Source organism: Peribacillus sp. NPDC101481 (genome assembly GCF_044767165.1).
GTDB lineage: Bacteria > Bacillota > Bacilli > Bacillales > DSM-1321 > Peribacillus.
The window spans coordinates 517,181-632,523 of sequence record NZ_JBIWNJ010000002.1; the positions used below are offsets into that span (position 1 = coordinate 517,181).

The following is a 115,343-nucleotide window of genomic DNA, read 5'->3' on the forward strand; positions in this document are numbered from 1 at the left end:
ACATCCAAACCTGCCCTTTTTTATCCAATCCAAAATCAAATCCTATTTCTGCAACGATGCCGTCCAAGTTCTTTTCTATACTGTCACTTAAAATCAGCGCGGCTTCCGATAGCTTTCGTTCGACTTCTTTGGCCTCATCGTCATCTCCAAACAGTTCGGCAACCGTTTTGATCACACCCCCGCTTTTAATATGGGTCGTGACGCTGCCGGCACCGGCGATTTTTGCGGCGATCGCGGTTACCTGCCATTTTCCATTACTGTCCTTATTCGTATGGACCCGGAAATCCACTGGACGTTTTTCAGATCGAATTAATGGGATGCCCTGCTGCACGATAAGATTCTCAAGCGGCCGGTCGTGAAAAATATGTTTAACGATGGATTCCAGTGTGGAAAACTTTTGCAGTTTATTTTCTTTTGCTTCATTTGTATAGCGGCAATAGTAAACATTCTCATGCTTATCATAAAGAATTTGATGAATCCCTAGGCCGAGGCTGCCGTGAATGGGCTTTATATAAACTTGCCGGTAATGGGAAAGAAGGGTTTCCACCACGGACATGGATTGAAATGGATACGTTTCCGGCAAATATGGCAGTGCCCGCTCATCTGCGCATAACCTTTCATTTACCTCCCATTTATTGAAAAAACCAGGATTATACCATGGAATGGTATATTCTTTTTGAAATTTCTGCTTCACTTCTTTAGGTCCATCGCGGTTTTCCGTCAACCGATTTGGGAGCCGGTCATAGATGACATTAGGAAAAGGAAATTCATTAATGTGCCAGTCATCGTTATCAAACACATAACCTTTGATTGTCTCCTCATCCCAATTGATTACATTCTCCCCAAATACAAAGGGGATACAGCCTGTGGTCCTGCTAAGCGAAAGGAGCTTTGCGAAAAAATCCGATCTCTCGCCCAATGGTTTGTTTGAAATGCCGGTGAAGCCTGATGAAAAGATTCCGACCAGCGGTCCGATATGAATGCTCTTGCCGTATATGAATAAATGAAGGGGAATATCGGTATGATCGAATATTAGAGATTCCGCAAGACTTTCCGAAAGGACGATTGATTGATTGACGGCCGGGTTTTGTTTGACGGTGGCAGGACATGAATGTCGTCCGAAATAAATTAATTCAATCTCTGCCAAATCTCCAAGCTCTGAAGGGTAGTAGAGAACATTGCCGGGGATAGTGGCAATTTCGGCAGGATAAGTCTTTCTCACTATCTATTCACCTGCTTTCTGAAGATGTTCGGCTAAATACTGGCTATATTGAAACGGTGCGCGATGAATATCTTTCATGGTCTCCGGCTGTAGTGCCTGAATGATTTTCCTTCCGGGCTTCGAGTTAATGTCCATTATCCATATTTGGCCTTTTTTATCGATGCCTATATCGATCCCCAACTCGAATAACCTTTCAAAGACAGCTTCGGCTTCAGCCGGCAGGGTGCGAAGGATATGCTGAATCTTTTGTTCGACGGCAATCGAAATCGTTTCCGGGTTTCTTTTGATGAAATTATCCAATGAAATGGCTTCCCCGCCTGTGGCAAGATTTGAGGTGATTCCGTCCTTTTGTCCCGTACGAATTCCGCGGCCACGTTCCATCCATTGATTCTTCTCGTTTTTTTGAAGTAAAATCCGTAAATCGAATGGCTCGTTATTTTGGTTGCAAAGCTCCAAATATGGCTGGCAGAGGTAACGGTATCGATTTAATAAATGCTGCAGCCATTTGTTAAGCTGAGATTTGGAGGGGAATTGGCGGTCATATTTGGTGCCCTTTTTCGTCATGGATACCAAGGTGCCGTCCTCGTTTTTTGAAAGCAGATAAATCCCTGTACCGCCTGCACCGAATTCAGGTTTGATGATGATTTTATCCAGGCGTTCCAAATGACCGGTAATATCTTCAGGTGTCGTCACTTGTACGGTCTCTGGAAAAAATGCCTGTAGGTGTGGATGGTTTTTTAGGATTTGATACACTTCCCACTTACCAGGAAGGCCAAGCCCCAAGAAATACGAGTTATCTTTTAACCAATCGATTTTGTGCCGCGTTTCCGTTGACTCCCGGACTAATCCGTGAAAACAGCGATCATAAACAAAATCAGGTATATCAAAAGATGCGGCGATCCAAGTTTCATTCTCGTCATCAAAACGCTCGCCGCGGACTTTTTTCTGATCCATATCAATATTTTCCGGTGAGAATTTACAAACTTTCATATTAAATGATTTTGCGGTTTTGGCTATTTCGGTGAAGTAGTTGTTTTCATGTGTATCCGACGCGGCCATTAATCCTATTAACACGTGCTAGCAACTCCTTTTATTGATGGTTTTCGCGGTTAAGGGCAAGCATGAAATCTATGATGGATTTTACTGATGGACGAAAGGTTTCATAGTTGCCTTGAAATTTTTTCGAAGGCTTTGAATTCACTTCGATGATCCATGGATGGGTATCGGTATCCAGTGCTAAATCGATCCCTAGCTCCCCGAATGAATCGTCATGGTTTTCGACCAAGGCCTGGGCAGTGTTTTTAGCCAGCCGAACGAGCTTTTGATATATGCGGCTGGCGTTCTGAAGGTCAAATGCTTCCTTTAGAAAATCCGGGCCATTTTTCATCAAGCCGCCTTGTGCAAGATTGGAAACGATAGTGCCAGGGTCCCCAATCCGGGCAACCATTGAAGAAACTTTCCATTCAAGCAGTTCGTTCCGGTGAAGAAGTATGCGGAAATCAACTTTTCTCTGATCGGTTTCGAATAGGGAAATCCCTTTTTGAAGAATGAAGGATTGTTTTCTGGAAAACCTTTTTAAGGTTTCGTACAACTTTTCATCCGTATCAGCAAAATGCACATCCTGGAGATTTCCGGATTGCTCGATTTTCCATTTTCCAGCTACTTGCGTTAATCTGCATATGTTCCTGCCTTGGCTGCCTGATGCGGGTTTAAAGTAGATTACCGAATGCTTTTCTATAAACCTCAAGAAAGATTCCATTTCGTTAAAAAATATCGTCTCCGGCAAATTTGGCAACAGCTCATCATCTAAGATTAGCAGTTCATGTACATCATGTTTGGAGAGGAACCTTCCATTGAACATCGGTATCGACCGTTCCTCCAGTTCAGTTTTAAACAGCTTGAAAGAATGCGATTCCTCAAGTTTGCGCGAATGTATCCGGTTATAAAATACATCAGGAATGGGGAGGGGCAAGGTTTGCCAGCCATCTTGCCCAGGCAGGTAGCCTTTCACAACTCCTTCTTGAAGAGACTGCAATTTTACTAAATAGAAGGGGATTCCCTGCTGATTACAAAATGATTTCATTTCCTGATAAAATTTTTCCATCTCACCGAATGTCCCGTCTTGCAAGGGAGTCTGGTTCATGAGTGAAGCGAAGAAAGGGCCTATTTTAATTGACCTTCCTTCCGCATTGTATGAGACGGAGATTGGATCGGAAAAACTGGGTAAGGATAAAGTTTGGTTCATATCATATGAAAGTTTCAATGTAGGCTGGGATGACGGGAATGGCTGGACAAGTACCGGGACCGAACGGCATCCAGCCATGATCGTTACGGGTTCTCCAAATTGAAGGCCCCATTCCTCAAATAGTTTTTCTTCGATAAACAGTAGCGCCTTCTTTCGCGTCTCTGCGGGATTTACCGTAATGAAAACTTTCTGATGGTTAAGGTTCATAATAATTCCCCGTTTGCACTAAGTTTAATATCCTTTAATAATTAAATGATGGGCAAATGTGGATAACACATTCTATGTTCTTTTAATTAGAAGGTGTCATCAAGCCTCTATTTAAAGCAATAAATGGAGAAATTTCATGGAGTTTTGTTTAAGGATACTGTATGGTCGTCTTAGGTGCTGTAATAGGTGGCTTCACTAAATTATTAGCTATCACAATGCTGTTCAGACTTTATAAACTAATCTATATTTTCGGGAAACAGCTGCCTATGACACAGTGTTGATTCCGAAGCGACAGAATGTGTTAGGCAACAGTTAGGCAAATTGGTGTTGATCATTTAATCACGCCAGAGAGCATTCAAAGTAAAGTCATCAGATGCCTCTATACAGAATATGAAAATTTTCGTGAAGGCAGAAGTAAAGAAAGCATTGTCCATGGAAAAAAGTACTGCTCAAATGCTTGATCAACTGGGAATGAAGAATTCTTCATTTACGTTGGAACAGAGATTACAAACATTCTTTCTTGGTAAATATGAAACATGGGCGGAAGAGAAACGATATAACGAAAAAACGGCTGAAATGCTTCCTGTCGCTTCGATCATGAATAAGCCGGTTCCATTTCCCGACTGGAGGAAAATGATCGTTTCCATCACTAAGAAGGAATTGTCGATAATCATCTACCTTGGGGCTTTGCTTGGTGGAATAATCGGTTTATTTCAAGGTTTCGTAACTGTTTTAATAGGATGACGTGTAATTCGCAATCGGATTTGTTATAGTGGAAAAGGTGTAGGAATACAATGATTACCGGGAGGGGAAATAAATGAGTAACGTATATGATGCAGCGTATGAAATGGAAAAGGCAATTAGGGCAAGTAATGAATATGCCGATTTGCAACGCTTATATGATCTTGTCAATTCTGATGAAGCAACAAAAGGAATGTTTGAAAACTTCCGTAATTTGCAGATGACATTGCAGCAGAAGCAAATGATGGGACAGGAGATTGCACCGGAAGAGGTTGAGCAAGCACAAAAGACGGTACAGCTTGTCCAACAAAACCCAACCATTTCACAATTGATGGAAGCTGAACAACGGATGAGCATGGTCATAGCAGACCTCAATAAAATTATCATGAAGCCGCTTGAAGATTTATATGGCTTACCTGAACAACAGCAATAAGCAGTTAAAGACTCCCTACCATAATGGTTGGGGGTTTTTTTGTTTCCTGTAAGCACCGTTGCAAGGGTCGTGAACCACTATTTGTTCTATTCCCGAAATTTTAGTCATAAATTTGGAAAGAGGATACTACAGATGGGGGAGATCAGCATGGTATATCGACTACTTGCGGTCAATATCGACGGGACATTGCTCCAGTCAAATGGCCGTTTAAATAAATCGACTAAAGAAGCAATAGATTATGTTCACCAAAAAGGTGTCCATGTTGCACTTGTGACGTCAAGAAACTATCACTCAGCAAAAAAAGTGGCCAAAGCCCTAAAAATAAATCCGATGATCGTTGCTCAGCAAGGAGCCTTTGTCGGAGCTTCCATAGAAAAGCCGATAATGGTAAAAAGAATATCAGAAGAACTGACTGCAGAGCTCGTGCAAATGCTTGAAAAGACAACGTGCCAAATATTGCTCATTCATGAGAAATACTCGCTGGGCAATCGGGTGAACCTCCCGGAGAATTTGCTTGGTAAATCGGTAATGTATTTGAATGATCAAAATATTTATGCTCAAAATTATGTGGATGATATCAGTGAAGAGCTTATTGACCAGCCGATGGCCCCGACGAAGATGGACATTATATTTCCAGAAAAAAGTGCTCGAAATGATATGTTGAAATTGATAAAGGAAATGTTCCCTGAGGTTGATGCAATCTTGCATCCAGGACATAAGCTGACAATCGTTCCGAAGGGTGTTTCTAAATGGAGCGGTGTATTGTATTTAGCTGACCATTTAGAGGTGAAAAGAACGGAAATCGTCTCGATTGGAGATGGATTGGATGATATCGAGATGATTGCCGGCTCAGGTCTGGGAGTTGCCATGGGCAATGCGGATGAGGAAGTAAGGAAAGTGGCTAAATGGGTGACGCGCTCCAATGACCAAGATGGTGTTGCCTATATGCTGAGGGAATTCTTCCGGAAACAGCATCCAATCGATTTTTTACAAAAGATGAATATGCTTAAGTGAATGGCGGGGCTCCAGGGGCCCCATTCAGATAATTCCACTTTTTAGGCCTGTCATATTTCATAAATAATTATAAGCTTCTTTCCATAAGCTAAAGGAAAATCAGTAATGGAAAGGAAGAATTCAATGGGTGTAATCAATGCAAAAGAAGTGCAAGTCGGTGACGAGGTGTTTGTGATTTATAATAATCCCCACGTTCCTACCGTTTCGAATATAAGGGCGGCGGAAATCGTTCAGCATCCCAAAGATCCAAATGCAGTTGCATTGTTCCTGAACGATACATTTCATACGATTGAGGACGATGATGCTTTGTTCACTTCGGAAGCCGCAGCGGAAAAAGCATACAGTGATTATATGGATAACCAAATGACTTAAAGAGACGTTCACTTCGCATGAACAGATGAAAGCCCTCGCTCATAGAGCGGGGGCTCTTTTTGATTATATTTACGAGTAAACGCTCGAAATTCACGAGTATTTGTTTCAAACTCACGAGTAAACGCTCGGAATTCACGAGTAAACGCGCCAAACTCACAAGTAAAAGCTCCGAATTCAAGAGTGGATGCTCCAAACTCACGATAAAAGCTCGAACTCAGATAAAAACACCCATACTCCCATGTCAGAGGCAATTAGTGATTGAAACAGCATATTTGACTGTGAAAAATAAAAAAATGCCACTCCTATTTCAAGAAATACAGAGTGACAGTTATGGTCTAATCTCAGTTATTGGATTGGATTAAGAGTTTCATTGCGTGAATTTGTCCAATATGATTGGCTTCATGGAGCACTACAAAATTAATGAATTCCCCCACTGTTTCCATTCCGTTGAAAGGCTGTGGTGTTTTTTCAGTCAATCGTTCCTCTGGAATTTCAAGAAGTCGATCGAGTTGTTCATGCAGTTGTTGCTTTAATACTTCAACGGTAGGTACGTCCCCAGTCCAGTCCGCTGGTTTTGAACCATATCCGAATAGTTGGCCGTAATTCGCTGGCAATTCACTATTGGAGTCCAATAAAAATTTTTCGGCTGTAGTAAGGACATGTCCAAGGTGCCAATGGATTGTATTATTAAAACCTTCAGGCTGTACATCCATAAACTCTGGTTTGATTCCATCGATTTCTTTTAAAAGATTGCCGCGCATGACTGTTAGCTGATTTTTTACATAATTCATTTTACATTCCCCTTTCAATCTTGTTTTTTTCTAAACGCTATCCCATGAAATTATAGCAAGGATAATTCAATATTATCAAATTTTAGCTAAGTCTTTTCAAAAGGGGAAGGCTTATCAATTTAAAAGGTTTTTTATTGTCGGCTAATAATGGAATTAAATGCAATATAAGCAAGTATGTGCTTTTGATGAAATGGAAGGAAGGCTGCATCAACTACTTTCTGAATGGTTGAATGCAGGTCCAAGGGATACAAGGGGTCAAGAACTCTTAAGCCAAAAGCTTAAGTTTTTTTGGTTAATAAATCGACAAACATTCCTATTACTCTTTTGCGTGGAGAAGTATAATGAAATATATTGGATAATTAATCCATTGGGTATGAGGAGATGACATTAATGAAAAGGAAACAGCTGCTTGTTGCACTTAGCCTATTATCAATAACGTTAGCTTCGGGCTGTACAACAAAGCAAGAACATATTTCCGTTCAAAAGTATGAAGGTAAACACTACAAATTCGAAGCATATAAAGAAAAGATAGAAATGGGGAAAACAGAAAAAACAAAAGAAATAGTAAGAAATGCAGATTGGGAAGAATTTGCGTTGGCTGAAGATCATCCTGAGGCGGACTTCATCTTTTATTTTAATGATGAGAAAAACGAAGGTAGACTAACCGTATATTATGTTTGGGTCAATCCTGATGGAAAGATTGTAGAATTGACGAAGGATGAACACAGTAAGTATGTACAGTTAAATAGAAACGATTCAAAAATCTTATTAAGACTGCTGCATAAATGAAAAGGCCTCCAGACAAGCATTAACATTAGAACTCTCATGTGCCTCAATATCAACAGAGTTATTTAAAAAAGTGTAATGGATGGAATCGAGGCATTAAAAAAAGAACTAAACCCTTAATCCTTCCTGTTTTATGACACCTTGTTGAAAAAAGGCGAAAGAACCCGGATTTTCATACAAGTCCGGGTTCTTCCATTTTGCTCAGGCTGAATCAGTCTTCTTATTCGTTGTCCTCAATAGTGGCATTGTGCAGCAACGGAAGGAGCCGCCGGACTTGATGATTTCGCTTATATCGACTTCGATGACTTCGTATCCGCGTTTACGAAGCTCACTATTTACCTGTTTATTACATGGAAGACTGAATAATTTTTTATTCCCAATCGAAAGCACATTGGTTCCTAATGTGAATTGTTCTTCTTTAGTCACTTCGATCATGTCATAACGAGAAGATAATAAATCCATTTCTTTTTTTGTAAAGGACTCTGGAAAAATAAGCGCCTCTGTCGGTGATATGATATTGAAAACACAATCTAAATGTAGGAATGTTTCAATGAAAGGAACCGCGATGACATCGTATTCCGGTAATAAGGTTTGAAGATGCTTGACGGAAGTTTCATCCGTTCTTTCACTGATTCCAATATAGATGGTCTTTCCGTCAATAAGGACGTCCCCGCCTTCAATATGATTTTTGAGTAGGTTGAAATATGAGATGCCATTCGTTTCGAGCCAGGATTTCAATATTTGTTCTTCACCCTGCCTGATACCTGTTGCCAACTCAGCCACATAAACGGTATTGCCAAGAGTGAAACCGATATCTCTCGTGAAAACTTGTTCTGGATATGTAAATTGAGGCGTAAGTTTTATGACTTCAATTCCTTCGTGTTCAAGTGCCTTTGTAAATTGGGTGTGCTGCTTCAAGGCTAGTGCTTGATCGATATTTTCCTCTTGAAACTCTTTTTGTGTTTCGTTAATGATCTCCCGGATTTCCATATAACGAGGTTCACAGACGATCACCCGTGATAGCTTTGAATATTCACTCGCGCAATAAGCTTCTAGTTCTTCGTTTATTTTGTTTACCATAAATGAGCTCCCTCTAAATATAATTGTATCTTTACTATTTCCTCTTTTTTCTAGAAAGAAACATAAAAATATATGTCAGGGAACTGCACCGATAAATTTGGAGGGTTTAAAAATAACTTTTCAGATTACGCTCCTAAGAAATGATTTCGTTATATACCGGTTTGATCCTTTCAAATCGAAGAAAGCGAGATTGCCTGCAGTTTTTTATTTAAAAAACATTCCAGTCGTTTCAGAAATCAGTTCCCTTTCCGAAATCGTCAAACTGATTTAAAAATTTTATCTAGATAAACCCAAATTCAAAATAATCGTAAAAGGCACCTAGGGATAAAGGATTATTTTTTTTCTGGTCGAATATATAATGAGGATGCTTTTAATATAAGGGGGAGATTGTAATGATGGATACTCCATTGATCATGACTCAAATCATTGAGAGAGCTGAAAAATATTTTCCGAAGAAAGAGGTAGTTTCGCGTACGGATGGTGGAATTCACACATTTACATATGCAGAGATTGCTGAGCGTACAAGAAGGCTGGCCAGTAATCTTGAAAAATTCGGCATTCAAACCGGTGACCGTATTGGAACGCTTGCCTGGAACCATCATCGGCATTTAGAAGCATATTTTGCGATTCCTTGTCATGGTGCTGTCCTTCATACAATCAATATGCGTCTGTCTCCTCAACATGTTTCTTATATCGTCAATAGTGCGGAGGATCGATTATTACTGATAGACCCAGATGTCATTCCCCTCTTGGAAGCAATTAAAGATGAGTTAACGACAGTGGAAGGGTACATCATTATGACGGATAAAGAGGAGCTGCCTAAAACGACCCTTTCACCCATTTATCATTATGAAAAATTATTAGCCGAGGGGAATCCGAAACAGCCATTCATCCAAACCTTGGATGAAAATGCGCCTGCCGGCATATGTTATACTTCCGCCACGACTGGAAATCCGAAAGGTGTGGTTTATTCACATCGCGGAATTTTGCTGCATGCGATTGCACTGGGGCTTGCCGATTCCACAGCATTAAGCGAACGTGATGTAGCCCTTCCTGTCGTGCCGATGTTTCATGTAAATGCTTGGGGCATGCCTTTTGCCAGTGTTTGGTTTGGAACGAAGATGGTTTTGCCGGGACCCTATTTCACCCCAAAGATTTTGGCTGAGCTTATAGAAAAGGAGAAGGTTACAATCGCAGCAGGGGTTCCGACGATATGGCTGGGCTTATTGAAGGAGCTGGAAGAAGGCACCCATGATACGAGCAGCATTCGCACTGTTCTATGCGGAGGGTCGGCTGCTCCAAAAAGCATGATTAAAACCTTTGAACAAAAGTATGGGATACCATTCCTGCATGCCTATGGAATGACTGAAACGAGCCCGCTTGTTTTTGTTTCGAAACCAAAAAGCTATCAGGAGGACCTCCCTGAAGAAGAACTTTATGAGTTGAAGGCCAAGCAGGGCCTTGTTTCGCCAATGATAGAAATTAAAGTGGTCGGTCAGGACGGCGAAGTGAAACCAGATGGAAAAGAAATGGGCGAATTGCTGATCAGGGGTCCTTGGATAGCGAATGAGTATTTTAAGGATGAGCGGTCAGAGGATACGTTTAAAGATGGCTGGCTGTATACGGGGGATGTTGTCACGATTGATGAAGAAGGATTCGTCAAAATCGTTGACCGGACGAAAGATTTGATAAAAAGCGGCGGTGAGTGGATTTCTTCCGTAGATATAGAGAATGCATTAATGGCCCATGAAGGAATCTTTGAGGCGGCGGTAATTGCAGTGCCTCACGAAAAATGGCAGGAACGGCCGATCGCTTGTGTTGTCTTGAAGGGCGCATATAAGGGGCTAGTGTCCCAGGAAGACATCATCGAATTCTTAATGCCGCAGTTTGCAAAATGGTGGCTGCCGGATGAAGTGGTCTTTTTGGATGAAATTCCGAAAACGGGTGTTGGGAAGTTCTTGAAAAGGGCATTGCGTGATCAGCTTCAGGATAAATATATCAATAAATAATGCTGGATCTGTATAATTGTAACTTTTCCCCCTATTCTGATAATGGTGAGGGATATATAATAGAGTCATAGAACGAAAGAGGAGGAAATAAATTGAGTATTGAATCGACATCACCTGCAGGCACTGTTTTAGTCACATATTCGGACAGGACGGCCACTGTTGCAATGAACCGTCCAGAGGCCATGAATGCTTTAAATCCGAAAATGCTGCATGACTTTATTCATGCCCTGAAGGAAGTAAGTGAGAATGATGATGTGGATGTCGTCATTTTAAAAGGGAATGGGAAAGCATTTTCCGCAGGTGGTGACATTAAGATGATGCTATCGCCTGGAAAAGAAAACGCTTTCGATGAACTGATGGATGGAATCAGTGAATTGGTGACCACTCTATACTTCATGCCTAAATTGACCATCAGTGCCATTCATGGCGCAGCTGCAGGGCTTGGGTTAAGTATAGCTCTTGCAACCGATCATCTTATTGCCGATTCGGAAAGTAAGGTTGCGATGAATTTTATCGGGATTGGATTAATCCCCGATGGCGGGGGACACTTCTTCCTTGAACGCCGTCTTGGAGAAGTGGGTGCAAAAGAACTAATCTGGGAAGGTAAAGTGCTTACTGCGCTTGAAGCAAAAGAAAAGGGCCTCATTCATGAAGTGGCTGACGGAACCTTGGAACATGCGGTAGAGAAGAAAGTGCAATCATGGCTGCAAAGCCCGGTTCAGGCCATGATTAAAACGAAAAAAATTCTTAGTGAAAAAAATCGCCCGCTATTGATTAAGATCCTTGAGATTGAAAAAGCTGCCCAGATGAAAATGCGCCAAACAGCGGACCATCAAGAGGGAATAAAAGCATTCGTGGAAAAAAGGAAACCGAACTTCATCGGAAAATGAATGAAAAAGGCCGTCACGTTATTGTGACGGCCTTTTTTATATAAAGAATGTGTCTGAAACTTGATCATGTTTTAGTGATTGCGCTTCCATTTTCGATCAGCGATGAAAAAGCAATAAAGCGCCTGACGGTGATGTACAGCGATGTGTTCGATCCTGATAGTTTTTTTCCTTCAATAAATTTTGTCCCAATTCTTTAGCTTGCTCATCATTCTCGGCTGTAAATGATTCATCCAATAGTTTTTCCCCTGACGGTTCAAAAACGGTTAATTTGTATATTCTGCTCATTTCAAAAACTCCCTTATCAAAAATGTTATTGTCTTAGTAACTGTTATCAAAATTTTATCATTATCTGTCAATTTTGACTATTGTTATGTGAGGGAAATGTATTAAGACAGGGAATATTGATATGTAGCTGAATATCTTGAAAAACGATGGAAAATAACTATACCGAACTAACTTCAAAACAAAACCTATTTATACTAGAGGAATTCTCTCTTTAAAATGAAAAATCATAAATGATATAATGAACCTGAGTAAAAGTGCATCTAGGAAGTGTATGGATCGAAGGGGGATTTTTTGGATGACGGTAAAAATCGTTAATAATATCACTGAATTGATAGGAGATACACCTGTTGTAAGGATTAATCATTTAACGGCGGAGGGTGATGCTGAAGTATTTGTGAAACTTGAATATTTCAATCCGAGCCGCAGTGTAAAGGATCGGGCTGCCTTCAACTTAATTAGGCAGGCTGAACTGGACGGCATCATTCAATCCGGGGCCACGATCATAGAACCAACATCAGGTAATACAGGTATTGGGCTTGCTATGAATGCCGCGGCAAAGGGGTATCGGGCGATTATGGTCATGCCGGATAATATGTCGAAAGAAAGAATCAATATCTTAAAGGCATACGGAGCGGAAGTTGTCCTCACCCCTGCATCAGAGCGGATGCCGGGAGCCATCCGTAAAGCTGAGGAACTAGCCGCAGAAATTCCTAATAGCTTTATTCCGCAGCAATTCGAAAACCAAGCCAATCCTGATATTCACAGAGTGACGACAGCAGTCGAGATTCTGGATCAGATGGATGGTAAACTGGATGTGTTTGTCGCTACTGCTGGAACGGGAGGAACGATAACCGGTACAGGTGAAGCCTTAAAAGAACATCTGCCGGATTTAAGGGTTGTAGTTGTCGAACCTAAGGGTTCCCCAGTTCTTTCGGGCGGAAAGCCTGGTCCTCATAAGTTAGTGGGTACGAGCCCTGGATTTATCCCCAGCATCTTAAATACAGAGGTATTTGATGAAATCGTTCAAGCGGCTGATGAAGATGCGATATCCACCATGAAGGATCTGGCTTCGAAGGAAGGTATATTGATTGGACCTTCAGGAGGTGCCTCTGTCTGGACTGCCCTGCAGGAAGCCCGTCGTCTTGGAAGTGGAAAACGAGTATTATGCATTGCACCGGATAATGGTGAACGCTATTTAAGTATGGATATTTTTGAATGATGAAAAAGACCGAATGCCGTGATGAAACAATGTTCACGCCATTCGGTCTTTTTCCTGTTGAATTTGCCCATACTGCATGATGACATATTAAAATAATAATGTATGGGAAAGTATGTTCTGTTCATGTTAAAATTAAATGTGAAACGTTGATAGAAATCGAGGTGACACTATTGAGCGGTGTGAGGTTCATTCATGCGGCGGATCTCCATCTGGATAGTCCCTTTTCAGGGTTGAAGGATATGCCGTCATCTATATTAAAGGAATTAAGGGAAGCTCCTTTTAAAGCTTTTCAAACCATCATTAATGAAGCAATTTTCCTTCAGGTTGACTTTATCGTGTTATCGGGGGATTTATTTGATGGGGAGAATCGGAGTCTCCGGACACAGGTCCGCTTTCGGACAGAAATGGAAAAACTCCAGCAGCATCAGATCCCTGCCTATATCATTCATGGTAACCATGATCATCTCAGCGGCTCATGGATTACTGTGGAGCTGCCGGATAATGTCTACATATTTTCAGGGCAAACCGAAGTGAAACGGTTTGAAAAAATCGATGGGACGACTGTCCACCTTTATGGGTTCAGTTATCCGCGCCGTCACGTAAGGGAAAGAATGATCGAAACCTACATAAAAGCTGAAGGGGCCGATTATCATATAGGGCTGCTTCATGGGAATTTGGAAGGCAATTCCGAACATAGCCCATACGCCCCTTTTTCATTGAAGGAACTAGCTGCCAAAGATTTCGATTACTGGGCATTAGGCCATATTCATAAGCATCAGGTAGTTTCAGAAGATCCGCTAGTGATATACCCAGGAAATATTCAAGGCAGGAACAGAAAGGAGTCTGGCGTTAAAGGGTGCCTGCTCGTCGAATTCGACGGGGACATGAAGCGTCATTCCTTTATTGAAACTTCTGAAGTGATATGGGAAAGCGAAACAATTGAAATAACCGCGGATGGTGGATTTGATGCCCTGTTCAAGCAATGCAGGGAAGTAATTGAACGGAAGGGCTTCGATGGGAGAAGCTTTCTTTTGGAATTGAAGCTGGATGCAGGTGACGCAGCAGGAGCTTCCGGGGAATATCTTGAAGAATTGACCCGGATCTTGCAGGAAGAGGACCAGGGGGAATCGTTTGTCTGGGTGTATAAAATCAAAATCATCCAATCGATGCCGATGATTAAGTCAAATGAAACATTATTGCCATTTATGGCTGAGGTATCAATGCTTGCATCTGAATTTGATGATACGGATGCTGCTCTGGCCCCGCTTTATATTCATCCGGGTGCAAGAAGGTTTCTTGATACAATAGAGCCAAAGGAGCAGAGGGAACTTGTGGATGAAGCGGAAAGATGGCTATTGCAAGTTTTTGATGCGAATAAATGAGTGTAGGGAGGAGGAACGGATTTGATTATTAAAGACCTCCATGTTTATGGTTACGGCAAACTGGAAAATCAACGTTTTCTTGAATTGGGACAGCTGCAGATTTTCTTTGGGGAAAATGAATCGGGCAAGTCAACCATCATGTCCTTCATTCATAGTATGCTGTTTGGTTTTCCGACAAAGGTTCAAAACGAACCGCGTTACGAGCCCAAAATGCATGCCAAATATGGGGGAAGGCTCAGTCTCATAACAAAAAAAGATGGGGAAATCGTTATTGAACGTGTGAAGGGAAAAGCTACTGGCGATGTAAAATTGACCTTCGAGGATGGAAGGGTCGGCGGCGAGGAAGAATTGAATGAGGTTCTCCATGGAGTTGATAAAAACTATTACCAAGCCATTTTTTCTTTCGACCTTCAAGGGCTGCAGGGATTACATACACTAAGTGAAGGGACCATGAGTAAATATCTGCTTTCAGCTGGGCTGATCGGGAATGATAAACTTCTTGAAGCCGAAACGAAATTGCAAAAAGAGCTCGATTCGAGGTTCAAGCCATCAGGCCAAAAACCTTTACTGAATGTGAGATTGAAAGAACTTAAGGAATTGCAGAAAAAGGTGAAAGCATCAGAAGAAGAACAGCAGTCGTATACGGCATTACTTCAGGAGGAAGCAAAACTTAAGGAGGAGCTCTACAAAGTCACGGAAGATATTCAAGAGATAGAAGAAAACCTTGTTAACGTGAGTACTTTTTTGCGAATTAAACCATTGGTTGAAGAACAGGGGGAACTTGAGGCCGAAATAAGTAAAATTCCGGATGTGAGTTTTCCTGTTGATGGCTTAAAAAGACTTGAACAGCTACAGGCAGTTGGAATGCCCATGAAAGCCCAACTTGCGGCATTGACTGAGAAAAAGGACAAACTTGAGGGGAAACTCACGGAAATCGAAATCAATCCGTTCATCAAGGAGCATAAAGAGCAAATTGAACATGCAATCGATCAAGGAACATTGCTGGAGAAGCTCGAGCTGGATATGAGAAAAGCGGAACACGAAAGGCTGTTGGAAGAAAAGAATATCGAAAAGGTGAAGCAGGAATTATTCTTGGATGTTTCTGATGATGAAATAAGAAAACTGGATATCAGTACATTCATGAAGGAAAAGGTGAAAAGGGCTGAGAGGGAAAAGCATCAACTCCAAAATGATAAAAAGCAGCTTGATGAGAAATATGAACTGCAAAAGGGAAGTTTGGAAACGACAGAAGCCCGCTTGAAGGAGATAAAGGCCCAGTTAATGCCAGATGAAAAAAGAATCGAGCTGGAGTCCATATACAACAAGCAGAATAACATTGAATTTGAAGCAGCACAATCGCTAATACTTGATGAACAAATACTTGAACTTGAAAAGCAATTGGCATTACAGAGGAAGAAGGAAGCGGATAATCGCAAACGTTCACATATCATGAATGGCAGTTTAATAGCACTTCTTTGTTTAGGTGCTATTGGAAGTTATTTCAGTGAACAGATTTTGTTGGGGATGATACTACTAGCCGTGGCTGTTCTGTTTGCGGTTTCCAGGTATCTTTTTAAAGGTGTTGATGTATTGTCCGGGTATATCAGGCAATTGGATGAGATGAAAAGGAAAAGGGCAGCAATTGGGAGTGAGACCAATAGGGGGAGTGAAGGAGAGTCGATGGGTCGGCTGCTTGAAATGGACCAACGTCTCCAAAGGCGTTTTGAAAGTGAAAGTTTCAAATATGAAGAAAGGGAGGAAGCGTTTGAATCGACCATTCAGGAGTATGCCGATTGGGAAGCTAGAAGGGACCGGTTGGATAAAGAATTGAGGAGCATCTTAAGTGGTTGGGGTCTGTCTTATTCCGGAATGGAAATCAATCTTGAATCTGTATTTGAACTTCTTGAGAAATGGAAGGAAGCCGTTGATAGGAAATATGAATCAATCAAGAGGCATAATTTTCTGCAGGCAGAATTTGAGGGTAAATCAAAGGCTTTATTTCATTTTGCACACAGCCTTGATTTTGAACCATCCACATGGCGGGAAGCGATTGGCCTATTGAAGCGGGAATTGAATAAAGCGGTTGAATTCTCGGTTCAACTAACGCAATGGATGCAGGAACGAAGTCGTTTGACGAACGAAATCGAGCAGCTGACGATGGAAAATGGCTATCTTGATGCAGAAATGGAAATGCTTTTTAAGTTAGCGAAGGCCAAGGACGAGGAAGAATTCAGGCATGACGCCGCATTGTCCGAAAAGAAAATCACTTTACACAAACAGCTTGATTTGATTGCCATTCAAATTGGGCAATCCAGAATGCTGCCTGATCAAATCCGAACTTACTTAAAACAGGAGATCAATACTTATACATTTGAAAATTTGGAACGGAAGCGGAAGGATTCTGTAAAGGTGAAATCCCACTTATTAGAGAAGCGGGCGGATGCGAGGCATAAGATAAAACAGCTTGAAGTTTCGGGGATTTATGATGATTTACTTCATCGTTTTCATGAAGAAAAAGCTGCTTTTAACGAAGAGGCGAAGGAATGGGCGAAATTGGCAATAGCCAAAAGCTTATTGAATAAAACATTGGACCGATATAAAAGGGAACGCCTACCTAAGGTCATCGCTGATGCCGAGCGGCACTTTTCCTTTTTAACGAATGGGAGCTATCGTAAGATCATACTTGATCAGTCGGGTGAAGGAATTTGGGTACAGCGCAATGATGGTTTGAGTTTCAGGGTTGAAGAGGTCAGTCGCGGGACAGCAGAGCAAATTTATGTTTCCCTAAGGCTTGCACTTGCTGACCATACTTTTGAAAATGATTCATTCCCTCTCATCATTGATGATAGTTTCGTCAATTTTGATGCGGAAAGGACAAAACGGATGCTCGAGTTATTGAAAAAAATTTCGGAAAAGCGGCAAATTTTATTTTTTACTTGTCACCGATATATAATGGAGCACTTTAGCGAAAATCAAGTGATCCGTCTATCCAGCCCCGTATTGCGCCAGGATATGAATGATTTGATCATCCCTGAAATATAATGGGTTTTAAACTATAGATAAAGAGAGTGAAGTCATTGAATATGAATGAGTTTGTAAGCCACCATGATTCTTCTTTGAAGTTAATCATCGAAAAGGAGTTTCCTGGTAAACGGTGTGTTGGGGGAAAATATTCCGCCAAAGGACATAGCATCACTTTATATGAGAGAGATATCGAAATTCAGTGTGAGCGCTCCCTAGGCTCGCTTGCAAGGCTTGAGGAATATACATGGGTGATCCTTACACATGAGATGGGCCACGCATCAGACCCTGATCTCGCTGTGCTTAGTGAGGAGCTACACAGTACAGGAAAATCAGAAATCCTTTATCAAATAGAGGTCAATGCATGGAATATTGCAGAAGGATTAATTCCTTTTATCGATCAGGATTTATTTACCTTCATTAGGGATGAATCCTTGGCACATTGTACAAATCGCCTGCTGGTAGGTTAAAAAGCTCTCCATATGGAGGGCTTTTTTTTTCCCTAAATGGAGAAGAGGCTAGTCCAGCGGAGAAGCACGCACTGATGAATCGGGAAGCTACATGCATGGTATGGGAAAATGGCATTAATGTTTCCAAAGGAAGCTTCATATCTTTAAAAGAGCATTCACTTTAATGAATCAAACAGGAATGGGACATGGAGTTTTTGGTTTATATTCTTTTTTAAGATTGACAGTGAGAATCATTTTCATTAAACTGGTATTATTAGACTAAAAGGGGAGTATTTTAATGCGACCAGCTATTAACACACAGTCTTTATCGCTCGGTTATGGTGATAAATTAATTATAAATGATATGAATATAGAAATACCCAAAGGGGAAATCACCGTATTCATCGGTGCTAATGGATGTGGAAAATCAACACTTCTAAGGTCTGTTGCCCGATTGTTAAAACCTCAATCCGGATCAGTTTTGCTCGAAGGCAAAGCGATTTCGACCATGTCATCGAAGGATGTAGCAAGAAAGATGGCGATTCTTCCACAATCCCCGGTTGCCCCTGAAGGGCTTACAGTATATCAGCTTGTTAAACAAGGAAGATATCCTTATCAAAGTTGGTTGAAACAGTGGAGTTCCGTGGATGAAGAAAAAGTTCAAAAGGCGATCGAAGCAACGAACCTGACCGATTTAAAGGATCAGGCAGTCGATGAATTATCGGGAGGCCAGAAGCAACGGGCATGGATAGCCATGACGCTGGCTCAGGATACGGACATCATATTATTGGATGAGCCGACTACATATCTTGATATGACCCATCAAATCGAGATTTTGGACTTATTGTTCGACTTGAATGAGTTTGAGAACAGAACGATCGTGATGGTGCTTCATGATTTGAATTTAGCTTGCCGTTATGCGGATAATCTGGTGGCACTTAAAGATGGGGCGATACACGCTCAAGGCCGGCCAGAGGATATCATCACCCCTGAATTGGTACAGCATGTATTCAGCATGGACTGCCAAATATCCTTTGATCCAATTTTCGGCAGTCCCATGTGCGTCCCGTTTGGTAAAGGCCGCTACGCCCAAAGTCAGGTAAAAGCGCTGGCCAATGCATAAACTCACACCATCCATGGAAAAAGAGCTGCAAGGATATCGCATATCCTTCCGAGATGAGGCCAAAGTTTCCAAGACCTTCAATCATGCAGATGAACTTATTCAGTATGCACAAGCCCAGACTGGGGCGGAAGCGTCAGGGGTAGCCATTTCAATGTGGTTCAGACGCTATGCTTTTTTTGTCACGGCACAATTTTACATGTTAAGCAAACATCGGCTTATCTGGGAAGGCAGACTTCTGGATATTGGTGTTTTGGATGATCAGGAAGATGAACATTGGCTCCCGAACTTTTTACTGAAAACTAACAGTTGGAGCAATGTCTCGGAAAAGGAAAGCCCTTCTGCCCTCCATTCCATATTGAGCAGCTTTGGTGCTGATGCCATTCGCTTCTTTTCCGGAACTGCTAAAATATCAAAACTAGTACTCTGGGAAAATATTTGGAGCTATACGGTATGGATGTATAGTGAGTTATTGAAGCAGACTGATATAAAGACGCGAGTTGAAAAGGACATTGAAAAACTGCTTGAAGATGAAGTATGGCTGAATATTGAACCGCGTTCCCCCTTTAAACGATTCATTGGGGAAAAAAGTGTTCCGGAGTCCATGAATCCTTATAAACGGGTGACATGCTGTTTATATTACCGAATTGACGGCCAGGACAAGTGCGCGTATTGTCCGAACAAAAACTGTTGAAATAGATTTGATTGGAGAGCCAGGCTTGGGGTCAAGCCTGGTTTTTTTGTGGAGTGATAAGAGGGAAGGTCAGCCTGTCCATTGTCCATCACTTATTATCGAAAACTAAACGCATTAACGAGATTGGTATGTTATAATGTTGATATTTAATTGAACGGAGGCAGTCGCATGGGAAATGGGATCATACACTACGGAATTGGTGAAGTAGTAGACATATATATGTACATTAAAACGAGCACAAAAGCGGTGGCAAGTAATGGAAAGCCGTTTTTAACATTGATTTTGTGCGATAAAACCGGGGAGATCGAGGCAAAGCTATGGGATGTTTCCGAGGTTGATGAGAAAACATACAGTGCGGAAGCTACGGTGAAAGTTCAAGGGGAAGTCCAGAATTATCGAGGACGCAGCCAATTGAAAATCCGTAACATTAGAATTACTTCAGATACTGATGGGGTCACGAAAGCCGATTTAATTCAAACGGCGCCTTTAAGTCAGGAAGAAATGATGGAAACCATCACTCAATTCATTTTTGAAATGAGGAATCCGAATATCCAAAGGGTGACTAGGCACCTCATTAAAAAATATCAGAATGAATTCCTGACGTTTCCTGCTGCTACCAAGAACCATCATGAGTATATGTCGGGACTGGCCTATCACGTTGTATCGATGCTAGGGTTGGCTAAGGCCATTTCAACCCTATATCCTTCGCTCAATAAGGATCTTTTGTATGCAGGAGTCATTCTGCATGACCTTGGAAAGGTACATGAGCTATCTGGACCTGTTTCGACTGTTTATACAGTGGAAGGGAACTTGTTAGGGCACATCACCATCATGGTGAATGAAGTCGGTAAAGCTGCAGAGGAATTGGGCATTGAAGCGGAAGAAATCATGATTCTTAAGCACCTGATACTAAGCCACCATGGTAAAGCTGAGTGGGGCAGTCCCAAGCCGCCAATGGTTAGGGAAGCGGAAGTGCTGCATTATATTGATAATATGGATGCCAAGATAAATATGATGGACCGGGCCTTGGAAAAAGTGAAACCGGGTGAATTTACGGAAAGAGTTTTCGCACTCGATAATCGTTCATTCTATAAACCAACATTTTAATGAAATATGCTTCTTTCTCGATGGAGAAAGAAGCATATTTTATTTGTTCGCGCATATTCTCTAGTAAATGAATAGTAGATTTTTGGGGAGGGAATGGACATGCCAATTTGGATCTGGTTCGTGTTTATTGGGATAATCGTCAGTGCAGTCATGTCAATTTGGACAGCTAGGCAGGAACGCCTCATAGATGATGCTTGGATTGAGAAGGAAGGTCAGAAGTACATTGAACGCATGGAAGAAGAGCGCGAGAGGCGTAAAAAGGATATAAATCAGGGAGCATAGCTCGAACCATGATAAAAAAGCGACAGGCAAAGTCCTGTCGCTTTTTACTATTCAATTATTTTTCAGCATTGGCTGCGTCACCGGAAGTGATTGCATCTTTTAGATCTTCGTCTTTAATCTTCACGTCCGCTTTTTTGACTTCTGAATTCAAAATGTCCTGAACTTTAGTTTGGTCAATTTGAGCGACTTTCAAATCATATTCAAGATCTTTTTTCATATCTTCGTATGATTCTTTTTCTTTTGTATCAAGAAGTTGGATGATGTGGTAGCCATAATCGGATTTAATCGGCTTGCTGATTTCATCTTTCTTCATTTTGTAAGCTTGCTCTTCAAATGCAGGAACCATTTCACCTTGTCCGAACCAGCCTAGCTCCCCGCCTTTTTCAGCTGTGCCTGTGTCTGTTGAATATTCTTTTGCAAGTTTAGCGAAGTCTTCGCCTTTGTCCAATTTAGCTTTAACTTCGTTGGCTGTTTTTTGGTCTTCCACTAGAATATGTCTCGCTTTGATTTGCGGTTTATAGTCTTCATAAGCTTTTTTCACATCAGCTTCTTTAACTTTTATATCGGCAACGGCTGCTTTTTCTTGAAGCATGCCGATTTTAAGTGCACGTTTAAGATCATCTTCGCTCTTATATCCGGAAGAGGCAAGGGCCGTTTCGAAGTTTTCACCCATTTGCTCTTTAAGTTCGTCCGTTTTAGCTTTAACTTCTTTATCCGTTACTGTATATTTTTCAGAAAGAACTTTTTCATAAACAAGTTCTTGAAGAACGGTTTCACCATAACGGTCTTTCATTACATTGTAAAATTCTTCTTTAGTTATATCCCCCGCTTTAGTTTCAACGACTGCTTCCTTGTCGCTGTTGCATGCTGTAAGTCCGATCAGCCCTGCAGTAACAGCAATCGATAATGCCCACTTCTTCATAAAAACAACTCCTAGTTATAAGTTTCTTGTTTGCTATTTTTTCGTATTTCCACAAAATTAACTATAACATATTCTGGTTACTTTACAAAAAATAATATATTGGTGCATGAATAAGAATTTTTTGAAAAATGGGTGTTCGCCTACCCAGATATTAATCCATTACATATGATAAATCGAGGACAACAAAAGGGGGTAGCATAATGGGTAATGGATTTAACGGGGGCTTCGCTTTGTTAGTGGTGTTATTCATTTTATTAATAATTGTAGGAGCAGCCTTTTGCTAATCGGCTGCAAAATTAATAATGGAAAGAGCCCACTCCTTTTGCCATGGAGTTGAATAGGATAGGGTAGCCGCTCAACAAAAAAGATTGAAGTGATTCTCAAGCTAGGAAAGGAATGGATTCCTTTTGGCGGATATAAGAGTGTGCATGAAGATACTATTACTTAAGAATGGAAAGGAGGAAGATCAATGTCTGGAGGAATAGGTGGAGGCTTTGCTCTAATTGTCGTTCTTTTCATCCTGTTAATCATCATTGGAGCTTCTTGGTTATAAGCCCATAAACAAAAGGCGAAGCTGTTGCTTCGCCCTTTTTCTTTATGTGGATAATGCTCCGGGTATCACCAATGTATGTAACAAATGATGGTCATCATTTGTTGCTCATCTCTACGTATACAAAATTTCAATATAGGAGGATAATAACATAATAGTAATTAATACATTAATGGTCCTGAATACTTTAGGCTGCCGGTCTTCAGCAATTTCCTTTTGAATGCATAAAGAGTTTGTCATTCTATTAATATTATAAAGGATCAAAATAGCAAAAATAATAAACCAGAACGAGATCAAAACCTAAAATCCCTCCTTGCAAAACATCATGTATAAATACGATACCAAATTATAATGAAAAAAGATACCTAAAAATCTTATCAGGTATCTTTATGGATAAATAAGAAATCACTTTTGAATAAGTATATCGTATCCTTCGAGATGTTCCTCGATAAAAGAATGCCTTGGGGAACCAACCAGATTTTTTATATAAATAAAATCCGATACGCATAATCCGGTGTGCAGAGATAATAAAATAGTGAAATAATGGATGTAATGCGGAAAGCTAAGGGCACAACCAATCAATATGACCGACATAATGAAGAAAGGCAACACAAGGGTCAAGAGATAAAGATGCTTTCGAATCGGATCATGCACATTGACTCTGCATGTAAGCACAACGTTCCACTTCAAGGACCAAGAAGTTTTTACTTTTTTACATAATAATCGTAACGGTAAATAGTGTAATAGTTTGTGAACAGGATATAATAAGAGCAATAGGCTAAAAAATACCATTGTTTGATCGCCATACAAAATAACATGGGTTGAAAAGACACTAAATAATGTATAGATCAGAACAAAAGACATCAATATAGTAAAAACTGAAAAAAAGAGCAGACGGCAATTCCCATATTGTTTTGCCACGTCAATTGTTTTCCACGAATTCATTTCGAAATCAGCCCTCCAAAGCTGTTGAATTTACTTACATACATTACGATGAATGGGTGGAAAAAGCAATGAAATTCTTGGATTAAATTTAAGATAAAATCACTTTAGTGTGTAAGCATGGCTAAGGGCAATTCAGGCCAGGTTCTGAACCAGGGATAAGTAGGATTACTGAGTGTGAAGAATCAAAAATTGGTTATAAGCTTTTATGTTAAATTGAATGATCGATTGGGGATTAGTGATGTATGAAAAATATAAATGAAGAAATAGAAATACTCCGTTTTCATCAACGGCTTTTGTTGAACCTTATACGCAATCCGGAGGCCAAGTTGGACTATCTATTTGTGGAAAAAAATTTCACGAAGAAGGAAGCGGAAGAATTATTGGAAACATGTGATATCTTGAGCAAACGCTATGAAATAGAAAAAGCGGAAGGGTATATGAACTTTCGACCGCTTTTTAATCAATTTGAAAGAAAGGTTAATCCAAAAATAACCACAAAGGAATGCATTGATGCATGCCTCGCACAGGGGTTATATGTATCATTCATGAAGGAAATGGATAGAGTATGAGATTAAACTGGCTCAGTTTCTTTCTCTATCTTTTTTTTTGTGATTTTACCCTCCACGTCAGTAAACTCCTGATCGATGTTATCGAAGGATCGTTCAAAGATTTGCATGAAGTCTTCACCGTATATATTTCGGATGATGGCCATCATTTCAATCATATCCGGAAACTTGCCATAAAGCTCACGCAGTGGGAGTGCACCCGAGAAAGCAGAGTTCTTACTTGGGTCATATGTCTCCATTAAGTCAAGTAGGATTTTTTCACCTTCCGCTGTGATCTCTATATAGGTATTCCTTTTGTCATTTTCTTTTTTTGAAAATGTTAAGTACCCGCGTTCCTCTAATTTTTTTGAAAAATTAAATGCCGTAGAAACATGCATGACCCCAAATTTTGCAACATCTGAAATGGAAGAGCCATTAAGATGGTAGGCAATCCAAAGGATATGGTGCTCATTGATATTTAAATCATAGGGCTTGATCCATTGCTGCCAATCTTTTTCAATTGATTTCCATAATGCTTTGCTTAATTGTGCAATTCGTTGACTAAAAATCATTGCTTCTTTCATAGAATAATTTTTATTCTGCATATTATGGGCTCACCTACTTATAAGATTCTATATATTTATTATGACAATAAAATAAAAATTAATAAAGATAAATATTTGCAAAATTTTTAGAAAATTTTAGTTTTTTAATGAATTCTCCATTCTTCTCCAATAAACCATGTAATTTATTGGGAAAAATGGAGAATCAAGCTTGTGTGTCGATGCCAGCTATTAATTTTTAGAAGTAGGTGCTGCCGCTTCCAATTCTTTCAATGAATTTTCAATTTCCTGAACGTTCTTCAATAATTCATTCTTATTGGGCTCGATTTCCCGCTTCCAGCTCTCGATGACGACCTGAACATCCGAAATGAACGTTTTTACCGTTTCTTTGCTGATTTGTGAAGCTTCCATCGTGTCATCTTTAATATTTAGCATTTTTACCTTTAACTCATCAATTGTATTCTTAATTTCGTCGGTATTCGTTTTGATGCGGGTCCGTAGGTCTTTACCTGAACTCGGTGTTGAAAGTAAGGTTGCCGCACCAGCTACTACTGTTCCGGTCAAAAAGCCAATTAGTAATGATTTTGCTTTCATTAGGATCACCTCATTTTATAATATGTTTTCGCTTTCCATGGTCTGAATCCCTGCTGCATCAATTGGAAATTATGATAAATAGGGAGAGAAATACTATTGATATCAAAATACCATAATTTTCATCCTTATGGAAGAGAATCGACCATTTTATCTTTATATCACAAAAATATTTTTTTAAACTTAGAGAGTAAATATATAATATTTAAAAATAACTTGAAGCTTTATTAATAATGCTACATATAAAGGGAAGAGCAGCATATAGATAATAAAAACAAGCTGTCGGAACATGGATGGCACTGGTGGGTTAATAATGAAAATCATTTTTTTATTAGGCCTGATATGCCTGTGCGGAATGGGGTATTTTCTAAGGCAAGCAAAAACTCCTGGCATCTATCCGCCCAAGAGGGTGCTCCAGGCTAGAGCCTTCGCTATGGGTCTCCCTGGGGCTTTACTGCTTTTCATTTGGTTTATGTGGATATTGATTCATTGATCATTGGAGGATGATTGTGACTAGAATTCCAGATTCATAAGATTGGAAAAAAAGCACCGGACATTCCGGTGCTTTTTAAGGTATGATGATCCCGCTTTATGCATTAATGGGTATATTTGATTTTCTAACGATGCCGTTCACAATTGGATAAATGATGACCATCGCAACTGTATTTAACAGTACGGCAGGAAGTACAACAGCGCCGAAAAGTGCAACGAAAGGCCCTGGAAGGGAAACGATATAATAAGCCGAACCAAGGAAGACAGCGCCGGAAATCATTGTTCCTACGGCAGTCAAGATACTAACGGTGACAACGGATGTTGAAAACTTCTTAAGACTGATGAATAAAAGGTAAAACAGAAAGGCTGTTGCCAATTTGTCTATGATATTTGGAATCTGTCCTCCAGGAAATGTAGTTGTCATGGCAGAGATGGCTCCAGCAGCCAGGGCGACAATGAATACATTCTTCTTCGCGGGAAACAGGGTAATCGCCAAAAACATCATCAACAGCATCATATCCGGTTTCATTCCAAGGAAGAATCCAGGTACGATAAAATGCAGGGCAGCCCCAATCCCGATTAATAGGGACAGTGACACAAGGGTTTTCGTTTTCATTTACTCATCTCTCCTATTCTCATCTCAACTAACATTTTTTCTTCAACAATGCACTATTGCCTGTTGCAAGAAGTTTAACATAGTATATCATAAGACCTATTTTTTTAGAAGTCATATTTGTTTGATTTATAGGGTTTGAGCTTCCTTCGCTTTATACGACTCCTGGAACTTCTTCATGAAATCAGCAAGGTCCTGGCAATGGGATAGAGGGACCGCATTATAGATGGAAGCTCTGCAGCCACCGATGGAACGGTGACCATTCAGTCCTACGAATCCAGCTTGCTTCACTTCTTTAAGGAATTGTGCTTCAGCTTCTTCTGACGGAAGCGTGAACGTTACATTCATCAATGAACGGCTGTCCGGTAGGGCATGGCCTTTATAAAAACCATCACTGCCGTCAATGGCATCGTAAATGACTTTTGCTTTTTCTTCATTGATCTCAGCAATCTTTTCCACGCCGCCCTGTTCTTTTGCCCAATCCAACACAAGGGACAATAAGTAAATGGCCAATGTCGGAGGAGTGTTGTATAAAGATTTATTTTTTGAATGGATAGAATAGTTCATCATGGACGGGATTTTGTCATTATCCGTTATTAAGTCTTTACGGATGATTACGACAGTGATTCCAGACGGACCTAGATTCTTTTGTGCACCTGCATAGATGATGCCGAATTTACTAATATCAATCTTTTTGCTGAGAATATCACTTGACATATCGGCTACTAAAGGAATGTTGCCTGTTTCCGGGAAATCTTTCCACTGTGTTCCGTAAATCGTATTATTGCTTGTGATATGAAGATATGCAGCATCATCATTCAATTTGATATCTTCGACTTTAGGGATGAACGTATATTTTTCATCTTTGGATGAAGCGACTACGGCCGTTTCACCAACCTTTTTGGCTTCTTTTAATGCTTTTTCCGACCAAGAACCAGTGAGGACATAATCTGCCCTTTTTCCATCATTCAAAATGTTCATGGGAATCATGGAGAATTGCAGACTTGCTCCTCCTTGCAGCAGGAGAACTTCATAATTCTCAGGAATTTCCATAAGGTCTTTTAATGATTGGATGGCATGGTTATGAATTTTTTCGAATTCCGAACTTCTATGGCTTAATTCCATGACGGACATACCGGAATCCTCAATATTCAACCATTCGTTTTGGGCTCTTTGTAAAACTTCTAAGGGAAGGGCGGCTGGCCCAGCGTTAAAATTGCGTGCACGTTTCAATTTTTTTCCTCCTATGCGACTATGTGATAAAGTATTTGAGACTATTCATATATCCTACCAGAAAACTAAATTCAATAGGAGGAAAATTTAGAATTTTAAGTGACAATCCATTTTAATGATAGGCCAAAGTAAAAAAAGGTCCTGCACTTTAAAGTGAGGACCAAATTAGGATCATTGTTTTTTCATGCAACAAGCGTCGATTCTTTTAAAAAGATATTAAGAAAGGATAAAGAAACCTTCATGTGCCAGCAGTTCATTTTAAATGCTGTGCAATGGAGTCAGCGATTTGTTTCAGGTCATCTGGTGTATAGTCGCTGGTATTCGTTTTCCAAACTGCCCCAAAGCCGTCACCTTCCCCATGTCGTGGAATTAAATGCATGTGAAAATGGAAAACGGACTGTCCTGCAGCTTCCCCGTTATTGTTTAAAAGGTTCAGGCCTACAGGTTGGAATTCCTGTTTCATGGCGCGGACAATTTCCGGTACCACTTCAAAAAGATTCTTGGCAATCTCAGGTGTCAACTCATAAAGATTTTCCTTATGTACTTTAGGTATTACCAGTGTATGGCCTTTTGTTACTTGACTGATATCGAGAAAGGCCAATACATGTTCATTTTCAAAAACTTTACTGCTTGGAATTTCCCCGTCGATTATTTTGCAAAATATGCAATCACTCATTAAAAACGCTCCTTTAAAAGTTAATGTATTTGGTTAATCGTACCATAGCTTGAATCCTTGAGAAAAGGAAAAATCATAAAAACAGGATGCAACATTAAGTTGCACCCTGCCTGTCGAAAAAGGGGGTTTTGCTTCAAAATTCGCATTAGCATAAATTCTCTGCGACAAACACCTCATCTACATTTTAGTAAAATACGGTTATTATCTGATTAGAGATTTTCCATTCAAAGCAACCATCTCCTATATCTTTAAAGTTTCATCAACTTTCAAAGCATAATTGATAATTATTGAATGATTTTTCTGCTTTTACGTGCAAGAGAACCATCTCCTTGCTCGAAACGATTTTTTTTATGAAGCTTCTGGTTTAATTCAGTTATACGTCTTTAACTGACACCTCATTTACAATATGATGTGAATCATTTGTAATAAATCTTATGGGTATTTCAGTGTAATACGTCTTTAACTGACACCTCATTTACAATATGATGTGAATCACACGTAATGACTAACCCCTTCTTCCTTAATTATGATGACCACAAAGGAGGAGAAATATAATTAGTTATTTATGGAAATTTAGTTCCGGGAACACTCGACTATATAAAAGCAGGAGAATTTGATAAAATGGAAATAAGAACCTCTATATAGAAAGGATCGTTTATATGTCCTTATTGGAAATAAAGCAATTAGTGGGCGGATACACGAAAACGCCCGTTTTAAAAGGAATAAGTTTTGAAATTCAGCCAAATGAGCTAGTAGGGTTAATTGGGCTCAACGGGGCTGGGAAAAGTACGACAATCAAACATATCATCGGACTCATGGAGCCGAAAGGCGGAAGTGTCTCGATTCATGGTAAAACACTTGCCCAGGACCCGGATACATATCGTAAACAATTCACTTATGTTCCAGAAACGCCAATTCTGTATGATGAGCTTACACTTGAGGAGCATTTAAAGCTTACGGCCATGGCACATGGTTTGGCGGAAGCCACATATAAAGAAAGGATGGACGTTCTGTTAAAGGAATTCCATATGGAGAAAAGGCTTAAATGGTTCCCGGCACATTTTTCAAAGGGAATGAAGCAAAAGGTCATGATCATGTGCGCCTTTTTAGTGCAGCCGTCTTTATATATCGTCGACGAACCATTCGTGGGTCTTGATCCATTAGGCATTCAATCCTTGCTTGACTTGATGAGGAAGATGAAAGAGAGCGGTGCGGGAATTTTAATGTCTACACATATACTGGCGACAGCCGAGAGGTATTGTGATTCTTTCATCATATTGCATAATGGAGAAATTCGGGCAAAAGGCAACCTTGAGCAGCTTCGTGAACAATTTTCCATGCCGGGGGCAACTCTGGACGATTTATATATCCAATTGACGAAAGAAGAAATCGGTCATGAATAGTCAAAATCTCTGGAAGGAAAGATATTTAGGCTATATAAATGAAACGCAAAAATATCTTCGTTATATTTTTAATGGCCATCTTGTTTTTGTCATGGTATTGGTTCTAGGTGGTTTAGCATATTATTACAGTGATTGGGTGAAGACGTTAAACAGTGATTTCCCTGCTGAATTGATCATGGCCTTAGTTTTATCGATCATTGTAACCAGAAGCCCGATAAATACTTTCTTGAAAGAACCCGATACGGTATTCCTGCTTCCGCTTGAAACGAAGTTGAGAAGCTATTTCAAGAATTCACTGATATTAAGCTGGGTCATGCAAGGCTTTATTCTTCTTGTTGTCCTGATTGCATCGATACCGATGTATTCGAAAGTTACGGGGGCAGGAGGTAAGGACCTTGGAATTATCCTGGTCGTATTGCTTATTTTGAAGTTTTTGAATTTAACCATGCGCTGGCTGGTATTGAAATATCAGGATACATCAGTGAGCCATTGGGATTCTCTCATCCGTTTTTTACTTAATGGAGTGATTCTTTATTTCATCTGTTCAAGGGCAAATATACTGTTTGCACTTATAACCTTCTTATTATTGTTAGGTCTTTACATGTATTACCGAAGCGCAACTAAAGGTTTTGTGCTGAAGTGGGAACGGCTGGTGGAACTGGAGAACAAACGGATGAATTCTTTCTATCGAATAGCGAACATGTTTACAGATGTTCCTCATTTGAAAGGGAAGGTAGCGAGAAGGAAATGGATGGACTGGCTATTATCACTCATTCCGTATGGTGATAAATCAACTTATACCTATCTTTACGCCCGTACTCTGCTGCGATCCAATGATTATGTGGGACTTTGTTTGCGTTTAACTATCATTGGATCCGTGATTTTATGTGTATTCACTAACATATGGGCACATTTGATTGTAACGTTCATGTTCCTATTCATGACAGCCCTGCAACTGCTGCCGGTTTGGAAGGCTCATGAATGGAAAGTATGGGTCTCACTATATCCATTGCCAGCAAAAATGAGAGAATCTGCGGTCATAAAGCTAATTTCCTATTTCCTATTATTTGAGGACCTTGTCTTCATTTTAGTCCTGCTAGTGAAAGGGGAATGGATGTCCGCTTTAGCCGCCTTGGCAATGGGGCTTGTTTTCATATTCGGTTTTAAAATCTATGCAGCAAAGAAAATTAAAAACTTTTAAGCAGAAGCTGATTTTCAAAAAATCAGCTTTTTCTTTATTAATGTTTCAGTTGATTTCAGAAATCTTCTCCCTTTGCGCCGACTGTCTGCCAAGCCTCCTCGGCGCAAGCCTGGAGTGGAAAACAACGTTCGAATTTTACAAACCCTCAAAAAAAACGTTTCAGTTGATTTTATGAAAATTGAAAATAAAAGCCTCGTAGGGGGTATATACATATTTAACGGAGGTGTTAAATGAATGGATGAATATGAACAAAAGGCATTTTCGGAACTAATATCATGGAAAAAGAAAGTAGCCAAGAAATCTGGCAGGCTTGAGCGGATGTCCAAAAAAGCGCAGATCAAATTGAATAGTTATATTCCAGACCGAGTGCACAAAATGATTACTGATAGTATTAAAGGGATGATAGAGGCCGTATTATCAGGTTCTAAATATATGTCTAAAGAAAAAAATGTAGTGCTACTATCCTTGCAGCAAAAAGAAGAGTGGGTTGCGGAAACTGTAACGGCATATCGGAAAACGGCCGTTATAGAAGGTGTGGGAACCGGAGCGGCAGGGCTTTTAATTGGATTGGCTGATTTCCCATTACTGCTTAGCATCAAGATGAAATTATTATTCGAACTATCCCGTATATACGGTTTCGATCCAAATAAATATGAGGAACGATTATTCATTCTCCATATCTTCCAGATGGCATTTTCAAGCGAGGAGAAGAAATTGGAAACTTTACAGGTAATAGAGGAATGGGATTCAGGGAAAAGGCCGGAAATAGACTGGCAAGAATTTCAGCAGGAATATCGCGATCACATCGATGTCATCAAAATGTTCCAGCTCGTTCCAGGTATTGGGGCAGCTGTCGGTGGATATGCCAACCATCATTTGTTGGAACATCTTGGGGAAACGGCTGTCAATTGTTACCGAATCAGACTTCTTAAAGAGTAAGGGACGGGGGTAACCCGTCCCTTCACCATTACCGCAATAAAGATTCATTCACCATTTGGGATGATTGTTTCTTATTGTGATAAGTTACCGCTGCAGTGCCTAATATTTTGGCTGCAATGAGCATCGCATTTTCATCAATATCAAACAAAGGATGATGATGCGGATATGTATGTTCATTTTTTGGCCTGGCTCCCGTAAAGAAGAATGTACCTTTTACATTTTGTAAATAATAAGAAAAATCTTCACCTGTCATATCCGGGTCAATTTCCTCTGTAATCAAAACTTCCTTGACCGACTCAGTGCTTTCGATGAGGAATTTTGTTTCCTCAACATGTGGAATAACAGCTGGATAACCTTGAAAGTATTGATATTCATAGGTGCAGTCCGCAGCTATGCAGGTTCCTTTAACAATCCGCTCTATTTCTTCGCTAATGAATGAACGGACATCTTCCTTGAATGTGCGGACGGTCCCGATTATTTTAGCCTTATCTGCAATGACGTTAAAGGCATTATCTGCTACAAAGGAACCGACGGTAATGACTGCAGAATCTATTGGGTTTAGGCGGCGGCTCACGATTTGCTGCAGGGCCATGACGAGCTGAGAGCCGACTACGATTGCATCACGGGTTTTATGCGGCTGGGCTCCATGCCCGCCCTGCCCTTGAATGGTGATTTCAAAACGGTCAGCAGCGGCCATAAGGGGTCCATAAGCGTATTGGACTGTTCCGGTTGGGGCCGTTGCCCATAAATGGGTGCCGAAAATTACATCCACTCCATCAAGGCAGCCAGCCTCAATCATCGGTTTGGCACCCCCTGGAGCATATTCTTCAGCATGTTGGTGGATAAATATATATTCACCTTCGAGCTCATCCTTCAGTTCATTCAGATTTTTTGCAAGGACAAGGAGTGTCGCTGTATGGCCATCGTGTCCACACGCATGCATTACCCCGGGTACGGAAGATTTATAGGGAACTTCTTTTTCATCTTGAATGGGTAAGGCGTCGAAATCAGCGCGCAATGCTACGGTTTTACCAGGCTTACTGCCTGTGACCTTGGCAATAACACCATTACCGCCTACATTTGTTCGGTGTTCGATTCCAAGTTTTTCATAATATCCGGCGATGAAGGCCGCCGTTTGGGTTTCTTGAAAAGAAAGCTCGGGGTTTTGATGAAGATAACGCCGGATGGATACCATTTCTTCATATGAACCATCTAGAAGATCGTGTAATCGCTGTATCATTTTGCACCTCCCAATGATTGGATTAATTGTAAATAGTATATCATATTCTGAATAATCCAAAGTATATTAAATACCTCGAGGAGAGATATATAATGATTAAATATTTCTGGATTGCTTTGGTTTTGCTTTGCATGTTGCTATTCTTTTTTTTTATGCATGAAGTCCAAAGTGAGGAGGCTTTAGCGTTCGATACATATGTTGCGGAACTTTTTTCGGTAGGTGAAAATACTTTTTCGTTCACTTTCTTCAAAACCATTACCTATCTTGGGAAATCCAAGTTCATTGGTTTTGGAAGCTTATTATGTGTTCTCTATTTGTGGATAATAAAGAAGGATTATTGGACCATGGCCGTCTTCTCTATCGGAATTGCTGGGGGTGATGTGTTAAACGGGTGGATAAAAAATCATGTAAAAAGAGTGCGCCCTGAAAATCATTTGATGGATACCGCTGGCTTCAGTTTTCCAAGTGGCCACGCAATGGTGGGCCTTATTTTCTTCAGTATGGTTGCTTATTTAATCATGAAAGAAATTAAAGGAAACTCATTGAAATGGGCATTAGGAATCGGTTTCTTTTGTCTCATTCTGCTAATTGGTGTCAGCAGGATTGCTATGAAGGTTCATTTTCCAACTGATATCTTCGCAGGTTATGCATTAGGCGCAGCATATAGTTTAACCTTGTTTAAATTGCATAAATTCCTGGGGCCTAGAGTACTTTGAAAAAAGGATTCAGATAAAATATTTGTAAATATCCGTTGTATTTCCCCGGAAATAAAGAAGGAATTTGTCGGATTGTTTTACACGTTATAATCATCAACAACAGAGCTATATCATTTTGGCTATCCTAAATAAACTCTCGAGCTTAAATCAAAGAGGCCCATCCTTGAGGAAATGGGCCTCTTATTAAGCAGTAAATAGTCTATTCCTCAGAATCTTTCACCAATGTATACTGCGTTACAAAGGCTTCACCTGAAAACATCTTCTGGCTGGAATTCGTAACAGGAGGTTTGGAGTCACTGTTATGCGCCTGCTGAAATGAACTGGATTTCTTCCAGTTCATAAAGTCCGATTGTTTTTCCCAAATCGTTAAGATTACATATGTTTCAGAGTTGATTGGACGCAGGATACGAAGGGCAACGAAGCCTGGTTCATTTTCAATGAATCCGGCCCTGTTTTTAAAACGGTGTTCAAATACCGGCCGTCCTTCCTCACTGACAGGAATATTGTTCATGACCACATATCCATGATCTTGAAGAGTTCCCTTCCCATCGACTACCTCATATTTACGTGGCGAGCTGAAGAGCGTTTTACCTGTTGTTTCATGTAAAAGTACTGTGTTTTGAGCATTCTGCATAAGTAATATTTTTTCATTCGGGTGCTTATCTTTTTTTAATTTCAAAAAATCATAAGTACCTGATGTGATGAATACATTCATAAATTCCCCTCCAATTCTTATATAGTATCTGTATACCCATTTTACCCAATGAATAATGCTTTTACCATTTCCAAACTAACCATTGGGCTTGTAAACCGGTAAGGTATTTATAAAAACGTCGATTTTCTGACAAATATATAGGTTGGCTATACTTCTATTATAGAAAAAGCTATAGTTTAAGGAGATTCGATTTGAAATTCAACATCCTTCTGATATTCTATGTAGGTAATGAATAAAAATAGAAACGTGATTGCTTGAAAGGTGGATATTAATGTCTAAGGAAATTACGAATGATACATTCTTAAAAGCTGCGAGAGGAGAGAAAACGGATCATGTGCCTGTTTGGTATATGCGTCAGGCCGGCCGTTCACAGCCGGAATACCGTAAATTGAAAGAGAAGTACTCTCTTTTTGAAATTACTCATCAGCCGGAATTATGCGCTTATGTAACTAGATTGCCAGTCGAGCAATATGATGTAGACGCTGCGATTTTATATAAAGATATAATGACACCGCTACCAGCCATTGGTGTCGATGTTGAGATTAAGTCCGGAATCGGTCCGGTCATATCCAATCCGATCCAATCGGTATCAGATGTTGAAAAATTAGGTGAATTGAACCCAGAGAAAGACATCCCATATGTGTTGGACACGATTAAATTATTGACCACGGAGCAATTGTCCGTTCCTTTGATCGGTTTCTCCGGGGCTCCGTTCACCATTGCTTCATACATGATTGAAGGCGGCCCCTCCAAAAACTACAATAAGACGAAAGCTTTCATGTATACAGAGCCAAAGGCATGGTTTGCATTAATGGATAAGTTAGCGGATATGATCATCATCTATGTCAAGTCGCAAATCAAAGCCGGCGTTAAAGCCATCCAAATCTTTGATTCCTGGGTGGGTGCTTTGAATGTTGAAGATTACCGCGTATTCATCAAGCCGATCATGACTCGTATCTTTTCATCATTGCGTGAAGAAAATGTACCGCTAATCATGTTCGGGGTCGGCGCAAGTCACTTGGCACTTGAGTGGAATGATCTTCCGATTGATGTAGTCGGGCTTGATTGGAGACTGCCAATTACAGAAGCAAGACAAATGGGAATCCAGAAAACGGTACAAGGTAATCTAGATCCTGCCCTGCTATTATCTTCATGGGATGTTATAGAAGAACGGACGAAAAGGATCCTGGATCAGGGCATGGAGCAGGACGGCTACATCTTTAATCTTGGTCATGGGGTTTTCCCGTCCGTAAATCCGGATACACTGAAGAGGCTGACCGCTTTCATTCATGAATATTCATCAAAAATGAAGTAAGGTGAGCGAACCATTTGCTAAAACTCCTTAATTGGATGCACAATTAAAGAACGAAATCTTTAAAAGAGGTGTAACTTCATGTCAAGAAAAAAAATGGGCCTTTTAGTCATGGCTTATGGTACTCCATACACTGAAGAGGATATTGAAAGGTATTATACACATATTCGTCATGGGAGACGGCCAAGCGACGAATTGATTGCCGACCTAAAGGGCAGATATGAAGCGATCGGTGGATTATCCCCGCTTGCAAAAATAACGGCAGGACAAGCTGAAGCGCTTGAAAAGAAATTGAATTCCGTTCAGGAGGAAGTTGAATTCAAGGCATATCTTGGACTGAAACATATTGAACCTTTTGTTGAAGACGCAGTGAAACAAATGCATGAAGATGGAATCAAAGAAGCTGTCAGTATAGTATTGGCTCCGCATTTTTCCACATTCAGCGTGAAGTCTTATAATGGACGTGCCCAGGATGAAGCAGCTAAATTGGGGAACCTCACCATCACTTCCGTTGAAAGCTGGTATGATGAGCCAAAATTCATCCAATATTGGGTAGACCAAGTAAAAGAAGTAATCGGGAAAATGACCTCGGAAGAACGCGATAACTTCGCTTTGATTGTGTCGGCACATAGCCTCCCTGAAAAAATCCTGCAATCGGGAGATCCGTATCCAAATCAACTGAAGGAAACGGCAGACATGATTGCTGAAGGCGCATTGGTTAGCAATTATGCAGTAGGCTGGCAAAGCGCTGGACAAACACCTGAACCATGGTTGGGACCTGATGTACAGGATTTAACCAGAGATCTTCATCAAGCAAAAGGTTATAAAGCTTTCATTTATATTCCTGTCGGCTTTGTTGCCGAGCACCTTGAAGTCCTTTATGATAACGATTATGAATGTAAGGTTGTGACGGAAGAGATTGGTGCAGGCTACTATAGGCCGGATATGCCCAATGTTAAACCTGAATTCATCGATGCTTTGGCAACAATCATTTTAAACAGATTACAGGAAAAGTGATCAGTCAATAGGAGAAAGTAGTTTAACAATGTTTGCAATGTGCTCTACATATTTACATGTGAAGTTGAAAGATGTTGTACAACTGGAAAAGCGCCGCTTTCTTTTTACTTGACCTTGGTGATTTAAATGAATACTCGAAAAAGTGGCTGTCCAGTAATGAGGATAGCCATTGTTTCTATAAGTAATTGAAAATATAATTGAAAAGACTGAAAATTTTTGGTATGATATCGTTGAACATAATGACTGTTTTGTCCGTTTGGTCAGGATTGAGGTGGGAAATGTCTGTTGATCGTAAAAAATTAATTTTAGAAGCTGCGACCAAGTCGTTTTCACTTTTTGGATATAAGGCAACGACGATGGATCAAGTCGCTAAAATTGCCAATGTGGGAAAAGGGACCATTTATACCTTTTATAAAAATAAAGAAGAGCTGTTTAAAGAAATCGTTCAGCGGTTGATAGAGGAAATGAAATATGAGGCGGAACAATCTTTGGATGACCAACTTTCCTTTTTTGAAAACCTGCATCGGGCCGTTTATCGAATTCTGGAGTTCAGGCAGGAACATCAATTATCTTTGAAACTTCTTCAGGAAGAGCGCGAAATTGGGACGCCGGCCGTTCAGGAAATGGTTAATGAAATGGAAGAAGCCATTGTCTCCTACATTAAGGAAAAACTAAAAATAGCGATTGATAAGGGCTATATACAGCCTTGCGATCCAGAGATAACAGCATTCCTGATGTTAAAGATGTACCTAGCACTGATTTTTGATTGGGAAAGGAACCATGCCCCATTAGAGAAAGAGGAAATTGCTGAACTATTTAAAATATATTTATTCAAAGGATTATCCGTTAAGTGATAATTCTATTTTTTTTGCTCAAATGCAATGAACCCGAAATAAAAAGAAGAGATACTGTTCGGTACCTCTTCTTTTTATTTCGGGTTTTCAGCTGCGAAACCGAAACCATATATGAATTCATCCTGCTATTTGGGAAGCGGATGGTGAAACACAGGACAACTACTCTCCAGAAAGGCAATGATCACAGTGGTTTCCATAACATTCGTGCTGTTCTTCAATTTTTTTTCCGCATTCCGTGCATTGTTTCGGTGGCAGGTTTTTAAAGAACTCAACGCTACTTTGAAGCATGAAATCATCTCCTGAATTTTTTTATTATTCGCTTTTCTATGGTTTTATTGTATTATAACAGATTTTAAATGTCAATGAATGTTTTATAACATAAGTAAAAAAGGTGAAATAAGGGCAAGAATAGTTTATATTAATGGGGAAGTCATTGAGAGAAAAAAAGGAGTGCCTAAGCATGAAAATCACCGTAATTGGCTGCTGGGGCGGTTATCCAGCTAAAAATGAGGCAAGTTCCGGCTATTTGCTTGAATATGAAGATTTTCGCATTCTGCTTGATTGTGGCAGCGGTGTTCTATCACAGCTGCAAAACCATATGAAGCCGGAGGATCTTGGTGCAGTTGTATTATCCCACTATCATCCGGATCATGTAGCGGATATTGGTGTACTGCAGCACGCTGCGTTCATACAGCAGATATTGGGCAGCGAAAAAAGGACCATTCCTATTTATGGTCATGATTTGGACGAAGTCGAATTTGGTAAGTTAACTTATAAAGACGTGACAAAGGGGATAGCTTTCTCTGCTGATCAACCCTTAACCATTGGACCGTGTAAATTTACGTTCATGAAAACGAAACATCCAGTCCCTTGTTTTGCAATGAGGATTGAAGCTGAAAATCATTCGATAGTTTACACAGGTGACAGTTCATATATGGATGAGCTTGCAGATTTCGCTAAAGACGCAAATGTTTTATTATGTGAAAGTAACTTTTACAGTGATATGGATGGGTCAAAGGCGGGGCATATGACGGCAAGGGAAGCGGGCATGCTGGCAGAAAAGGCTGACGTCCAGCTTTTGCTGTTAACTCACCTCCCGCATTATGGGAATCTTGATCAACTGAAAAAAGAAGCATCCGAGGTATTCAAAAGAGAAATAGCTGTAGCCAAAACCAATCTTGAATTTCAACTATAAATGAAACATCGGGGATATGAAGTCTACAAGGAGGAACAACTGTGCTTTTTATTGATAATAAGGGAATTACAGATCCAAGAATTAATCTGGCCATCGAAGAATATGCGCTTAAACATTTAAATATAGATGAAACCTATCTTCTATTTTACATTAATCGTCCTTCAATCATCATAGGAAGGAATCAAAATACGATTGAAGAAATCAATTCCGATTATGTAGATGGAAATGGCATTACAGTTGTTCGCCGCCTTTCCGGGGGTGGAGCGGTTTATCATGACCTAGGGAATCTCAATTTCAGCTTCATTACGAGAGATGATGGGGATAGTTTCCATAACTTTAAGAAATTCACCCAGCCTGTCGTGGAAACGCTCGAGAAACTAGGAATACATGCTGAATTGAGTGGTCGTAACGATATTCTGGCTGAAGGAAAGAAGATTTCGGGAAACGCGATGTTCTCAACTAAGGGCAGGATGTTCAGTCATGGGACATTGCTGTTTCAATCAGAAATGGATCACATTGTATCCGCTTTAAAAGTGAAAAAAGATAAAATCGAGTCCAAAGGGATTAAATCGATAAGAAGCCGTGTCGGTAATATTGCCGATTTCCTAAAAGAACCGATGTCTGTTGAAGAATTCCGTTCATTCCTTCTGCAAAATATTTTCAAAGAGAGCGGAAAGGTAACAGAGTATGTTTTAACCGAGACGGATTGGGAGAAAATTCACGAAATCTCGGAAGAAAGATATCAAAACTGGGAGTGGAATTACGGGAAATCACCTAAATTCAACTTGCAAAACTCACATAGATTCCCTGTGGGATCTGTTGATATCCGCCTTGAAGTGAACAGGGGAATCATTGAAAATTGTAAAATCTACGGCGATTTCTTCGGGGTCGGAGAGGTTACGGATATTGAACAAAAGCTTACTGGAATACGCTATGAAAAGGAAGCAATCAGCAGGGTACTAGATGAGATTGATGTTCGTCATTATTTTGGCAATGTAACGAAAGAAGAAATATTGGCTTTAATATATTAAGCCTGAAAAGCCGTCCCGACTTAATGGGATGGCTTTTGTTCCTGATAATGACAGTAATTGCTGGAATATGGATAAAATTGTTGCTGTGATCGCATTCTTTTAATATAATAAAAATGTATTTAGTTTACCATAAAAATGAATGACTATTCATTCATGCTATTTGCAGGGGAGGGAGAAAGATGAATTTATCTGAACAGCTTCATCAAATGGCTTTAAAAAAGGCAGGTAAGCCAGCATATTACTTTATGGATCAATCCACTTCATATGGGGAATTGGATAAAGCCGTTACGAAGTTCGCAGACGAATTACATAGGCTTGGTGTTTCAAAGGGTGATAACATTGCGCTGCTATTAGGCAACTCTCCACATTTCATCATTTCGTTGTATGGAGCTATGCGAGCAGGGGCGACCGTAATTCCCGTCAATCCAATTTACACACCTGACGAGATTGGTTATATCCTGAATAATGGCGATGTAAAGGTTGTTGTGGCATTAGATAAGCTTTTACCCTTACTTGAGAAAATGAACCCGATTCTCTCAAGCGTAGAACAATATGTGATTTGTGAAACGCAGTCTGATAATGGGGATATTAGCAAATTTAACATCTACCCAAAAATGAAATCGTTTACAAAAATGATCGAATCGGGGGATGAAGGCTTTAAAGGTCCAGAACTGGATCCTGAAGATACGGCAATCATACTCTATACTTCGGGAACAACGGGGAAACCAAAGGGGGCCATGCTCACACATACCAATATCTACTCCAATGCACATGATATTGGTGAATATTTAAGAATCACGGAAAGTGACCGTGTCATTACGACATTGCCAATGTTCCATGTTTTCAGTTTAACGGTAGTTGTGAATGCCCCATTGATAAGCGGAGGTACGCTTTTAATTGTCCCGCAATTCAGTCCAAAGGAAATATTCAGTCAAATCAAAAAATATGATGCGACCGTTTTTGCTGGAGTGCCTACGATGTATAACTTTCTTTTCCAATATCCAGATGCGAAAGAAGATGCTTTAAAGTCGTTACGCATTTGCATATCGGGCGGATCCGCCATGCCGGTGTCCTTGCTTGAATCATTCGAGCGGAAATTTAATGTCAGGGTTTCAGAAGGATATGGCCTATCCGAAGCTTCTCCTGTTACCTGCTTCAATCCTTTGGATCGTCCAAGGAAGGCGGGATCCATCGGAACCTCCATCCTTAGGGTGGAAAACAAAGTGGTCAATGAGCTTGGAGAAGAAGTGCCGATCAATGGGGTAGGGGAATTGATTGTCAGAGGTCCGAATGTAATGAAAGGGTATTATAAAATGCCTGAAGAATCAGCCGCTGTCTTGAAAGATGGCTGGTTATATACAGGCGATTTAGCCAGGATGGATGATGAAGGCTATTTTTTCATTGTAGATCGTAAAAAGGAGCTTATTATCGTCGGTGGCTATAATGTCTATCCACGTGAAGTGGAGGAGGTTCTGTATGCCCATCCTGAAGTAGTTGAGGCGGCTGCCATAGGCGTTCCCGATCCCAATCAGGGGGAAGTGGTTAAATGCTTTGTGGTAAAGAAAAACAATGCATTGACCGAGGAAGAACTGCTTTCCTATTGCATGGAACACTTGGCCAAATATAAGGTACCGGCAAAAATTGAATTTTTGGATGAACTTCCAAAAAACGCGACAGGTAAAATTTTACGACGCTCTTTGAAAAACCATGTACTGCAAAACTGAATTCATTGATCGATCATTGCCTATAACCGGCAATGGTCCTTTTTTTGTACAACCAAAGTGTATCAAGCTGCATAAAATATATCGGAGAAACTTAAAACCTTGATTCTTGTTTAGAAAAGAGTTATGATAGTCATTAAAAATTTCCACATAATTGTAAGGAGGGGTTAGATGAGAGATGTAAAGCTTTTGGATATTTTTACACATCCCATTGCTCAAAAATACTTGAACCGTTCAGGGCTGTCACATGCGATTGCGGTAGCATACCATGCTTTTCACTTAGCAAACGAATATAATGTCGACCCTGATATTGCTGCTAAAGCTGGACTTTTGCATGATATGGGTCATTTCACCTGGTATCGCAATGGTAAATGGGATTATGATCTGTATAAACAAAATGATATTCACCCCATAAAAGGTGCAGAACGAGCACATAAACTGTTAATCCGCTTGGGAGAAAACCCGATTAAGGCAAAGACCATTTCCCTCGCCATCTTATTTCACACCGATTCGTTCTTACCTTCAAATGATATTATTCGTACACCGCTTCAGCAAGTCGTCAAATGGGCCGACGAAAAAGATGAAGAAGAAGGTGGAAAACACCATTATCGCAAAATTGATTTTCCACGGGCAAAGGAGAGCATCATGAAACTTGATACGCTCATAGATGAGGAACAAAGAAAAAGGCTATCATCCTGAAGGCAAACGGGTTGATAGCCTTTTTATGTCAGGAGGAGCATATTTAATTAAAGTATTTTACAGTTTAAATTTGTTATCAGGTGAATTAATGATGTAAAATATAGACCATTAGAACTATTTCGCTGCGGGAAATTATAAAAACGATCGGATTAATAACAAATAATGAAAAGAACAGGTGAAGTTATGAAGTCGATTAAGCTAATGATATATGGTGGTCAGGGAGGACTTGAGGGAATCATCGAAAATGAAGAAGACATTAAGGTCATAGGGATAACCGGAAATGAAATGGACCTTCTTGATTCTGATCATAGACCATCAGTCATGCCAGATGCCATTCTTATTGATGCCCGGTCATCAGGGAAGTATGGACAGGAAGTCATGCCAATTCTAAAGGAAAAACACCCATTTACTCCTTTCGTCATTTTTACTGCCTATTCAGAAGATCATTATCTTATCGAAGCGATATGCCATGGTGCAGCAGGTTATGTGTTACAGGGTGGCGGAATGAAACAAGTGCTGTCGGCAATCCGTCAATGTGCCAATGGTCAAATAGTCTATCCTGCCTCAATAAAATCAATATTAATGAAGAAACTGCAGCAGAATGTTGAAAGATCACCAGTAACTTTGGATAAGGCAATCGAAAAATTGGGGGCCTTTTCCAAACGCGAGTATGAACTGCTTATCCTGATAACCCAAGGGGAAACGAATCAGCAAATTTCAAAAAAACTTTTTCTATCCATCGGCACGGTAAAAAACTATATAAGCCGGATTTACAGAAAACTGAATGTTAATAATCGACCGGAGCTTATTGCGCTTTTGTATAGCTTTCAAAATAGCGGGATGAAGGGATGACTTACTCATGTCCGTCCCCCCGTTAATCGTTTTCACGGATTCTTTATCGGAGTCACATTCCAAAACAATTAGGTAGCGGCAGAGAGACAAAATCGTTTAACCCACCCAGCCCTCAGCTTTTTAAAAATGCCTCTGCATATGCATCATTCCGCCTGGTGGATAATAAAGAATCAAGAAAATGATGGAGATTGAAAAGAATAAATATATAGAAGGTAAATGCGGTTCTAACCTGTCCATTTTGGATTAAACTATTAAGAGGGAGATTCGGTTTAAGGAGGGGCATCATGGTCAGAAAATGGGCTGGCAGAGCGATTCTATTATATATCCTTTATGCAGCAGCGATGTATTGGTATATTTTTTATGGAGCTGATACCTCCATTCCCGAAGCTTTGCGTGGAACTGCAGCAGATCCTGCAACATTCCTGAATGCAAGGGAACTAAAGCTTAGCGAAGAATATTCAGGGCTGCGGAATTTCATTTTTTTCGTATCCACGCCATATGAATGGCTGCTGTATTTCTTCATTTTACTATTTGGTTTATCAAAAGCATTTGAAAAGTCGTCAAAGGCGGTCTCGAGAAGGAAAGCGATCAGAACGGGCATTTACTTATTCTGGCTTTCCGTTATTTCTTACCTGGCACTGTTTCCAATCAGTTTCATTGGATATCGGATGAGCAAAAGTTACCATATAAGTACACAAAGTTTTACCTCGTGGATGAAGGATGGAGTTATTGAATTCTGGGTGAATTTTGGGATGATGTTCATTATCGTTTCCGTTTTATATTGGTTAATGAAGAAAAGTGTGAAGAAGTGGTGGCTCTATGCCTGGATGTTGTCCATTCCATTTACCTTGTTCCTGATGTTTGTTCAGCCTGTAGTGATTGATCCGCTGTACAATGAATTCTACCCGCTAAAAAATAAAGAGCTGGAAACGGAAATATTGGCACTTGCGTCACAGGCTGAAATTCCGGCTGAACATGTGTATGAAGTAAATATGGCGGAAAAGACAAATGCCTTGAATGCATACGTGACCGGCATAGGTTCCAACTCAAGAATAGTTCTTTGGGATACGACTCTGAACAAACTGAAGGAAGATGAAATCCTTTTTATCATGGCACATGAAATGGCTCATTATGTGGAAAAGCACATTTATATAGGGATTGCAGGTTATTTAGGACTGACTTTAATCGGTTTGTGGCTGACATCGAAAATAATGAATTTTATCATTAGACGCTGGGGCCACCTGTTAAAGGTCCGTTCGGTTGACAGCATATCATCTCTTCCATTATTTCTCTTAATAACGTCTGTGCTGCTCTTTGCTTCGAGTCCGCTGTCCAATTATGTTTCCAGATATCAAGAAACAAGGGCTGACCGTTACGCCATTGAAATGACCGGGGATAAAGAATCAGCAATCACGACTTTCCAGGAACTCACGAGGTCGGGTTTGAGTCAGGTCAACCCGCCATTCCTGGTTAAATGGCTGAGGTATTCCCATCCAACCATGCTCGAACGGATTTCAACTGTTGAAAATGCAGATACAAAGGGTGATTGAAAGCCAGCTGAATACCAGCTGGCTTTTTTTCTTCGGAAAGTGGAAGTTTGTAGTTGTTTTCAGAATAAACTATTATTTTTAAAAATCTTAGGTTCTCTACTATAATAAATTAAATTCCCAGTTCGTTTTAAGGAGATCGGATATGTATAATGTACTTTTCATCACTATAGGCTCAGTGCTTGTGGCAGTAGCCTACAACTTATTTTTGATACCACATTTAATTTTAAGCAGCGGACTTAGTGGGCTTGCGATTATGTTCGGAATCATCACCCCGGTCAACACAGGGATATTGAATTTTCTGATGAACCTGCCATTGCTGATTCTTGGATACCTGAAATTAGGGAGACGCTTTATCACCTATACGATATTATCAGTTGTAGTGATTTCCGTCAGTTTATATCTCATTCCAGTTCACGGAATTTCCACTGAACCGATTTTGTCTTCTTTATTTGGCGGAATCATATCGGGAATCGGTATAGGCATCGTCTTTCGCGCTTCGGGGTCTTCGGGCGGCTTTGACATCATTGCCATGCTATTGGCTAAGAAGAGCGACTTTCCGCTTGGTACATTGCTTTCGGTGATGAATGCAGTTGTGGTGGTTATCTCAGGCTTCATCTTCGGTTGGGATGCCGCATTATATACGCTGATTTCCATTTATGCAGCAGGAAAGGTGATCGATACGATCCATTCCAATCACATTAAATTAACATTGATGATCGTGACCAAAAAGAGTGACGAAATGAAAACGAAGCTCCTGACCAACCTATATCGTGGTATTACAGTCATGGATGGTGAAGGTGCATATTCAGGAGAAAAGAGTAAAGTAATGATGACAGTCATTACACGTTATCAGTTAACCGATGTAAAAACGATGATAAAAGAAGTTGATCCGAATGCTTTTGTCAATATTACCGAAACATCCGAGGTCATGGGGATGTTTCATAAAGAGTGATGATAATTAGAAAAGCCTCCCAACATTATGGGAGGCTTTTTTGATCATTAGGCTTTTTTTAAATCATGCATTTTAATTTCCAAACTGTTTTAGTAAAACGTTCATTTCAGAACTTAGTTTTAAGAATAAAGGTTTGTTTTTCTTATCCAAGGCTTCATCGATCTGTTTTGCAAGGATATTCTTTTTGGTAGTAAGGACGGCTTCCTGAATAATCATATCAATTAACATTTCCTGAACCACGGCATCGTTTTTCATTTCGCTCATTGATAAGGACTTCACTGACTCTGAATAAGATTTTTCATTTTTCAAAGTTACCACCCCTGACCCTTTTTATTATTATATGGATTTGAGCGGATAAAATCAACTGAAAATTTAAAAAATTTAAATATTAATAGAGAATGTGTCGTTTATATGAAGAAAAAGCCACTATATAAAAGAATTTTTAATTCTTTGTGAACTTACTTTTTATGATCAAGGGTTGTGCTATTATAGTGAGTAATTTAACATACATTTACTATCTCCATTCACTTTTCTTCGGCAATGGGGAATGGAAGGGTACAAGCAATTAAGGGCATAAGCTTTGGTAAAGTAAAAGCGATGTTTAGCAATGAGGAAGAGGTGGATTAAAAATGAAGGAAAACAATCAGGGAATCATCGAGGAATATGAAATCACGCCACATACATTGATGGTTTCGCCAATCAATTACGGCAGTAAAATATATGCCCGTATAGTTGAAATGGAGGACGAGTTCATATCCCCGTTTAAACCTTTGGAAATAATAAAGAAAAGCTGTGAGTTTTTCGGATCAAGTTATGAAGGACGCAAGCAAGGCACAAAACAGCTTATAAACATCACACATAAAGCACCTATTGCGATCGATCCGACCAGTTCGATTTTCTTCTTTCCCACTACATCTCCGTTGCGTCCTCAATGCATCTGGTTATCACATGAGCATGTGGTATCCTATGATCGCCTGGATTCCAAACATACTACCATCACATTCAGGAATAGACAAACCATCGATATAGCAGTATCATGCAGTTCTTTCGAAAACCAGCTGCACCGGACTTCGTTTTTAAAAACGAAATTGATCCAGAGGATTGAGGAAACAAAGAGGAAATCATTCTATCTGTTCACCGAAGCAAACGGGGTCAAGGCTTCAAGGGGTAATGTCAAAGTATATACCGCGTTAGACATTCAAAATTAAAGCAAGCCCTTCTTATTAAAGAAGGGCCCAGGAATTAATCTTCAAATAATTCATCCATTAGATCGTCAATTTCTTTTCTTAACTTCTCAGTGCCCTCTTTGGAAATGGTGATGGTATCTCCATCGATAATCAGCATATCTCCTACTTTTGCTCCCTTGGGGAGAGCGCTTTTAGGAAAATCCTTCATGTCACCACCATCGATTTCAACGACAGCGATCTTTCCTTCGAAGCGGTCAATAATACCTTGTACCATTTATTTCACCGTCTTTACAGTAATTTTCTGACCTGTAGAAGTAAAAATAATGTTACCTGATTTATCTGTGCGATAAGTTTTGGCCTTCACTGAATTCAACCGTTTTATAACAGTGGAAGTAGGATGCCCATAGCCATTTTTTCCTACACTGATTACAGCGTATTTCGGTTTTGTTTTGTTAATGAATGCGGAACTAGTTGATGTTTTTGCACCATGATGGCCGACTTTAAGTACATCCACACTTGGTACCAGTTTTTTAGCCAGCATATCTGTCTCTGATTTTTCTTCAGCATCACCTGTAAACAAGAATGTTTTTTTGTCGTGTTTAAGTAAAAGGACTGCACTCCAATTATTTAAGTCAGACTTGGCATATTCTTTAACAGGTGCAATGAATTTAAGGGAATTATCCTTAGCTTTAGTGTTGATTTCCACGCCAGTCTGCGCTTTTTTTATTGTAAGCTTCTTCTGCTTAACAGCCGTTAAAAAGTCTTTATATGCCTGGGTAGTATGAGAAACTTTAGGGGCATACACAGATTTTACATTAAGCGATTTAATCACATAAGCCAGACCGCCCACATGATCCGCATCTGGGTGAGTGGATACTAATGCATTAAGTGTTTTCACCTTTTGCTTTTTTAGGTAGGCTACAACTTCGTCGCCCTTTCCTTTACCGCCGCCATCAATTAAAACGTTTTCGTTACCGGTTTGAATAAGGATGGCATCTCCTTGTCCAACATTGATGAAATGTACCTTCACATTTGAGGCTGCCTCAGTTGTTTTAAGTCCAGTGAATAAAGACAAAACAAGAACAGCAACCAGTAGAATATTTATTTTCTTCATTTTTCCCCTCCAAATAATAATTTAACATGTGTAATTCGAAAAATGGGGATTTGGACATAATTTTCTTGTGATAAAAAAAGGAAGCGGGCATCAGAATCGTGGTTAGGTAAAATGATCCTGGGTATTTATGATGGATTGTCGCTGGTGAAGAAGGGGAATGTATCTGAGTTTTTAATATGGTGGAGGAGATGATATTCTACAGGCGGATAATGGAATGATTCTTTCATACGATCAATCATATCAATGTTTGCTTTAGCAAAAGTCACAACCAAAAGCCCTTCTCATATGAGAAGGGCATCAGAATTAATCTTCAAATAGCTCATCCATTAAATCTTGAATTTCTTTTTTTTATGTTTCAGAGCCTTCTTTGAAAAAACATCGATATACAAACATTTCCTCTTTTGCTTCCTTAGGATAAAGCATTTTTACTGTAATTTTCTAATTTGTGGAAGTTAGCTGAACACAGTTTAAGTATAGGTATCATAATATGTATAGTTACTGGAAATGTGTACAGCCTTCTTCTCTCAAATGGTTCAGAAATAGAGGTGAGAGAATGCTGAATTTCAAATCACTTCTAAAATGAAACTACCTATTAAAGTGATAAAAAAACATGCTCTCCCAATAAAAAGTGCCTTTTGGGGGACCTTTAATTGCTTCTCAAGGTAATATATATATCCAAAAATGAAAGACGTTCCTAATGTAAGAATAATGTAATCTGCTTCATATAAGGGTATAAAGATTTATATGTTATGAAATTTTTCTCTTTTTTTTGACCCCATTGTATAATTTCTGTCTCTATGTAACCCTTATTATCTCTTTCCGCTAACTATTCGGGAGGTCTGTACTTTCCGTCTTCTTTGTTATGTGTTTCTTCTGGATAAATCTCTTTAACAAAAGTTTTCAAAATGAAAATTGGTGCAATATACTGTGTTTAGACAAAATACTTTCTGCTATTCCAATTAAATCTAATAGATTGTACACCATATATTAGTAAAATGTTGCTATGATTGGATATAATTAAATACGTTAGCAATTAATCAAGAGGCATTTACAGAGTGTAGTTAAAATCAGAAAATCAAATTTACTCGATGGAATATCATTTGCTGATAAAGTTCCAAATAAAAAACATTATAGCTTATTCTTAACCGAAACATTCCGTTACGTTAATTCATATATTGACTGATTAAGCTTAACCTTCTCATATAAGATACTGGATGATCTAAGGCCACAAACATCCACATACATGGATGCCTGCACCCGCTAATTCCTTGAACGGTGGTTTTTTTCGAAAAGGTAATAACATAACAAGTCTTCAGTTTTGTTGCGAAGGCGGGGATTGAAATAATTATGATGTTCCTCGTATCCTTTATATATAAAACAATACATCGTGAAGGATTCATCGCGTTTGATTTCACTAACCTTAATATTCTCCTTGCGCAAATAGCGCCGCACCTCGGCAAGTTCGTCTTGAACCACTTTTAAAATATGTTCGACTAGCTCCGAATAGGGCCTTTTTAATTTAAACGGACTAATTTCGATGACCTTGAGATCCCGGTTTAAGACTGTAATAACCATAGGGAGGTAGATGGCTTTTTCAATCATATTTCGGTCATCTTCTGGAATGCGGGTCATCATGACCGCCCCTTTCTAAAATAGCGCGTTTTTAATAATAGTATGTATATTCTGCAAAACAAGAACATACGTTCTGTTTTTTTATCCTAATGTATTTTCAGTGTATATGCAAGCAGTTTTGATAAATCAAGAAATATTCGTTAACAAGATTATGTTTTCCGGAGATAGGGAAAGTATGAAGATATATGGATAATAATTCTTGCAATTTCAGGGGAAAGTGATATATCTAAAATAAACAGTTTTTAATAAGTTTATGCTGCAATGATGGCAGCATGTCGAGGGAGATAATTATGGATTTGGATACTATACGTGAGTGGTTTACACTTGATCATATATCGGCACTTATTCAGCAATATCGCTCATTCGGTCCAATTCCTGGGATCTTGCTGCCGATGTTGGAAGCATTTTTGCCTTTTTTGCCCTTAGTGGTGTTCGTGCTTGCTAATGCAACGGCTTTTGGTCTCTGGTGGGGATTTTTATTTTCTTGGATTGGTGCGGTAGCGGGGTCTTTTTTGATCTTTTGGATTATTAGAAGATATGGTCAAATGAGGTTTTTCCGATTTTTGCAAAAGCATAAACAGGTGCAGAGGTTGATGGTTTGGGTTGAGAGCCATGGATTCGGTCCTTTGTTCATATTACTCTGCTTCCCTTTTACACCCTCGGCTATCGTTAATATCGTGGCAGGACTTTCAAAAGTCAGTACCCTGCAATATGGACTTGCAGTAGTGGGTGGGAAAGCGGTGATGATTTTTACGATCAGCTTCGTAGGTTACGATTTAGTATCATTAATTCATAAGCCTGTGCGAACGATCATTATCGGAATCGTCATCTTTATCCTATGGTATGTGGGAAAAAGACTGGAAGTCAGGCTAAATAAAAGCATGAAGAGAGAAGAAGGACAATAAATTAATATATAAATGCAGTAGGGGTTGAACTAGATGGAAAAAACAAACAAGAATTCTTTATCCGATTGGATAAAACCAGCGATGATAGCTTTTGTTATTTACATCTTAATCCGTACATTTCTCTTTTCAAGCTATGATGTTGAAGGGAAGTCGATGCAGCCGACCCTTGAAGATGGAAATAAACTTGTCGTGAATAAAATCAATTACCGGATTCATGATATCAACCGTTTTGACATTATTGTTTTTCATGCTAATTCACAAGAAGATTATGTTAAGCGAGTCATAGGGATTGCAGGTGACCGAATTCGTTATAAAGATGATTGGCTTTACGTAAATGGTGAAAAAGTGGATGAGCCTTATCTTGAGAAATTCAAGGAAGGTTTCCCGGAACAGGATTTTACAGGTGATTTTACATTAAAAGAATTGACGGACATGACCAAAGTTCCGGAGGGTAAGCTTTTTGTCATGGGTGATAACCGTCTTGAAAGTGCTGACAGCCGTCATTTTGGTTATATACCGGTTGAAAATGTTGTCGGTAAAGTGGATGTTCGATATTGGCCGGTCAATGATTTCAATTTTAAATTTACAGGTGAATGATTGTGGAAGCCCCAAAATTATGTGGGCTTTTTCTTTTGGGGGAAAACGCGAACGTACGATTGGTGTTTTTTAAAGGGAAACGGTAAAATAATAGAAAGTAAATCTAATTGGAAACAGAAACCTAGTCATAAAGACGAAAGTATTTCTGGTATGATGGGTCTAGATATTATGTTGTAAGGGGGAAAAAGAGATGTCACTCCGTTTTTTACTGGGAAGATCGGGTGCAGGGAAAACTTCGAATATATTGGACGAAATCCGCTCCAAATTGGCAGAAGATCCCGAAGGAAATCCAATTATCTACCTCGTTCCTGATCAGATGACGTTTCTATCTGAATATAAATTAATTAAAACACCAGGCCTTGCCGGAATGATCCGGACACAGGTTTTCAGTTTTAGCAGGCTTGCATGGCGCGTCCTTCAGGAAACCGGGGGGATGAGCCGGCTGCATTTGGACAGTGTCGGCGTCAATATGTTGATACGGAAGATCATGGAAGATAAAAAGGAAGAGTTAAAGATGTTTCGTCGATCTGCTGATAAACAGGGGTTCATTGCGCAGATGGAGCTAATGCTGGCCGAGTTCAAGCAGTATTGCATCCAACCTGATGACATTCAAAACTATTTGCAAGAAACCTCACAGGCAGGCAGCGGCATTCAGGATAAACTGCATGATCTTGAATTGGTCTATCAGGCTTTTGAGGATGAAATGGTCAACAAATATTTAGATTCCGAAGACTATTTCACCTTGCTGATCGAGAAAATGCCAGAGTCTTCATATATAAGGAATGCGGATATATACATCGATGGTTTTTATAGCTTGACTCCACAGGAATTATTGATTGTGGAAGAAATGATGAAGCTGTGCAGGAGTGTAACGATCTCACTGACGTTAGATCAGCCCTACAGGCAATATGCCCCGGATGATTTGCAGTTGTTCAGGCAAACGGGTAATCTTTATCATCACCTTTATCAGTCTGGATTGAGGAATGGCATACCGATTTCAGAAGATCGAATCTTAAAAGGGACGGAAAGGTTTGGAAAGAGTCCAGGGCTGAATCACCTGGAAACTCATTTTGCCATTCGTCCTGCACAAACGTTTGAGCAGTCACCTGATGTAACGATCGCCCAGGCAGTTAACCGCAGAGCTGAGATTGAAGGAGTTGCCCGGGACATCTTGTCGCTGGTCAGACAGAAACAGCACCGTTTTCGTGATATTGCGATTTTAGTCCGTAATGGGGAAGCATACGCAGATATTTTACAAACCGTTTTTCGGGATTATCAAATACCCTTGTTCGTCGATTCCAAACGGACGATGCTGAATCATCCTCTGATTGAACTGATTCGTTCCACTTTGGAGATCATCAATGGCTATTGGCGTTATGAGCCGGTATTTCGTGCAATCAAGACGGAGCTTCTATTTCCGCTGCAAAAAAATCATGATAGGATGCGCGAACAGGTAGATAAGCTGGAGAACTATGTGCTGGCCCGCGGCATTAAAGGAAGCAGGTGGACGTCCAAAGAACGTTGGACCTACAGGCGCTTCCGCGGCCTGGAACTCGAGGACCGGAACCAAACGGATAAGGAAATGAAGCTTGAGCAAGAGTTGAATGAGATGAAGCAATTATTTACCGAGCCCATCTTGAAGCTCTCAAAACGTGTTAAAAAGGCTGCTAATGGCAGGGAATTGTGTGAAGCCCTTTATCTATATCTTGAAGAATTGCATGTGCCGGAAAAATTGGAAAAGCTAAAACTAGAGGCAGAAGAAGCAGGTGATTTGGTATCGGCAAGAGAGCATGAGCAAACTTGGAATGCGGTTGTCGACCTATTGGACCAATTCGTTGAACTGCTGAGCGGGGAAGAGCTCTCCATGAAACAGTTTGCAGTAATTATTGAAGCTGGTCTGGAATCTCTTGAATTTTCTTTGGTACCGCCGGCAATTGACCAAGTGTTGGTCGCTAATCTAGGTTTATCCCGCCTGGATGATGTGAAGACAGCTTTTGTTATCGGCCTGAACGAAGGGGTTTTGCCAGGAAAAGCTGTATCTGACGGAATTTTTTCAGATAGTGATCGTGATGTGCTGCTGGCTGGCGGACTTGATGTTGCCCCAAGTTCAAAAGTGCGCCTGCTGGATGAGGAGTTCACAGCGTACAAAGCATTCACTACGCCTGCTGAGGCACTTTATTTATCATATCCGCTTGCCGATGAGGAAGGAAAGGCTCTTTTACCCTCATCCTATTTAAAACGGGTAAGGGACGTATTGCCTAACGTTTCCGAAGTGTATTATATGAACGATCCGTCCGATCTGCCTGCTGAGGAACAGGTGAAATATGCTGCGAATCATGATGTGGCACTATCGTACCTGGCTGCCCAATTGCAGCTGAAAAAAAGAAACTATCCAATCCATTCACTATGGTGGGATGTGTATAATGCCATTATTGATGATGAAAGGGCCGGTCCTTCAGCAACTAAGGTTTTATCGAGCCTTTTTTATCAAAATAGGACAAAGAAATTATCTGAGGAAACTAGTAAGCAATTATACGGTGAGAGCATTCTTACGAGTGTATCCAGGATGGAAATGTTCAATAGCTGCCCGTTTTCCCATTATGCCGCTCATGGCTTGAAATTGAGGGAACGGCAAATTTTCCGTTTGGATGCACCGGATATAGGCGAGATGTTCCATGGAGCGTTGAAAATGATTTCCGATTACTTGAAGGAACATAATATACCTTGGTCTACATTGACTTCGGAACAATGCTTGGAGCTGGCCAGAATTGCCGTTGAGAGACTTGCTCCTAAACTCCAAAATCAAATCTTGTTAAGTACGAACCGCCATCACTATTTACGCAGGAAACTGGAACACGTGATTGGACGGGCCTCGATCGTATTAAGTGAACATGCAAAGGTGAGCGGTTTTGCTCCAATCGGATTAGAACTCGGATTCGGAAAAAATGGCGAGCTGCCGCCACTATCTTTCACATTGAAAAACGGTACGAAGATGGAATTGGTCGGGCGAATAGACCGCGTGGATAAAGCGGAAGAAGATGAGGGTGTCTATTTGCGTGTGCTCGATTATAAGTCGAGTGAAAAGGAACTGAACATGAGTGAAGTATATTATGGACTCGCGCTGCAGATGTTGACATACCTTGATATCGTCGTCACCCATTCCAAGTCGCTTATTGGAAAAGAAGCGATCCCTGCCGGGGTTTTATATTTTCATGTGCATAATCCCGTTGTCAAATCAAAGGGAATGCTCAGCTTGGATAAAATTGAAGAAGAAATCTATAAAAGTTTTAAAATGAATGGACTTGTACTGGATCATTCAAATGTCATTCAAATGATGGATACCTCACTTGATATTGAAAATCCTGGTAAGTCGGATATCATTCCAGCTGGATTTAAAAAGGACGGATCGCTCCTTGCGGCTTCCAAAGTTGCCAGCAGGGAAGAGTTTTCGCTCCTTAATCATCATGTGCGCCGTATTTATCAGGAGGCTGGTGATCGAATTGTCGATGGTGATGTGGATATAACACCATACAAATTAAAGGAAAAAACGCCGTGTACCTTCTGTTCCTTTAAATCTGTATGCCAATTCGACCAGTCACTGGAGGAGAACCAATTCAGGAATTTGGCACAGAAAAAACAAAATGACGTTCTTGAGCTATTAAGGGGGGAGGGGGAGAGCGATGAGTAAAACGAAAATTCCTGCTCTGCCAGGAGACGTGACTTGGACGGAAGATCAATGGAAGGCGATATGGGCTAAAGATCAGGACATTCTGGTTGCGGCCGCAGCAGGCTCAGGGAAAACAGCGGTGCTGGTCAACCGGATCATTCAAAAAGTCATTTCAGAAGAAGAACCAATCGATGTTGATGAACTGCTCGTCGTTACATTCACAAATGCCTCGGCTGCCGAAATGCGTCATCGGATAAGTGAGGCATTAGAAAAAGCGATCAATGATAATCCGCATTCACAGCATTTGCGTAAGCAGTTGAGCTTGATTAATCGTGCTTCGATTTCCACACTTCATTCTTTTTGTTTAGAGGTGATCAGGAAGTATTATTATCTGACGGATATCGACCCGGGCTTCCGGATTGCAGATTCTACGGAAATCCAGCTGCTTCGTGATGAAGTGATGGAAGAGCTTTTCGAGGAGCAGTATGGCCAAAGTGATAATGAAGAGTTCTTTAATTTGGTTGATGCTTTCACTAGCGATCGAAACGATGATGCACTTCAGAATATCGTTCGATCGCTGCATGATTTTTCGCAATCGAATCCAGACCCGGACCGATGGCTTGATGGTGCCGCCAGTATGTATAAGCTGGCAGATGATGATGGGATTGATGATCTTTCGTTTATCGATTCATTGAAGTTCGATATTGGTTTACAATTGGACACCTCCAGAGATTTATTGGAACGCTCGCTTGCGTTGACAAAAATCCCTGGGGGACCGGCACCAAGGGCTGAAAACTATTTAGCCGATCTTGCCGTGGTTGCTAAACTTTCGGAAGTGAAGGACCAATCCTGGAATGCTCTTTATGAAGAAATCCAAAATGTGAAGTTTGGGACGGCGAAACGCCTTTCTGGTGCGGAGTTTATCAAAGAAATTACGGATGAGGCTACCAAGTATCGGGATAAGGCGAAGAAAATCATCAAATCGTTACAGGAAGAGTTATTTTCCCGTAAACCGGAAAGCTACTTGAGGGATATAAGGGAGCTCAAGGGATATGTCGATACACTTGTAATGCTTGTTAAACGGTTTGATGAAAGGTTCTTTGCTGCAAAAGCAGAAAAGAACTTGGTGGATTTCGCCGATTTGGAACATTATTGTCTACAAATTTTGACAGGGGAAACGGTGGATGGTGAACGAAAGCCCTCAGCGGCAGCCATTGAATACAGGAACCAGTTCAAAGAGGTACTAGTGGATGAATATCAGGATACTAACCTGGTTCAGGAATCCATTTTAAAACTTGTGACGGCCGACGGCGAATATGATGGGAATCTTTTCATGGTAGGCGATGTCAAGCAGTCCATTTACCGGTTCAGGCTTGCGGAACCGAATCTCTTCCTTGGAAAATACACACGTTTTACCCATGATGGTGTTGATTCCGGACTGAAAATTGATTTAAACCGCAATTTCCGGAGCCGAAAGGAAGTTCTCGATGGGACCAATTTCTTGTTTCAACAGTTGATGGGCATTACTGTCGGTGAGATTGATTATGATGAAGATGCCCAATTGAAAAAAGGCGCCCCATATCCCGAAGACGATCCAAACCCGATCGAACTCCATTTAATTGACGGAACAGCCGATCCGGAAGCTCATTCTGAAATGGAAGGATCGGAAGGCGGGTTTGAGGCCGAGGAGCTTGAAAAAGCGCAGCTCGAAGCAAGGCAGATGGCAAAGCTCATTAAAAAGGCTATAAGCGAAAAGCATCGGATATATGATACGAAAACCCAAAAGTACCGATCTGCCACTTATCGGGACATGGTCATTCTTCTTCGTTCGATGCCATGGGCACCGCAAATCATGGAGGAATTTAAAAAACAAGGAATTCCAGTCTATGCCAATTTATCGACAGGGTATTTTGAAGCGACCGAAGTGGCCATCATGATTTCCCTATTGAAGGTGATTGATAATCCGCAACAGGATATCCCATTGGCATCCGTTCTCCGTTCACCCATCGTCGGATTGGATGAAGAAGAGATGTCACAGGTGCGTTTATTCCATACAGGGAGCTACTATGAAGCGCTAGCTGATTTTTACAGAAAGAGTGACCCGGAAGAACATCCGGGGCTTTATGAAAAGGCCACTGCTTTTTATAAAAAACTAGTGACGTGGAGAAAGCTTGCCAGGCAGGAGGCATTATCAGACTTGATCTGGCTGCTATACCGCGAAACGCAGTTTTATGATTTTGCAGGTGGGATGCCGGGCGGAAAACAGCGTCAGGCCAATTTAAGAGCGCTGTATGACAGGGCAAGGCAATATGAAGCAAGTTCTTTCCGCGGTCTGTTCCGTTTCTTGCGTTTCATAGAAAGGATGCAAGAACGTGGAGATGATTTAGGGGCAGCTCGTGCTTTAGGGGAACAGGAAGATGTAGTCAGGCTGATGACGATTCACTCGTCAAAGGGGCTTGAGTTCCCGATCGTGTTCATTGCCGGTCTTTCCAAGCAATTCAATATGATGGATTTACGCAAGCCCTATTTACTTGATAAGGATTATGGCTTTGCGGCAAAGTATGTGAATTCCGAATTACGGATAACTTATCCATCCCTCCCTCAATTGGCTTTTAAGAAAAAAAAGCAGCTTGAATTAATTGCCGAGGAGATGCGTGTCCTCTACGTGGCTCTAACGAGGGCTAAGGAAAAGCTTTATTTGATTGCCAGTATCAATGATGCAGAAAAGATGCAGCAAAACTGGGAAAGTAATGCGGCACATGGAGATTGGCTATTGAAGGACTATGTACGGGCAGGTGCAAAAAGTTATCTTGATTGGATTGGTCCATCCCTTGTCCGGCATCGGGATTCTCTTGGGGCTGCAGGTCTTGGCTTGGAAATGGAGTCGCACCCATCGAATTGGTCCATTTCCGTCATTCCAAGTGAAGAGCTTGCTGTTCTGGATGAGGAAGAGGCACTGGTTCAAGAGCGAATGCTTGAACATGTCCAGAAATCGGAGAAGGTTGATATTGTTTCTGAGTTTTATGATGATATCAAGGAACAGCTCGAGTGGGAGTACCCCGAGCATGAAGCAACGGTGTATCGTTCCAAGCAATCCGTTTCTGAATTAAAACGTCAATATGAACTCAAGGACGAGCAAAGCTCCACAGAGCTGTTGCGTAAATTTAAGCGGCCTATCACGAAGCGGCCGACTTTCATGCAAGAAAAGTCACTGACTCCTGCTGAAAGGGGTACGATTACACATTTAGTCATGCAGCATATTGATTTATCAAAAGAGGTTACCATTCAGTCGATTCAGGAACTGATGGTTGACTTGATTCAACGTGAGCTGTTGACGGAGGAACAGAAAGAAGCTGTGGACCCTGAGACGATCGTCGATTTCTTTGACAGTGAAATCGGGCAAAGAATGCTAGAGGCCGTGAACCTTCGCCGTGAAGTGCCATTTACGATGTCGCTGCCTGCAAAGGAAGCTTACAGCGATTGGGCAGCTGGAGATGAAGAGATCCTAATCCAAGGTGTAATTGATTGTATCTTTGAGGATGAACAAGGTCTTGTGCTTCTCGATTATAAAACGGATACAATCACCGGCCGTTTTGCCAGCGGGTATGAAGGGGCTAAAGAGATTCTTGCCGATCGATACCGGATGCAGCTTCAGCTTTATACGCGGGCTGTTGAAGGGATAATGAATAAGAAGGTAACCGGCCGTTACTTGTTTTTCTTTGACGGCTCGCATTTATTGGAAGTATAAGAGAGAAGGAGTGTCCCATTGATGTGGGACGCTTCTTTTTGGATAAATAAACAGAATAGTTTGAAAAGGTATAAATGCTTACTATATACTAGTGGAGAAAAATACCTTTTTAAAGGAGTAGAGAAGAGTATGACGAGTGAGATCAAGAGCAAAGGATACTTTGGTGAATTCGGCGGAAGCTTTGTACCGGGTGAACTTCAAGAAGTAATGGATATTTTAGAAACGGAATTCCTGAAATATAAGGATGACCCGGAATTCATTGAGGAGTTTAAATATTATCTGAAAGAATATGTCGGACGCGAAAACCCGTTAACACTTGCAAAGAATTTAACGAAAAAGGTTGGCGGGGCAAAAATATACTTGAAGCGTGAAGACCTGAATCATACAGGTGCTCACAAAATTAATAACGCGATCGGCCAAATCCTGCTCGCTAAACGGATGGGTTCTAAACGAATCATCGCAGAAACTGGTGCTGGGCAGCATGGTGTGGCGACTGCGACTGCATGTGCGATGTTTGGCATGGAGTGTGTGATTTATATGGGTAAGCTGGATACGGAGAGGCAGGCATTGAATGTCTTTCGGATGGAATTGCTGGGGGCAAAAGTCGTAGCGGTCGAAAAGGGACAGGGTCGCTTGAAGGATGCCGTTGATGAGGCATTGAATGATTTGGTGCAAAACTATGAAAATACTTTTTACTTGCTTGGTTCAGCAGTGGGACCACACCCATATCCAACGATCGTTAAACATTTCCAATCAATCATAAGTGAAGAATCAAAGCGCCAGATCCTTGAAAAGGAAGGGAAACTGCCAACTGCCATCATTGCTTGTGCAGGAGGGGGAAGCAATGCGATCGGTGCTTTTGCTCATTATATTGATGAAGACAATGTCCGTTTAATTGGTGTAGAGCCAATTGAAGCCCCGAGTATCTCCCAAGGTGTCCCGGCAGTATTGCACGGATTCAAAAGTTTGACGTTAGTGGACGAACAAGGGGAACCAAAACCGACATTCTCCATAGCTGCCGGTTTGGATTACCCGAGCGTGGGACCCGAGCATAGTTTTTTGAAAGAAAGCGGACGAGCGGAGTATGTGACGGTAAAAGGGGAAGAAGCGCTTGAGGCTTTTCAGGTATTATCCAAAACAGAGGGAATCATTCCTGCTCTCGAAAGCTCACATGCCCTAGCTCACGCCATGAAGCTCGCAAAAGAGTTAACAAAAGATGATATACTGATCGTTAATTTATCAGGCAGGGGAGACAAAGATGTCGAACAAGTATTCAACATGTTAGAAAAATAAGCCGAATATAAAAGCCTCCCTGGAAATGGGAGGCTTTTTCTGTGACTAATTATTCCCTGTAATGGGCTGGTCGACCCCATTGACATCAAGGACATTGCTGCCGTTCAGGCCATTGGCCGTAAAAACGATTGCAGCCGTGTTCCCTGAGCCGGATCCGCTAACGGATTTGGAGGAAGACTTAGGGGAAATGACGGCGCAATCACCGAATAACAGGTTTCCTTGAGCGACATTAAATACTTGAACTGGGCCGATAATGGCGGGCATATGAACCCCTCCTTTAAAAGTTTAAGTGTTGTTGGTTGAATCCTCGATTGGCGTCTCTTCGGGTTTTTTAGGAACCTCCCGAATATGTTTCACTCTTGATTCCATACGTACATGGCCTACGTTCCCCACACCAACCACAGATGAGGAAGATATCCCGATTATATTGATATTGCCGACCCGTATGAAGGGATTCGGATTTGAAAAACTTGATATCACGGGTTCATTCAATCTCGGGATATAAAGTGGTTTCTTAAAAATGTCATAGTCTTCGAAATGAATATCGACTGAATGGAAAGTTTCACTTTTCTTCTGAACGGCTATAGCCAGGGCATTTCCATCTATATATGAAGTATCCCCGATTTGCAGGGTGGAGCTGAATGATACCGTGTCGGATAATAAAGATTTTACTTTTGATATTCTAGAAAACATGTTATTTATCCTTCTGGAGAAAGCGGCACGAATGACCCGATGATAAGGGATTCTGGCGGGGTATCGAATGCTGAAGAAAGTTGGACCGTTTGTACATCCCCAATTAGAAATAAAGCAGAGCTTGCTACACCGGTAATTTTAATATCTCCTACACAAAGCTGGTGATTGGTTACATTAAACTCCATTTGGATTTCCTCCTGTCTCGGCTTGTGAATGGGTAATGAATTGTAATAATGCAGTTTGAATATCGGATTTCACCTTTTCCTTGATCTTTTCCTTAATATTATCCCTTTGCTGCGGAGCCCGTTCCGCGTAAGAAAGATTATCGAAATACATATTGATCCGTTGATGAAGCTGGCGCTCGACGTCTTGCTTAATGAAGTCATGATAAGAGGGTTCCAATGATATTTTCAGCTGGGTTTCCACATCGTTGATCATATTTTCCAAGTCTGAAAGAATATCGTTGTGCATTTCCTGGACGACGATTTCCCTGCCTGGAAATAGGTTAGGTGCTGGTTGGACGGGTTGGTTGTTGACGGCAAATTCATCAATGTTGTTAAGGTCAGTTGGATTTAAACCGATATTCAATGTTCCATCTAAAGATTCGACCTTTAGCTGATCGAATTTATATTCAATTTTATCCACATGGATTGGCGGTTTATTTTTCAGCTCGGCAATTTCATCTGTCAGGCGTTTGAGTTCGTGTTCAAGTTTCATGATCCGTTTATCCTGGGCTTCAAGGAAACGCTGCATTTGTATGGAATATGAATAGAGATCCTGATTCACGATTCAACACCCCACCTTCACAATAAGTAAATTTCATATATGACAGTATATGAAAAAGTTGGATGTAGGTGAATGCCTATCAACCAGGGGTAAATGGGACGAAACTGGCTGATGGGGTAACATCAGCTTCAATTTGTGGAGCAGGCTCAGTGAATCCACCGGTATTGGCCAATGTGGAATATGGTTTAATCACCCCGGCACTTCCTATTTGAAAAACGGATGAATTGGCGATGCTTTCAATTTTTATCATATTGATTTGTATGGTCTGGTGAATATTGAAGATCATGCTGACTCCTTTCTTAAAACATTAGAGATTTAAGACCAGTGGCTGATCAACACCATCAGTATCATTTGTATTCGTGGTGCTATAGGCATTATAAAGGGATATGGATTCACCCGTATTAAACGAGCCAGCACCTGCAAACGTTTTTGAGGTGGAATAGGGACTAATTTTAAAGACGTCACCAATATGGACAATTCCACTGCTACCGACGTTGATGACTTGAACGACTCCTACGATGGCCGGCAAGAAAATCACCCTTTTTTTATTCTGGTTTTCCCCTGAATCTCAGGCATGAGCCTAGCACTGAAGGGGGTTTCAATGTATAGTATGTTGACTGATGATTGATGTGATTCATCTGCCTATCAATATATTGTTATATAACAATGGTGGATATTATTGAAATGTTATAAACAGATATGGTAATATAATGCTAATTCAGAATTTTCAAATAAAAACAGGGGTGAGGAAATGAATGTACCATTAGTATTATCGCATTTCTTAGATCGAGCAGCCTTACTATATGGCGATAAGAGAGCCATCATTGGAGATGACAAGGTATTAACCTACGCAGAATTGAACGGCCGTGTAAACCAGCTTTCAAATGGTTTAAGGGATCTTGGAGTCAAAAAGGGTGATAAGGTGGCATATTTGGCACCTAACTCAATTGAAATGCTTGAAGGCTTTTATGGGGTATTTCAGCTTGGGGCTGTAATCGTTCCCTTGAATATCCGCTTGAAGCCTGCTGATTATGTATTCATTTTGAACCATAGCGAGTCAAAGGTCCTTTTCGTAGATCAGGAATTGTATCATCTTATTTCCCCTGTTAAGGATGAACTTGAATCGGTGGAGCACATAATCGTTCATTATAAAGGTGAAGAAATAAATGAAACCGATTACAACCATTGGCTGGAACGTTATGATGACAAGTGCTTTAACCGGGAAACCGTGGATGAAAATGATGTTTCGAGCCTCCTTTATACTAGCGGGACCACAGGGAATCCTAAAGGGGTGATGCTGACTCACCGCAACAACTATTTACATGCCCTGGGTGCGATGCATCATTTCAGGGTCAATGACCGCGATACATATTTGCATGTACTGCCGATGTTCCACGTGAATGGGTGGGGAGCCCCATTTTATTATACGGCAAATGGTGCCACTCAAGTTTGTTTGAGGAAGACCAGTCCCGAAACGATATTTGATGCATTACAAAAGCATAAGGTTTCCATCATGCATATGGCACCAACGGTTCTGAATTCACTGTTTCAATATTATGAACGGAATGTTCCGAATCTTGAGCAGGATATTCGAATCGTTGTTGCGGGTTCCGCTCCGCCTCCTGCATTCGTTACAAGGGTGGAAAAAGAGTTGGGCTGGGAATTCATTCAAATTTACGGAATGACTGAATCGACACCGGTTAGTCTGATATCGCTGATTCGTTCTGAATTCGATGATCTTTCGGAAAAAGAAAAATACAGAATGAAGGCGAAAGCCGGATATCCCATCATAGGCAGTGAGGTACGGGTCATCCATGATAATGGTGAGGAAGTGGCCCATGATGGCGTGGATATCGGGGAGCTCATTGTCCGCAGTCATGGAGTGATGTTAGGTTATTGGAAAAATGAAGAAGCGACCAGCCAGACATTGAGAAATGGATGGCTGCATACAGGGGATATGGCCACGATTGATGAAAAGGGCAATGTGGATATCGTTGACCGCAAAAAGGATATCATCATTAGTGGCGGAGAAAATATCTCTTCCATAGAAGTGGAAGGAGTGCTCTACGAACATCCGGACATTCTTGAAGCGGCAGTCATTGCCGTTCCCCATGAAAAGTGGGGGGAGACGCCGCATGCCTTCATTGTGCCAAAAAGGGGCGTGGAATTAACGGAGGATGATGTAAGGACCTTCACACGGGAAAAACTAGCTCATTTCAAATCAGTTACCAGTGTGTCGTTCGTCGATGAGCTTCCGAAAACGGCATCGGGGAAAATACAAAAAATCCATCTCCGTAATGATTACTGGGAATCTAAGGGAAAAACAGGCAGGTTCGTCAATTGAAGCTCGCTAACGCTGTTCAGAAATGATCAGCGTTTTTTTCTGTTTGCCCGTTCGATTGGTTTCATATTAAGCTATGAAGATATCGGACCTGATAAATGAAGATTGCGGGGGCGATATTTTTCCATTCGTGCAGTAACTCATGCCATTGTTGGATAAGGATGTTCATTCAAGAGCATTGGAATTTGTTTCGATAAAAAGCTTCCTGTTTAACGAGAAAGTGTTACTATTATAAAATATTTCAAATTATTTTGATTTTCATTTTTTCATCATGTTTATTGTAGGAGTCTTGGATTGTGGGGGAGAGCATTGAAACGTATACATTATAGCTGGGTTATTTTAATCATAACATTCTTCTCGATTATTGTAGCCGGAATCGTTAGGTCATCATCGGGAGTATTCATCGTTCCATTTGAAAGTGAGTTCGGGTGGGATCGGTCCGTCATTTCTTTAGCCTTCGCCATAAGTTTGTTTCTTTATGGATTATCGGGTCCATTCATGGCCGCTCTAATTGAAGTGCTTGGATTGAAGAAAATGATGGTATTGGCCATGTCCACTTTATTGGCAGGGATTTTACTCACTTTTTTCATGGAGCATGAATGGCAGCTCATTCTTATCTGGGGAATTATCATTGGATTGGGTTCTGGAGTGTTTTTAACGGTATTGAGCCCATATGTGGCAAATCGTTGGTTCGAAAAGAGGCGGGGACTGGCGGTCGGGATACTCACGGCAAGTACGGCCACAGGTCAGCTCATTTTACTTCCGGTTTTAGCCATCATCATTGAGAATTACTCGTGGAGATGGGCGATTGGATTAATTTTGGTCCTTAGCTTGATCATGCTGGCAATCATCCTTTTGTTCATGAAAAACAATCCGAAGGAAGTGGGCACTCTTCCATATGGATTAGAAGAGGAAAATCAGGAGGCTGTTTCAGTCCAAAAGAAGAACCCCATCGCCATGGCCTTTCAGTCGTTGATTGAAGCAGTGAGAGTGAAGGAATTCTGGTTATTGGCAGGAAGCTTTTTTATATGCGGACTTTCGACGAGCGGGTTGATCGGCACACATTTCATTTCTTACTGCATTAGTTTTGGTTTACCGGTTGTGACGGCAGCATCAATGCTGTCTTTCATGGGAATCTTTGATTTGATTGGTACGACTGTATCCGGGTGGTTATCAGATCGTTTTGATAACCGTTGGCTATTGTTTTGGTATTACGCTCTAAGGGGTGCTTCCCTCGTATTACTTCCTTTTGCGCTAAATGAAGGCTCAATTGGCCTATTGATCATCTTTTCCGTTTTTTATGGCTTGGATTGGATTGCCACCGTTCCTCCGACCATTAGCATTTCAAGGCAAGTCTTTGGCATGGAGAAAAGCGGGATCGTATACGGGTGGATATTCGCGGCCCATCAGGTCGGTGCAGCAGTGGCGGCGTATGGTGGAGGGCTTATCTTCAAAATATTCAACTCCTATACATGGGCATTCTTCCTTGCAGGAATCTTTTGCTTATTGGGCAGCTTGTTTGTCATACTGATAAAAAAGCAAAAAGCGGTCACAAAAGTTAAGGATGGTGCAATGGAGTTATAGAAAAACTGTATGGATGAAAGTGGGTGTACCTATGAAGGGCACGATGGTACCATTGCAGGAAAGTAAAAGGATCGAAAGCATCGATATTTTACGTGGATTAGCCATTTTAGGGATTTTTTTAGTGAATATGCCTTCTTTCCACTCGCCGCTCTTGTACATAGATGGTGCCGAGCGGTGGGCTGGAGGATGGGACAGGATTTTGTATGTATTCAGTGATATTGTCGCACAGGCCAGCTTTTATCCGTTATTTGCCTTTCTGTTCGGTTTCGGGGCGATCATACTGGCTGTAAGGAGTGAAGAAAAGGGTACTTCATTTCCTTTGCTATATATGAAAAGGCTAAGTTTCCTGCTGATACTTGGATGCATTCATGCTTTTTTCATCTGGCATGGGGACATACTCATTAATTATGCTGTATTTGGGTTTGCCTTTTTGTTTTTTTATAAGATGAGGGGCAGGAATTTAATTCTGCTAGGCTCGGTTTGTTATGTCCTGCCTTTTGCGATATTGAGTTCACTATTTCTTATAATGAGCATTTTTGAAGGGGATTCGATGGCAATCACGACTGATTCGGAGATGATTAAACAGTCTTTGGAAGCTTATCAATCTGGTACATTTACGGAAATAATGAGTCAAAGGGCGCTGGATTGGTATATGGTGAACAACCCCTTTAATGCCATTATCCTTTTCTTATCGATTTTTCCGTTTTTTTTAATGGGAGCAGGCGTTGCAAAACAAGGCTTTCTCCAAAATCCAACCCAATATAAACGACAATTGAAAACGATATCGATTGTAAGTTTGCTATTGGGGATGTCAATTAAGTTTCTGCCATATGTGACGGTATACCATTTTGGTACGATATTCGTGCAGGATTATTTGGGAGGACCGTTACTTACGGTTTTTTATATCACGGCAATCGCGCTTTTGGCGGAGCGGGCAGGGGCTTCCCGCCTATTACAACCGTTTTCGTATATCGGAAGGATGTCGATGAGCAATTACTTGTTCCAATCGATGGTATGTACGGCCATTTTTTATTCATATGGGCTTGGTTTATATGGATCAGTCTCCTATACGACAGGATTTGTTTTCCTAATAGCCCTGTTTTGCCTGCAAATTCTGCTTTCCTTATTGTGGATGGGTCTGTTTTATTACGGACCGGTTGAATATATATGGCGTTTTTTTACATATGGTAAAAAGCCGGTTATGCGCAAGTAGGGACCAGTTAAGAAGAAATATAAATGATGTTCATTAAATTGTTGGTTTTACCCATTCAGGTGGGTCCTTAGTTTTGTTTTTTTGTAAAAGCCTATGATATGATGAAATGGAAACTGAACGAGGGGGCAAAAAAATGACACATATGCATATTACAGCTTGGGTTATCGGAATCATTCTTTTCTTTGTCACATATTCGATGCTTAAAGGTGAAAACCCGAAAGCGAAAATGCTACATATGATAACACGGTTGTTCTATCTATTGATTTTCCTTACTGGCGGCATGCTGATCACTGATTTTGGTGCTTACGCAGTAAAAATGATTGTTGGAATCATCGTGATTGCGGCGATGGAAATGGTGCTGGTCCGTACGAAAAAAGGAAAAAGCACAAGTGCCATGTGGACATTGTTTATCGTAGCGCTTGTATTCGTCCTTTATTTAGGACTTTCGCTGCCACAAGGAATGGACTTTTTTTAATACAGAATTATAAACGGGTAAATGAGGAAATCTCATTTACCCGTTTTCTTTTACCCGTTATTGTGAATTCACTTTCTCAATGACGATCCTTTTTCCGGTGTTCAGGGTGAATTCAAAACGATCATGATCCTTTTTCCCGTAAGAAAAGTGGTGCTGAACGAGACAAATTTGGCTCTCGTTATCAAAGGTGAAAAAATTCACGCCGGACTGGTTTGGGACTGCCCTTAAAAAGGTGAGCTGGTTATAGCTATATATACAATCATAAATAGAAAAATCAAGTGAATTCAATGTCGTTACAAATTGGAAAAAAGAATCGTCGTTCAATTCTTCCAATAAACGTTCAAAAGAGTAGAGCAGTTTTTTGCGTATCCGAATGGGCTCATTTTCCCTTAAGAAGGTGATTTCCCGATGAAGCAGGATTTTCCCCTCTTCTTCAATTACTCCTTGCTGCCAGCGCCCACCCCTGTACACTTCGATGATGCTGTCAACGTGGTCTTCAATGGAGCAGGCCTCATCTGTTTCATCATCGAAAAAAATCCATTGTTGATTGATATTTTCCACTGTTCCTTCGGTAAAAGCTCTTGTTTGCCTGTTCATTAACTTAGTTCGTTGTTGCTGACTCATACATATACCTCCAATAGTGGAATCCTCACCTACTTTTTAGTCAAAATCCAATGAAAATATAACTGTATATTTTAAAATATTATGGACAAATAACCATCTTTCCGTCTTTGCATAGGCTATGTTTAAACACGGGATGCTTTGCTCAACAATTCATTAACGACGCCGGGCGTTGTGGGCAGGGGGTTCCTACGGAATGATGCTGAGCGATACTTAGGGACTGTAAATCTTTTTAAGACAGGGAGCCAATATATTTTTGATAGTCCGGATAGAAAGGATGAAGTGTAAAATGTGTGGGATAACAGGCTGGGTGCATTTTCAAAAAGATTTACGGACAAAAACGAAAACGCTGGAAAACATGACAAAAACGTTGGCAAAGCGGGGGCCAGACGAAGAAAATGTTTGGAGCGAAGCCCATGTTGCCTTTGGTCATAAACGGTTAACGGTTGTCGATGCGGAAGGCGGAAAACAGCCGATGACGAAAAATCACGAAAACGGCAGATATACGCTTTGTTATAATGGTGAGCTATATAACACCGAGGATATTCGTAAACAGCTATTATTAAAAGGATATTCCTTTAACGGTCATTCTGATACAGAAGTTTTGCTAACTTCTTATATAGAATGGAAAGAAAAATGCATTGACTTGTTTAATGGGATTTTTGCGTTTGCGATTTGGGATGAAAAGGAACAGAAATTATTCGTTGGAAGAGATCGCATGGGGGTAAAACCATTCTTTTACGCGGAAAGGGACGGCGGGTTCATTTTCGGATCGGAGCTGAAGGCGATTCTGGCCCATCCGGATGTTAAAACGGAGATTGACCGCGAAGGGCTGTCTGAGGTTTTTGGTGTTGGTCCATCCCGAAAGCCAGGTTCAGGCATATTTCATAATATCCAGGAATTAAGGCCTGCCCATGCGCTTACCTTATCAAGGAAAGGCCTCCGGATTTGGAGATACTGGAATGTGAAAAGCGAAGAACACCGGGATACTCTTGATGAGACGGCCGAGAAGGTTCGCTTTCTTGTCGAAGATGCAGTGACGCGGCAACTCGTATCAGATGTTCCGCTGTGTACCTTCTTATCAGGAGGGCTTGACTCAAGCGCGATAACGGCCATTGCTGCAAACGCCTATCAAAAAGAAGGGAAAGGGCCGCTTCATACGTATTCCATTGATTATGAGGATAATGAGCATTATTTTAAAGCAAATGATTTTCAGCCAAACTCTGATGGGTATTGGATTAAAAAGATGTCGGATAGTTTTAACACGGTACACCATTCATCGATCATCACCCAAGAGCAGTTGACAAATTATTTAACGGAAGCAGTCCTTGTAAGGGACCTCCCAGGCATGGCTGATGTCGATTCTTCCTTACTTTGGTTTTGTAAAGAAATCAAGCGAGATTTTGTCGTAGGCCTGTCCGGTGAATGTGCGGACGAAATTTTTGGCGGTTATCCTTGGTTTCATCGTGAGGATGATTTGAATCGTGCTGGTTTTCCCTGGATGAGATCTACGGATGAGCGGGTATCTTTATTGAAAAAGGGATGGCGCGAGAAATTGAAGCTTGAGGAATATGCGCAGGAAGCTTATTTGACCACCCTTGCCGAAACGCCTAAATTGGAAGGCGAAAGCGGTGTAGCAGCAAAGCGAAGAGAGCTTTTCTATGTGAATTTATTATGGTTCATGACGACGCTCCTTGACAGGAAGGACCGGATGAGTATGGGGGCAAGTCTAGAGGTGCGCGTGCCATTTGCCGATCATCGCCTTGTTGAATATGCATGGAACATTCCTTGGGAAATGAAAATGGAAGGCAACCGTGAAAAGGGTATTCTAAGGAAGGCTTTGGAGGGGCTGCTACCGGATGAAGTATTGTATCGTAAAAAAAGTCCATATCCAAAAACCCATAACCCTATATATACAGACCGTGTGCAGGCGTGGTTGAAAGACTTACTGATGGATAAAAGTTCGGTGCTGCATGAGTTTTTCGATAAGCAGAAGCTAACCGATATAGTAGATTCCAGGGGTGCCGCTTTTAAAGTGCCGTGGTTCGGGCAATTGATGTCAGGTCCACAGCTGCTCGCTCACTTGGCACAAACCCATGTATGGTTCAAAGAATATGATATCCAGATAATCGAATGAAAAAAACGGGGCGATTTTCATTGCCCCGTTTTTTTCAATGCCTCAATGATTGATTGCGAGAATTTTATATTGATAACCGCTCAATTCAAATTTGCCAACTTGTGTGGTTTCCTTTGTTCTTAAATCCGTTAGTGTACGTCCTTCCAAATCAAAAGGGAGGGTAAAGGATTGCTGGACATCCGTCGGATTGATGAGGACCACGACAGAACGTTTGTCATTATACTTTTGGTAGGCCACGATATTTTCGTTTCCGGCTGTATCAAGGAATTTGAACTTCCCGTCATTGGCAAGTAATCGTTCTTCTTTTCGCAAGTGGATCAATGCCTTAATTTCATTGAGCAGCTCGGTGTTTTGTTTTTCCTCTTCCCAGACCATGCATTTTCGGCACCCTGGATCCATGCCACCGGTTAATCCGATTTCATCGCCATAGTATATACAAGGGCTGCCATTGAATGTCAGCAGGATTGCGTGGATGAGCTTGGCTCGAGCTAGATCTTCCCCGCAATCCGTGTAAATCCGCGGTGTATCATGACTTCCAAGAAGATTGAATGTCACGTCAAAAACATTGGTCGGATAACTGTGATAGATGGCTGTCATTTCTTCTGTGAACTCGCGTGCTTTGATGGTTTGTGAGGCGACCAGGCGAAAAACTTGGTTGGTGAAAGGGTAATTCATGACGGCATCGAACTGATCGCCGCGAAGCCATGGCATTGAGTCATGCCAAATTTCCCCAAGAATATAAAGGTCAGGCTTTATTTTTTTCACCGTTGTTCGAAATTCACGCCAGAATGGCTGGTCGACTTCATTTGCCACATCGAGCCGCCAGGCGTCTATATCGAACTCCTTGATCCAATAAGCCGAGACTTCGAGCAGATATTCTTTCACCTCCGGATTTGCCGTATTCAATTTTGGCATCGATTCAAAAAAACCGAATGTTTCATAATTGGGCCTTTCCCCTCCCTTAAGAGGGAAGCTGTGTGGGTGGAACCAATCCTTATATTTCGATTTCTCTCCCTTTTCGAGTAAATCCTGAAAAGGGGGGAAATAGTAGCCGCTATGGTTAAAAACGGCATCGAGCATGACCCGGATATTCCGTTTGTGGCATTCGGCTATTAGCGTTTTCAATGTTTCCTTCGTTCCGAATTGCGGATCGATACTCCGATAATCAATCGTATCGTATTTATGATTGGAGTGGGCATGGAAAATCGGCGTGAAATAGATTCCGTTGATGCCGAGATTCTCTAGGTAATCCAAATGTTCAATGATTCCTTCAAAGTCCCCGCCAAAAAAATTATCCACCGCCGGATCTTCACTTCCCCAGGGTTTCACACCTTCCGGATCGTTATCGGGGTTTCCGTTCGCAAAACGTTCAGGGAAAATTTGGTACCAAATTGTATCCTTGATCCATTCCGGTGCCCCGAAAACTTCATTTTGATGTAGATAGGGAATCGCGAAATAGCATCCTGGATCTCGAGGGGCTTCTTTAAAGAAGCCCTTTTCCGTGTAAAATGCACTTTCTTCTTCTGAGGTTACCTTGAACCCATATCGTATTCTTCGGTAAGGAGGTTTCACATAAATATGCCAATAATCATAACGGTTATCGCTGCCTGACAAGCTCATGGGAAGTTCTTCATACTGCCATTGACCATTATCTGATATGTATGGATCACCAAAAATCAATCCAACTGAGGAGATATCTTGTTTTTTCGTACGTAGGCGGATATGTAGGGTTTCAGTGTTGATGGGATAGCCGTAATTGTCATTAGGTCTATGGTGTATGGATGAAAATTCCATATAAAACCACTCCAATTCTATAAGTATTTGAGGATGTGAAAAAGGAAACTTTCCAGCTGTTTATGAGGGGGGATCTCTATGAAGCTGCACTAGCCAGGTTAAGTGCTTTTTCAATATGGTTATATACCCTATTTCAATTGAAAGAAGCACTTATTAACTAAAAAATAACAAAAAGTGTTCATCACTACAAGGAAATAAATACACCAAGGAAAATGTTGTAAAAACCAAAGCCGTTCATATAATGATAACAATAGCTTTGGCATCGCTTTCATTAAGTGGCTTTATTTGAAGTACTGAACTGAAAAAACGGTATTATTTGGTGCTTTTGGACATGATAGAATAAACATTTTAAAAAGGAGAATCAAAGTGAAGAAGCTGATTTTTCATTTGTTCATGTCCATGTTTTTGATCGTTAGTGTAAGTGCTTGTGGTTCCAGTTCAGATTTGGAAAATGAAGCAGTGAAAGAAGAAAATAAGGAAAAGGAAGACGAAGCCAGCAATGAAGCGAAGCCGGAAAAATTGATCATTTGGGAGGAAAAAGGTAGAGCGGAGGCCCTAAAGCCGGTGATTGAAGCTTTTGAAAAAGAATATGGAATCAACGTTGAGCATGAAGAGCTTGAAATAGCTACCGAGATGTATGAACGGCTTCGTCGTGATGGGCCAATCGGAAACGGAAAGGCCCCGGATGTCGTAACTTTTTCTCATGAAAGAGTCGGGCAAATCGTGAAGGAAGGCTTAATTCAGGAAGTGAAGGTGGAAGATGAGGTATTGAATGCCTTCATTGAACCTTCAATTAGGGGGGAAATGTATCAAGATAAGGTATTTGGATTGCCGAAATCCGTAAACACATCCGTTTTCTTTTATAATAAAAATTTGATGGCTAAGGCTCCTGAGACGATGAATGGCCTTTATAAAATGGCGAAGGAATTAAGAAAGGGTGACGTTCATGGTTACTACGCCAAATGGAATGGTTTCCATGATTCGTATGGAGTAATCGCTGGAATGGGAGGTTATATATTTAAAGATAAGAATGGGAAACTAGACCCTTCCGACATTGGTTTGAATAATAAGGGTGCCATAAAAGGGGCTGCATACATCCAAAAATGGTATAGGGCGGGTTTGATTCCCAAAGGCGACAAGGCAGCGATCGAAAAGTTGTTCATGCAAGGGAATTTGGCTTCTATCATGAGTGACGGGAACTCATTTACCGAGCGGAAGGATACAGGAATTGCCCCCATGCCTGAATTGCCCAATGGCAAGCCAATGAAAACGTTCATGGAAATCAAAGGCTGGCATGTAACAGCATTCACAAAACATCCTTATTGGTCTACGAAGTTAGTTGAATATTTGACTAATGATGATAATGCAATGCAGCGTTATGATTTAACAGGGGAATTCCCTCCGAATAAATCAATCAAACACAATGCCGCAATCAATGAAAATGAAAGGGCACAAGCCTTAAGCATACAATTACAATACGCTGAACCAGTACCGAATATTCCGGAAATGAATAAGGTATGGGGACCGATGAATTCAGCCATGGATGAAATGACCACTCAAAAAGCAAAACCAAAAAGGGCTTTGGATAAAGCGGTCAAGACGATAAATAAAGAACGTTAATCATGTTCTGCCTTTTTTAATTCAGAAACCATAACCAGTATCCCCAATTTGTCCCTTTAGTGTAAAGTTTTTTATAAATTGGATTTGACGTTAAGGGGTCAAAAGGCTAATCTTAAAGGCGTAAAGAGATAGCTAGGAGGAGAGCGGATATGAGAAAAAGAGTGTTATCACTCGCTTTAATTCCGTTGCTTCTTTTTTACGCCATTCCAGTAGGAGCAGCTGAAAAAGAACAACGAACTTGGAAGGATGAAATCGTATATTCATTATTGGTCGACAGATTTTTCGATGGGAATACTCAAAATAATGGAGATGCGAACGTGAATGACCCTTCCGCGTTTAATGGTGGGGATTTCGAAGGTGTCACGAAGAAACTTAATTATTTAAAAGATATGGGTTATACCGCTATCATTCTTTCACCGATTTTCGCTAACGATGAAAAAGGCTATCATGGCGATTGGGTGGCCGATTTTTATAAAACGGATAAACACTATGGGACAATGAAAGAGTTTAAAAAACTCGTGAATGAGGCACATAAACGTGATATGAAGGTGATCATTGATTTTCAAGCAAATAATGTGGGTCCTGACTCCACTTGGCTGACCGATCAAAAAAAACAAGATTGGTTCCATGAAGAAAAAAAGATTTCCAAGGACGGTAGCCAAACGGATTTGGAAACAGGCTGGGTCGATGGTCTTCCCGATTTGAATCAAGATAATGAGGAAACAAGAAAATATTTACTGGATGCTGCCAAATGGTGGATAACGGAAACCGATATTGATGGATACCGTATAAATAAAGTCCAATACGTAGCGAAGGATTTTTGGAAGGAATTTGTGGATGCAGTTAAATCTGAAAAATCAAATTTCTATACAATCGGCGATGTGCAAGGTGATGCCGAATTGATTTCAAGCTACAAGGAGACGGGTATCGATGCTTTTATGGCTTATCCGCAAAATTCAGAGCTACGGAAAGCATTTGCTGCACCCGATAAAGAATTAAAACCTGTTTTTGATGCGTTTGCGAAAAGCGAAGATAAATTAGGGGGCAATGCCCATCAGGCATTGTTCATGGATACAGAGGGAATGCCCCGGTTTACAAAGGATGCAGCCGACCATAACGAAAATCCAGGTTCCAGATGGAGAATGGCGCTGTCGTATCTTTATACTATGCCAGGGGTGCCAATCGTATTTTATGGTTCGGAAATTGCCTTGAACGGCGATATTGCCCCGGACAATCATAAATTGATGAATTTTAAGACAGAACAGGAATTGGTGGAATATATAACAAAGCTTTCTGACCTCAGAGACATGTACCCAGCATTGAAAAAAGGGGATATGGAGCTTTTATATGAAAAAGGTGGGGCTTCGGTATTCAAGCGTGTATATGGTGAAGAAACGATTGTCGTCGCCATGAACAATACGACTGAAACTCAAACGATAAACCTTACTGATAAGGAGCTTGAAAGCAATAAAGAGTTGAGAGGTATGCTGAATGGGGATCTGGTCCGCAGTAAGGACAACAGCTACTCTATCGTAATCGACAGGGAGACGACAGAAGTCTACACGCTGTCACCTAAGTCGATTATTAATATTCCTTACCTGTTAGTTATAGGATTGGTTCTTCTTATTTTTGGTATATTCATTGCTTTGGTTATTAAGCGTTCAAAACGAAACCAACCAAAATAATCATATGCCTCTCGATTGTCGGTAGCCGCCAAACATTGTCCCTAAGGCTTTGTGGAAAACAGGATCGGGAGGTTACAGCATGAATAAGACCTGGTGGAAAGAAGCGGTTTGCTATCAAATATACCCGCGCAGTTTCATGGATAGTAATGGTGATGGAATCGGGGATATAAAAGGATTGATATCTAAGCTTGACTACCTGCAGGATTTGGGGATAGATGTTATTTGGATTTGTCCATTTTATAAATCTCCCAATGCGGATAATGGCTATGATATTAGTGATTATCAAGCAGTTTCCGATGAATTCGGTTCAATTGAAGATATTGATCTATTATTGAAAGATGTTCATGGACGTGGGATGAAGGTGATACTCGATCTTGTTTTGAATCATACAAGTGATGAGCACCCCTGGTTCGTCGAGTCACGTTCTTCCCGCGATAATCCGAAACGGGATTGGTATATATGGAGGGATGGGCAGGACGGCCGTGAGCCTAATAATTGGGAAAGCATCTTTTCCGGAAGTGCCTGGAAATTCGATGAAAGGACCAATCAATACTATTTACATTTATTTGCCGAAAAGCAGCCAGACTTAAACTGGAAAAATACTGATGTGCGAAAGGCATTATATGAAATGGTCAATTGGTGGCTCGATAAGGGAATCGATGGCTTCCGGATTGATGCGATCACGCATATTCATAAGCGTGAAGGCCTTCCGGATATGCCCAATCCTTATTGGCATCAGTATGTACCTGCGTTTGAAATGCATACCAATCAGGACGGAATTCTGGATTACCTTCAGGAGTTGAAAGAAGAGACTTTCTCTAAGTATGATATCATGACGGTCGGTGAGGCCAATGGCGTCAGGATTGAGCAGGCGGAAGAATGGGTCGGGGAATCGAAGGGGAAGTTCAATATGATCTTTCAATTTGAACATCTAGGGCTTTGGAATAGGGGACAGAATCACGATGTTGATGTTCAAGGGTTAAAGCGCACAATGACCAAATGGCAAAAGGGGCTGAAAAACAAAGGATGGAATGCTTTGTTTTTTGAAAATCATGACCAGCCGAGAAGTGTATCCACCTGGGGAAATGATCAACAATTTTGGTTGGAAAGCGCAAAAATGATAGGGGCCCTATACTTTTTTATGCAAGGGACACCTTTTATTTATCAAGGTCAGGAAATTGGCATGACGAATGTCCAATTTGATTCGATTGATGATTATGATGATGTCGGTATGAAAAACTTCTACCGGATAGAGACCTCGAAAGGTCGTCCTCATGATGAAATCATGAACATTATATGGCATAGCGGCCGTGATAATTCACGAACACCGATGCAATGGAACGATATTGAAAATGGCGGATTCACCCATGGAACACCTTGGATGAGGGTTAATCCAAATTATCGCGCCATTAATGTAGAACAGCAGAAAAATGATCCGTCATCCATTTATCATTTTTATAAAAGGATGATTGAACTTCGAAAAAAACATCAGGTCCTCGTTTATGGGGAATATGAATTGTTATGGGAAGATCATCCTGAACTTTATATTTATACAAGAAACATGAATGATAATTCAGTCATGGTAATATGTAACTTTAGTATGAATCACCATCAAATCGACCTTTCCTATTGGGGGAAAATGGAACTTTTACTAGCTAATTATGATGATTGCCCTGAGGTATCCCTTATTGATTTACGTCCATATGAAACGAGGATTTATCGTTATTGATTTGCTATGGACTTGATTGGAAATTAGCTTAAAACCTATGTAGTTAGTCGTCTGACTTCTTATTTTCCAATACACCTGTCGTTTTTGAAGAAGCTGATCATACATCAGCTTCTTTTTGAATTTTAAAATATAGATGAAAAAAAACGGAAAAGTAAGTATTTTCTGAAAAATTGAACAAACATTAAAAAAAGTATGGATATAACTATTGAACTGAGTGTATTATGAATACATACAAAATGTATAAATATAAAACAAATATTAAAGAAGTGTTTATTGGTATTCACCTTTTTTTAAAATGAAGTCAATAAAGGCTAAGAGGGGAGAGGGGAAATGCATGGCCATCACAATAAAAGATGTGGCACAGCTAGCGAATGTTGCTCCTTCAACAGTTTCTCGAGTGATTGCAAACAATCCTCGGATAAGTGAAAAAACAAAGGTACGGGTACGTAAGGCGATGACTAAATTAGGATACCATCCAAACTTCATTGCACGTAGTCTTGCCAATCAATCGACCAGGATCATTGGTTTGGTAATGCCAAGTTCGTCAAATGATTATTATCAAAATCCCTTTTTTCCGACGATCCTCCAGGGTCTAAGTGAGGGAGCCCAGGAAAACCACTATTCCTTGTTGCTAAGCACGGGAAAAACCGAAGATGAAATCTACGAAGGAGTAGTGAATATGGTGCAGGGGGGTATGGTGGATGGAATAATCCTGATGTATTCAAGGATGAACGATCACATTCTGACCTATTTGAGAGAAAGGGCTTTTCCATTTGTAATCATTGGGAAGCCCTATGATTACATCGAGGAGATAACATATGTTGATAATGATAATGTCTTGGCAGCCGAACAGGCAACGGATTACCTTATACAGCTAGGGCATGAAAGGGTTGGATTCATCGGAGGTGATGAATCCCTTGTGATGACCCTTGATCGCTTATCAGGATATGAACGGGCATTGGAGAGGGCTGGAATTGATCGAAGGATGGAATATACCCTGCATGAAGATTTTTTGCATGAAGGGGGACAAGCCGCTGCAAAAAGGTTACTATCCATCGATGAACCACCTACCGCTTTGGTGGTCAGTGATGATCTCATGGCACTTGGCATCGTCCATTCACTTCGCGAGATGGGCGTGCGCACTCCCGAAGAAATGTCAATCGTCAGCTTCAATAACGTTCTTTTCTCTGAACTGTCATTACCGGCCCTGACTTCCGTAGATATTAATATTTTTGATTTGGGATATCAGGCCGCTAAAGGCATCATTCACATGCTGCAGACTGGGGATGCTCCTGCCGGGACCATCATTCCACATCATTTCGTGGAAAGGCACTCCTGCAGATCGATCAAGCAAGGTGCAATGGCCATGACTTATTAAAGAAAAGGGCATTGCAAAAGCAATGCCTTTTTTTGCTAGAAATGTACGCTGAAACTTTTGAATGCATGTACACCCGTTCCGTGTCTGACTAATTTATTCCCTTTAAGATATTTAATGGCTGCTAGAACTTCCTCAAGAATCCTTGGTTCGAGGCCGAGTTGGTTGTGTCCGCCATAGATTTTGGAGACTGCCTTGATCTTTGCGATTTTTTCTAACGAATTAACAAGGTCTTCAGGGCTCGTAGAGGGATAAAATGCATAAACGGGGGTATCTGAATAGAGCAGGTCGCCAGTGAATAAATAACCTGTTTCATTATCCAAAATTGAGATGTGGCCAGGTGAATGCCCAGGCGTGTGATAAATGATTAAACTACGGTTCCCGAGATCGATCGTGTCCCCATCAGATAAGAGCCTATCAGGGTACCCCTGGTATGGCTTGTATGTAAAAGGATCGAATGATTCAGGTATGGGTAATGTTATATCCCGGGCCATGTTCTTTCTTATTTGTTCCAAGGACAAACCATCAATGCCATTGATTAGCCAATTGGCATCATCACCATGAACATAAATGGTATCAAAATCACCGTGACCCCCAATATGATCCGCATGAACGTGTGTAGTCAGGACGGTAATAGGAAGATCGGTAAGCTGGTCTGTAATCCCCTTAATCGAACCGATGCCTAACCCTGTGTCTATTAACGCAGCTCGGGTCTCCCCAAGTAATAAATAGGAATGAACTTTCTCCCAATGACCATATTCACTGATTGCAAACGTATTTGGGTCCAATTCCTGAACGGTAAACCATGGATCTACAATTTTTTTCAAAAATGACTCCACTCCTTCCAATCATATATTCCGCGCTAACCGGTAATATCCTGCTTGAAAGAGCAAAAGCAGCGGATTTGTGAAATCCACTGCTTTTGGAAAGGTAAGGCTTATCCGTTTACAACGGTCCCGCCGTTTACATGGATGACTTGTCCGCTGACATAGGATGAATCATCACTTGCCAAATATACATAGGCTGGTGCCAATTCCTCTGGTTGCCCTGCACGGCCCATTGGAGTATCCTGTCCGAATTTGGCAACATCCTCTTCGCCGAATGAGGCAGGAATCAGCGGTGTCCAGATCGGGCCTGGAGCCACACCGTTCACTCTGATGCCATCTTTTGAAATGGAGTTCGACAGGGCTCTTGTAAATGAAAGTATTGCACCTTTTGTTGAAGAGTAATCGATTAGTTTTGGGTTGCCCTGATAGGCTGTGATAGAGGTTGTATTAATGATGCTGCTTCCTTTTTTAAGGTGCTTCAATGCAGCTTTAGTTAAGTGGAACATCGAGAAAATATTCGTGCGGAACGTTTTTTCCAATTGTTCAGCTGAAATGTCCAGGATACTTGTCTGCACATGCTGTTCTCCGGCGTTGTTGACTAGAATGTCCAAACCGCCAAATTCATCAACCGTTTTTTTGACGACTTCCTGGCAGAAGGCTTCATCACCGATATCACCGGAAATGAGTAAACATTTCTGGCCTTCTTTTTCAATCAATTCTTTTGTCGTTTTGGCATCCTCGTGTTCATCCAAGTAAGCAACTGTCACATTAGCTCCTTCTTTAGCGTAGTAAATGGCAACCGATTTACCGATTCCGCTGTCTCCTCCTGTTATGATTGCCGTTTTACCTTTTAATTTGCCGCTTCCTTTGTAGGCAGCTTTCACTGAATCAGGGTTCGGTTCCATTTTTGTTTCCAGTCCAGGTTGATGCTGCTGATGTTGAGGTGGAAATCCTTGTTTGTTCTGATTTTGGTTTTGAGTAGTCAAGATATAAACGCCTCCCATTTAATTATCTACGCTTTTTCTATTCCTTCTTTTAGGAAAAAGAAAACATGGAAAAAATACCCAAATGAAGTCTTGTTTAATGTTTTAACTGAAGGGAACATGACTAGTCTTTCCATGTTCCATGAAGGTGATTCATTTGAAGAAAAAGGGGGGGATGAACTCTTATGGAGGCCGTTGCAACAAATAAAAAAAGACCCACCCAAAGCAGGTGAGCCCTTGATACTTAGCGGTAATTTAGGAATTGTACATCAATGGACAGATCAGCGCCCCGGATCGCGGAAATGATTCCTTGTAAATCATCCCGGTTCTTACCGGTAACCCGGATTTGATCATCCTGGATTTGGCTTTTCACTTTAAGACCGCTATTTTTAATGATGGTATTGATTTTTTTTGCTTGCTCCTTATCGATGCCTTGAATTAACTTAGCCCGTTGGCGAACGGTTCCGCCAGAAGCTCCTTCTAATTTGCCATAATCCAGGTTCTTGACGGGTACGTCACGTTTAATGAGCTTACTGATGAGAACATCCTTCAGCTGATCGAGCTTATATTCATCGTCGGATACTAGAACCAGGTCTTCTTTTTCAATTGAGATGCTGCTTATGCTCCCTTTAAAATCATAGCGAGTCTGTATTTCCTTCATAGCCATGGTAACTGCATTCGTTACCTCTGAAAAGTCTACTTTCGAAACAATATCAAATGAATTTTCCTTTGCCATCACTTACCTCCAGCAGGGTTTATTTCCTTTATTATAGAGAAAGTGTGATAGGAAGACAACTATATAAACGATATTAAAAAAGCGAGGGGACTAGCCCCGCGCTTCATTTATGGTCCGTTTTCTTCGAATAGGAGTGCTTACCTGCAGTAAGGTTTTCCTGATAAGCGATATTTTTTTCAGCATTTCTTGCTTGGTTATCTTTGGGCCTTTTATTGTCATCGGTTGTTTTGGACATAGTGAAAACTCCCTTCCATAATCTGATCAATATATATTGTTCACAATTATGGAAGGGAGTATGTATGTTTATGATTTCTCAGGGGTATCGTTTAAGAAGAAGAGGGCAATTGTGCCAGGACCGGCATGTGCACCGATGACGGAGCCAATTGTATGGATCATGAAGTCGGTTGTCCCAAATTCATTTTGGATGGCTTCCTTCCATTCCAGTGCCGTTTCTTCATCATCGCCATGACTGATGGCAATCGTTTGGGTTGTTAAATTTTTGCCTCTTTCGTGCATTAATTCGATTACACGTTTAATCAATTTCTTTTTGCCGCGTATCTTTTCGAGCGGAACAAGCTTCCCATCTTCAACATGCAATAACGGTTTAATGTTTAATAAACCGCCAACAAGGGCAGATGTCTTGGAGATGCGGCCGCCACGGGCCAGATATTCTAGGTTATCTACAGTGAATAGATGCTCCATATGCCGCGTTTGGAATTCGATGGCAGCCAGGATTTCTTCTTTAGTGGCACCGTTTGCTGCCAGATCGGCCGCTTTCTTTACAATTAAACCGACGCCCATTGAAGCACATTTCGTATTGACGATTTCAATGTCAAGTTCAGGGTACTCTTCCTTCACCTGATTAAGAATCATCACTGCCGTTTGATATGTTCCTGATAACTCAGAAGAAAAGGCTATATATATCCCTTGTTTTTTCTCCTTGGCAAACTGTGTGAAAAGTTCTATAAAGTATTCTGGGGAAGCTTGCGATGTTTTCGGGGCTTTTCCTTCAAGCATCGCCTGATAGACTTCGTGAGAATTAATAGTAAGTAAATCTTCATAATTTTCCCCGTCAAGATGGACTTGTAAAGGGATTAATGAAACATTGTTTTCCTTATAGAAAGACAACGGCAAATCACATGCACTATCTGCAAGAATTGTGATAGCCATAATACACCTGCTTTCTTTTTACAATTTTTAGAAAAATGAGTGGTCACTCTACTTTTTAGTGTAGCACGTAACGGTGAAAATTCAATCTCTACGTAAATAGAATAAATAATTAAGGGTAAAAAGATAATAGAATAAGGGTGAAATGGAGGTTTTTAGGATGTTTAGTGGTGAAATGAAGAAAATTATCATAGTTGTGGTCGGAGCATTGCTTAATGCCATTGCAATGAACTTTTTTCTAATACCGGCAAACGTATATGCAAGCGGCTTTACGGGAGTTGCCCAGCTTCTATCAAGGATGATTGGTTCTTTTGCTCCTTTTAATGTATCGACAGGTATTCTATTGCTTTTATTGAACATTCCAGTAACGATCATTGCTTGGCGAAAGGTTGGAAAGTCTTTCACTTTTTATAGTTTCCTCAGTGTTGCCTTGATGTCCTTATTTATGGAAATCATTCCGATTACACGCTGGTCACCTGACATATTGTTGAATGCGGTATTTGGCGGAGTCATTGCTGCAGTAGGTGTGGGGATCACATTGAAATACGGTGCATCGACTGGAGGAATGGATATTATCGCCATGCTTCTTTCACGTAAGAAAGATAAACCTGTAGGTACTTATTTATTTCTGCTGAATGGCGTGATCATTGTAACGGCAGGTGCTGTTTATGGACCGGAAAAAGCTTTGTATACACTTGTTACCCTTTATACATCGACACGTGTCGTGGACGCGATACATACGCGTCATGAAAAGCTTACGGCCATGATCATTACAAAGAAAAGCGAAGAGCTTAAACAGGCAATCCACGCTAAATTAGTTCGCGGAATTACAAGGGTTCCCGCAAAAGGTGCGTTCACTAACGAAACTAAGGAAATGTTATTGATTGTCATTACAAGGTATGAACTGTATGACCTTGAACGGATCATCAAGGAAGTGGATCCACACGCTTTCACAAACATCATAGAAACGTCAGGCATTGTTGGAACTTTCCGCAGGGAATGATATTAACAAAAAATCTAGGCCATTACACTTCTATTACAAAAGGCAGTATTTGGGCGTAATAATTTTATTGCCTGTACAAAACGGCTAATTCTTATATTGTAGCGCCAATTTAAAATCTTAGAAGGAGTGATGAAAATGGCCAACGACGAAAAAATGAGCAGACAGGAAGCAGGCCGTAAAGGCGGGGAAGCCACATCTAAAAATCACGACAAGGATTTTTACCGGGAAATTGGGCAAAAGGGCGGAGAAGCCACATCGGATAATCATGATAAGGAATTCTATCAAGAAATTGGACAAAAGGGTGGGGAAGCCACTGCAGATTCCCATGGTAAAGACTTTTATAAAGAGATCGGTGAAAAAGGCGGTAAGGCACGAAATAACAATTGAAACAAGCGAAAGCCTCCAGGAATCCTGGAGGCTTTCACGTTATTTAGAGTGGTTTTCCAGCTCTTCCTGAAGTTCTCGCAGTTGTTCTTTTTCGGCCTCGTTCGTATTGGCAAAGGCTGATGAAAGAGCGTTTTTAGCGATTTCCTCTGTCTTTTGCTGGTCACCGTCATGCTCAGAGTGGAGAGCTTCTTCAACAAATTCCCTTGCCTTTTGAAATAATTTGTTTCCCATTAGAAGCCACCATAGCTTTGTTCAGACATAATTCTTAACCTGTCTTTTTCTGCTTCTTCAAACGTAGTGTGATAAGGGATTTTTTCGGCATGCTTGGCAACACTTTCTTTGCCCTGCTGTACAAATCGTTTAGATTTACTGCTTTTACCCATTCTTATCTCCTCCGATTCTGAGCGTTTCGACAACTGAATGGATCTGTTGTCCATATTAGTTTGGCTTGAAAGGTCGATATTATGAAGGTAAAAAATGACGTATTAGGCTTTTATATTGAATTTTTCTTCGAGGAAGACGGCTATACCATCTTCTTCATTCGTCAATGTAGTCGTATTTGCTACCGTTTTTACTGGTGAGATCGCATTTCCCATGGCCACCCCGGTTCCCGCGTATTCAAGCATTTCCAAATCATTATCTTCATCACCGAAGGCGATTATCCTATTTTGAGGAATTTCCAGATAGTTGGATACCCGTTTAAGCCCTACGGCTTTACTTAACCCGCTTTTTATTATTTCGATGATATGAAAAGGCTCTGCCCAGCGGCGATGATCGACCAATTCTGCATGAACATCGGATAAATGCTGGCGAATCTGTCCTACGAATTCACTATCTGTGTGAATTAGCATCGAAGTTGGGGAATCCTGAAGGTAATTGCGCAAGTCACCTGTCTTCATGATCGGATTTCCTACATTGAACATGTTCATCAATTTTTCATCATGATAATGGACATAAACTTCATCCCGGACTTCTGCGATTATGTTGTGATATTTAAACTGATCACATGCTTCGACAATCTCTTTCGCAACATTTATATCCAGTGGAGAGTGGTATACCCCCCAGCTTGTATGTAATGGGTGATGGACGAAAGCACCATTGAAATTAACGATTGGTGTATTCAACCCCAATTCCCGGTAATAAAGTTCACTTGAGCGAAAGGGACGCCCGGTGGCGATCATAACTTCGTGTCCATCTTCTTTTAATTTCAGGAGTGTTTTTTTAGTCCTTGAAGAAATTGTTTTGTTATCTGTAAGTAAAGTACCATCAAGATCCAATACGATCAAATGTTTCTCAGCCATGTACACACCTTCTGTTCTTTTTGATTTCATTATATGTGAATATTGTTAAGCCTATTTTAAAGTAAATGTAAATCTTTTTCATTCTTTATGCATTCCTGTATGATATTACTATATCCAGGATTAAGATAATTAAAGCGAAGCTCAGGTTTAAAGGAATGAAATGATGAATGCCAATGCCATTTTGATAATGGTATTGGAAAGACCGGAACAAATTATTCGGAGGGGTTAACTTGATAATAATTGAAAAAGAACTAATTGGAAATATTCCTGTCTTGCACCTAGGTGAAGAAACCACTTTCAAACAGGAATTGCCGCTTATTATTTTTATACATGGTTTTCAAAGTGCAAAAGAGCACAATCTACACTATGCTTATTTATTGGCTGAAAAGGGGTTTCGGGTGCTTCTACCCGATGTGATTCATCATGGGGAAAGGGAAGCCGGTTTAAGTGATTCTCAAATGATGCCCCGTTTTTGGGAAATGGTTTTACAGACAATCCAGGATTTATCTTTGCTGAAGGATGATTTATTATCCCGAAAATTAATTGATCCCGACAGAATTGGCGTAGCGGGTACCTCCATGGGGGGGATAGTGACTAATGGGGCCCTGGCTGCTTATGAATGGATTTCCGCCGGAGTCAGTTTAATGGGTAACCCATCATATGTCGCGTATGCAGAGCTCCAAATGGAGGAGATTAAGAAAAGGAAAGTTAATTTCCCAGCTACTGATGAGGAAGTTGCCAAGGTGATTGAACAGCTCAAGCCATTTGATTTGAGTCTTAATCAGGATAAGCTTTGCAACCGTCCGCTTCTTTTTTGGCATGGTGCCAAAGATCCGGTTGTGCCTTATCAACATGCATACCGTTTTTATGAAGGGGTCAAACCAGGGTATGATAAGGCAGATGAAAAAATTGATTTTATCCTTGACCCCAAGGCTGGACATAAGGTCAGTAGAGAAGGAGTGCTAAAGACAGCAGACTGGTTCGCGAAACATTTACTGTCAGCTGTGCAAAATGCTTAAGTACTTACACAAAATCTGTTATGATGCTTATACGGACATAATGATGAAACCGATAATCTAAAACGAAGAGATTATCCATAAAAGGAGTGATCGAAGTGGATCAAGATACAAAAGACATTATTTTGGGAGCTTTGGAGCAGGTCATTGACCCTGAGCTTGGTATAGATATCGTTAATTTAGGCTTGGTATATGATGTGGATATGGATGAGGAAGGTCTGACTACGGTGACGATGACATTGACAGCAATGGGCTGTCCGATGGCTGGGACGATCGTAGATCAAGTTAAATTGGTTCTGGAAGATATCCCCGAGGTCAAGGAAACGGATGTGAAGATTGTCTGGAGTCCGCCATGGACGAAAGACAAAATGTCCAGATATGCTAAAATTGCATTAGGTATCAAATGAAAACTCTGTAATAGAAATAAAAAGCCAGTCAAAAAAAGTGAATCCATTCAAGGAGCCACTTTTTTATGGTCTGGTTTTTTCTAATACTTTCGGCTAGGAGTGGTTAATTGAACAGTCAAATTAAAGATTCATTGGACAGGCCACTAAGGGATTTAAGGATTTCAGTCATAGATCGCTGTAACTTTCGCTGCCAGTATTGCATGCCTGCTGAAATTTTTCACGATAATTTTCAGTTCCTGCCTAAAAGTGAGCTATTATCTTATGAGGAAATTGTAAGGCTTTCTAAAATATTCGCAGGCTTAGGGGTAAAAAAACTAAGGTTGACTGGCGGTGAACCATTACTACGGAGAGATCTTACCACTCTGATTTCAAATCTCGTTAAAATTGAAGGCATTGAAGATATTGGACTGACCACGAATGGGGTCTTCTTGAAAAAACATGCCGTGAATTTGAGGGAAGCTGGTTTGCAAAGGGTGAATATCAGCTTGGACAGCCTCGATGACGACCTTTTCAAGAAGATGAACGGCAGGGATATCGGCATAAAGCCAGTTATTGAAGGCATCGCTGCTGCCAAGGAAGCAGGGCTTGGCGTAAAAGTGAATATGGTTGTGAAAAAAGAAACCAATGAATCTCAAATCCTGCCGATGGCCCGATTTTGTAAAGATGAGGGCATTCAATTACGCTATATAGAATTCATGGATGTCGGACATACAAATGGCTGGCAGTTGAAGAATGTCATTACGAAAAAAGAACTGCTTGCGATGCTCCAAACCGAATTCGATCTTGAACCGGTTGAAGAAGATTATTTTGGAGAGGTGGCAAAACGCTACCGTTATAAAGGCACTAATGCAGAAGTGGGCTTCATAACCTCGGTATCCGAGTCTTTTTGTTCAAGTTGTACACGTGCACGTCTTTCTGCTAATGGAAGTTTATATACATGCCTGTTTAATGGAAAGGGAAATGACTTGAAGTCATTGCTCCGTTCCGACATGACAGATGAAGAATTGACCGGGTTCATCATTTCACTTTGGAACCGTAGGGACGACCGCTATTCGGATGAGCGGGTAGCGGGAACGGTGAAGAAACAGGAAAAAATCGAAATGTCATTCATTGGCGGGTAATCCGTCCGAATGAGTAAAAAAAGGGATGGCAGTTATGCCATCCCTTTTTTTGAATAGTTGTCAGGAACTGATGTCAGTCATTTTATACTTTTTTTATGCATTTTTATATAGGACACAAGGCAATGAAAATAATTCAATAATCCTAGGGATGGATTTAGCGTGAAATAAACTCCAATCATTTTAAGAACAGTAAGGCATTATGTATTGCTGCTTTTTTATGGGAAGGATTCAATCGATGGTACAAATTTCTATTGGACAGTTTTCACAGTCGATTTCCTGTTTCAAATAGTCAAAGTCAAGAATCGTAATGCGTCCCTTTTTAATGGAGATGACATTGTTTTTCCTTAATTGAGCAAGCATTCGATTGACCACCTCGCGGGATGTGCCGCAAAAATTGGCGAGTTCTTGGTTTGTAAAGGGAAGGTTGATAACTTTACCGTCTTCTGCTTCAGTGCCATAGCTATTTGATAAACGGATGAGGGTTGAGTAAAATGCACCTTTCTTACCGTGCAGGAGCATATCGCGGAATTTAGCCTGGTTTTTACGGTTTTGAGCGGATAACCATGTCATCATCTCGACTGCAAGATGGCTATCGGAGGCGATTTTATCTTCTAATGCTTCTTTGGAGATAACCGCAACAGTTCCATCTTCCATCATTTTTGCATTCATCATATATTTAGGATTTTGAGAAAATAAGACGGTTTCCCCAACCAAATCATTCTCCGAACTAATGCGTATAGTCAATTCCCGACCGTCGGGAACAACCTTGCTCACTTCCACTTTCCCTTTAATAATGTAATACAAATCACTTGCTGGGGTGCTCTCTTGAAAAAGGTAGCGCCCTTTTTCCATATGTTTAACTTGTTGTTTATTATCTAAAATTGCATGCATCCGATTAGATAACGATAATTCATTCATGCATATGACCACCTTTCAGATAGCGTCATTACTCAATTACTACCTTTGATTTAAACGGAAAAAACCCTAGTAGTCAACAAGTTTGGATAATTCTAGGATTTTCGTTGGATAATTTTTCATGTAAAATTTATGTTTTAAATTTTATAAAAATACATTTGATTTTATTTTTATTCAGTCATATAATAATAGAATCAAAGAATGACAGGGACCTGAAATTATAGGAGATGGTTTTATGAACGTATCAATAGTAGGTGCAACGGGTTATGGAGGAATGGAACTAATAAGATTTTTGAATAATCACCCGCAATTTAAAATAAAATCATTGCATACTTCATCCCAATTTGGTCGAAGTTTATATGAAGATAATGCACATTTAATGCATATGAAAGATACATTAGAAAAAATTGATCCGGAAGCGATTGCAAAAAAATCCGATATTGTATTTCTTGCAACTCCTTCCGGTGTTTCCTCGCAATTGATTTCGGAATTTTCTGACCTTGACATTAAAGTGATCGACCTATCAGGAGACCTCAGGCTTCAAACTCCAGGTGAATACGAGCACTGGTATAAAAAGCCGGCCGCGCCTCAGCATATTATTGAAGAGGCCGTATACGGGTTGGCTGAATGGAATGCCGAAGCAATCAAAAAAGCGACGATTATTGCAAATCCTGGGTGCTACCCAACCGCTTCACTATTAGGTCTTGCCCCTTTATTCACTGAAGGATTGGCGGGAGCAGCTGCCGATGTGATCATCGATGCAAAATCCGGGGTTTCAGGGGCGGGTAAATCACCTTCGGCAGTTACCCATTATAGTGAAATGAATGAGAACTTTAAAATATATAAGGTAAATCAACATCAACACATACCTGAAATCGAACAACAGCTTGGGCGATGGTCAACAGGTATACAACCTATTACCTTTAATACACATCTTGTTCCAATGACGAGAGGGATTATGGCAACGATGTATATTAAGGTAAATCGGGAAACCTCAAATGTTGAATTAAAGGATTTATACGAAACCGTATACGAGAACCACCCATTTGTCCGGGTACAGCCCCTTGATCGCTTTCCATCCACGAAACAGGTATATGGATCGAACTTTTGCGATATTGGCGTCGATTATGATGAAAGGACAGGTAAGGTAACGGTGGTTTCGGTAATTGATAATTTAGTGAAGGGTGCTGCAGGGCAGGCCATTCAAAATGCAAATATATTAATGGGACTAGAAGAAACGGCAGGACTATGGAACAGTCCGATATATCCGTAAACTTTGGAGGGAAACAATGAATACACTACAGCAAGTTGAAGAAATCAAACATATTCAAGAAGGAAACATTTTAATGCCCCAAGGGTTCAAAGCGTCAGGTGTCCATGCAGGATTACGCTATTCTAAAAAGGACGTTGGCATCATTTTTACCGATGTCCCAGCATCAGCCGCTGCCGTTTATACACAAAATATAGTTCAAGCAGCTCCAATCAATGTAACGAAAGACAGCATTGCCGTTACTGGGAAACTACACGGCATTGTAGTGAATAGTGCTTGTGCGAATGCTTGTACAGGTGAACAGGGTTTAAAAGATGCAAAGGAAATGAGGAAGCTTGCTGCTCAAAAGTTCGGTTTGGAGGACCATTCATTTGCAGTGGCTTCAACAGGAGTCATAGGGGAATTCATGGAAATGGAAAAGGTAAGGAAAGGCATAGCGTCATTGCAGCCAGAAAATACAACTGAAGCGGCTGAAGCTTTTGGTACAGCCATTTTAACAACGGATATCGTAACGAAGAGCTGTGGTTATGAAACAATCATTGATGGCAAAACCGTGAAAATGGGCGGTGCTGCAAAGGGCTCGGGAATGATTCATCCAAACATGGCCACAATGCTCGGCTTCATTACGACGGATGCTGTAATTGAACCGGCTGATTTACAGCAGGCACTATCCTCGATTACCAATGATACATTCAATCAAATCACGGTTGATGGCGACTGTTCAACGAACGACATGGTGTTGGTGCTCGCGAATGGAGAAGCGAACAATGAACCTTTGACACCTGACCATCCGGAATGGTCCATCTTCCTGGAATTATTAAAGCAAACTTCGGAAAATCTCGCAAAACAAATTGCGAAAGACGGAGAAGGTGCCACAAAACTGATAGAAGTGAATGTTCATGGCATGAATACGAAGCAAGATTCACAGATGATGGCGAAGACGATCGTTGGGTCAAATCTAGTGAAAACGGCAGCTTTTGGAGCGGATGCAAACTGGGGACGAATCATTGCTGCGATGGGAAGAAGCGGAGTGGTATTCAATCCCGATCAAACAACGATCGTTTTTGGTGACATTGTCGTACTTAAAGATGGTGAGCCAATAATGTTTTCTGAGGAAGATGCCAAAGCATACTTGGAAAATGAAAGTATCATCATTAATGTTTATTTGAAAGATGGTAATGAATCAGGCACGGCATGGGGCTGCGATTTAACCTATGATTATGTGAAAATAAACGGAAGCTATCGTTCGTAAGAGGTGAAAAGTATGGACATATTAGTCATTAAGTGCGGCGGCAGCATCATTAACGAGTTATCGGAGTCGTTTTTCAATAGTGTTAAAGAGTTACAAAACCGCGGCTACCATATCGTCTTTGTGCATGGAGGCGGCCCTGATATAAATTCAATGCTTGAAAAATTTGAAATTGAACCTGTATTTGAAGATGGGTTAAGAAAAACGACCACTGAAGTGTTGGAAATTGTGGAACTTATGCTGGCAGGCAAATCAAACCGAAGCCTCGTTCATAAATTGGAGGCTCATGGCATCAAGGCAGTCGGGTTAAATGGCTCAGACGGCGGAATTCTCACAGGTGATTATATCGATGAAAAGAAACTTGGAGCTGTTGGTGAAATACAACAAGTCAATACGGAATTATTCGGGCTTTTATTCGAAAAAGGTTATTGTCCGGTATTGACGCCCATTTCAACTACCGAAGATGGCACTAAATTAAATGTGAATGCCGATATGGCTGCAGGATCTGTAGCGAAGGCACTATCGGCCGATATGTGTTTATTTGTAACCGATGTTAAAGGGGTCTTGAAGAACGGGAAGATCATCGAGAAATTGAATGAAACGGAAACGAAGAATATGATCATGGATGGAAGTATCCATGGGGGAATGATCCCGAAGGTCAATACAGCGTTGTCGGTGCTGAATAAAGGGATTGATGAAGTTATGATCGTTAGTGGGAAAGATCATTTTTATCAAGGCGGTCAATTCATCGGTACGAAATTTCTTCAGGAGGAAGGGGTATTACAATGAGTTCTTTATTTCCAACATATGCAAGGTGGAACATCGAGCCAAGAAAAGCGTCAGGATTGAAGATTACGAGTGTAACAGGTAAAGAGTATTTGGATTTCACATCCGGAATCGGGGTAGTGAATCTTGGACATTGTCATGAGAAGGTAAAAACGGCCGTCACGGAACAGCTTGATAAATATTGGCATGTATCGAATATGTTTCAAAGTTCCATACAGGAACGGACAGCAAAAATGCTGGCTGATGCCTCTGGTTTAAGTCAGGTATTCTTTGCCAACAGCGGTGCCGAGGCGAATGAGGCAGCTATCAAACTAGCACGTAAAGCTACCGGGAAAAGCAAAATTGTCACATGTCAGCAGTCTTTCCATGGCCGTACGTTTGCAACGATGGCTGCAACGGGGCAGGAAAAAATCAAGACTGGTTTCGGACCGATGCTAGCTTCGTTCGAATATGTTCCATTTAATGATAATGAAGCGATGACAGCAGCCATTGATGAAAATACGGCAGCTGTAATGATTGAAATCGTTCAGGGAGAAGGCGGCATACATGTTGTACAGCAATCATATCTGGACGCTATTCAAACTAAATGCCAAGAACACGGAGTTCTCATCATCATAGATGAAATTCAGACGGGGATAGGGCGTACAGGGAAGCCATTCGCATTCCAGCATTTCAATATCCAACCGGACATTATCACTTCTGCAAAAGGACTGGGAAATGGCATGCCAATCGGGGCGATGATTGGGAAGGAAGCGCTGTCTGAGTTTTTTAACCCTGGAAGTCATGGATCCACTTTTGGAGGTAATCCCGTCAGTGTCTCAGCAGCTGAAGCCGTGTTAAAGGAAATTTTCCATTCAGGGTTTTTAAAAGAAACCGTTTCAAAGGCTGAATACCTTAAAAGCCAATTGGCAAAAGCATTGAAGGGCATGGAAGAAGTGAAAGAGATTCGCGGTCTGGGAATGATGGTTGGAATTGAGTGTAAACAAGATGTTCAGGTGTTTTTAATGGAACTGCAAGAAGAGGGCTTACTTGTATTGAGTGCAGGTCCTAAAGTACTTCGTTTACTCCCATCCCTGACAGTTACCGAATCGGAGATCGATAGGGCGATAAATAAAATTAAAAAAGTATTGGCAATAAAACAAACTGTCTAAATTTATTGAATTTTTATAGAACAAAATGAATAATTATGCTATTGTATATATAAATATACATCATCTAAAGAGGTGAAGATCATGAAAAGCTATCTATATTTAGAGAATGGTTCCGTCTTTGAAGGGGAACTGCTGACTAAATCTACTGAAAAAACGATCACTGGAGAGATTGTCTTTTTCACAGGAATGACCGGATATCAAGAAGTGTTGACAGATCCTTCATATAAGGACCAGATTGTCATCTTCACATACCCGCTAATCGGAAATTACGGAATCAATGAACATGATTTTGAAAGTAAGAAGCCGCATGTTGCCGGTGTGATTGTATATGAAGGGAATATGAGCCATTCCCATTATCAGGCTGAATATTCACTTGGTGAATATTTAGACAAGTGGAACATCCCTCTTTTAAGCCATGTTGACACAAGAGCGGTCGTTAAGAATATAAGACAGGAAGGTTCCATGCAGGCAGTCATCACAGCAGAAGAAAAATATACTGTCGCACCCGGCCTGATTGGTTTATCAGCCCATGTAGCTGAGGTATCCACAAAGGTTATCGAGAGCTTTGGGGAAGGCGACAAGCACGTTGTGATGATGGATTTCGGTTATAAAAAATCCATATTGGATTCATTGGTCGAGCAAGGCTGCCGAGTCTCTGTCGTACCATTCGATACGGAATTCGAGCAAATCAAGGACTTGAAGCCAGATGGCATTTTGCTTTCAAATGGGCCTGGGGATCCAAAACAGCTTGAATACCTCTTAGGAAACATTAAAAAGATCATTACGAATTTTCCAACGATGGGCATCTGCCTCGGTCATCAATTAACGGCCCTTGCCTTAGGCGGAAATACAAAAAAAATGCTGTTTGGACATCGCGGTGCGAATCAGCCCGTGGTCGATTTGAAAACGAAAAAGGTGTATATGAGTTCTCAGAATCATAGTTATGAGGTTGATGAACCGAGCCTGCAAGGAACATCACTGCAGGTGAGGTTCAGAAACGTGAATGATAACACGGTTGAGGGGCTCATGCATGAAGACTTGCCAATCTTCACTACCCAGTACCACCCAGAGGCTAATCCAGGACCTATCGAGAGTTCATTACTATTCAACGACTTTTTACAAATGATAAATGATTATAGCGGGAGAGAAAAAGCTTATGCCTAAGGACGACACGATACAGACCATTTTAGTGATTGGTTCGGGGCCGATTGTCATCGGGCAGGCCGCCGAATTCGATTATGCAGGTACACAGGCCTGCCTTGCTTTAAAGGAAGAAGGATATAAAGTCATACTGGTCAACAACAATCCAGCAACGATCATGACTGATGATATGAATGCGGATGCTGTCTATTTCGAACCTTTAACAGTTGATGTACTGGAAAAGATCATTTCCAAAGAAAAGCCGGATGGCCTGCTCGCTACATTAGGCGGTCAAACAGGATTGAATCTTGCTTATCAATTGGATGATGCTGGAGTACTTGAAAAATATAATGTCAAATTATTGGGAACCCCGATCGATTCCATCAAAAAAGGGGAGGATCGTGAACTGTTCCGTGAGTTGATGTTTGAAATAGGTGAACCCGTTCCCGACAGTACGATTGTCCATACACTTGAAGAAGCGCTGGCTTTTGCCGACAAAATCGGTTTCCCCATCATCGTTCGTCCCGCTTATACACTCGGCGGAACTGGCGGTGGTATTGCCGATTCACTGGACATCTTTAAGGAACTTGTACGGGGCGGACTTCAAGAAAGCCCGATTACACAATGCTTGATTGAAAGAAGCATAGCTGGTTATAAGGAAGTCGAATATGAGGTTATGCGAGATGGAAACAATACGTGCATTACCATCTGTAATATGGAAAATATCGATCCGGTAGGGATCCATACAGGTGATTCGATCGTCGTGGCACCATCACAGACTTTATCGGACGATGAGTTTCAGATGCTGCGTGCCGCATCCATTAAAATCATTTCTGCTTTAGGTATCATAGGCGGCTGTAACATTCAATTTGCCCTTGATCCGAATAGCAAGCAATATTATTTAATAGAAGTAAACCCGCGCGTCAGCCGTTCATCGGCACTGGCTTCCAAAGCAACAGGCTATCCGATAGCACGCATTGCCGCAAAGCTCGCTGTCGGCTACGATTTATCGGAACTCATCAATCCAGTAACGAAAAGCACATACTCAAGCTTCGAACCTGCTCTTGACTACGTAGCGGTGAAGTTTCCGAGGTGGCCATTCGATAAATTCACGACCGCCAACCGCAAATTGGGAACACAGATGAAGGCGACTGGTGAAGTGATGGCTTTACACCGCAGCTTTGAAGGGGGAGTTCAAAAGGCCGTCGATTCTTTGGAATTGAAAACGATTGGGCTGCAGCTATCATCGCTGAAAAATAAATCGGTTCCTGAACTTTGGGAAAAGCTTGCCGAAAAATCCGATGAACGAATATTTGTCATTTTTGAAATGCTTAGAAAAGGCGTGACGATTGAAGAAATCCATGAAGCGACAGCCATAGATTATTTCTTCCTTAAATCCTTTGCGTCATTGATCCATTATGAATTTGAGATTGAATCTAAGGCAATCGATCAGGTAACAAAGGAAGAACTGCAGACATACAAGGAAAAGGGCTTTTCCGACCGCTATCTTGCTTCCGTATGGAAAGTAAGTGAGATGGAAGTGAGAGCACACCGCAAATCACTGGGCCTTACGGCTGTCTACAAAACGGTTGATACATGTGCAGCGGAGTTCGAATCACATACGAACTATCACTATTCAACATATTTTGGTGAGAACGAACAGAAAAAAACTGATAAAAAGAAAGTCTTGATGATTGGCAGCGGTCCGATCCGCATCGGGCAGGGAATAGAATTTGATTACTGTTCGGTTCACGGTGTTTATGCACTCCAGGATGAAAATGTTGAAACGATCATGATCAATAATAATCCGGAAACGGTAAGCACGGATTTTGCGACGGCAGATCGCCTTTATTTCGAACCGTTGACTCTTGAATATGTTCTTAATGTAATAGAAGCGGAAGATATTAAAGATGTTATCGTCCAATTTGGTGGGCAGACTGCGATAAACCTGGCAAAAGGCCTGGAAGAATACGGTGTCAATTTGTTGGGGACCTCCTTCGATACACTTGATCAATTAGAAGATCGTGATCGTTTTTATCAGCTTCTTCAAAAACTGGATATCCCGCATGTACCGGGTTCTATGGCTAATGGTGATGAACAATTAATTGCAAGTGCAGAGGCAATCGGCTTTCCGGTGCTTTTACGCCCATCCTATGTAATTGGCGGCCAGGGAATGGAAATCATCCGCTCCAAGGAAAGCTTGTTGAATAGAATGGCAAATGGAACGGCACTTGTCTATCCAGTGTTGATCGATTCCTATATTCCAGGAAAGGAAGCCGAAATCGATTTGATTGCGGATGGAAATGATGTATACATTCCCATCATTGCCGAACATATAGAGAAAGCAGGCGTCCATTCAGGGGATAGCATGGCATTATTGCCAGCTCAATCCTTAACGGATGATATCAAAGATAAAATGACCCTTTATGCTAAAAAACTAGTTAGTGAACTTGGTTATAAAGGACTTATGAACATCCAATTCGTGATTGAGGGAAATAGTGTTTATGTATTGGAAGTGAATCCTCGTGCAAGTCGGACAATTCCAATCATCAGTAAAGTGACCGATGTTTCCTTGGTGCAAATAGCGACAAAAATATTGCTTGGGAAATATTCATTGTCGAACGCGTTCGAAAAAACGGGCTTAATGGATGAAATTCCATATGCAGTCGTCAAATATCCCGTATTCTCTACATTTGCACTAAGCGGACTTGATTCGAAAGTAGGTCCGGAAATGAAATCAACGGGTGAAGGGATCGCCATCGGGGAAACGGTAAATGAAGCTTTGACAAAAGTATTCCATGCTCAAAAAGCTAAACATACTACTGGTGTTTATCAATCAGAATCTGTCCAATTAAGTGAAGATTTGTTAGACCAAATCAAAGAAGCAGGTTTGATATTGGGGAATTCGGATTTTGATAAATGGTTAAATGAAGGAAATGCGGCGGTAGTTTTGGCATATGGAACGACAGAGGAAGATAAGAAGCTAAGGTTACTTGCAGCGAAATACCGACTGCTTGCATTTACGGAAGAAGAGACGTTCAAGGCCTATCTACAATCGGTAGAAAATGCTGATCCAGGGGTGAACTCACTTCAGGAATGGCTTGTACCATATTCGAAAGGAGTGTCACACGTATGAGTTCAATGACGGCACCGACACAAGCGAAGATTTTAAATGGAAAAGATTTTTTGACCATGAAGGAGTCTACACCAACGGCAATTGCAGATTTGTTAAAACTGGCGCAGACCATTAAAGGCAAATTGCAAGCTGGTGAAGAATATACGCCTTTAAAAGGCAAAACGCTGGGGATGATCTTTGAAAAATCGTCTACCCGTACCCGTGTTTCTTTTGAAGTGGGCATGATGCAGCTTGGCGGACATGCTTTGTTCCTGAGTGGCAATGACTTGCAAATTGGACGTGGTGAAACTATTTCCGATACTGCAAAAGTCCTTTCTGAATATATTGATGGCATCATGATTCGTACCTTTGAGCATGAGAAAATCCTGGAATTGTCAGAAAATGCTTCTATCCCAGTCATCAATGGGTTAACAGATCTTGCCCATCCTTGTCAGGTGCTTGCTGACTTCTTGACGATCATCGAGATAAAAGGGCAGCTAAAAGGCTTGAAGATGAGTTATATCGGTGATGGCAATAATGTCGCCAATTCATTAATGGTAGGCTGTGCAAAAATGGGAATGGATTTTTCCATTGGATGTCCTGACGCCTACAAACCTGATGAAAAGGTCGTCGCATATGCTAAAAAAGTGGCAGAAGAGACTGGCAGTGAAATTTTGGTGACAACCTCAGCTTCGGAAGCAATAAAAGATGCAGATATCGTCTATTCCGATGTTTGGACCTCCATGGGGCAGGAAATAGAGAATGGTATTCGCTTGGAAGCTTTTAAAGATTATCAAATAAATGGTGAGCTAGTTAAACTTGCTAAAGAAGATTACTTATTCATGCATTGCCTGCCTGCACATCGGGAGGAAGAGGTTACGGCTGAAGTCATCGATGGACCTAATTCCGTCGTTTTTCACCAAGCCGGAAATCGTCTCCATGCCCAAAAGGCGGTCCTAGTGGACTTAATGTCTTAACCAAAAAAAGGCGTCTGCTCTCTGAGCGGACGCTTTTTTGATTCAAGCCGCTTTCCTAATTTTTCTGACATGAAAGGAAGGAACCTGGTAATAATAACAGGGAAAGCATGTAAAGGGGTGAGATCTATGGGGCAAAATCGTCAATTTAAGCCAGGTCAGAAGGCTCCGAATAATGGGACCTACGTAGAAATCGGTGAAACGGGCAGTACGGTAGTGAATCCGAAAATGGTAAAGCTTGATGCAGGGGATTCTTTTCCTGAAACATCCAATCATAACCGGATATGGACATATAAGCGGAAGCCATGAAACATCTAAAAGCAGGAAAAAGGAATGATCGCAATCCTTCTTCCTGCTTTTTTCTATTCAGCGGAATAACCGAATATATTCGAGATTTCCAAACAGCACTTCCTTAAATAATGGCTTAAAGGATCTTCATAATGATCAGGAATGCTCTCAGTGAACCCAACGGCAGTGATCGCCCCCAATAATTCCGAATTATAATTAAAAACCGGAATGGACATGGATGAAACGGATGGTACAAGTGGCTCTTTGGCAAAAGCTATTTTGTATTTCCGAATTTCATCATATTCATTTGTTTCTTTAAGGAACAAGCCTGTAACATTACGATCTTTTTCAATCCATTCCGCAGTCAATGAAGGATCCTGAAATACAGTGAATACCTTTCCGGAAGAGGATGATGGCGGGAGTCGCGTACCTAACTGTGCCCCGATGTTTAAGTTTTGGTTGGAATTCCATATTTTTGCAGTTATTGGTCCGTCGTATGTCCAAACGGAAAAAAGGACCGTGCAAGAAGTATGATGACTGATTTCCTGTAAATAAGGAGTTATTCTGCTCGTTACATCCTCATTTCCTATCGCTGCCATTCCGTATTGAATCAATTTGCTCCCAAGATGATACATACCGGTTGTCTTATCTCGATATAGTAGCTCCAGTTGAGTCAAAGTATTCAAATACTTATAGAGGTTACTTTTCGTTATCTCCGTTAATTCCTGTATATCAGAGAATCTTAAAGGAGTTCTTTGGGAAGCAAGTAAATCTATGATGCTCATCCCTATTTGCAATGATTGAATCGTCGAACCGGATTTTACGATTTCCATAAATCAATCTCCCTAATCTGTTTTAATTTAGGTCTAGTATATCAGAATGTGTAAAATATAAATGAAAATTAGCAGAAAAACCGCCGGCTGCTTGAATCTATCAATATCCTTTTCTATTAAAAAAATAACTTTAGCGCAGTTTTTATTGATTCCGAAGTGCTGATAATGGTGTAGATGATAACATTTGTACAAAAATTTGCAATACTTTCTTGACAATATTCCGAAAATTGAGTTATCATTTATATAAATAGTGAACAATGTTATCTATAAGTGAAATTAAGAAGATGTACAGTCATTCAAATACTGGTATGTGAAGCGAATCCAGCTGAAACAGGATGGTGGCATCAAAAAGAGGTATTAAAAAAATCCAGATAAATAAAGGAGAATGAAATATGAAATTAGTAACTTTCAGCAGTCAAGGCTTTAAACGTATTGGTGCAATTTACACGAATAATGTAGTAGTTGACTTGAACTATGCCTATCAAGCGCTTCTTGAAAGCGAAGGGAAACTTCGCAGTGAACAAATTGCTGACGCGTATGTCCCTGCAACAATGGAGGAGTTTTTACAGGGAGGGAATGAAAGCCTTTCCAGAGCGCGAAAGGCTGCGGACTACGCTATTAACAATCGTGATTCCTTCAGACATAAATTGGTACATGAAATTGAAAATATAAAGCTTGAGGCCCCTGTCCAAAAGCCAAGCAAAATTATTTGTGTCGGACATAACTACCGTGAGCACATTGCTGAAATGGGGCGTGAACTGCCGCCATTCCCTGTGGTATTCGCAAAGTTCGCCAATACAGTAATCGGTCCCCAGGATGATATACCGTTTTTCCCAATCTCTGAACAACTGGATTATGAAGCGGAATTCGCTTTTGTAGTCGGACAAAGGGCACGTAATGTTTCTAAAGAAGATGCTCTTGATTATGTAGCTGGTTATACAATTGCGAATGATGTCACTTACCGTGATATCCAGCGGCGCACACTTGAGTGGCTACAAGGGAAAACGGTTGAAGGAAGCGCTCCGATGGGGCCTTGGTTAGTCACTTCCGATGAACTTTCCGATCCATCTGGCTTAAATGTCCGATTAACGGTAAATGGTGAAGAACGCCAAAAAACGAATACATCCAACTTCGTATTCGATGTGAAGTATCTAGTTGAATTCTTATCGAACTTAATGACTCTTGAACCAGGTGACATCGTCCTCACAGGAACACCGGGTGGGGTAGGAGTAGCACGTGATCCACAAGTGTTCTTAAAAGATGGTGACGTTGTCAAAATCGAAATAGACAAAATAGGTTATCTTGAAAACCGTGTGCGACGTGTCGGGGAGGGAAAATAAAATGGCTTATCAGGAAATCGGGACATCAATCCAATCGGTTCAACAATCAATCGACCACATTCTTGAGACAGCGGCAAACCTACCGGAAGAAACGATTCGATTTAAACCAGCAGAGGATGAATGGTCAATCATGCAGATACTTTCCCATTTAGCTGAAGCCATTCCTTATTGGTTAGGTGAAGTGGAAACTGTAATAGCGATGCCAGGAGCCGAATGGGGGCGTGGATTGCAAGATCCAGCCCGTTTGGCAGCAGTCACCGATACAGACAAACTTGCTTTCGAAGATGTCATGAAGCAAGTGGAGGAGCTTAAATATAAAGTGGAGAGCAGTCTCGGGAATTTAGATGAAGAAACACTATCCAAAGAATCGCCACACCGGAATTTCGCTAAATTCGGAAACAAACCAGTTTCTTATATTGTCGATCACTTCATCGATGAGCATGTTTCAGGACACTATGATCAAATAAAGCGAAATCTTTCTAAAATCCAGTGAGGCAAGATAAAAAAGAAAGTAGGGATTAATATGGCTGAAAAATCGGAATACATGAATAGTACAATCGTAAAAGATTTTACAAAGGATATTCAGCAGTATAACCTTGGGCCGCTGTGGGAAGCCATTCCCGCTCTGATGGACCATGAACCTAAACCTCATGCGCATGCTTATTTATGGAAAGAAGAGCTTTTGACAAAAAAATTGATGGAAGCAGCTGAAATATTCACACCTGACCGAGGTGGGGAGCGCAGGGCCATTTATTTTCAGAATCCTGGACTCACTTATCGTCAGCCTTGGGGATGGGCTTCGACAACACAAACGCTATATGCAGCGGTCCAGCTATTGCTGCCAGGTGAAGTGGCCCCTTCCCACCGTCACTCCCAAAGTGCACTTCGTTTCATCACGAATGGTGAAGGTGCCTACTCCATCGTGCAGGGAGAAAGGATCTTCATGGAAGAAGGAGATTTCTTGATCACGCCTAAAAACCTATGGCATGGTCATGGACATGTTGGCAATAAACCGATGATTTGGATGGATGCCCTTGATATCCCAACCATCTACTCCATAGGCGGCACCTTCTTTGAACCATATCCTGATCGGATTGAAACGCCTAAACGGCCCGATAATTTTTCAGAGCTCCGTTATCAAGGCGGAATGGTTCGTCCAGTATCCGACCGTTATTCACAAGTGGCACCGCTTGCCAACTACAAGTGGAAAGGGACCAAAGCAGCGATAGAAGGATTAATGAATTTCGAACCGGACCCATATGATGGTTTCGCCGTTGAATATATCAATCCATCAAATGGCCAAACGGCCAATCCGACGATGGGGGCATGGATGCAGAAGCTTCCGAAAGGTTTCCATACGAAAGCACATCGCCATACCCATTCCACAATATATCAAGTGCACCAAGGATCAGGCTATACGGTCATTAATGGAGTGCGCTTTGACTGGTCCAAGGGAGATTATTTCGTCGTTCCAAATTGGGCATGGCATGAGCACGTTGCAGAAGCGGATTCTTACTTATTCTCGGTAAACGACCTACCAATAATGGAGAGATTCGATTTGGAGCAGCAACAGGCATTAGACGCAAACAATGGTTACCAAAAGGTTGAAAGTGAATTCAAGCCTGTTTTGGTTTGAAAATAATCTGTATGGAATCTTCAGCTTAGGTCCTGATGAATATATGGAATGCCAGTCGAATGAAAACGCTTACTGTGTGTGGTCCGCAACATTGGCTAATAGCAACTAATATAGGGGGAATTTATGATGTACACAGAAAATAAACCATTCATCGTTATCGGTGGGGGAATTGGCGGATTGGCAACTGCTTTAGGAATCGCAGAAACAAAACAGTATGTAAAAGTCCTTGAACAAGCTCCCGAGTTTGGCGAAATCGGTGCAGGCATTCAGCTCGCAGCAAATGCCACCAACGTCTTGCAGCGTTTAGGCGTCATGGATAAAATCAATGAAATTGCAGTATTTCCAAAAAGGTTGGTGCTGATGGACGCATTTTCCGGAAAAGAGCTTTCCGCTTTGGATTTAGGTGATGTTTATAAAGAAAGATATGGAGCTCCATATGTTGTTTTGCATCGGTCCGATTTGCATAAAGTACTGGCTGAAGCATGTGAAAAGAACCCGTATATCGAACTGGTTACGAATCAAACCATTATTGAGACAGTAGAAAATGAAGGTGAAGTGACGGTTACTTCTGCCAACGGGTCCCAACATTCAGGAACTGCTGTCATTGGAGCCGATGGATTATGGTCCAAGGCACGGAAACTTTTTGTGGAAGATCAGCCGGTCTGCTCACAATATGTTGCATACAGGGGAGCGATCCCGATGGAAGAGGTTACGAGCCATGGAGATTTAGATGATGTTTATATGTGGATTGGCCCAGACCTTCATCTTGTTCAATATCCGGTTAGAAGGGGAGAACTGTACAACCAAGTAGTGGTCTTCAAAAGTTCTCAATATACGGAAGAAAACGAAAAAACAGATCAATGGGGAACCCCGGAAGAAATGGACCGTGTGTTTGCCGGAACTTGTGAGCTTGTTCAGAATGCGATTTCATTCATTCAAAGGCAACGCCGTTGGCCAATGTATGACCGTTTACCAATTGATAATTGGACAAAAGGAAGAATTACGCTTATGGGAGATGCGGCACATCCGATGCTTCAATACTTGGCACAAGGAGCTTGCCAGGCTTTAGAAGATGCAGCTTATTTGTCGGATATGCTTCATAAGCATGGGAATGACATTGAACAGGCATTTTTGGAATATCAAGAGGAACGCATACCGCGCACGGCTAATGTTCAATCGAGCGCAAGAATGTGGGGGGAAATCATCCACAACACGACCGATGCAGGCATTCTGCTCCGAGATACGATCCTTGCAGGTCGGACGGATAAGGATTTCCAATTCATCGATGAATTTCATGGTTATAATAAAACGGCCGTGAAAGCATAATCCGTTTTGTTTCATCCATGCATCTAAAAGTTAAAACAAAGATGATTGGAGCGGGTTTACTAGCCCTCGCAGGCGTAAAGGCGCCAAGGGGGCTCCCGGACCGCCCGCGGAAAGCGAGTGCCTGGATAGGAAATCAACCAAATTGTACAAACGGAAAAAGCCTTTCTTCTATATGAAGAAGGGTTTTTTCCGTTTGTCTTCCATACTCCTGCATTTTTAGTAACTTTTCTTTACATGGGGAAAATTAGAAGTATAATGAAAATATAAAGGTCAAATTTGGTCAAACTGAGTGGGGATTCGTTCATGATATAGATGAATGGGAGGTTTTAAGATGGATATTAATAAAATGACGGAGAGAACCCAACAGGCGTTCATCGGCGGCCAGGAGCTAGCCAAAGATAGAGGGAATCCCGAGCTGACGGAGCTTCATTTATTAAAAACATTAATGGAACAGGATGAAAGTTTATTAATCAGGATTTTATCGGAATCTGGTAAACCGATGAATCTATTTGATATAGAGCTAAATAAGGAACTGGATCGATTACCGGAAGTGAGCGGGAGTGTTTCCCAGGTTTACATGTCATCCTCCCTGCAGCAAATGTTGACGGCTGCCGAAAAGGAAATGCAGATGTGGGAGGATGAATACTTATCTGTCGAACATATACTCCTTGCGTCGCTGCAGGACAATAAAACGAATGTGAACAGGCTTTTTTCATCATATGGAATTGATTATGATAAAGCAAAACAGGTAATAAACGATATAAGGGGGAATCAGCGAGTGACTAGTCAAAATCCTGAAAGCACTTATGAAGTACTGAAAAAATACGGGAGAGATCTCGTTGCTGAGGTTAAATCGGGGAATGTCGACCCCGTAATCGGCCGTGATACGGAAATCCGTAACGTCATCCGGATCCTTTCACGTAAAACGAAAAATAATCCTGTATTAATAGGAGAACCCGGAGTAGGTAAAACAGCCATCGTCGAGGGGCTGGCACAAAGAATAGTCAGGAAGGATGTGCCTGAGGGATTAAAGGACAAGACCGTTTTTTCACTGGATATGAGTGCGCTTGTCGCTGGCGCCAAATTCCGCGGTGAATTTGAGGAACGCCTAAAAGCGGTCTTGAATGAGATCAAGAAGAGTGACGGTAAAATTCTATTATTCATTGATGAATTGCACACAATTGTCGGTGCAGGAAGAACGGATGGCGCCCTAGATGCCGGAAATATGTTAAAGCCGATGCTTGCACGCGGTGAGCTGCATTGTATCGGTGCAACGACCCTTGATGAATATCGGCAATATATTGAAAAGGATCCGGCTCTGGAACGCCGTTTCCAACAGGTTCTGGTTCCCGAACCGGATGTTGAAGATACGATTTCAATTTTGCGGGGATTAAAGGAACGGTTTGAAATTCACCATGGCGTCAGGATACACGATCGGGCGATCGTTGCGGCCTCTGTCCTTTCGAACCGATATATAACGGAGCGATTTTTACCGGATAAAGCAATAGATCTTGTGGATGAAGCATGTGCGATGATCCGAATGGAAATCGACTCAATGCCATCCGAGTTGGATGAAATCACGAGAAAAGTCATGCAACTTGAAATTGAAGAGGCCGCCTTGAAGAATGAGGAGGACCCTCAAAGCAGGGCGAGACTGGAAGTGCTTCAAAAAGAACTATCAGAACTTCAGGATCAAGCGAATAGCATGAAATCGAAGTGGCAAATGGAGAAATCAGCGCTTCAAAAGGTGCAGGATCAACGTGAAGAGCTTGAGAAATTGCGTCATGAACTGGAACAAGCAGAGAATGACTATGACCTTAACCGGGCAGCTGAACTTCGGCATGGAAGGATTCCGCAGCTTCAAAAAGAATTGGACGCAATGGAAGACGAATTGGAAAAGGAAAAACAGGAATCACGATTGCTTCGCCAGGAAGTGACGGAGGAGGAAATTGCCTCGATTGTTGCAAGGTGGACGGGGATTCCGATTAGCAAGCTGGTGGAAAGTGAAAGGGAGAAGCTGCTTCGCCTATCTGATATCCTTCATGAACGCGTAATAGGTCAAGGAGAAGCGGTGGAACTCGTATCCGATGCTGTTTTAAGAGCAAGGGCTGGAATTAAAGATCCAAACAGACCAATCGGCTCATTCATTTTTCTTGGGCCAACGGGTGTAGGTAAAACCGAATTGGTAAAAGCTTTGGCAGAAACGTTATTCGATAGTGAGGAACATATGATTCGAATCGATATGTCGGAATATATGGAGAAACATTCCGTGTCCCGCCTTGTTGGTGCACCTCCTGGATATGTTGGATTTGAGGAAGGCGGCCAACTTACGGAGGCTGTTAGGAGAAACCCATATTCAGTCATATTATTGGATGAGATTGAAAAGGCGCATCCGGAAGTCTTCAATATTTTGCTGCAAATGCTGGATGATGGAAGGATAACAGACTCCCAAGGAAGAACAATCAACTGTAAAAATACGGTGATCATCATGACTTCCAATATCGGTTCCCATTTCTTATTGCAGTCCAACCGGGTGGATGGCGGCATTGAAGAAGAAATAAAAGATCAGGTCTTTAAAGAGTTAAGAGGGCATTTCCGTCCGGAATTTTTAAATCGCGTTGATGACATTGTTTTATTCAAACCTCTGACGAAACAAGAAATCGTTGAAATCGTAGATAAAATGGTTCATCAATTACAAGTAAGGTTAACTGAACAAAATATAGTCCTTAACGTCACTGAAGCGGCTAAGGAATTCATTGCGGACCAGGGATATGATCCGGTATATGGGGCAAGACCGCTGAAGCGATTCATCCAAAAGCATCTGGAAACGAAAATCGCCCGTAAAATCATTGCCGGGACTGTTGAGATTAAAGAAGGAATAACAATTGATCATGATCATGATGAATTGGTTCTCATATAAAAACGTTGAAATGTAGTTTACCAGTAAGCAAAGTACGGTATAACAAAAAGGACATCCTATAAAGGATGTCCTCTTTTGCTTCTTAATGTTGATGAGAGTCTTTAGCTGGCCCAGCAGGCAAGATAGCAGGGATGATAAGAATCAGGATAGCAGCAGCTAATCCTAAAATAGTTCCCTGCGCAGCATCGTATGAAACTCCGATCATGGAAGAAACAACATATACAGTCATATGCACTAATAAGAATGTCCAAAAAATTGACCAAGCATAACGCATCGAATTTCACCTCATTCCACTACATTCATTTTTATCTTACCATAATTAATATACAGTTAAAACGTGTTTTTAATAATAACCTTTAAATAATCCAATACATTAAATAATAAGAGAACTTTTTCAGGCAGACTAGTTGGTTTCAAACTTCAAAAGGGAAATCATACGGAAAAAATAAAAGCAAAAACTCCGTGCTTGGTTAATTTAAGATAAGAAGTTAGGCGTTTCCACTGACCCTTTCTATTTTTCGTCATAAATTAATATAGTAGTAGTAATATTCCTTAAAGGAGTTTGAACGATGGAACAACGAACTTTTCAAATTGATGACCAATGGAATATCATCTATTATCCAGAGCGGCCCAGTGGTTTTTCCGTAATGGTAATTGGAGACCGTAGTCATTTTGTCGAAAAAGACAGCAGCTTTTGGCTGCAGCATCCTGGCAGGCTGCAGATATTGGAATATTTAAAGGAATACGGATACACCCTATTTTCATCCAATTTTTACGGAGCCAACTGGGGCAGTCCTAAAGCACTCGAGCTTTCCCTTAACCTATATATTCTGTTCATGAAAAAAGAAATAGTCAATCAAAGGGTTCATATATTGGCAGAGGGGACAGGCGCGCTCCTTGCCTTAAAGTTAATGAATGAACTTGGAAATAAAATACGGTCCGTCGTGTTGATAGACCCGGTTTTTTCCTTGAAAGCACAACTGGAGAAAGAAAAGGAAAATAAGTTCTTCTATAAAAAGTGGCTGTCCGAGGTCGCTGCTGCATATGAGCTCGATCCGGCAGAATGTGCACAGCATATACAGGACACTGAAGATTCAATGATCGCAGAGAATATCCCCATGAAAGTGATTCAGGTTTTTGGAAGCTTACGGAAAGAGCAAGCCTCCCTTTATCGGCAAATCCAGCTGGCTAGAAAAGCGGACTTGCAGCTGACGTATATATTGCCCGAAAAACGTTATAAAATCCCCTATCAAATACAGAAGTTTTTCAATGAGAATGAAGAGACTTTATGAGAAGAGATATATTTTTACAATAGTTTGCATACGATACAGCATCTAAAAAAACTAGACGTGCCGGGTGAAGTGGGCTTGATGGCATACGAGGAGGCTGTATTTATGCAAACAAACATTGTAATTGGCACTTATCGATTCGTGGGATTCTATGTGACTCAATTCTTTTTGAACCAAGGTGAAGAAGTAATCGGAATCGATTGGGATGATTCCGAAGCAAGTCAATATATTAAGGAAGAAAAGGAACTTGAAATAGGCAGGAATTCAAATTATTTATACTTTCCGATAAATAAACTTAAATTATTGGATATTTCACAGCAGGACACGGTGTTCATATCTTGTTACGATATTAAAAGCGGAAAAATGGACAAAATCGATTTTGTAATAGGAGAAATCGTTTCCTTCATCGAGAAATGCAAAAAAAATGGCAAGAATGAAACGCCAAATTTCGTTCTTTTCATGCCCATTGAAAAAGAGGTCGGTATATTTCAGTCGATATTAAGCTTGATTCGTGAAATGGATTCTGCAAAAATCATATTTTTACCGACGATTTATGGACCTTGGCAATCGGAAGGCATGAGCTTTGAAGCTGGAATCAATCAGCTTGGACAGTCTGATATCAAAGCGGCAATTGCTGCCGAATATAACGGAGATGCTCTCTACATCACTGATTTTGTAAATGCTTTGGAAGCGGTGCTTGCCACAAGTTCCGATAGGGACATCCAATTGTGCAGCAGTATCGACGATCATTGGGATAAATGTGCCAAGTTAATATTTGGTGAAAGTATGGATTCATTCACTTCAACAACAAAAATCAATAAAGGAACAATATTTGAAGTGCAATGCAAAATGGAACCGGAAGAAGGCATTGCATTACAGAGAAAACATAATAAACGATTAAACTTACTTAAAACGTGGAGAAAGCGTGATTGACATTTTTGTTATTCGGGAAGGACAAAACTGTATATTTGCCTCTAATCTATATGTCTTGTACTATAATGTTCAAGGATAGGAATTACATCAAAAGATATTCATGATTTTATATGTACGCCCTTTACGAAAGGGTTCAGTGGAATTATGATAATATTGAGCTTATTTTGGCATCAAAATGATCAATTGATGAATATTCAAAAGATAGGGGGAAATGCGAATGAGTTCAGATAAAACTCTTGAATTTATGGGAATCGCCATGAAATACTTCCCAGAGGCTAAAGCGAAGCTTGAAGCAAGCGGGATTCCATTCTCAATGGAGATGGCAGAGCCATTCATGGAGCTCTTTAAAAGCGTTATGCAAGAAGCTTATGAGCTTGGTAAACAAGATGCTCAGCGTTAATTAAAGGCAGGCTGTCCGTTAAAAGGGCAGCCTTTGAATTTTTTTATTCTTTTTTCAAGAACTTGGCGATCAAGGGGCTCAGATTGATTTTATCAATGGTCGGTTTGTATTGACTGTATAAGCCCATCAATGTTTCAACGCTCGCCATCAATTGCATGTAATCAACCTGCGCTTCCTCTTGCTCCGGTTCATTTTTCCTGCCAAACATCAAATTAGAAAAATGATCATCCGTGTTTCTTTCTCGGTTGCGATTGAAGATGTCCAAAATGAATTCCTCCTATTCTCCTTTTATTTATAATGTATGTCCCAAATTTCCCTTGGCATAGGCGCTTGTCCGACTTCCGAAAGAGATTTCTTTAGCTTTTCAAATTGTTAACTCTTGCAAGGAAGTCTTTTTTTATATAAAATTAGTACCAGGTAATAATAGATGATTATAATAACTCATTAAAATATAAGGGGATGGCAAGATGAATGCTGGAATACTAGGGCTTGGCCGCTACTTACCCGACAAAATCGTTACAAATGCGGACCTAGAGAAAATTATGGACACTTCCGATGAGTGGATTCGGACTAGGACGGGTATTGAGGAAAGAAGAATTGCCAAAGATGATATTGATACATCAGATATGGCCTATGAAGCCGCAAAAGCTGCATTGAAAAATGCGGAAATTTTGGCTGAAGAGATAGATTTAATTCTTGTAGCCACTGTTACACCGGATCAGTCGTTTCCTTCAGTCGCTTGCATGATTCAAGAGAAATTGGGAGCGATGAAGGCAGCAGCAATGGATGTAAGTGCTGCATGCGCCGGTTTTATGTATGCAATGATCACGGCACAGCAATTTATTAAGACAGGTGCATATAAGCATGTGCTGATTGTCGGTGTTGAAAAACTTTCGAAAGTAACCAATTGGGAAGACCGCAATACTGCTGTACTTTTTGGTGACGGAGCTGGTGCAGTTGTACTTGGACCTGTATCTGAAGGCAAAGGAGTCCTTTCCTTTGAATTAGGCGCAGATGGAACCGGTGGGAAGCACTTATTACAAGAAGGAGATTTCATTCATATGAATGGCCGTGAAGTATTTAAATTTGCTGTCCGTCAGATGGGTGAATCCAGCCTGGGTGTCTTGGACAAAGCTGGTTTGACTAAAGAAGATGTGGATCTGCTTGTCCCGCATCAAGCTAATATACGAATTATGGAAGCCTCTAGGGAACGCTTGGATCTCCCGCTTGAAAAAATGACAAAAACGATTCATAAATATGGAAATACTTCTTCAGCGTCCATTCCAATGGCCCTTGTGGAAGAAATGGAAGCAGGAAGAATCAAGGATAATGACTTAATCGTCATGGTCGGTTTTGGTGGTGGCCTTACATGGGGAGCGATCGCTCTTAGGTGGGGTAAATAAAAGAAGAAGCAAAACGTAAGAGCTTTAAAAATAGGAAGGAGCCATTTTTAAATGACTAATCGCCGTGTAGTTGTAACTGGTATTGGAGCAATCTCTCCAGTTGGTAATGATGCAGAAACTGGATGGAAAAATATAATCGAGGGGAAATCGGGGATAGGACCTTTAACTCGTTTGAATGCTGAAGAATATCCCGTTAAAGTGGCTGCTGAAATCAAGGATTTTGATATAGAAACATATATAAATCGTAAAGAAGCACGCAAAATGGACCGTTTTACCCATTATGCAATTGCAGCTTCCGTTATGGCATATAATGATAGCAAGCTGGAAATAACCGATGAAAATGCTGCACGTGTTGGGGTCTGGATCGGTTCGGGTATCGGCGGGCTGGAGACACTTGAGACACAGCATGAAAACTTTTTAAACAGAGGATACAAACGTGTAAGCCCATTTTTCGTACCAATGATGATTCCGGATATGGCAGCTGGCCAGGTTTCTATCTTACTGGGTGCAAAAGGAATCAATTCATGTACGGTAACAGCCTGTGCTACAGGAACTAATTCAATTGGTGATGCGTTTAAAGCCATTCAGCGGGGCGATGCCGATGTGATGATTACAGGCGGGGCCGAAGCGCCAATCACAAAAATGTCGGTTGCAGGCTTCTGTGCAAATACGGCTTTATCGACAAACCCTGATCCACAAACGGCTAGCCGTCCTTTTGACCTTAACCGTGATGGTTTCGTAATAGGCGAAGGAGCTGGAATCATCGTTCTGGAAGATCTTGAACATGCATTGAATAGAGGAGCCAAGATTTATGCTGAAATAGCTGGCTATGGCTCAACTGGAGATGCCTTCCATATTACCGCTCCGGCACCAGGTGGAGAAGGCGGGGCAAGAGCGATGAAAATTGCAATCGAGGATGCAGGTTTGAATCCGGAAGACATCCAATATGTGAATGCCCACGGAACGAGTACGCCTTACAATGACAAATACGAAACGATGGCAGTCAAAGAAGTCTTTGGCGACCATGCTAATAAACTTGCAATAAGTTCCACTAAATCGATGACGGGCCATATGTTAGGGGCAGCAGGCGGTGTGGAAGCGATTTTCACGATTCAGGCAATCAGGGACAGCATTTTGCCTCCAACCATCAATATTGAAACACCAGACCCTGAGTGTGATTTGGACTATGTCCCGAATCAAGCAAGGAAGGGCGAAATCAGTGCAGCCATCAGTAATTCACTTGGATTCGGTGGGCATAACGCAACTATTCTTTTCAAAAAATATCAATAAGTTTGAAGGAAGAGCAGATCTTTAGGGATTTGCTCTTTTTATGTTGAAGGGAAAATTGCAAATACAAGGGATATAAAATGTGTCAACCGCCTTCATTAAATCATACGATAGTCAATAGAAGCGGAGGTGTATGGGAAATGGGAGTTATTTCAACCAATGAATGGATGAAGAAGGATTTCAACCGCCCGGTCCAGATGATGGAAAGAGTTAAAAGTACATTCAACAATACCCTTGATGCGGACATGATTTATCACCATTTATTGAAGCATGGCATGTATTCGCCGAATCAAAAAACAAAACAAACATGGGAAGACTTAAACGAAAATAATGTCTGGGAAAAAACACAAAGCTTGTTTACAGCTTATAAGAAGCTATGGGGTGGGCCTGATGTTCCCATATATATTTTTCCGCTGATGTCTTCAGGGATATGGAATAAAAAAGTTGAAACGAAGTCAGGGCTGGCATTTAAAGATAAACTATTCCTTTTTTACGGAAAGGGGATAGCAGAAAAGGAAATGGAAGCGCTGTTGATTCATGAATATCATCATGTTTGCCGTCTGCATCATTTGAAAAAGGACCAAAAAGAATTCACTCTCCTGGATACGATGATCATGGAAGGACTGGCGGAAAGAACGGTGGGGAAATATTTAGGAACAAAATTTTTAGCAAATTGGACTAAGTTATATCAGGAAGATAAACTAAGAGAATTTTGGAGCAAGCATTTAGAGGAAAAGCACACGATAAAACGTACAGATCCTCTTCATGATACACTTCTGCTCGGGATGAAAGGATATCCATATATGCTTGGATACTGTAGTGGCTATTACCTGGTGAAAAATTCTGAGAAACTCTCTGTGAAAAAATCGTTCATTATTCAATCTGAAGAATTCCTATCTAAAAAGAGTTAATATATACGTTCTTTTTTTCTTAATCTGTTTTCTAGAATAGGAATAAATTGTATGGTTCCTGCCTATACTGATTGACAAACAGAAATTTGTTTAAGTGAGGGATGAATGATGCTATATCTTCATGATGTATGGGTTAACTGGTTTGAAGGAGAAGAAAACGGCTATAATATTTGTCATTTTCATGAATGGAGGAAGGATGACGGGATCGAACTACTAGATCAAGTTCCTTTGTTGAAAGTGTCATCAACATTGTTCCACTACATAGAAAACGACTTGTCAGAATTACCTAAGCCACTGCTGAATGATGTATATCAAAAAGCATATGCAAGGAAAAATCATGAACGAATTCAGCTCGACTATTGTTTTATCGTGACTGACGGAAATGGAATCTTAGCTGTTGATACGATAGGGTATCATATTCCGATTAGGAAAAGCAGAATAATTCCTCGGCAGGAACAAATTGTTTATGACATGATAGAAAACCATGATGAGATGGATTACACCTTTACTGAAAAACCTACATCTGAGAAAGAATATCATATTTTGTCGCCGTCTCCCTTATTCATGAACGGTTTGACAAGAAAAGAAAGACAGCTTAAGCAATTGCTATTCATGGCCATGGACCAATTATTCACGGCGAAAAACACTGCTGAAATCCGCTATTGGTATACAGAATGGGCTCCTGAGAAATATGAAAGCATTCAAGAAATGGATTTTCAGATAGCTTGGCTTGAATTATATGAAGAAATGAAGGAAGGCTGGTCAGAGAAGCATCTTCAACTTTGTGAAAACCTTGTGAAGGGGCAGCCTTTTTTTGAAAAGCTGTGGCAAGTGGAGGCTGGCGATAGCCCATCGATATTATGAAAAAAAGACGATCCGTTGAGGATCGTCTTTTTTTTATCTCTTTCTGCCAAGTCCCATGCCATTATACATTTTTCTGATCATTTTATTGGCTTCAATGTTCGCCTTTTCTGCACCGCGGTCCAGAATTTCATCCAATTCAGGCGAATCGATCAATTCATTATAGCGTTCCTGAATTGGCAGGATTTCTCCAAGAACCACCTCAGCCAAATCACTTTTAAAGTCACCATAACCTTTGCCCTCATACATCTCTTCAATTTCTGTATAGGTTTTTCCACTGAAGATGGAATATATGGACATAAGGTTGGAAACACCCGCTTTGTTTTCCTTATCGTAACGGACAATTCCTTCCGAATCGGTAACTGCGCTCTTGATGTTTTTTTCGATTTGCTTAGGATCATCCAATAAGGCTATCGTTGCCTTTTTATTAGGATCGGATTTGCTCATTTTCTTGGTTGGTTCTTGAAGGGACATGATACGGGCCCCTTCTGTAGGGAGGCTGATTTCCGGGATTTTAAATATATCATTATGCTTTTTATTGAACCGTTCAGCCAAATCGCGTGTCAATTCAAGATGCTGTCTTTGATCTTCCCCGACAGGAACCACATCTGTACCATAAAGGAGGATATCGGCAGCCATCAACGGCGGGTAAGTAAGCAGTGCTGCGGAAACCCCTTCTTTGCCAGTTGATTTGTCTTTAAATTGCGTCATTCTCTCAAGTTCCCCAATATAGGATATACTCTGTAAAATCCAGCCTGCCTGGGCATGTGCTGGTACTTCTGATTGAATGAAGATGGTATTCTTTTCAGGATCTAAGCCAATGGCCAAATATAAAGCGGCCAATGTTTTAATGTTCTTCCTTAACTTAATGCGATCCTGTGGAACTGTAATTGCATGCTGGTCAACAATACAAAAGAAACATTCATATTCATTTTGTAAGTTAACGAATTGTTTCATTGCTCCGATGTAATTTCCTAAAGTAACGGAACCGGATGGCTGAATGCCGGAGAAAATCCTTTTCAACTGCTAGTCACTCCTCTAAATGCGTTTATTGATAAATGGATATTCGCTCTTCATTATTGTAAGGATAAATAGAAAATGAATCCACTTTCTTTGAAAGAAATGTGCATATTCCTGTGATGGGGAAATGCTCATTTAAATCTTGTGGAGGGCCGTTTTGTCCTGTATCGATGCCATTTTTAAGAATACGAAATGTCCACTATACTGTATTTTAGCATTTATTCATATTAAATGTATAATCGAAACGGCAAACAAGCCAATAGAACGGATTTTCCGCTTCTTTTTTTAGATATGGAAGAAATGAAGGGTTCAAGGAAAATCAATCCGTTTAACATATTTCACAATGAGCGGACCATTTTAGGGAATGATACTCACAAGGGAATTACCGCGTTGTTAAACGTATTCTCATTTTGTAAGTCAGTTTTTTTAATTATTTATAATATATAGGAGTAAAGTTTATTGTTTGTGGTATTAAAGAAAGGGGTTTATTATATTTGTTGAATATTGATGACTGATGGCGAATGAGGTGGAGAAAATGAAACCAATGTGTAAATGGGTGATGACAGGAATGTGCATATTCCTGATTCAACAGCCAGTTCATGCAGAAGGCATGAACGAAACCAGGCAGGTGGCATTAGAAAATAAAGAATTGCCTGCGAGCGTACCGCGTTTTGTTTTTGATTCGGGGTTGAAATTCGACTATCCGGATGCTGTGCGCGGAATATATGTGACAGGGCCTGCAGCGGGCGGTAATAAATTGAATGAACTTATTAGATATGTAGATGAAACCGACTTGAATGCAATGGTCATTGACATTAAGGATGACAAGGGGAACGTTACGTTTAAAACCGAAGATCCAGATTCTCCATATGCTGGGATTGGTAAAGACTACATAAAAAATCCAAGGGCAATGCTGAAAAAAATGGAGGATAAACAGATTTATCCGATTGCGAGGGTAGTCGTCTTTAAAGATTCACTTTTGGCCAAAGAGAAGCCTGAATTATCTTTTTTAGATGGCGAAAAGGTTTGGAGGAATGGTCGAGGGGAAGCCTTCGTTAACCCATTCTTAAAAGAGGTGTGGGATTATAATGTCGGTATTGCCATTGAAGCGGCAAAGATGGGGTTTAAAGAAATTCAATTTGACTATGTCCGTTTTCCCGAAGGATTCGAAAATAAAGAAGATGATTTGAAATATGATGTCGGTGAATATGATGAAGCGAAAGTAAGTCATACAGCCAAAAGGGTTCAGGCAGTGACAGATTTCGTAAGTTATGCG

At 40.9% G+C, this 115,343-nt stretch carries 115 protein-coding genes and 1 pseudogene (2 of these 116 running past the window's edge); 74 read left to right on the forward strand and 42 right to left on the reverse strand.

Going from position 1 to position 115,343, the window contains the following annotated elements:
- The 3 genes in view from ACIROD_RS12475 to ACIROD_RS12485 are tightly spaced (at most 16 nt apart) and all read right to left on the reverse strand, a layout consistent with a single transcriptional unit that may run on beyond the window.
- On the reverse strand, positions 1-1,222 hold the 5' portion of the coding sequence (locus ACIROD_RS12475) for a YheC/YheD family endospore coat-associated protein (protein WP_402941198.1). Its footprint begins 146 nt before the window's first position; the window shows 1,222 of its 1,368 coding nt (coding positions 1-1,222); it begins with the start codon at positions 1,220-1,222; its stop codon lies beyond the left edge, outside the window.
- Between the two features lie 3 nt (positions 1,223-1,225).
- Entirely contained in the window at positions 1,226-2,296 is a 1,071-nt protein-coding gene (locus tag ACIROD_RS12480) for a YheC/YheD family endospore coat-associated protein (protein WP_402941201.1), read from the reverse strand.
- Positions 2,297-2,312: 16 nt separating this feature from the next.
- Positions 2,313-3,674, reverse strand: a complete 1,362-nt coding sequence (locus ACIROD_RS12485) for a YheC/YheD family endospore coat-associated protein (RefSeq protein ID WP_402941204.1) — start codon at positions 3,672-3,674, stop codon at positions 2,313-2,315.
- Between the two features lie 432 nt (positions 3,675-4,106).
- On the opposite strand from ACIROD_RS12485, the gene ACIROD_RS12490 reads away from it, so the two are divergent.
- The 4 genes from ACIROD_RS12490 to ACIROD_RS12505 all read left to right on the forward strand — a co-directional run bounded on the left by ACIROD_RS12490 (position 4,107) and on the right by ACIROD_RS12505 (position 6,234).
- On the forward strand, positions 4,107-4,418 hold the full coding sequence (locus ACIROD_RS12490; RefSeq protein ID WP_402941207.1) for a hypothetical protein: 312 nt from the start codon (positions 4,107-4,109) through the stop codon (positions 4,416-4,418).
- Between the two features lie 73 nt (positions 4,419-4,491).
- The gene (locus ACIROD_RS12495) at positions 4,492-4,848 is read left to right on the forward strand and encodes a YlbF/YmcA family competence regulator (RefSeq protein ID WP_101224200.1); all 357 of its coding nucleotides are present in this window, start codon (positions 4,492-4,494) and stop codon (positions 4,846-4,848) included.
- 147 nt (positions 4,849-4,995) lie between these two features.
- Positions 4,996-5,862, forward strand: a complete 867-nt coding sequence (locus tag ACIROD_RS12500; protein ID WP_101224440.1) for a Cof-type HAD-IIB family hydrolase — start codon at positions 4,996-4,998, stop codon at positions 5,860-5,862.
- A 105-nt stretch (positions 5,863-5,967) separates the two neighbouring features.
- Positions 5,968-6,234 (forward strand): transcriptional regulator SplA domain-containing protein, encoded by a 267-nt coding sequence (locus ACIROD_RS12505; protein WP_241663197.1) that lies wholly within the window; start codon positions 5,968-5,970, stop codon positions 6,232-6,234.
- Positions 6,235-6,575: 341 nt separating this feature from the next.
- Here the strand turns inward: ACIROD_RS12505 and ACIROD_RS12510 are convergent, their stop codons facing one another.
- Complete coding sequence (locus ACIROD_RS12510) at positions 6,576-7,025, reverse strand: DinB family protein (protein ID WP_402941213.1); 450 nt, start codon at positions 7,023-7,025, stop codon at positions 6,576-6,578.
- A gap of 390 nt (positions 7,026-7,415) precedes the next feature.
- On the opposite strand from ACIROD_RS12510, the gene ACIROD_RS12515 reads away from it, so the two are divergent.
- Positions 7,416-7,814, forward strand: a complete 399-nt coding sequence (locus ACIROD_RS12515) for a hypothetical protein (protein WP_402941216.1) — start codon at positions 7,416-7,418, stop codon at positions 7,812-7,814.
- Positions 7,815-8,012: 198 nt separating this feature from the next.
- Here ACIROD_RS12515 and ACIROD_RS12520 read toward each other — a convergent pair whose 3' ends face one another.
- A complete protein-coding gene (locus ACIROD_RS12520) occupies positions 8,013-8,891 on the reverse strand; it encodes a dimethylarginine dimethylaminohydrolase family protein (protein ID WP_202190619.1) in 879 nt (292 codons plus the stop codon).
- Positions 8,892-9,283: 392 nt separating this feature from the next.
- On the opposite strand from ACIROD_RS12520, the gene ACIROD_RS12525 reads away from it, so the two are divergent.
- Positions 9,284-10,900 (forward strand): long-chain fatty acid--CoA ligase, encoded by a 1,617-nt coding sequence (locus ACIROD_RS12525; protein ID WP_402941219.1) that lies wholly within the window; start codon positions 9,284-9,286, stop codon positions 10,898-10,900.
- A 92-nt stretch (positions 10,901-10,992) separates the two neighbouring features.
- On the forward strand, positions 10,993-11,790 hold the full coding sequence (locus ACIROD_RS12530; RefSeq protein WP_101224194.1) for an enoyl-CoA hydratase: 798 nt from the start codon (positions 10,993-10,995) through the stop codon (positions 11,788-11,790).
- Positions 11,791-11,886: 96 nt separating this feature from the next.
- Here ACIROD_RS12530 and ACIROD_RS12535 read toward each other — a convergent pair whose 3' ends face one another.
- Positions 11,887-12,075, reverse strand: coding sequence for a YhzD family protein (locus ACIROD_RS12535; RefSeq protein ID WP_034314725.1), 189 nt, complete (start codon positions 12,073-12,075; stop codon positions 11,887-11,889).
- 295 nt (positions 12,076-12,370) lie between these two features.
- Between ACIROD_RS12535 and cysK the strand changes: the two genes are divergently transcribed.
- The 8 genes from cysK to ACIROD_RS12575 all read left to right on the forward strand — a co-directional run bounded on the left by cysK (position 12,371) and on the right by ACIROD_RS12575 (position 21,349).
- The gene (gene cysK / locus ACIROD_RS12540) at positions 12,371-13,294 is read left to right on the forward strand and encodes a cysteine synthase A (RefSeq protein ID WP_101224192.1); all 924 of its coding nucleotides are present in this window, start codon (positions 12,371-12,373) and stop codon (positions 13,292-13,294) included.
- A 179-nt stretch (positions 13,295-13,473) separates the two neighbouring features.
- A complete protein-coding gene (locus ACIROD_RS12545; protein ID WP_402942902.1) occupies positions 13,474-14,676 on the forward strand; it encodes a metallophosphoesterase family protein in 1,203 nt (400 codons plus the stop codon).
- A 21-nt stretch (positions 14,677-14,697) separates the two neighbouring features.
- Positions 14,698-17,718, forward strand: a complete 3,021-nt coding sequence (locus ACIROD_RS12550; protein WP_402941224.1) for an ATP-binding protein — start codon at positions 14,698-14,700, stop codon at positions 17,716-17,718.
- Positions 17,719-17,759: 41 nt separating this feature from the next.
- On the forward strand, positions 17,760-18,167 hold the full coding sequence (locus tag ACIROD_RS12555) for a hypothetical protein (RefSeq protein WP_232782974.1): 408 nt from the start codon (positions 17,760-17,762) through the stop codon (positions 18,165-18,167).
- A gap of 277 nt (positions 18,168-18,444) precedes the next feature.
- Positions 18,445-19,269 (forward strand): ABC transporter ATP-binding protein, encoded by an 825-nt coding sequence (locus tag ACIROD_RS12560; protein ID WP_101224188.1) that lies wholly within the window; start codon positions 18,445-18,447, stop codon positions 19,267-19,269.
- Positions 19,262-19,960 (forward strand): (2Fe-2S)-binding protein, encoded by a 699-nt coding sequence (locus ACIROD_RS12565; RefSeq protein ID WP_402941229.1) that lies wholly within the window; start codon positions 19,262-19,264, stop codon positions 19,958-19,960. Before ACIROD_RS12560 ends, ACIROD_RS12565 begins: the two co-directional genes overlap by 8 nt.
- Positions 19,961-20,128: 168 nt before the next feature.
- A complete protein-coding gene (yhaM, locus tag ACIROD_RS12570) occupies positions 20,129-21,067 on the forward strand; it encodes a 3'-5' exoribonuclease YhaM (RefSeq protein WP_101224185.1) in 939 nt (312 codons plus the stop codon).
- 99 nt (positions 21,068-21,166) lie between these two features.
- The gene (locus ACIROD_RS12575) at positions 21,167-21,349 is read left to right on the forward strand and encodes a sporulation YhaL family protein (RefSeq protein ID WP_053344914.1); all 183 of its coding nucleotides are present in this window, start codon (positions 21,167-21,169) and stop codon (positions 21,347-21,349) included.
- A 55-nt stretch (positions 21,350-21,404) separates the two neighbouring features.
- Here ACIROD_RS12575 and ACIROD_RS12580 read toward each other — a convergent pair whose 3' ends face one another.
- Complete coding sequence (locus ACIROD_RS12580) at positions 21,405-22,271, reverse strand: peptidylprolyl isomerase (RefSeq protein WP_101224184.1); 867 nt, start codon at positions 22,269-22,271, stop codon at positions 21,405-21,407.
- A 200-nt stretch (positions 22,272-22,471) separates the two neighbouring features.
- Between ACIROD_RS12580 and ACIROD_RS12585 the strand changes: the two genes are divergently transcribed.
- Positions 22,472-22,555, forward strand: coding sequence for a YjcZ family sporulation protein (locus ACIROD_RS12585; RefSeq protein WP_083450669.1), 84 nt, complete (start codon positions 22,472-22,474; stop codon positions 22,553-22,555).
- Between the two features lie 185 nt (positions 22,556-22,740).
- Positions 22,741-22,824 (forward strand): YjcZ family sporulation protein, encoded by an 84-nt coding sequence (locus ACIROD_RS12590; RefSeq protein ID WP_061462016.1) that lies wholly within the window; start codon positions 22,741-22,743, stop codon positions 22,822-22,824.
- 111 nt (positions 22,825-22,935) lie between these two features.
- Here the strand turns inward: ACIROD_RS12590 and ACIROD_RS12595 are convergent, their stop codons facing one another.
- Both ACIROD_RS12595 and ACIROD_RS12600 read right to left on the reverse strand, forming a co-directional pair.
- A complete protein-coding gene (locus ACIROD_RS12595; RefSeq protein WP_034314696.1) occupies positions 22,936-23,118 on the reverse strand; it encodes a hypothetical protein in 183 nt (60 codons plus the stop codon).
- A gap of 108 nt (positions 23,119-23,226) precedes the next feature.
- The gene (locus ACIROD_RS12600) at positions 23,227-23,766 is read right to left on the reverse strand and encodes a DUF3267 domain-containing protein (protein WP_101224183.1); all 540 of its coding nucleotides are present in this window, start codon (positions 23,764-23,766) and stop codon (positions 23,227-23,229) included.
- 242 nt (positions 23,767-24,008) lie between these two features.
- Here ACIROD_RS12600 and ACIROD_RS12605 point away from each other — a divergent pair, with 242 nt between their 5' ends.
- On the forward strand, positions 24,009-24,335 hold the full coding sequence (locus tag ACIROD_RS12605) for a DUF1878 family protein (RefSeq protein WP_101224182.1): 327 nt from the start codon (positions 24,009-24,011) through the stop codon (positions 24,333-24,335).
- Between the two features lie 2 nt (positions 24,336-24,337).
- Here ACIROD_RS12605 and ACIROD_RS12610 read toward each other — a convergent pair whose 3' ends face one another.
- Together ACIROD_RS12610 and ACIROD_RS12615 are read right to left on the reverse strand one after the other, a co-directional pair.
- Positions 24,338-24,916, reverse strand: coding sequence for an HTH-type transcriptional regulator Hpr (locus ACIROD_RS12610; RefSeq protein ID WP_034314691.1), 579 nt, complete (start codon positions 24,914-24,916; stop codon positions 24,338-24,340).
- 189 nt (positions 24,917-25,105) lie between these two features.
- The gene (locus ACIROD_RS12615) at positions 25,106-25,468 is read right to left on the reverse strand and encodes a YtxH domain-containing protein (protein WP_101224181.1); all 363 of its coding nucleotides are present in this window, start codon (positions 25,466-25,468) and stop codon (positions 25,106-25,108) included.
- A gap of 310 nt (positions 25,469-25,778) precedes the next feature.
- Between ACIROD_RS12615 and yhzF the strand changes: the two genes are divergently transcribed.
- Complete coding sequence (yhzF, locus tag ACIROD_RS26215) at positions 25,779-25,958, forward strand: membrane protein YhzF (RefSeq protein WP_101224180.1); 180 nt, start codon at positions 25,779-25,781, stop codon at positions 25,956-25,958.
- 96 nt (positions 25,959-26,054) lie between these two features.
- Here the strand turns inward: yhzF and ACIROD_RS12620 are convergent, their stop codons facing one another.
- The 3 genes from ACIROD_RS12620 to ACIROD_RS12630 form a co-directional block, all read right to left on the reverse strand.
- On the reverse strand, positions 26,055-26,573 hold the full coding sequence (locus ACIROD_RS12620) for a tryptophan transporter (RefSeq protein WP_076367276.1): 519 nt from the start codon (positions 26,571-26,573) through the stop codon (positions 26,055-26,057).
- A gap of 126 nt (positions 26,574-26,699) precedes the next feature.
- A complete protein-coding gene (gene serC, locus ACIROD_RS12625; RefSeq protein ID WP_101224179.1) occupies positions 26,700-27,803 on the reverse strand; it encodes a 3-phosphoserine/phosphohydroxythreonine transaminase in 1,104 nt (367 codons plus the stop codon).
- A gap of 253 nt (positions 27,804-28,056) precedes the next feature.
- On the reverse strand, positions 28,057-28,479 hold the full coding sequence (locus tag ACIROD_RS12630) for an HIT family protein (protein WP_402941238.1): 423 nt from the start codon (positions 28,477-28,479) through the stop codon (positions 28,057-28,059).
- 659 nt (positions 28,480-29,138) lie between these two features.
- Here ACIROD_RS12630 and ACIROD_RS12635 point away from each other — a divergent pair.
- The 3 genes from ACIROD_RS12635 (at position 29,139) to ACIROD_RS12645 (ending at position 32,022) form a co-directional block, all read left to right on the forward strand.
- On the forward strand, positions 29,139-29,882 hold the full coding sequence (locus ACIROD_RS12635; protein ID WP_101224178.1) for an ABC transporter ATP-binding protein: 744 nt from the start codon (positions 29,139-29,141) through the stop codon (positions 29,880-29,882).
- The gene (locus tag ACIROD_RS12640; RefSeq protein WP_402941242.1) at positions 29,875-31,083 is read left to right on the forward strand and encodes an ABC transporter permease; all 1,209 of its coding nucleotides are present in this window, start codon (positions 29,875-29,877) and stop codon (positions 31,081-31,083) included. The genes ACIROD_RS12635 and ACIROD_RS12640 overlap by 8 nt, the downstream gene beginning before the upstream one ends.
- Before the next feature lie 234 nt (positions 31,084-31,317).
- A complete protein-coding gene (locus tag ACIROD_RS12645; protein ID WP_402941245.1) occupies positions 31,318-32,022 on the forward strand; it encodes an EcsC family protein in 705 nt (234 codons plus the stop codon).
- 28 nt (positions 32,023-32,050) lie between these two features.
- On the opposite strand, the gene ACIROD_RS12650 is transcribed toward ACIROD_RS12645, so the two are convergent.
- Positions 32,051-33,262 carry a M20 family metallopeptidase gene (locus ACIROD_RS12650; protein WP_230177342.1) on the reverse strand — a complete coding sequence of 404 codons (1,212 nt, stop codon included), beginning with the start codon at positions 33,260-33,262 and terminating at the stop codon, positions 32,051-32,053.
- A gap of 92 nt (positions 33,263-33,354) precedes the next feature.
- Between ACIROD_RS12650 and ACIROD_RS12655 the strand changes: the two genes are divergently transcribed.
- Positions 33,355-33,978: a phosphatase PAP2 family protein gene (locus tag ACIROD_RS12655; RefSeq protein ID WP_402941249.1), complete on the forward strand. Its 624-nt coding sequence runs from the start codon at positions 33,355-33,357 to the stop codon at positions 33,976-33,978.
- 199 nt (positions 33,979-34,177) lie between these two features.
- On the opposite strand, the gene ACIROD_RS12660 is transcribed toward ACIROD_RS12655, so the two are convergent.
- Positions 34,178-34,693, reverse strand: coding sequence for an antibiotic biosynthesis monooxygenase family protein (locus ACIROD_RS12660; RefSeq protein WP_034314668.1), 516 nt, complete (start codon positions 34,691-34,693; stop codon positions 34,178-34,180).
- 271 nt (positions 34,694-34,964) lie between these two features.
- On the opposite strand from ACIROD_RS12660, the gene hemE reads away from it, so the two are divergent.
- From hemE to ACIROD_RS12675, 3 genes are all read left to right on the forward strand, one after another.
- Entirely contained in the window at positions 34,965-36,008 is a 1,044-nt protein-coding gene (hemE, locus tag ACIROD_RS12665; RefSeq protein WP_101224172.1) for a uroporphyrinogen decarboxylase, read from the forward strand.
- A 78-nt stretch (positions 36,009-36,086) separates the two neighbouring features.
- Positions 36,087-37,022, forward strand: coding sequence for a ferrochelatase (hemH, locus tag ACIROD_RS12670; protein WP_402941253.1), 936 nt, complete (start codon positions 36,087-36,089; stop codon positions 37,020-37,022).
- A gap of 278 nt (positions 37,023-37,300) precedes the next feature.
- Positions 37,301-37,876: a TetR/AcrR family transcriptional regulator gene (locus ACIROD_RS12675; RefSeq protein WP_402941256.1), complete on the forward strand. Its 576-nt coding sequence runs from the start codon at positions 37,301-37,303 to the stop codon at positions 37,874-37,876.
- 159 nt (positions 37,877-38,035) lie between these two features.
- Here ACIROD_RS12675 and yhfH read toward each other — a convergent pair whose 3' ends face one another.
- The gene (yhfH, locus tag ACIROD_RS12680; protein WP_101224169.1) at positions 38,036-38,164 is read right to left on the reverse strand and encodes a protein YhfH; all 129 of its coding nucleotides are present in this window, start codon (positions 38,162-38,164) and stop codon (positions 38,036-38,038) included.
- 172 nt (positions 38,165-38,336) lie between these two features.
- On the opposite strand from yhfH, the gene ACIROD_RS12685 reads away from it, so the two are divergent.
- The 7 genes from ACIROD_RS12685 to ACIROD_RS12715 all read left to right on the forward strand — a co-directional run bounded on the left by ACIROD_RS12685 (position 38,337) and on the right by ACIROD_RS12715 (position 45,876).
- Positions 38,337-39,071, forward strand: a complete 735-nt coding sequence (locus ACIROD_RS12685) for an MBL fold metallo-hydrolase (RefSeq protein ID WP_101224168.1) — start codon at positions 38,337-38,339, stop codon at positions 39,069-39,071.
- 41 nt (positions 39,072-39,112) lie between these two features.
- On the forward strand, positions 39,113-40,102 hold the full coding sequence (gene lplA, locus ACIROD_RS12690; protein WP_101224167.1) for a lipoate--protein ligase: 990 nt from the start codon (positions 39,113-39,115) through the stop codon (positions 40,100-40,102).
- 179 nt (positions 40,103-40,281) lie between these two features.
- Positions 40,282-41,826, forward strand: coding sequence for a fatty acid--CoA ligase family protein (locus ACIROD_RS12695; RefSeq protein WP_402941261.1), 1,545 nt, complete (start codon positions 40,282-40,284; stop codon positions 41,824-41,826).
- Between the two features lie 168 nt (positions 41,827-41,994).
- Positions 41,995-42,522, forward strand: coding sequence for an HD domain-containing protein (locus ACIROD_RS12700; RefSeq protein ID WP_101224165.1), 528 nt, complete (start codon positions 41,995-41,997; stop codon positions 42,520-42,522).
- 183 nt (positions 42,523-42,705) lie between these two features.
- On the forward strand, positions 42,706-43,374 hold the full coding sequence (locus ACIROD_RS12705; RefSeq protein ID WP_260356903.1) for a LuxR C-terminal-related transcriptional regulator: 669 nt from the start codon (positions 42,706-42,708) through the stop codon (positions 43,372-43,374).
- Positions 43,375-43,658: 284 nt separating this feature from the next.
- Positions 43,659-44,924 carry a M48 family metallopeptidase gene (locus ACIROD_RS12710; protein WP_230177348.1) on the forward strand — a complete coding sequence of 422 codons (1,266 nt, stop codon included), beginning with the start codon at positions 43,659-43,661 and terminating at the stop codon, positions 44,922-44,924.
- Between the two features lie 142 nt (positions 44,925-45,066).
- Positions 45,067-45,876: a YitT family protein gene (locus ACIROD_RS12715; protein ID WP_101224162.1), complete on the forward strand. Its 810-nt coding sequence runs from the start codon at positions 45,067-45,069 to the stop codon at positions 45,874-45,876.
- A gap of 72 nt (positions 45,877-45,948) precedes the next feature.
- Here ACIROD_RS12715 and ACIROD_RS12720 read toward each other — a convergent pair whose 3' ends face one another.
- Positions 45,949-46,185: an IDEAL domain-containing protein gene (locus ACIROD_RS12720; protein WP_137017118.1), complete on the reverse strand. Its 237-nt coding sequence runs from the start codon at positions 46,183-46,185 to the stop codon at positions 45,949-45,951.
- Between the two features lie 320 nt (positions 46,186-46,505).
- On the opposite strand from ACIROD_RS12720, the gene ACIROD_RS12725 reads away from it, so the two are divergent.
- Entirely contained in the window at positions 46,506-47,084 is a 579-nt protein-coding gene (locus ACIROD_RS12725; protein ID WP_402941267.1) for a competence protein ComK, read from the forward strand.
- 34 nt (positions 47,085-47,118) lie between these two features.
- Here ACIROD_RS12725 and ACIROD_RS12730 read toward each other — a convergent pair whose 3' ends face one another.
- The 3 genes from ACIROD_RS12730 to ACIROD_RS12740 form a co-directional block, all read right to left on the reverse strand.
- Positions 47,119-47,337 (reverse strand): DUF3006 domain-containing protein, encoded by a 219-nt coding sequence (locus tag ACIROD_RS12730; protein ID WP_057275817.1) that lies wholly within the window; start codon positions 47,335-47,337, stop codon positions 47,119-47,121.
- A complete protein-coding gene (locus ACIROD_RS12735) occupies positions 47,338-48,177 on the reverse strand; it encodes a ComEC/Rec2 family competence protein (RefSeq protein ID WP_101224158.1) in 840 nt (279 codons plus the stop codon). It abuts the gene before it with no gap.
- A gap of 1,260 nt (positions 48,178-49,437) precedes the next feature.
- Positions 49,438-49,809, reverse strand: a complete 372-nt coding sequence (locus tag ACIROD_RS12740; protein WP_402941271.1) for a YhjD family protein — start codon at positions 49,807-49,809, stop codon at positions 49,438-49,440.
- A gap of 290 nt (positions 49,810-50,099) precedes the next feature.
- Here ACIROD_RS12740 and ACIROD_RS12745 point away from each other — a divergent pair, with 290 nt between their 5' ends.
- The 5 genes from ACIROD_RS12745 (at position 50,100) to trpB (ending at position 60,019) form a co-directional block, all read left to right on the forward strand.
- Entirely contained in the window at positions 50,100-50,714 is a 615-nt protein-coding gene (locus ACIROD_RS12745) for a TVP38/TMEM64 family protein (RefSeq protein WP_048680052.1), read from the forward strand.
- A gap of 33 nt (positions 50,715-50,747) precedes the next feature.
- Positions 50,748-51,311, forward strand: coding sequence for a signal peptidase I (gene lepB, locus ACIROD_RS12750; RefSeq protein WP_230177350.1), 564 nt, complete (start codon positions 50,748-50,750; stop codon positions 51,309-51,311).
- Positions 51,312-51,501: 190 nt separating this feature from the next.
- The gene (addB, locus tag ACIROD_RS12755; protein WP_402941275.1) at positions 51,502-54,999 is read left to right on the forward strand and encodes a helicase-exonuclease AddAB subunit AddB; all 3,498 of its coding nucleotides are present in this window, start codon (positions 51,502-51,504) and stop codon (positions 54,997-54,999) included.
- Positions 54,992-58,726 (forward strand): helicase-exonuclease AddAB subunit AddA, encoded by a 3,735-nt coding sequence (addA, locus tag ACIROD_RS12760; protein ID WP_402941278.1) that lies wholly within the window; start codon positions 54,992-54,994, stop codon positions 58,724-58,726. Before addB ends, addA begins: the two co-directional genes overlap by 8 nt.
- Positions 58,727-58,855: 129 nt before the next feature.
- Positions 58,856-60,019: a tryptophan synthase subunit beta gene (gene trpB / locus ACIROD_RS12765; protein ID WP_402941281.1), complete on the forward strand. Its 1,164-nt coding sequence runs from the start codon at positions 58,856-58,858 to the stop codon at positions 60,017-60,019.
- A 45-nt stretch (positions 60,020-60,064) separates the two neighbouring features.
- On the opposite strand, the gene ACIROD_RS12770 is transcribed toward trpB, so the two are convergent.
- The 6 genes from ACIROD_RS12770 to ACIROD_RS12795 form a co-directional block, all read right to left on the reverse strand.
- Positions 60,065-60,283 carry a spore germination protein gene (locus ACIROD_RS12770; protein ID WP_095391926.1) on the reverse strand — a complete coding sequence of 73 codons (219 nt, stop codon included), beginning with the start codon at positions 60,281-60,283 and terminating at the stop codon, positions 60,065-60,067.
- Between the two features lie 21 nt (positions 60,284-60,304).
- Positions 60,305-60,712, reverse strand: coding sequence for a spore germination protein GerPE (locus ACIROD_RS12775; protein WP_402941285.1), 408 nt, complete (start codon positions 60,710-60,712; stop codon positions 60,305-60,307).
- Positions 60,713-60,717: 5 nt separating this feature from the next.
- Complete coding sequence (locus ACIROD_RS12780) at positions 60,718-60,897, reverse strand: spore gernimation protein GerPD (RefSeq protein ID WP_402941288.1); 180 nt, start codon at positions 60,895-60,897, stop codon at positions 60,718-60,720.
- Positions 60,887-61,498 carry a spore germination protein GerPC gene (gene gerPC, locus ACIROD_RS12785; protein WP_402941291.1) on the reverse strand — a complete coding sequence of 204 codons (612 nt, stop codon included), beginning with the start codon at positions 61,496-61,498 and terminating at the stop codon, positions 60,887-60,889. Before gerPC ends, ACIROD_RS12780 begins: the two co-directional genes overlap by 11 nt.
- 79 nt (positions 61,499-61,577) lie before the next feature.
- Positions 61,578-61,784 (reverse strand): spore germination protein GerPB, encoded by a 207-nt coding sequence (locus ACIROD_RS12790; RefSeq protein WP_402941294.1) that lies wholly within the window; start codon positions 61,782-61,784, stop codon positions 61,578-61,580.
- 21 nt (positions 61,785-61,805) lie between these two features.
- Positions 61,806-62,027, reverse strand: a complete 222-nt coding sequence (locus ACIROD_RS12795; protein ID WP_063577089.1) for a spore germination protein — start codon at positions 62,025-62,027, stop codon at positions 61,806-61,808.
- 222 nt (positions 62,028-62,249) lie between these two features.
- On the opposite strand from ACIROD_RS12795, the gene ACIROD_RS12800 reads away from it, so the two are divergent.
- From ACIROD_RS12800 to ACIROD_RS12815, 4 genes are all read left to right on the forward strand, one after another.
- Complete coding sequence (locus ACIROD_RS12800; RefSeq protein WP_402941297.1) at positions 62,250-63,842, forward strand: long-chain-fatty-acid--CoA ligase; 1,593 nt, start codon at positions 62,250-62,252, stop codon at positions 63,840-63,842.
- A 306-nt stretch (positions 63,843-64,148) separates the two neighbouring features.
- Positions 64,149-65,423: an MFS transporter gene (locus tag ACIROD_RS12805; protein ID WP_402941300.1), complete on the forward strand. Its 1,275-nt coding sequence runs from the start codon at positions 64,149-64,151 to the stop codon at positions 65,421-65,423.
- A 31-nt stretch (positions 65,424-65,454) separates the two neighbouring features.
- Positions 65,455-66,636, forward strand: coding sequence for a DUF418 domain-containing protein (locus tag ACIROD_RS12810; protein WP_402941303.1), 1,182 nt, complete (start codon positions 65,455-65,457; stop codon positions 66,634-66,636).
- Positions 66,637-66,769: 133 nt separating this feature from the next.
- A complete protein-coding gene (locus ACIROD_RS12815; RefSeq protein WP_101224146.1) occupies positions 66,770-67,111 on the forward strand; it encodes a YisL family protein in 342 nt (113 codons plus the stop codon).
- A 57-nt stretch (positions 67,112-67,168) separates the two neighbouring features.
- Here the strand turns inward: ACIROD_RS12815 and ACIROD_RS12820 are convergent, their stop codons facing one another.
- Complete coding sequence (locus ACIROD_RS12820) at positions 67,169-67,735, reverse strand: DUF2777 domain-containing protein (RefSeq protein WP_020018810.1); 567 nt, start codon at positions 67,733-67,735, stop codon at positions 67,169-67,171.
- A 286-nt stretch (positions 67,736-68,021) separates the two neighbouring features.
- Between ACIROD_RS12820 and asnB the strand changes: the two genes are divergently transcribed.
- Positions 68,022-69,869: an asparagine synthase (glutamine-hydrolyzing) gene (gene asnB / locus ACIROD_RS12825; protein WP_402941306.1), complete on the forward strand. Its 1,848-nt coding sequence runs from the start codon at positions 68,022-68,024 to the stop codon at positions 69,867-69,869.
- 42 nt (positions 69,870-69,911) lie between these two features.
- Here the strand turns inward: asnB and ACIROD_RS12830 are convergent, their stop codons facing one another.
- Entirely contained in the window at positions 69,912-71,663 is a 1,752-nt protein-coding gene (locus ACIROD_RS12830) for a glycoside hydrolase family 13 protein (protein WP_402941309.1), read from the reverse strand.
- A 366-nt stretch (positions 71,664-72,029) separates the two neighbouring features.
- Here ACIROD_RS12830 and ACIROD_RS12835 point away from each other — a divergent pair, with 366 nt between their 5' ends.
- The 4 genes from ACIROD_RS12835 (at position 72,030) to ACIROD_RS12850 (ending at position 78,075) form a co-directional block, all read left to right on the forward strand.
- Positions 72,030-73,283 (forward strand): extracellular solute-binding protein, encoded by a 1,254-nt coding sequence (locus tag ACIROD_RS12835; RefSeq protein ID WP_402941312.1) that lies wholly within the window; start codon positions 72,030-72,032, stop codon positions 73,281-73,283.
- 149 nt (positions 73,284-73,432) lie between these two features.
- Positions 73,433-74,968: an alpha-amylase family glycosyl hydrolase gene (locus tag ACIROD_RS12840; RefSeq protein WP_402941315.1), complete on the forward strand. Its 1,536-nt coding sequence runs from the start codon at positions 73,433-73,435 to the stop codon at positions 74,966-74,968.
- A 79-nt stretch (positions 74,969-75,047) separates the two neighbouring features.
- Complete coding sequence (locus tag ACIROD_RS12845; protein ID WP_101224142.1) at positions 75,048-76,697, forward strand: glycoside hydrolase family 13 protein; 1,650 nt, start codon at positions 75,048-75,050, stop codon at positions 76,695-76,697.
- Positions 76,698-77,031: 334 nt separating this feature from the next.
- A complete protein-coding gene (locus tag ACIROD_RS12850; protein ID WP_101224141.1) occupies positions 77,032-78,075 on the forward strand; it encodes a LacI family DNA-binding transcriptional regulator in 1,044 nt (347 codons plus the stop codon).
- Between the two features lie 35 nt (positions 78,076-78,110).
- Here the strand turns inward: ACIROD_RS12850 and ACIROD_RS12855 are convergent, their stop codons facing one another.
- From ACIROD_RS12855 to ACIROD_RS12875, 5 genes are all read right to left on the reverse strand, one after another.
- Positions 78,111-78,890 carry an MBL fold metallo-hydrolase gene (locus tag ACIROD_RS12855; RefSeq protein WP_402942907.1) on the reverse strand — a complete coding sequence of 260 codons (780 nt, stop codon included), beginning with the start codon at positions 78,888-78,890 and terminating at the stop codon, positions 78,111-78,113.
- A 119-nt stretch (positions 78,891-79,009) separates the two neighbouring features.
- Positions 79,010-79,885 carry an SDR family oxidoreductase gene (locus ACIROD_RS12860; protein ID WP_402941320.1) on the reverse strand — a complete coding sequence of 292 codons (876 nt, stop codon included), beginning with the start codon at positions 79,883-79,885 and terminating at the stop codon, positions 79,010-79,012.
- A 241-nt stretch (positions 79,886-80,126) separates the two neighbouring features.
- Positions 80,127-80,618: a YajQ family cyclic di-GMP-binding protein gene (locus tag ACIROD_RS12865; RefSeq protein WP_101224139.1), complete on the reverse strand. Its 492-nt coding sequence runs from the start codon at positions 80,616-80,618 to the stop codon at positions 80,127-80,129.
- A 103-nt stretch (positions 80,619-80,721) separates the two neighbouring features.
- Complete coding sequence (locus ACIROD_RS12870; RefSeq protein ID WP_082196697.1) at positions 80,722-80,853, reverse strand: DUF3941 domain-containing protein; 132 nt, start codon at positions 80,851-80,853, stop codon at positions 80,722-80,724.
- Positions 80,854-80,921: 68 nt separating this feature from the next.
- The gene (locus tag ACIROD_RS12875; protein ID WP_101224138.1) at positions 80,922-81,788 is read right to left on the reverse strand and encodes a DegV family protein; all 867 of its coding nucleotides are present in this window, start codon (positions 81,786-81,788) and stop codon (positions 80,922-80,924) included.
- 157 nt (positions 81,789-81,945) lie between these two features.
- Here ACIROD_RS12875 and ACIROD_RS12880 point away from each other — a divergent pair, with 157 nt between their 5' ends.
- Together ACIROD_RS12880 and ACIROD_RS12885 are read left to right on the forward strand one after the other, a co-directional pair.
- The gene (locus tag ACIROD_RS12880; protein WP_402941325.1) at positions 81,946-82,788 is read left to right on the forward strand and encodes a YitT family protein; all 843 of its coding nucleotides are present in this window, start codon (positions 81,946-81,948) and stop codon (positions 82,786-82,788) included.
- A gap of 135 nt (positions 82,789-82,923) precedes the next feature.
- A pseudogene (locus tag ACIROD_RS12885) lies at positions 82,924-83,172 on the forward strand (KGG domain-containing protein); the annotation flags it as partial.
- 42 nt (positions 83,173-83,214) lie between these two features.
- Here the strand turns inward: ACIROD_RS12885 and ACIROD_RS12890 are convergent.
- The 3 genes from ACIROD_RS12890 to ACIROD_RS12900 form a co-directional block, all read right to left on the reverse strand.
- The gene (locus ACIROD_RS12890) at positions 83,215-83,406 is read right to left on the reverse strand and encodes a DUF3813 domain-containing protein (protein ID WP_101224136.1); all 192 of its coding nucleotides are present in this window, start codon (positions 83,404-83,406) and stop codon (positions 83,215-83,217) included.
- Positions 83,406-83,558, reverse strand: a complete 153-nt coding sequence (locus ACIROD_RS12895; RefSeq protein ID WP_202190617.1) for a hypothetical protein — start codon at positions 83,556-83,558, stop codon at positions 83,406-83,408. Before ACIROD_RS12895 ends, ACIROD_RS12890 begins: the two co-directional genes overlap by 1 nt.
- 102 nt (positions 83,559-83,660) lie before the next feature.
- Positions 83,661-84,476 (reverse strand): Cof-type HAD-IIB family hydrolase, encoded by an 816-nt coding sequence (locus ACIROD_RS12900; protein WP_101224135.1) that lies wholly within the window; start codon positions 84,474-84,476, stop codon positions 83,661-83,663.
- A gap of 230 nt (positions 84,477-84,706) precedes the next feature.
- Between ACIROD_RS12900 and ACIROD_RS12905 the strand changes: the two genes are divergently transcribed.
- The 3 genes from ACIROD_RS12905 (at position 84,707) to moaA (ending at position 87,020) form a co-directional block, all read left to right on the forward strand.
- Positions 84,707-85,495, forward strand: coding sequence for an alpha/beta fold hydrolase (locus ACIROD_RS12905; protein WP_230177371.1), 789 nt, complete (start codon positions 84,707-84,709; stop codon positions 85,493-85,495).
- Between the two features lie 95 nt (positions 85,496-85,590).
- Entirely contained in the window at positions 85,591-85,899 is a 309-nt protein-coding gene (locus ACIROD_RS12910) for a metal-sulfur cluster assembly factor (RefSeq protein ID WP_034314562.1), read from the forward strand.
- Positions 85,900-86,006: 107 nt separating this feature from the next.
- Positions 86,007-87,020 (forward strand): GTP 3',8-cyclase MoaA, encoded by a 1,014-nt coding sequence (gene moaA / locus ACIROD_RS12915; protein WP_402941332.1) that lies wholly within the window; start codon positions 86,007-86,009, stop codon positions 87,018-87,020.
- Between the two features lie 228 nt (positions 87,021-87,248).
- Here the strand turns inward: moaA and ACIROD_RS12920 are convergent, their stop codons facing one another.
- A complete protein-coding gene (locus ACIROD_RS12920) occupies positions 87,249-87,938 on the reverse strand; it encodes a Crp/Fnr family transcriptional regulator (protein WP_101224132.1) in 690 nt (229 codons plus the stop codon).
- Positions 87,939-88,170: 232 nt separating this feature from the next.
- Between ACIROD_RS12920 and argC the strand changes: the two genes are divergently transcribed.
- The 8 genes from argC (at position 88,171) to ACIROD_RS12960 (ending at position 97,929) form a co-directional block, all read left to right on the forward strand.
- Entirely contained in the window at positions 88,171-89,208 is a 1,038-nt protein-coding gene (gene argC, locus ACIROD_RS12925) for an N-acetyl-gamma-glutamyl-phosphate reductase (RefSeq protein WP_230177377.1), read from the forward strand.
- Positions 89,209-89,224: 16 nt separating this feature from the next.
- Positions 89,225-90,457 (forward strand): bifunctional ornithine acetyltransferase/N-acetylglutamate synthase, encoded by a 1,233-nt coding sequence (argJ, locus tag ACIROD_RS12930; protein WP_260356926.1) that lies wholly within the window; start codon positions 89,225-89,227, stop codon positions 90,455-90,457.
- A gap of 12 nt (positions 90,458-90,469) precedes the next feature.
- A complete protein-coding gene (gene argB, locus ACIROD_RS12935; protein WP_402941338.1) occupies positions 90,470-91,243 on the forward strand; it encodes an acetylglutamate kinase in 774 nt (257 codons plus the stop codon).
- Complete coding sequence (locus ACIROD_RS12940) at positions 91,240-92,391, forward strand: acetylornithine transaminase (protein ID WP_402941341.1); 1,152 nt, start codon at positions 91,240-91,242, stop codon at positions 92,389-92,391. Before argB ends, ACIROD_RS12940 begins: the two co-directional genes overlap by 4 nt.
- Before the next feature lie 81 nt (positions 92,392-92,472).
- A complete protein-coding gene (locus tag ACIROD_RS12945; protein WP_101224127.1) occupies positions 92,473-93,555 on the forward strand; it encodes a carbamoyl phosphate synthase small subunit in 1,083 nt (360 codons plus the stop codon).
- Positions 93,548-96,667 carry a carbamoyl-phosphate synthase (glutamine-hydrolyzing) large subunit gene (locus tag ACIROD_RS12950; protein WP_260356928.1) on the forward strand — a complete coding sequence of 1,040 codons (3,120 nt, stop codon included), beginning with the start codon at positions 93,548-93,550 and terminating at the stop codon, positions 96,665-96,667. The genes ACIROD_RS12945 and ACIROD_RS12950 overlap by 8 nt, the downstream gene beginning before the upstream one ends.
- The gene (argF, locus tag ACIROD_RS12955; RefSeq protein WP_048686903.1) at positions 96,664-97,623 is read left to right on the forward strand and encodes an ornithine carbamoyltransferase; all 960 of its coding nucleotides are present in this window, start codon (positions 96,664-96,666) and stop codon (positions 97,621-97,623) included. Before ACIROD_RS12950 ends, argF begins: the two co-directional genes overlap by 4 nt.
- A gap of 126 nt (positions 97,624-97,749) precedes the next feature.
- Positions 97,750-97,929, forward strand: a complete 180-nt coding sequence (locus ACIROD_RS12960; RefSeq protein ID WP_034314546.1) for a YjzC family protein — start codon at positions 97,750-97,752, stop codon at positions 97,927-97,929.
- A 53-nt stretch (positions 97,930-97,982) separates the two neighbouring features.
- On the opposite strand, the gene ACIROD_RS12965 is transcribed toward ACIROD_RS12960, so the two are convergent.
- On the reverse strand, positions 97,983-98,741 hold the full coding sequence (locus ACIROD_RS12965; RefSeq protein WP_402941347.1) for an IclR family transcriptional regulator: 759 nt from the start codon (positions 98,739-98,741) through the stop codon (positions 97,983-97,985).
- Positions 98,742-99,133: 392 nt separating this feature from the next.
- On the opposite strand from ACIROD_RS12965, the gene ACIROD_RS12970 reads away from it, so the two are divergent.
- The 5 genes from ACIROD_RS12970 (at position 99,134) to clpB (ending at position 105,963) form a co-directional block, all read left to right on the forward strand.
- Entirely contained in the window at positions 99,134-100,081 is a 948-nt protein-coding gene (locus ACIROD_RS12970) for a fumarylacetoacetate hydrolase family protein (RefSeq protein ID WP_402941351.1), read from the forward strand.
- 1 nt (position 100,082) lies between these two features.
- Positions 100,083-100,574: a DinB family protein gene (locus ACIROD_RS12975; protein WP_402941354.1), complete on the forward strand. Its 492-nt coding sequence runs from the start codon at positions 100,083-100,085 to the stop codon at positions 100,572-100,574.
- Between the two features lie 30 nt (positions 100,575-100,604).
- Entirely contained in the window at positions 100,605-101,717 is a 1,113-nt protein-coding gene (locus tag ACIROD_RS12980) for a cupin domain-containing protein (protein WP_402941357.1), read from the forward strand.
- Between the two features lie 126 nt (positions 101,718-101,843).
- Entirely contained in the window at positions 101,844-103,043 is a 1,200-nt protein-coding gene (locus tag ACIROD_RS12985; protein WP_101224121.1) for an FAD-dependent monooxygenase, read from the forward strand.
- A 331-nt stretch (positions 103,044-103,374) separates the two neighbouring features.
- Positions 103,375-105,963, forward strand: a complete 2,589-nt coding sequence (gene clpB / locus ACIROD_RS12990; protein WP_402941360.1) for an ATP-dependent chaperone ClpB — start codon at positions 103,375-103,377, stop codon at positions 105,961-105,963.
- A gap of 82 nt (positions 105,964-106,045) precedes the next feature.
- Here clpB and ACIROD_RS12995 read toward each other — a convergent pair whose 3' ends face one another.
- A complete protein-coding gene (locus tag ACIROD_RS12995) occupies positions 106,046-106,237 on the reverse strand; it encodes a YjzD family protein (protein ID WP_402941362.1) in 192 nt (63 codons plus the stop codon).
- Between the two features lie 295 nt (positions 106,238-106,532).
- On the opposite strand from ACIROD_RS12995, the gene ACIROD_RS13000 reads away from it, so the two are divergent.
- From ACIROD_RS13000 to ACIROD_RS13010, 3 genes are all read left to right on the forward strand, one after another.
- Complete coding sequence (locus ACIROD_RS13000) at positions 106,533-107,255, forward strand: hydrolase (protein WP_402941365.1); 723 nt, start codon at positions 106,533-106,535, stop codon at positions 107,253-107,255.
- A 102-nt stretch (positions 107,256-107,357) separates the two neighbouring features.
- The gene (locus ACIROD_RS13005) at positions 107,358-108,185 is read left to right on the forward strand and encodes a Rossmann-fold NAD(P)-binding domain-containing protein (protein WP_402941368.1); all 828 of its coding nucleotides are present in this window, start codon (positions 107,358-107,360) and stop codon (positions 108,183-108,185) included.
- 217 nt (positions 108,186-108,402) lie between these two features.
- Positions 108,403-108,585, forward strand: coding sequence for a ComZ family protein (locus ACIROD_RS13010; RefSeq protein ID WP_034314525.1), 183 nt, complete (start codon positions 108,403-108,405; stop codon positions 108,583-108,585).
- 43 nt (positions 108,586-108,628) lie between these two features.
- Here the strand turns inward: ACIROD_RS13010 and ACIROD_RS13015 are convergent, their stop codons facing one another.
- The gene (locus ACIROD_RS13015) at positions 108,629-108,850 is read right to left on the reverse strand and encodes a hypothetical protein (RefSeq protein ID WP_230177390.1); all 222 of its coding nucleotides are present in this window, start codon (positions 108,848-108,850) and stop codon (positions 108,629-108,631) included.
- A 202-nt stretch (positions 108,851-109,052) separates the two neighbouring features.
- Between ACIROD_RS13015 and ACIROD_RS13020 the strand changes: the two genes are divergently transcribed.
- The 4 genes from ACIROD_RS13020 to ACIROD_RS13035 all read left to right on the forward strand — a co-directional run bounded on the left by ACIROD_RS13020 (position 109,053) and on the right by ACIROD_RS13035 (position 113,050).
- Positions 109,053-109,988: a beta-ketoacyl-ACP synthase III gene (locus ACIROD_RS13020; RefSeq protein WP_101224116.1), complete on the forward strand. Its 936-nt coding sequence runs from the start codon at positions 109,053-109,055 to the stop codon at positions 109,986-109,988.
- Positions 109,989-110,039: 51 nt separating this feature from the next.
- Positions 110,040-111,278 (forward strand): beta-ketoacyl-ACP synthase II, encoded by a 1,239-nt coding sequence (gene fabF / locus ACIROD_RS13025; protein WP_101224115.1) that lies wholly within the window; start codon positions 110,040-110,042, stop codon positions 111,276-111,278.
- Positions 111,279-111,415: 137 nt separating this feature from the next.
- On the forward strand, positions 111,416-112,186 hold the full coding sequence (locus tag ACIROD_RS13030) for a DUF2268 domain-containing putative Zn-dependent protease (protein WP_260356932.1): 771 nt from the start codon (positions 111,416-111,418) through the stop codon (positions 112,184-112,186).
- Positions 112,187-112,294: 108 nt separating this feature from the next.
- A complete protein-coding gene (locus tag ACIROD_RS13035) occupies positions 112,295-113,050 on the forward strand; it encodes a YjbA family protein (protein ID WP_034314514.1) in 756 nt (251 codons plus the stop codon).
- 33 nt (positions 113,051-113,083) lie between these two features.
- Here the strand turns inward: ACIROD_RS13035 and trpS are convergent, their stop codons facing one another.
- Positions 113,084-114,070 carry a tryptophan--tRNA ligase gene (gene trpS / locus ACIROD_RS13040; protein WP_101224113.1) on the reverse strand — a complete coding sequence of 329 codons (987 nt, stop codon included), beginning with the start codon at positions 114,068-114,070 and terminating at the stop codon, positions 113,084-113,086.
- Positions 114,071-114,635: 565 nt separating this feature from the next.
- Between trpS and ACIROD_RS13045 the strand changes: the two genes are divergently transcribed.
- Positions 114,636-115,343, forward strand: partial view of a putative glycoside hydrolase gene (locus ACIROD_RS13045; protein ID WP_230177444.1) — the 5' portion only. 438 nt of this gene lie beyond the right edge of the window; the window shows 708 of its 1,146 coding nt (coding positions 1-708); its start codon is at positions 114,636-114,638; its stop codon lies off the right edge, out of view.

Excerpts from the sequence above, each read along its gene's own strand:
- ACIROD_RS12920 (WP_101224132.1), bottom strand. The coding sequence starts at position 87,938 with ATGAATGAATTATCGTTATCTAATCGGATGCATGCAATTTTAGATAAT.
- ACIROD_RS13010 (WP_034314525.1), top strand. The coding sequence starts at position 108,403 with ATGAGTTCAGATAAAACTCTTGAATTTATGGGAATCGCCATGAAATAC.
- ACIROD_RS12840 (WP_402941315.1), top strand. The coding sequence starts at position 73,433 with ATGAGAAAAAGAGTGTTATCACTCGCTTTAATTCCGTTGCTTCTTTTT.
- ACIROD_RS12645 (WP_402941245.1), top strand. The coding sequence starts at position 31,318 with ATGGATGAATATGAACAAAAGGCATTTTCGGAACTAATATCATGGAAA.
- ACIROD_RS12555 (WP_232782974.1), top strand. The coding sequence starts at position 17,760 with ATGAATGAGTTTGTAAGCCACCATGATTCTTCTTTGAAGTTAATCATC.
- ACIROD_RS12880 (WP_402941325.1), top strand. The coding sequence starts at position 81,946 with ATGTTTAGTGGTGAAATGAAGAAAATTATCATAGTTGTGGTCGGAGCA.
- ACIROD_RS12600 (WP_101224183.1), bottom strand. The coding sequence starts at position 23,766 with ATGAATTCGTGGAAAACAATTGACGTGGCAAAACAATATGGGAATTGC.
- hemE (WP_101224172.1), top strand. The coding sequence starts at position 34,965 with ATGTCTAAGGAAATTACGAATGATACATTCTTAAAAGCTGCGAGAGGA.
- trpB (WP_402941281.1), top strand. The coding sequence starts at position 58,856 with ATGACGAGTGAGATCAAGAGCAAAGGATACTTTGGTGAATTCGGCGGA.
- ACIROD_RS12900 (WP_101224135.1), bottom strand. The coding sequence starts at position 84,476 with ATGGCTGAGAAACATTTGATCGTATTGGATCTTGATGGTACTTTACTT.
- ACIROD_RS12520 (WP_202190619.1), bottom strand. The coding sequence starts at position 8,891 with ATGGTAAACAAAATAAACGAAGAACTAGAAGCTTATTGCGCGAGTGAA.
- ACIROD_RS12810 (WP_402941303.1), top strand. The coding sequence starts at position 65,455 with ATGAAGGGCACGATGGTACCATTGCAGGAAAGTAAAAGGATCGAAAGC.
- ACIROD_RS13020 (WP_101224116.1), top strand. The coding sequence starts at position 109,053 with ATGAATGCTGGAATACTAGGGCTTGGCCGCTACTTACCCGACAAAATC.
- yhaM (WP_101224185.1), top strand. The coding sequence starts at position 20,129 with ATGGGAAATGGGATCATACACTACGGAATTGGTGAAGTAGTAGACATA.
- argF (WP_048686903.1), top strand. The coding sequence starts at position 96,664 with ATGAGTTCAATGACGGCACCGACACAAGCGAAGATTTTAAATGGAAAA.
- ACIROD_RS12535 (WP_034314725.1), bottom strand. The coding sequence starts at position 12,075 with ATGAGCAGAATATACAAATTAACCGTTTTTGAACCGTCAGGGGAAAAA.
- ACIROD_RS12850 (WP_101224141.1), top strand. The coding sequence starts at position 77,032 with ATGGCCATCACAATAAAAGATGTGGCACAGCTAGCGAATGTTGCTCCT.
- ACIROD_RS12950 (WP_260356928.1), top strand. The coding sequence starts at position 93,548 with ATGCCTAAGGACGACACGATACAGACCATTTTAGTGATTGGTTCGGGG.
- argC (WP_230177377.1), top strand. The coding sequence starts at position 88,171 with ATGAACGTATCAATAGTAGGTGCAACGGGTTATGGAGGAATGGAACTA.
- ACIROD_RS12865 (WP_101224139.1), bottom strand. The coding sequence starts at position 80,618 with ATGGCAAAGGAAAATTCATTTGATATTGTTTCGAAAGTAGACTTTTCA.
- ACIROD_RS12605 (WP_101224182.1), top strand. The coding sequence starts at position 24,009 with ATGAAAAATATAAATGAAGAAATAGAAATACTCCGTTTTCATCAACGG.
- ACIROD_RS12870 (WP_082196697.1), bottom strand. The coding sequence starts at position 80,853 with ATGTCCAAAACAACCGATGACAATAAAAGGCCCAAAGATAACCAAGCA.
- ACIROD_RS12590 (WP_061462016.1), top strand. The coding sequence starts at position 22,741 with ATGTCTGGAGGAATAGGTGGAGGCTTTGCTCTAATTGTCGTTCTTTTC.
- ACIROD_RS12980 (WP_402941357.1), top strand. The coding sequence starts at position 100,605 with ATGGCTGAAAAATCGGAATACATGAATAGTACAATCGTAAAAGATTTT.
- ACIROD_RS12710 (WP_230177348.1), top strand. The coding sequence starts at position 43,659 with ATGGTCAGAAAATGGGCTGGCAGAGCGATTCTATTATATATCCTTTAT.
- ACIROD_RS13030 (WP_260356932.1), top strand. The coding sequence starts at position 111,416 with ATGGGAGTTATTTCAACCAATGAATGGATGAAGAAGGATTTCAACCGC.
- ACIROD_RS12745 (WP_048680052.1), top strand. The coding sequence starts at position 50,100 with ATGGATTTGGATACTATACGTGAGTGGTTTACACTTGATCATATATCG.
- ACIROD_RS12995 (WP_402941362.1), bottom strand. The coding sequence starts at position 106,237 with ATGCGTTATGCTTGGTCAATTTTTTGGACATTCTTATTAGTGCATATG.
- asnB (WP_402941306.1), top strand. The coding sequence starts at position 68,022 with ATGTGTGGGATAACAGGCTGGGTGCATTTTCAAAAAGATTTACGGACA.
- ACIROD_RS12500 (WP_101224440.1), top strand. The coding sequence starts at position 4,996 with ATGGTATATCGACTACTTGCGGTCAATATCGACGGGACATTGCTCCAG.
- ACIROD_RS13035 (WP_034314514.1), top strand. The coding sequence starts at position 112,295 with ATGCTATATCTTCATGATGTATGGGTTAACTGGTTTGAAGGAGAAGAA.
- ACIROD_RS12580 (WP_101224184.1), bottom strand. The coding sequence starts at position 22,271 with ATGAAGAAGTGGGCATTATCGATTGCTGTTACTGCAGGGCTGATCGGA.
- ACIROD_RS12655 (WP_402941249.1), top strand. The coding sequence starts at position 33,355 with ATGATTAAATATTTCTGGATTGCTTTGGTTTTGCTTTGCATGTTGCTA.
- yhfH (WP_101224169.1), bottom strand. The coding sequence starts at position 38,164 with ATGCTTCAAAGTAGCGTTGAGTTCTTTAAAAACCTGCCACCGAAACAA.
- ACIROD_RS12575 (WP_053344914.1), top strand. The coding sequence starts at position 21,167 with ATGCCAATTTGGATCTGGTTCGTGTTTATTGGGATAATCGTCAGTGCA.
- ACIROD_RS12875 (WP_101224138.1), bottom strand. The coding sequence starts at position 81,788 with ATGGCTATCACAATTCTTGCAGATAGTGCATGTGATTTGCCGTTGTCT.
- addB (WP_402941275.1), top strand. The coding sequence starts at position 51,502 with ATGTCACTCCGTTTTTTACTGGGAAGATCGGGTGCAGGGAAAACTTCG.
- ACIROD_RS12975 (WP_402941354.1), top strand. The coding sequence starts at position 100,083 with ATGGCTTATCAGGAAATCGGGACATCAATCCAATCGGTTCAACAATCA.
- ACIROD_RS12490 (WP_402941207.1), top strand. The coding sequence starts at position 4,107 with ATGGAAAAAAGTACTGCTCAAATGCTTGATCAACTGGGAATGAAGAAT.
- ACIROD_RS12770 (WP_095391926.1), bottom strand. The coding sequence starts at position 60,283 with ATGCCCGCCATTATCGGCCCAGTTCAAGTATTTAATGTCGCTCAAGGA.
- argJ (WP_260356926.1), top strand. The coding sequence starts at position 89,225 with ATGAATACACTACAGCAAGTTGAAGAAATCAAACATATTCAAGAAGGA.
- ACIROD_RS12845 (WP_101224142.1), top strand. The coding sequence starts at position 75,048 with ATGAATAAGACCTGGTGGAAAGAAGCGGTTTGCTATCAAATATACCCG.
- ACIROD_RS12895 (WP_202190617.1), bottom strand. The coding sequence starts at position 83,558 with ATGGGTAAAAGCAGTAAATCTAAACGATTTGTACAGCAGGGCAAAGAA.
- ACIROD_RS12740 (WP_402941271.1), bottom strand. The coding sequence starts at position 49,809 with ATGACCCGCATTCCAGAAGATGACCGAAATATGATTGAAAAAGCCATC.
- ACIROD_RS12640 (WP_402941242.1), top strand. The coding sequence starts at position 29,875 with ATGAATAGTCAAAATCTCTGGAAGGAAAGATATTTAGGCTATATAAAT.
- ACIROD_RS12940 (WP_402941341.1), top strand. The coding sequence starts at position 91,240 with ATGAGTTCTTTATTTCCAACATATGCAAGGTGGAACATCGAGCCAAGA.
- ACIROD_RS12970 (WP_402941351.1), top strand. The coding sequence starts at position 99,134 with ATGAAATTAGTAACTTTCAGCAGTCAAGGCTTTAAACGTATTGGTGCA.
- ACIROD_RS12495 (WP_101224200.1), top strand. The coding sequence starts at position 4,492 with ATGAGTAACGTATATGATGCAGCGTATGAAATGGAAAAGGCAATTAGG.
- ACIROD_RS12820 (WP_020018810.1), bottom strand. The coding sequence starts at position 67,735 with ATGAGTCAGCAACAACGAACTAAGTTAATGAACAGGCAAACAAGAGCT.
- ACIROD_RS12730 (WP_057275817.1), bottom strand. The coding sequence starts at position 47,337 with ATGGTACAAGGTATTATTGACCGCTTCGAAGGAAAGATCGCTGTCGTT.
- ACIROD_RS12565 (WP_402941229.1), top strand. The coding sequence starts at position 19,262 with ATGCATAAACTCACACCATCCATGGAAAAAGAGCTGCAAGGATATCGC.
- ACIROD_RS12660 (WP_034314668.1), bottom strand. The coding sequence starts at position 34,693 with ATGAATGTATTCATCACATCAGGTACTTATGATTTTTTGAAATTAAAA.
- ACIROD_RS12965 (WP_402941347.1), bottom strand. The coding sequence starts at position 98,741 with ATGGAAATCGTAAAATCCGGTTCGACGATTCAATCATTGCAAATAGGG.
- ACIROD_RS12790 (WP_402941294.1), bottom strand. The coding sequence starts at position 61,784 with ATGATCTTCAATATTCACCAGACCATACAAATCAATATGATAAAAATT.
- ACIROD_RS12560 (WP_101224188.1), top strand. The coding sequence starts at position 18,445 with ATGCGACCAGCTATTAACACACAGTCTTTATCGCTCGGTTATGGTGAT.
- lepB (WP_230177350.1), top strand. The coding sequence starts at position 50,748 with ATGGAAAAAACAAACAAGAATTCTTTATCCGATTGGATAAAACCAGCG.
- ACIROD_RS12735 (WP_101224158.1), bottom strand. The coding sequence starts at position 48,177 with ATGAAGAAAATAAATATTCTACTGGTTGCTGTTCTTGTTTTGTCTTTA.
- addA (WP_402941278.1), top strand. The coding sequence starts at position 54,992 with ATGAGTAAAACGAAAATTCCTGCTCTGCCAGGAGACGTGACTTGGACG.
- ACIROD_RS12620 (WP_076367276.1), bottom strand. The coding sequence starts at position 26,573 with ATGAAAACGAAAACCCTTGTGTCACTGTCCCTATTAATCGGGATTGGG.
- ACIROD_RS12505 (WP_241663197.1), top strand. The coding sequence starts at position 5,968 with ATGGAAAGGAAGAATTCAATGGGTGTAATCAATGCAAAAGAAGTGCAA.
- ACIROD_RS12630 (WP_402941238.1), bottom strand. The coding sequence starts at position 28,479 with ATGAGTGATTGCATATTTTGCAAAATAATCGACGGGGAAATTCCAAGC.
- ACIROD_RS12815 (WP_101224146.1), top strand. The coding sequence starts at position 66,770 with ATGACACATATGCATATTACAGCTTGGGTTATCGGAATCATTCTTTTC.
- ACIROD_RS12485 (WP_402941204.1), bottom strand. The coding sequence starts at position 3,674 with ATGAACCTTAACCATCAGAAAGTTTTCATTACGGTAAATCCCGCAGAG.
- ACIROD_RS12615 (WP_101224181.1), bottom strand. The coding sequence starts at position 25,468 with ATGAAAGCAAAATCATTACTAATTGGCTTTTTGACCGGAACAGTAGTA.
- ACIROD_RS12515 (WP_402941216.1), top strand. The coding sequence starts at position 7,416 with ATGAAAAGGAAACAGCTGCTTGTTGCACTTAGCCTATTATCAATAACG.
- ACIROD_RS12945 (WP_101224127.1), top strand. The coding sequence starts at position 92,473 with ATGAAAAGCTATCTATATTTAGAGAATGGTTCCGTCTTTGAAGGGGAA.
- argB (WP_402941338.1), top strand. The coding sequence starts at position 90,470 with ATGGACATATTAGTCATTAAGTGCGGCGGCAGCATCATTAACGAGTTA.
- ACIROD_RS12705 (WP_260356903.1), top strand. The coding sequence starts at position 42,706 with ATGAAGTCGATTAAGCTAATGATATATGGTGGTCAGGGAGGACTTGAG.
- ACIROD_RS12685 (WP_101224168.1), top strand. The coding sequence starts at position 38,337 with ATGAAAATCACCGTAATTGGCTGCTGGGGCGGTTATCCAGCTAAAAAT.
- ACIROD_RS12650 (WP_230177342.1), bottom strand. The coding sequence starts at position 33,262 with ATGATACAGCGATTACACGATCTTCTAGATGGTTCATATGAAGAAATG.
- ACIROD_RS12675 (WP_402941256.1), top strand. The coding sequence starts at position 37,301 with ATGTCTGTTGATCGTAAAAAATTAATTTTAGAAGCTGCGACCAAGTCG.
- ACIROD_RS13005 (WP_402941368.1), top strand. The coding sequence starts at position 107,358 with ATGCAAACAAACATTGTAATTGGCACTTATCGATTCGTGGGATTCTAT.
- hemH (WP_402941253.1), top strand. The coding sequence starts at position 36,087 with ATGTCAAGAAAAAAAATGGGCCTTTTAGTCATGGCTTATGGTACTCCA.
- ACIROD_RS12635 (WP_101224178.1), top strand. The coding sequence starts at position 29,139 with ATGTCCTTATTGGAAATAAAGCAATTAGTGGGCGGATACACGAAAACG.
- ACIROD_RS12510 (WP_402941213.1), bottom strand. The coding sequence starts at position 7,025 with ATGAATTATGTAAAAAATCAGCTAACAGTCATGCGCGGCAATCTTTTA.
- ACIROD_RS12525 (WP_402941219.1), top strand. The coding sequence starts at position 9,284 with ATGATGGATACTCCATTGATCATGACTCAAATCATTGAGAGAGCTGAA.
- ACIROD_RS12800 (WP_402941297.1), top strand. The coding sequence starts at position 62,250 with ATGAATGTACCATTAGTATTATCGCATTTCTTAGATCGAGCAGCCTTA.
- cysK (WP_101224192.1), top strand. The coding sequence starts at position 12,371 with ATGACGGTAAAAATCGTTAATAATATCACTGAATTGATAGGAGATACA.
- ACIROD_RS12695 (WP_402941261.1), top strand. The coding sequence starts at position 40,282 with ATGAATTTATCTGAACAGCTTCATCAAATGGCTTTAAAAAAGGCAGGT.
- ACIROD_RS12585 (WP_083450669.1), top strand. The coding sequence starts at position 22,472 with ATGGGTAATGGATTTAACGGGGGCTTCGCTTTGTTAGTGGTGTTATTC.
- ACIROD_RS13000 (WP_402941365.1), top strand. The coding sequence starts at position 106,533 with ATGGAACAACGAACTTTTCAAATTGATGACCAATGGAATATCATCTAT.
- clpB (WP_402941360.1), top strand. The coding sequence starts at position 103,375 with ATGGATATTAATAAAATGACGGAGAGAACCCAACAGGCGTTCATCGGC.
- yhzF (WP_101224180.1), top strand. The coding sequence starts at position 25,779 with ATGAAAATCATTTTTTTATTAGGCCTGATATGCCTGTGCGGAATGGGG.
- ACIROD_RS12610 (WP_034314691.1), bottom strand. The coding sequence starts at position 24,916 with ATGCAGAATAAAAATTATTCTATGAAAGAAGCAATGATTTTTAGTCAA.
- ACIROD_RS12715 (WP_101224162.1), top strand. The coding sequence starts at position 45,067 with ATGTATAATGTACTTTTCATCACTATAGGCTCAGTGCTTGTGGCAGTA.
- ACIROD_RS12775 (WP_402941285.1), bottom strand. The coding sequence starts at position 60,712 with ATGTTTTCTAGAATATCAAAAGTAAAATCTTTATTATCCGACACGGTA.
- ACIROD_RS12890 (WP_101224136.1), bottom strand. The coding sequence starts at position 83,406 with ATGGGAAACAAATTATTTCAAAAGGCAAGGGAATTTGTTGAAGAAGCT.
- ACIROD_RS12830 (WP_402941309.1), bottom strand. The coding sequence starts at position 71,663 with ATGGAATTTTCATCCATACACCATAGACCTAATGACAATTACGGCTAT.
- ACIROD_RS12780 (WP_402941288.1), bottom strand. The coding sequence starts at position 60,897 with ATGGAGTTTAATGTAACCAATCACCAGCTTTGTGTAGGAGATATTAAA.
- ACIROD_RS12960 (WP_034314546.1), top strand. The coding sequence starts at position 97,750 with ATGGGGCAAAATCGTCAATTTAAGCCAGGTCAGAAGGCTCCGAATAAT.
- ACIROD_RS12725 (WP_402941267.1), top strand. The coding sequence starts at position 46,506 with ATGAAGGAAAACAATCAGGGAATCATCGAGGAATATGAAATCACGCCA.
- ACIROD_RS12985 (WP_101224121.1), top strand. The coding sequence starts at position 101,844 with ATGTACACAGAAAATAAACCATTCATCGTTATCGGTGGGGGAATTGGC.
- ACIROD_RS12700 (WP_101224165.1), top strand. The coding sequence starts at position 41,995 with ATGAGAGATGTAAAGCTTTTGGATATTTTTACACATCCCATTGCTCAA.
- fabF (WP_101224115.1), top strand. The coding sequence starts at position 110,040 with ATGACTAATCGCCGTGTAGTTGTAACTGGTATTGGAGCAATCTCTCCA.